General features: G+C 64.6%; 117 protein-coding genes and 7 tRNA genes (1 of these 124 only partly in view). 64 read left to right on the top strand and 60 right to left on the bottom strand.

Features of this window, described 5'->3' with window-relative positions; all coding sequences use genetic code 11:
• Together erdR and HNP46_RS22040 are read left to right on the top strand one after the other, a co-directional pair.
• Nucleotides 1–109, top strand: partial view of a response regulator transcription factor ErdR gene (gene erdR, locus HNP46_RS22045; RefSeq protein ID WP_184593192.1) — the final stretch only. 542 nt of this gene lie to the left of the window's left edge; the window shows 109 of its 651 coding nt (coding positions 543–651); its start codon lies beyond the left edge, outside the window; the stop codon is at nucleotides 107–109.
• Between the two features lie 106 nt (nucleotides 110–215).
• Nucleotides 216–587 (top strand): diacylglycerol kinase, encoded by a 372-nt coding sequence (locus tag HNP46_RS22040; RefSeq protein ID WP_184593190.1) that lies wholly within the window; start codon nucleotides 216–218, stop codon nucleotides 585–587.
• A 94-nt stretch (nucleotides 588–681) separates the two neighbouring features.
• Here HNP46_RS22040 and HNP46_RS22035 read toward each other — a convergent pair whose 3' ends face one another.
• Nucleotides 682–1608 carry a LysR family transcriptional regulator gene (locus tag HNP46_RS22035; protein WP_184593188.1) on the bottom strand — a complete coding sequence of 309 codons (927 nt, stop codon included), beginning with the start codon at nucleotides 1606–1608 and terminating at the stop codon, nucleotides 682–684.
• A 222-nt stretch (nucleotides 1609–1830) separates the two neighbouring features.
• Between HNP46_RS22035 and fpr the strand changes: the two genes are divergently transcribed.
• Nucleotides 1831–2607, top strand: a complete 777-nt coding sequence (fpr, locus tag HNP46_RS22030) for a ferredoxin-NADP reductase (RefSeq protein ID WP_152224946.1) — start codon at nucleotides 1831–1833, stop codon at nucleotides 2605–2607.
• 659 nt (nucleotides 2608–3266) lie between these two features.
• Here the strand turns inward: fpr and HNP46_RS22025 are convergent.
• A complete protein-coding gene (locus HNP46_RS22025) occupies nucleotides 3267–3680 on the bottom strand; it encodes a VOC family protein (protein ID WP_184593242.1) in 414 nt (137 codons plus the stop codon).
• Between the two features lie 78 nt (nucleotides 3681–3758).
• On the opposite strand from HNP46_RS22025, the gene HNP46_RS22020 reads away from it, so the two are divergent.
• Nucleotides 3759–4061 (top strand): putative quinol monooxygenase, encoded by a 303-nt coding sequence (locus tag HNP46_RS22020; protein WP_184593186.1) that lies wholly within the window; start codon nucleotides 3759–3761, stop codon nucleotides 4059–4061.
• Nucleotides 4062–4069: 8 nt separating this feature from the next.
• Here HNP46_RS22020 and tsaA read toward each other — a convergent pair whose 3' ends face one another.
• Nucleotides 4070–4768 carry a tRNA (N6-threonylcarbamoyladenosine(37)-N6)-methyltransferase TrmO gene (gene tsaA, locus HNP46_RS22015; protein WP_184593184.1) on the bottom strand — a complete coding sequence of 233 codons (699 nt, stop codon included), beginning with the start codon at nucleotides 4766–4768 and terminating at the stop codon, nucleotides 4070–4072.
• A gap of 248 nt (nucleotides 4769–5016) precedes the next feature.
• Complete coding sequence (locus HNP46_RS22010) at nucleotides 5017–5790, bottom strand: SDR family oxidoreductase (protein ID WP_184593182.1); 774 nt, start codon at nucleotides 5788–5790, stop codon at nucleotides 5017–5019.
• 170 nt (nucleotides 5791–5960) lie between these two features.
• Here HNP46_RS22010 and HNP46_RS22005 point away from each other — a divergent pair, with 170 nt between their 5' ends.
• A complete protein-coding gene (locus HNP46_RS22005) occupies nucleotides 5961–7544 on the top strand; it encodes an ArnT family glycosyltransferase (protein WP_184593180.1) in 1584 nt (527 codons plus the stop codon).
• Here the strand turns inward: HNP46_RS22005 and HNP46_RS22000 are convergent.
• The 3 genes from HNP46_RS22000 to rimO are packed head-to-tail and all read right to left on the bottom strand — an operon-like array spanning nucleotide 7492 to nucleotide 9705.
• On the bottom strand, nucleotides 7492–7860 hold the full coding sequence (locus HNP46_RS22000) for a DUF2784 domain-containing protein (protein WP_184593178.1): 369 nt from the start codon (nucleotides 7858–7860) through the stop codon (nucleotides 7492–7494). The genes HNP46_RS22005 and HNP46_RS22000 overlap by 53 nt on opposite strands.
• 7 nt (nucleotides 7861–7867) lie before the next feature.
• The gene (locus HNP46_RS21995; protein ID WP_184593177.1) at nucleotides 7868–8329 is read right to left on the bottom strand and encodes a DUF1456 family protein; all 462 of its coding nucleotides are present in this window, start codon (nucleotides 8327–8329) and stop codon (nucleotides 7868–7870) included.
• Nucleotides 8330–8382: 53 nt separating this feature from the next.
• Nucleotides 8383–9705, bottom strand: a complete 1323-nt coding sequence (gene rimO, locus HNP46_RS21990) for a 30S ribosomal protein S12 methylthiotransferase RimO (protein ID WP_184593175.1) — start codon at nucleotides 9703–9705, stop codon at nucleotides 8383–8385.
• A gap of 244 nt (nucleotides 9706–9949) precedes the next feature.
• Here rimO and HNP46_RS21985 point away from each other — a divergent pair, with 244 nt between their 5' ends.
• Entirely contained in the window at nucleotides 9950–11854 is a 1905-nt protein-coding gene (locus tag HNP46_RS21985; protein WP_184593173.1) for a potassium transporter Kup, read from the top strand.
• A 108-nt stretch (nucleotides 11855–11962) separates the two neighbouring features.
• Here HNP46_RS21985 and HNP46_RS21980 read toward each other — a convergent pair whose 3' ends face one another.
• The 6 genes from HNP46_RS21980 to HNP46_RS21955 all read right to left on the bottom strand — a co-directional run bounded on the left by HNP46_RS21980 (nucleotide 11963) and on the right by HNP46_RS21955 (nucleotide 17199).
• Nucleotides 11963–12526 (bottom strand): cytochrome b, encoded by a 564-nt coding sequence (locus HNP46_RS21980; protein WP_184593171.1) that lies wholly within the window; start codon nucleotides 12524–12526, stop codon nucleotides 11963–11965.
• 140 nt (nucleotides 12527–12666) lie between these two features.
• Entirely contained in the window at nucleotides 12667–13941 is a 1275-nt protein-coding gene (locus tag HNP46_RS21975) for a virulence factor family protein (RefSeq protein ID WP_184593169.1), read from the bottom strand.
• A gap of 1 nt (nucleotide 13942) precedes the next feature.
• Nucleotides 13943–16576: a bifunctional lysylphosphatidylglycerol flippase/synthetase MprF gene (gene mprF, locus HNP46_RS21970; protein ID WP_184593167.1), complete on the bottom strand. Its 2634-nt coding sequence runs from the start codon at nucleotides 16574–16576 to the stop codon at nucleotides 13943–13945.
• Between the two features lie 161 nt (nucleotides 16577–16737).
• Nucleotides 16738–16814 (bottom strand) — tRNA-Met (locus HNP46_RS21965).
• A 115-nt stretch (nucleotides 16815–16929) separates the two neighbouring features.
• Nucleotides 16930–17006, bottom strand: a tRNA-Met gene (locus tag HNP46_RS21960).
• A 116-nt stretch (nucleotides 17007–17122) separates the two neighbouring features.
• A tRNA-Met gene (locus tag HNP46_RS21955) sits at nucleotides 17123–17199 on the bottom strand.
• A gap of 232 nt (nucleotides 17200–17431) precedes the next feature.
• On the opposite strand from HNP46_RS21955, the gene dinB reads away from it, so the two are divergent.
• Nucleotides 17432–18490, top strand: coding sequence for a DNA polymerase IV (gene dinB, locus HNP46_RS21950; RefSeq protein ID WP_184593165.1), 1059 nt, complete (start codon nucleotides 17432–17434; stop codon nucleotides 18488–18490).
• Nucleotides 18491–18510: 20 nt separating this feature from the next.
• Here the strand turns inward: dinB and HNP46_RS21945 are convergent, their stop codons facing one another.
• From HNP46_RS21945 to HNP46_RS21930, 4 genes are all read right to left on the bottom strand, one after another.
• The gene (locus HNP46_RS21945; RefSeq protein WP_184593155.1) at nucleotides 18511–18909 is read right to left on the bottom strand and encodes an META domain-containing protein; all 399 of its coding nucleotides are present in this window, start codon (nucleotides 18907–18909) and stop codon (nucleotides 18511–18513) included.
• Nucleotides 18906–19346 (bottom strand): hypothetical protein, encoded by a 441-nt coding sequence (locus HNP46_RS21940; RefSeq protein ID WP_184593153.1) that lies wholly within the window; start codon nucleotides 19344–19346, stop codon nucleotides 18906–18908. Before HNP46_RS21940 ends, HNP46_RS21945 begins: the two co-directional genes overlap by 4 nt.
• A gap of 62 nt (nucleotides 19347–19408) precedes the next feature.
• A complete protein-coding gene (locus HNP46_RS21935; RefSeq protein WP_184593151.1) occupies nucleotides 19409–20398 on the bottom strand; it encodes a 2-hydroxyacid dehydrogenase in 990 nt (329 codons plus the stop codon).
• 26 nt (nucleotides 20399–20424) lie between these two features.
• Nucleotides 20425–23196, bottom strand: a complete 2772-nt coding sequence (locus HNP46_RS21930) for a response regulator (protein WP_184593149.1) — start codon at nucleotides 23194–23196, stop codon at nucleotides 20425–20427.
• A gap of 127 nt (nucleotides 23197–23323) precedes the next feature.
• Between HNP46_RS21930 and HNP46_RS21925 the strand changes: the two genes are divergently transcribed.
• From HNP46_RS21925 to mazG, 6 genes are all read left to right on the top strand, one after another.
• The gene (locus HNP46_RS21925; protein WP_184593146.1) at nucleotides 23324–24037 is read left to right on the top strand and encodes a response regulator transcription factor; all 714 of its coding nucleotides are present in this window, start codon (nucleotides 23324–23326) and stop codon (nucleotides 24035–24037) included.
• Between the two features lie 2 nt (nucleotides 24038–24039).
• Nucleotides 24040–25386: a HAMP domain-containing sensor histidine kinase gene (locus HNP46_RS21920; RefSeq protein WP_184593144.1), complete on the top strand. Its 1347-nt coding sequence runs from the start codon at nucleotides 24040–24042 to the stop codon at nucleotides 25384–25386.
• 114 nt (nucleotides 25387–25500) lie between these two features.
• On the top strand, nucleotides 25501–26400 hold the full coding sequence (gene cysM, locus HNP46_RS21915) for a cysteine synthase CysM (protein WP_184593142.1): 900 nt from the start codon (nucleotides 25501–25503) through the stop codon (nucleotides 26398–26400).
• A gap of 1 nt (nucleotide 26401) precedes the next feature.
• Nucleotides 26402–27787 (top strand): 23S rRNA (uracil(1939)-C(5))-methyltransferase RlmD, encoded by a 1386-nt coding sequence (rlmD, locus tag HNP46_RS21910; protein WP_184593140.1) that lies wholly within the window; start codon nucleotides 26402–26404, stop codon nucleotides 27785–27787.
• A gap of 89 nt (nucleotides 27788–27876) precedes the next feature.
• Nucleotides 27877–30135 carry a GTP diphosphokinase gene (relA, locus tag HNP46_RS21905; RefSeq protein WP_184593131.1) on the top strand — a complete coding sequence of 753 codons (2259 nt, stop codon included), beginning with the start codon at nucleotides 27877–27879 and terminating at the stop codon, nucleotides 30133–30135.
• Nucleotides 30128–30961, top strand: coding sequence for a nucleoside triphosphate pyrophosphohydrolase (gene mazG / locus HNP46_RS21900; protein ID WP_184593129.1), 834 nt, complete (start codon nucleotides 30128–30130; stop codon nucleotides 30959–30961). The genes relA and mazG overlap by 8 nt, the downstream gene beginning before the upstream one ends.
• A gap of 230 nt (nucleotides 30962–31191) precedes the next feature.
• On the opposite strand, the gene HNP46_RS21895 is transcribed toward mazG, so the two are convergent.
• Nucleotides 31192–32124 (bottom strand): aspartyl/asparaginyl beta-hydroxylase domain-containing protein, encoded by a 933-nt coding sequence (locus HNP46_RS21895; protein WP_184593127.1) that lies wholly within the window; start codon nucleotides 32122–32124, stop codon nucleotides 31192–31194.
• Between the two features lie 162 nt (nucleotides 32125–32286).
• Here HNP46_RS21895 and HNP46_RS21890 point away from each other — a divergent pair, with 162 nt between their 5' ends.
• Nucleotides 32287–32826 (top strand): DUF2058 domain-containing protein, encoded by a 540-nt coding sequence (locus HNP46_RS21890; protein WP_184593126.1) that lies wholly within the window; start codon nucleotides 32287–32289, stop codon nucleotides 32824–32826.
• 16 nt (nucleotides 32827–32842) lie between these two features.
• Here the strand turns inward: HNP46_RS21890 and HNP46_RS21885 are convergent, their stop codons facing one another.
• The 3 genes from HNP46_RS21885 to HNP46_RS21875 are packed head-to-tail and all read right to left on the bottom strand — an operon-like array spanning nucleotide 32843 to nucleotide 33618.
• Nucleotides 32843–33124 (bottom strand): Rho-binding antiterminator, encoded by a 282-nt coding sequence (locus HNP46_RS21885; RefSeq protein ID WP_184593124.1) that lies wholly within the window; start codon nucleotides 33122–33124, stop codon nucleotides 32843–32845.
• A 4-nt stretch (nucleotides 33125–33128) separates the two neighbouring features.
• Nucleotides 33129–33383 carry a DUF2024 family protein gene (locus tag HNP46_RS21880; RefSeq protein ID WP_184593122.1) on the bottom strand — a complete coding sequence of 85 codons (255 nt, stop codon included), beginning with the start codon at nucleotides 33381–33383 and terminating at the stop codon, nucleotides 33129–33131.
• A gap of 10 nt (nucleotides 33384–33393) precedes the next feature.
• Entirely contained in the window at nucleotides 33394–33618 is a 225-nt protein-coding gene (locus tag HNP46_RS21875) for a glutaredoxin family protein (protein ID WP_184593120.1), read from the bottom strand.
• A gap of 113 nt (nucleotides 33619–33731) precedes the next feature.
• Here HNP46_RS21875 and HNP46_RS21870 point away from each other — a divergent pair, with 113 nt between their 5' ends.
• Nucleotides 33732–34301 carry a MarR family winged helix-turn-helix transcriptional regulator gene (locus HNP46_RS21870; protein ID WP_184593118.1) on the top strand — a complete coding sequence of 190 codons (570 nt, stop codon included), beginning with the start codon at nucleotides 33732–33734 and terminating at the stop codon, nucleotides 34299–34301.
• Between the two features lie 161 nt (nucleotides 34302–34462).
• Here HNP46_RS21870 and HNP46_RS21865 read toward each other — a convergent pair whose 3' ends face one another.
• The 4 genes from HNP46_RS21865 to HNP46_RS21850 form a co-directional block, all read right to left on the bottom strand.
• The gene (locus tag HNP46_RS21865; protein WP_184593116.1) at nucleotides 34463–35740 is read right to left on the bottom strand and encodes an outer membrane protein transport protein; all 1278 of its coding nucleotides are present in this window, start codon (nucleotides 35738–35740) and stop codon (nucleotides 34463–34465) included.
• Nucleotides 35741–35927: 187 nt separating this feature from the next.
• Nucleotides 35928–36407, bottom strand: a complete 480-nt coding sequence (locus HNP46_RS21860) for a hypothetical protein (protein WP_184593114.1) — start codon at nucleotides 36405–36407, stop codon at nucleotides 35928–35930.
• A gap of 181 nt (nucleotides 36408–36588) precedes the next feature.
• Nucleotides 36589–37242 (bottom strand): tetratricopeptide repeat protein, encoded by a 654-nt coding sequence (locus HNP46_RS21855; RefSeq protein ID WP_184593112.1) that lies wholly within the window; start codon nucleotides 37240–37242, stop codon nucleotides 36589–36591.
• Between the two features lie 113 nt (nucleotides 37243–37355).
• Complete coding sequence (locus HNP46_RS21850) at nucleotides 37356–38210, bottom strand: sulfurtransferase (RefSeq protein ID WP_184593110.1); 855 nt, start codon at nucleotides 38208–38210, stop codon at nucleotides 37356–37358.
• A gap of 80 nt (nucleotides 38211–38290) precedes the next feature.
• Here HNP46_RS21850 and HNP46_RS21845 point away from each other — a divergent pair, with 80 nt between their 5' ends.
• Nucleotides 38291–39085 carry a lysophospholipid acyltransferase family protein gene (locus HNP46_RS21845; RefSeq protein ID WP_184593108.1) on the top strand — a complete coding sequence of 265 codons (795 nt, stop codon included), beginning with the start codon at nucleotides 38291–38293 and terminating at the stop codon, nucleotides 39083–39085.
• Between the two features lie 4 nt (nucleotides 39086–39089).
• Here HNP46_RS21845 and HNP46_RS21840 read toward each other — a convergent pair whose 3' ends face one another.
• On the bottom strand, nucleotides 39090–40151 hold the full coding sequence (locus HNP46_RS21840; protein WP_184593106.1) for an SMP-30/gluconolactonase/LRE family protein: 1062 nt from the start codon (nucleotides 40149–40151) through the stop codon (nucleotides 39090–39092).
• A 133-nt stretch (nucleotides 40152–40284) separates the two neighbouring features.
• Between HNP46_RS21840 and rnd the strand changes: the two genes are divergently transcribed.
• The 3 genes from rnd (at nucleotide 40285) to HNP46_RS21825 (ending at nucleotide 42917) form a co-directional block, all read left to right on the top strand.
• Nucleotides 40285–41433: a ribonuclease D gene (gene rnd, locus HNP46_RS21835; RefSeq protein ID WP_184593104.1), complete on the top strand. Its 1149-nt coding sequence runs from the start codon at nucleotides 40285–40287 to the stop codon at nucleotides 41431–41433.
• Between the two features lie 8 nt (nucleotides 41434–41441).
• Complete coding sequence (locus HNP46_RS21830; protein WP_184593102.1) at nucleotides 41442–41735, top strand: YcgL domain-containing protein; 294 nt, start codon at nucleotides 41442–41444, stop codon at nucleotides 41733–41735.
• Nucleotides 41736–41984: 249 nt separating this feature from the next.
• Nucleotides 41985–42917, top strand: coding sequence for a D-2-hydroxyacid dehydrogenase (locus HNP46_RS21825; RefSeq protein WP_184593100.1), 933 nt, complete (start codon nucleotides 41985–41987; stop codon nucleotides 42915–42917).
• A gap of 136 nt (nucleotides 42918–43053) precedes the next feature.
• On the opposite strand, the gene HNP46_RS21820 is transcribed toward HNP46_RS21825, so the two are convergent.
• The gene (locus HNP46_RS21820) at nucleotides 43054–43647 is read right to left on the bottom strand and encodes a nitroreductase family protein (protein ID WP_184593098.1); all 594 of its coding nucleotides are present in this window, start codon (nucleotides 43645–43647) and stop codon (nucleotides 43054–43056) included.
• Nucleotides 43648–43894: 247 nt separating this feature from the next.
• On the opposite strand from HNP46_RS21820, the gene HNP46_RS21815 reads away from it, so the two are divergent.
• Both HNP46_RS21815 and HNP46_RS21810 read left to right on the top strand, forming a co-directional pair.
• Entirely contained in the window at nucleotides 43895–44344 is a 450-nt protein-coding gene (locus tag HNP46_RS21815) for a YcgN family cysteine cluster protein (RefSeq protein ID WP_184593096.1), read from the top strand.
• Between the two features lie 71 nt (nucleotides 44345–44415).
• A complete protein-coding gene (locus HNP46_RS21810) occupies nucleotides 44416–45045 on the top strand; it encodes a LysE family translocator (RefSeq protein WP_184593094.1) in 630 nt (209 codons plus the stop codon).
• A gap of 6 nt (nucleotides 45046–45051) precedes the next feature.
• On the opposite strand, the gene HNP46_RS21805 is transcribed toward HNP46_RS21810, so the two are convergent.
• Both HNP46_RS21805 and HNP46_RS21800 read right to left on the bottom strand, forming a co-directional pair.
• Nucleotides 45052–45393, bottom strand: coding sequence for a CPCC family cysteine-rich protein (locus tag HNP46_RS21805; protein WP_184593092.1), 342 nt, complete (start codon nucleotides 45391–45393; stop codon nucleotides 45052–45054).
• Nucleotides 45393–47453: a S9 family peptidase gene (locus HNP46_RS21800; RefSeq protein ID WP_184593090.1), complete on the bottom strand. Its 2061-nt coding sequence runs from the start codon at nucleotides 47451–47453 to the stop codon at nucleotides 45393–45395. Before HNP46_RS21800 ends, HNP46_RS21805 begins: the two co-directional genes overlap by 1 nt.
• Nucleotides 47454–47557: 104 nt before the next feature.
• Between HNP46_RS21800 and HNP46_RS21795 the strand changes: the two genes are divergently transcribed.
• From HNP46_RS21795 to HNP46_RS21780, 4 genes are all read left to right on the top strand, one after another.
• Nucleotides 47558–48028, top strand: a complete 471-nt coding sequence (locus tag HNP46_RS21795) for an MFS transporter (protein ID WP_184593088.1) — start codon at nucleotides 47558–47560, stop codon at nucleotides 48026–48028.
• 65 nt (nucleotides 48029–48093) lie between these two features.
• On the top strand, nucleotides 48094–48540 hold the full coding sequence (locus tag HNP46_RS21790) for an HIT family protein (RefSeq protein ID WP_184593086.1): 447 nt from the start codon (nucleotides 48094–48096) through the stop codon (nucleotides 48538–48540).
• 3 nt (nucleotides 48541–48543) lie between these two features.
• Nucleotides 48544–49317, top strand: coding sequence for a class II glutamine amidotransferase (locus HNP46_RS21785; RefSeq protein WP_184593084.1), 774 nt, complete (start codon nucleotides 48544–48546; stop codon nucleotides 49315–49317).
• Between the two features lie 90 nt (nucleotides 49318–49407).
• Complete coding sequence (locus HNP46_RS21780; protein ID WP_184593081.1) at nucleotides 49408–49932, top strand: DUF2937 family protein; 525 nt, start codon at nucleotides 49408–49410, stop codon at nucleotides 49930–49932.
• A 181-nt stretch (nucleotides 49933–50113) separates the two neighbouring features.
• Here the strand turns inward: HNP46_RS21780 and aceK are convergent, their stop codons facing one another.
• Complete coding sequence (gene aceK / locus HNP46_RS21775) at nucleotides 50114–51850, bottom strand: bifunctional isocitrate dehydrogenase kinase/phosphatase (protein WP_184593079.1); 1737 nt, start codon at nucleotides 51848–51850, stop codon at nucleotides 50114–50116.
• A gap of 139 nt (nucleotides 51851–51989) precedes the next feature.
• On the opposite strand from aceK, the gene HNP46_RS21770 reads away from it, so the two are divergent.
• Nucleotides 51990–52490 (top strand): GNAT family N-acetyltransferase, encoded by a 501-nt coding sequence (locus tag HNP46_RS21770; RefSeq protein ID WP_184593077.1) that lies wholly within the window; start codon nucleotides 51990–51992, stop codon nucleotides 52488–52490.
• An 82-nt stretch (nucleotides 52491–52572) separates the two neighbouring features.
• The gene (locus HNP46_RS21765) at nucleotides 52573–53478 is read left to right on the top strand and encodes a DMT family transporter (protein WP_184593075.1); all 906 of its coding nucleotides are present in this window, start codon (nucleotides 52573–52575) and stop codon (nucleotides 53476–53478) included.
• A gap of 171 nt (nucleotides 53479–53649) precedes the next feature.
• On the opposite strand, the gene HNP46_RS21760 is transcribed toward HNP46_RS21765, so the two are convergent.
• The 5 genes from HNP46_RS21760 to HNP46_RS21740 all read right to left on the bottom strand — a co-directional run bounded on the left by HNP46_RS21760 (nucleotide 53650) and on the right by HNP46_RS21740 (nucleotide 58004).
• On the bottom strand, nucleotides 53650–54552 hold the full coding sequence (locus tag HNP46_RS21760; RefSeq protein ID WP_184593073.1) for a DMT family transporter: 903 nt from the start codon (nucleotides 54550–54552) through the stop codon (nucleotides 53650–53652).
• 438 nt (nucleotides 54553–54990) lie between these two features.
• The gene (locus tag HNP46_RS21755; RefSeq protein ID WP_184593240.1) at nucleotides 54991–56079 is read right to left on the bottom strand and encodes a polyamine ABC transporter substrate-binding protein; all 1089 of its coding nucleotides are present in this window, start codon (nucleotides 56077–56079) and stop codon (nucleotides 54991–54993) included.
• A gap of 227 nt (nucleotides 56080–56306) precedes the next feature.
• Nucleotides 56307–57281 carry a cysteine synthase A gene (gene cysK / locus HNP46_RS21750; protein WP_184593071.1) on the bottom strand — a complete coding sequence of 325 codons (975 nt, stop codon included), beginning with the start codon at nucleotides 57279–57281 and terminating at the stop codon, nucleotides 56307–56309.
• A 109-nt stretch (nucleotides 57282–57390) separates the two neighbouring features.
• Nucleotides 57391–57591, bottom strand: a complete 201-nt coding sequence (locus HNP46_RS21745; protein ID WP_184593070.1) for a helix-turn-helix transcriptional regulator — start codon at nucleotides 57589–57591, stop codon at nucleotides 57391–57393.
• Nucleotides 57592–57614: 23 nt separating this feature from the next.
• Nucleotides 57615–58004, bottom strand: a complete 390-nt coding sequence (locus HNP46_RS21740; protein ID WP_184593068.1) for a hypothetical protein — start codon at nucleotides 58002–58004, stop codon at nucleotides 57615–57617.
• Between the two features lie 230 nt (nucleotides 58005–58234).
• Between HNP46_RS21740 and HNP46_RS21735 the strand changes: the two genes are divergently transcribed.
• From HNP46_RS21735 to HNP46_RS21720, 4 genes are all read left to right on the top strand, one after another.
• Nucleotides 58235–59080 (top strand): AAA family ATPase, encoded by an 846-nt coding sequence (locus HNP46_RS21735; RefSeq protein ID WP_151187902.1) that lies wholly within the window; start codon nucleotides 58235–58237, stop codon nucleotides 59078–59080.
• A gap of 147 nt (nucleotides 59081–59227) precedes the next feature.
• Nucleotides 59228–60409, top strand: coding sequence for a vWA domain-containing protein (locus tag HNP46_RS21730; RefSeq protein ID WP_184593066.1), 1182 nt, complete (start codon nucleotides 59228–59230; stop codon nucleotides 60407–60409).
• 219 nt (nucleotides 60410–60628) lie between these two features.
• Entirely contained in the window at nucleotides 60629–61642 is a 1014-nt protein-coding gene (locus HNP46_RS21725) for an AraC family transcriptional regulator (RefSeq protein ID WP_184593064.1), read from the top strand.
• Between the two features lie 91 nt (nucleotides 61643–61733).
• Complete coding sequence (locus tag HNP46_RS21720) at nucleotides 61734–61949, top strand: DUF3079 domain-containing protein (protein WP_184593238.1); 216 nt, start codon at nucleotides 61734–61736, stop codon at nucleotides 61947–61949.
• Between the two features lie 70 nt (nucleotides 61950–62019).
• Here the strand turns inward: HNP46_RS21720 and HNP46_RS21715 are convergent, their stop codons facing one another.
• Nucleotides 62020–62586: a hypothetical protein gene (locus HNP46_RS21715; protein WP_184593062.1), complete on the bottom strand. Its 567-nt coding sequence runs from the start codon at nucleotides 62584–62586 to the stop codon at nucleotides 62020–62022.
• Nucleotides 62587–62757: 171 nt separating this feature from the next.
• Nucleotides 62758–65217 carry a DUF3772 domain-containing protein gene (locus tag HNP46_RS21710; RefSeq protein WP_184593060.1) on the bottom strand — a complete coding sequence of 820 codons (2460 nt, stop codon included), beginning with the start codon at nucleotides 65215–65217 and terminating at the stop codon, nucleotides 62758–62760.
• A 267-nt stretch (nucleotides 65218–65484) separates the two neighbouring features.
• Between HNP46_RS21710 and HNP46_RS21705 the strand changes: the two genes are divergently transcribed.
• The 4 genes from HNP46_RS21705 to HNP46_RS35920 all read left to right on the top strand — a co-directional run bounded on the left by HNP46_RS21705 (nucleotide 65485) and on the right by HNP46_RS35920 (nucleotide 69160).
• Nucleotides 65485–66525, top strand: coding sequence for a histone deacetylase family protein (locus HNP46_RS21705; RefSeq protein WP_184593058.1), 1041 nt, complete (start codon nucleotides 65485–65487; stop codon nucleotides 66523–66525).
• A gap of 103 nt (nucleotides 66526–66628) precedes the next feature.
• A complete protein-coding gene (locus HNP46_RS21700) occupies nucleotides 66629–67726 on the top strand; it encodes an extracellular solute-binding protein (protein ID WP_184593056.1) in 1098 nt (365 codons plus the stop codon).
• A 185-nt stretch (nucleotides 67727–67911) separates the two neighbouring features.
• Nucleotides 67912–68850: a DMT family transporter gene (locus tag HNP46_RS21695; protein ID WP_184593054.1), complete on the top strand. Its 939-nt coding sequence runs from the start codon at nucleotides 67912–67914 to the stop codon at nucleotides 68848–68850.
• Nucleotides 68851–69025: 175 nt separating this feature from the next.
• Entirely contained in the window at nucleotides 69026–69160 is a 135-nt protein-coding gene (locus HNP46_RS35920; protein WP_260403232.1) for a PA1414 family protein, read from the top strand.
• Nucleotides 69161–69233: 73 nt separating this feature from the next.
• On the opposite strand, the gene HNP46_RS21690 is transcribed toward HNP46_RS35920, so the two are convergent.
• Nucleotides 69234–69959, bottom strand: coding sequence for an MBL fold metallo-hydrolase (locus HNP46_RS21690; protein WP_184593052.1), 726 nt, complete (start codon nucleotides 69957–69959; stop codon nucleotides 69234–69236).
• Nucleotides 69960–70475: 516 nt separating this feature from the next.
• Between HNP46_RS21690 and HNP46_RS21685 the strand changes: the two genes are divergently transcribed.
• From HNP46_RS21685 to HNP46_RS21590, 20 genes are all read left to right on the top strand, one after another.
• Nucleotides 70476–71255: an ABC transporter substrate-binding protein gene (locus tag HNP46_RS21685; RefSeq protein ID WP_184593050.1), complete on the top strand. Its 780-nt coding sequence runs from the start codon at nucleotides 70476–70478 to the stop codon at nucleotides 71253–71255.
• Between the two features lie 139 nt (nucleotides 71256–71394).
• Nucleotides 71395–72084, top strand: a complete 690-nt coding sequence (locus HNP46_RS21680) for an ABC transporter permease (protein ID WP_184593048.1) — start codon at nucleotides 71395–71397, stop codon at nucleotides 72082–72084.
• Between the two features lie 16 nt (nucleotides 72085–72100).
• Nucleotides 72101–72799: an ABC transporter permease gene (locus HNP46_RS21675; RefSeq protein WP_184593046.1), complete on the top strand. Its 699-nt coding sequence runs from the start codon at nucleotides 72101–72103 to the stop codon at nucleotides 72797–72799.
• 10 nt (nucleotides 72800–72809) lie between these two features.
• Nucleotides 72810–73922, top strand: coding sequence for a succinylglutamate desuccinylase/aspartoacylase family protein (locus HNP46_RS21670; RefSeq protein WP_184593044.1), 1113 nt, complete (start codon nucleotides 72810–72812; stop codon nucleotides 73920–73922).
• Nucleotides 73923–73939: 17 nt separating this feature from the next.
• A complete protein-coding gene (gene aotP, locus HNP46_RS21665) occupies nucleotides 73940–74704 on the top strand; it encodes an arginine/ornithine transport ATP-binding protein AotP (RefSeq protein WP_184593042.1) in 765 nt (254 codons plus the stop codon).
• Nucleotides 74705–74738: 34 nt separating this feature from the next.
• Nucleotides 74739–75722, top strand: coding sequence for a transcriptional regulator ArgR (gene argR / locus HNP46_RS21660; protein WP_184593040.1), 984 nt, complete (start codon nucleotides 74739–74741; stop codon nucleotides 75720–75722).
• Nucleotides 75723–76241: 519 nt separating this feature from the next.
• On the top strand, nucleotides 76242–77462 hold the full coding sequence (locus HNP46_RS21655) for an aspartate aminotransferase family protein (protein ID WP_184593039.1): 1221 nt from the start codon (nucleotides 76242–76244) through the stop codon (nucleotides 77460–77462).
• Nucleotides 77463–77620: 158 nt separating this feature from the next.
• Complete coding sequence (gene aruF / locus HNP46_RS21650) at nucleotides 77621–78637, top strand: arginine/ornithine succinyltransferase subunit alpha (RefSeq protein ID WP_184593037.1); 1017 nt, start codon at nucleotides 77621–77623, stop codon at nucleotides 78635–78637.
• Between the two features lie 11 nt (nucleotides 78638–78648).
• Nucleotides 78649–79668, top strand: a complete 1020-nt coding sequence (gene astA / locus HNP46_RS21645; protein WP_184593035.1) for an arginine N-succinyltransferase — start codon at nucleotides 78649–78651, stop codon at nucleotides 79666–79668.
• A gap of 25 nt (nucleotides 79669–79693) precedes the next feature.
• Nucleotides 79694–81160, top strand: coding sequence for a succinylglutamate-semialdehyde dehydrogenase (gene astD / locus HNP46_RS21640; RefSeq protein ID WP_184593033.1), 1467 nt, complete (start codon nucleotides 79694–79696; stop codon nucleotides 81158–81160).
• Nucleotides 81160–82506, top strand: a complete 1347-nt coding sequence (astB, locus tag HNP46_RS21635; protein WP_184593031.1) for an N-succinylarginine dihydrolase — start codon at nucleotides 81160–81162, stop codon at nucleotides 82504–82506. The genes astD and astB overlap by 1 nt, the downstream gene beginning before the upstream one ends.
• Before the next feature lie 9 nt (nucleotides 82507–82515).
• The gene (locus HNP46_RS21630) at nucleotides 82516–82797 is read left to right on the top strand and encodes a GTPase (protein WP_184593028.1); all 282 of its coding nucleotides are present in this window, start codon (nucleotides 82516–82518) and stop codon (nucleotides 82795–82797) included.
• 50 nt (nucleotides 82798–82847) lie between these two features.
• Nucleotides 82848–83840, top strand: coding sequence for a succinylglutamate desuccinylase (gene astE / locus HNP46_RS21625; RefSeq protein WP_184593026.1), 993 nt, complete (start codon nucleotides 82848–82850; stop codon nucleotides 83838–83840).
• 277 nt (nucleotides 83841–84117) lie between these two features.
• A complete protein-coding gene (ltaE, locus tag HNP46_RS21620; RefSeq protein ID WP_184593023.1) occupies nucleotides 84118–85122 on the top strand; it encodes a low-specificity L-threonine aldolase in 1005 nt (334 codons plus the stop codon).
• A 121-nt stretch (nucleotides 85123–85243) separates the two neighbouring features.
• Nucleotides 85244–87868: an alanine--tRNA ligase gene (gene alaS / locus HNP46_RS21615; RefSeq protein WP_184593021.1), complete on the top strand. Its 2625-nt coding sequence runs from the start codon at nucleotides 85244–85246 to the stop codon at nucleotides 87866–87868.
• A gap of 101 nt (nucleotides 87869–87969) precedes the next feature.
• A complete protein-coding gene (locus HNP46_RS21610) occupies nucleotides 87970–89205 on the top strand; it encodes an aspartate kinase (RefSeq protein WP_184593019.1) in 1236 nt (411 codons plus the stop codon).
• 186 nt (nucleotides 89206–89391) lie between these two features.
• Nucleotides 89392–89577 (top strand): carbon storage regulator CsrA, encoded by a 186-nt coding sequence (gene csrA / locus HNP46_RS21605; RefSeq protein ID WP_003085981.1) that lies wholly within the window; start codon nucleotides 89392–89394, stop codon nucleotides 89575–89577.
• A gap of 60 nt (nucleotides 89578–89637) precedes the next feature.
• Nucleotides 89638–89728 (top strand) — tRNA-Ser (locus HNP46_RS21600).
• A gap of 109 nt (nucleotides 89729–89837) precedes the next feature.
• Nucleotides 89838–89914, top strand: a tRNA-Arg gene (locus tag HNP46_RS21595).
• 98 nt (nucleotides 89915–90012) lie between these two features.
• Nucleotides 90013–90089: transfer RNA gene (locus HNP46_RS21590), tRNA-Arg, on the top strand.
• A gap of 71 nt (nucleotides 90090–90160) precedes the next feature.
• On the opposite strand, the gene bamE is transcribed toward HNP46_RS21590, so the two are convergent.
• Entirely contained in the window at nucleotides 90161–90685 is a 525-nt protein-coding gene (bamE, locus tag HNP46_RS21585) for an outer membrane protein assembly factor BamE domain-containing protein (protein ID WP_184593017.1), read from the bottom strand.
• A gap of 322 nt (nucleotides 90686–91007) precedes the next feature.
• Here bamE and mgtE point away from each other — a divergent pair, with 322 nt between their 5' ends.
• Nucleotides 91008–92450 carry a magnesium transporter gene (gene mgtE, locus HNP46_RS21580; protein WP_184593014.1) on the top strand — a complete coding sequence of 481 codons (1443 nt, stop codon included), beginning with the start codon at nucleotides 91008–91010 and terminating at the stop codon, nucleotides 92448–92450.
• Nucleotides 92451–92576: 126 nt separating this feature from the next.
• Here the strand turns inward: mgtE and amrZ are convergent, their stop codons facing one another.
• Nucleotides 92577–92909 (bottom strand): transcriptional regulator AmrZ, encoded by a 333-nt coding sequence (gene amrZ, locus HNP46_RS21575; RefSeq protein WP_184593012.1) that lies wholly within the window; start codon nucleotides 92907–92909, stop codon nucleotides 92577–92579.
• Nucleotides 92910–93399: 490 nt separating this feature from the next.
• Between amrZ and phnN the strand changes: the two genes are divergently transcribed.
• Nucleotides 93400–93963 (top strand): phosphonate metabolism protein/1,5-bisphosphokinase (PRPP-forming) PhnN, encoded by a 564-nt coding sequence (gene phnN / locus HNP46_RS21570; RefSeq protein WP_184593010.1) that lies wholly within the window; start codon nucleotides 93400–93402, stop codon nucleotides 93961–93963.
• A 3-nt stretch (nucleotides 93964–93966) separates the two neighbouring features.
• Here phnN and HNP46_RS21565 read toward each other — a convergent pair whose 3' ends face one another.
• Nucleotides 93967–94443 (bottom strand): GNAT family N-acetyltransferase, encoded by a 477-nt coding sequence (locus HNP46_RS21565; RefSeq protein WP_184593008.1) that lies wholly within the window; start codon nucleotides 94441–94443, stop codon nucleotides 93967–93969.
• A gap of 92 nt (nucleotides 94444–94535) precedes the next feature.
• Here HNP46_RS21565 and HNP46_RS21560 point away from each other — a divergent pair.
• Nucleotides 94536–94612: transfer RNA gene (locus HNP46_RS21560), tRNA-Arg, on the top strand.
• A gap of 75 nt (nucleotides 94613–94687) precedes the next feature.
• On the opposite strand, the gene HNP46_RS21555 is transcribed toward HNP46_RS21560, so the two are convergent.
• On the bottom strand, nucleotides 94688–94894 hold the full coding sequence (locus HNP46_RS21555) for a DUF4224 domain-containing protein (RefSeq protein ID WP_184593006.1): 207 nt from the start codon (nucleotides 94892–94894) through the stop codon (nucleotides 94688–94690).
• Between the two features lie 64 nt (nucleotides 94895–94958).
• On the opposite strand from HNP46_RS21555, the gene HNP46_RS21550 reads away from it, so the two are divergent.
• From HNP46_RS21550 to HNP46_RS21535, 4 genes are all read left to right on the top strand, one after another.
• Entirely contained in the window at nucleotides 94959–95339 is a 381-nt protein-coding gene (locus HNP46_RS21550; RefSeq protein WP_184593004.1) for a hypothetical protein, read from the top strand.
• 134 nt (nucleotides 95340–95473) lie between these two features.
• Nucleotides 95474–95998: a hypothetical protein gene (locus tag HNP46_RS21545; RefSeq protein WP_184593246.1), complete on the top strand. Its 525-nt coding sequence runs from the start codon at nucleotides 95474–95476 to the stop codon at nucleotides 95996–95998.
• Between the two features lie 48 nt (nucleotides 95999–96046).
• On the top strand, nucleotides 96047–96535 hold the full coding sequence (locus tag HNP46_RS21540; RefSeq protein WP_184593002.1) for a hypothetical protein: 489 nt from the start codon (nucleotides 96047–96049) through the stop codon (nucleotides 96533–96535).
• A 78-nt stretch (nucleotides 96536–96613) separates the two neighbouring features.
• Nucleotides 96614–97288, top strand: coding sequence for a DUF1828 domain-containing protein (locus HNP46_RS21535; protein WP_184593000.1), 675 nt, complete (start codon nucleotides 96614–96616; stop codon nucleotides 97286–97288).
• Between the two features lie 237 nt (nucleotides 97289–97525).
• Here HNP46_RS21535 and HNP46_RS21530 read toward each other — a convergent pair whose 3' ends face one another.
• On the bottom strand, nucleotides 97526–97759 hold the full coding sequence (locus tag HNP46_RS21530; protein ID WP_184592998.1) for a hypothetical protein: 234 nt from the start codon (nucleotides 97757–97759) through the stop codon (nucleotides 97526–97528).
• Nucleotides 97760–97791: 32 nt separating this feature from the next.
• On the opposite strand from HNP46_RS21530, the gene HNP46_RS21525 reads away from it, so the two are divergent.
• Together HNP46_RS21525 and HNP46_RS21520 are read left to right on the top strand one after the other, a co-directional pair.
• Nucleotides 97792–98013, top strand: coding sequence for a helix-turn-helix transcriptional regulator (locus HNP46_RS21525; protein WP_184592996.1), 222 nt, complete (start codon nucleotides 97792–97794; stop codon nucleotides 98011–98013).
• On the top strand, nucleotides 98006–98401 hold the full coding sequence (locus HNP46_RS21520; protein ID WP_184592994.1) for a hypothetical protein: 396 nt from the start codon (nucleotides 98006–98008) through the stop codon (nucleotides 98399–98401). The genes HNP46_RS21525 and HNP46_RS21520 overlap by 8 nt, the downstream gene beginning before the upstream one ends.
• A gap of 77 nt (nucleotides 98402–98478) precedes the next feature.
• Here the strand turns inward: HNP46_RS21520 and HNP46_RS21515 are convergent, their stop codons facing one another.
• The 17 genes from HNP46_RS21515 to HNP46_RS21435 all read right to left on the bottom strand — a co-directional run bounded on the left by HNP46_RS21515 (nucleotide 98479) and on the right by HNP46_RS21435 (nucleotide 108713).
• Nucleotides 98479–98829: a DNA-directed RNA polymerase subunit alpha C-terminal domain-containing protein gene (locus HNP46_RS21515; protein WP_184592992.1), complete on the bottom strand. Its 351-nt coding sequence runs from the start codon at nucleotides 98827–98829 to the stop codon at nucleotides 98479–98481.
• Between the two features lie 107 nt (nucleotides 98830–98936).
• Complete coding sequence (locus HNP46_RS21510) at nucleotides 98937–99221, bottom strand: hypothetical protein (protein ID WP_184592990.1); 285 nt, start codon at nucleotides 99219–99221, stop codon at nucleotides 98937–98939.
• A 311-nt stretch (nucleotides 99222–99532) separates the two neighbouring features.
• On the bottom strand, nucleotides 99533–99796 hold the full coding sequence (locus tag HNP46_RS21505; protein ID WP_260403234.1) for an HNH endonuclease: 264 nt from the start codon (nucleotides 99794–99796) through the stop codon (nucleotides 99533–99535).
• A gap of 86 nt (nucleotides 99797–99882) precedes the next feature.
• A complete protein-coding gene (locus HNP46_RS21500; protein WP_184592986.1) occupies nucleotides 99883–100161 on the bottom strand; it encodes a hypothetical protein in 279 nt (92 codons plus the stop codon).
• On the bottom strand, nucleotides 100158–102650 hold the full coding sequence (locus HNP46_RS21495; RefSeq protein WP_184592984.1) for a phage tail tape measure protein: 2493 nt from the start codon (nucleotides 102648–102650) through the stop codon (nucleotides 100158–100160). Before HNP46_RS21495 ends, HNP46_RS21500 begins: the two co-directional genes overlap by 4 nt.
• A gap of 8 nt (nucleotides 102651–102658) precedes the next feature.
• Nucleotides 102659–103141 carry an HK97-gp10 family putative phage morphogenesis protein gene (locus HNP46_RS21490; protein WP_184592981.1) on the bottom strand — a complete coding sequence of 161 codons (483 nt, stop codon included), beginning with the start codon at nucleotides 103139–103141 and terminating at the stop codon, nucleotides 102659–102661.
• A gap of 134 nt (nucleotides 103142–103275) precedes the next feature.
• Nucleotides 103276–103542 carry a hypothetical protein gene (locus tag HNP46_RS21485; protein WP_184592979.1) on the bottom strand — a complete coding sequence of 89 codons (267 nt, stop codon included), beginning with the start codon at nucleotides 103540–103542 and terminating at the stop codon, nucleotides 103276–103278.
• The gene (locus HNP46_RS21480; protein ID WP_184592977.1) at nucleotides 103539–103781 is read right to left on the bottom strand and encodes a hypothetical protein; all 243 of its coding nucleotides are present in this window, start codon (nucleotides 103779–103781) and stop codon (nucleotides 103539–103541) included. The genes HNP46_RS21485 and HNP46_RS21480 overlap by 4 nt, the downstream gene beginning before the upstream one ends.
• Nucleotides 103778–104146: a hypothetical protein gene (locus tag HNP46_RS21475; RefSeq protein ID WP_184592975.1), complete on the bottom strand. Its 369-nt coding sequence runs from the start codon at nucleotides 104144–104146 to the stop codon at nucleotides 103778–103780. Before HNP46_RS21475 ends, HNP46_RS21480 begins: the two co-directional genes overlap by 4 nt.
• Nucleotides 104146–105165, bottom strand: coding sequence for a phage major capsid protein (locus HNP46_RS21470; RefSeq protein WP_184592973.1), 1020 nt, complete (start codon nucleotides 105163–105165; stop codon nucleotides 104146–104148). The genes HNP46_RS21475 and HNP46_RS21470 overlap by 1 nt, the downstream gene beginning before the upstream one ends.
• Before the next feature lie 98 nt (nucleotides 105166–105263).
• The gene (locus tag HNP46_RS21465) at nucleotides 105264–105530 is read right to left on the bottom strand and encodes a hypothetical protein (protein WP_184592971.1); all 267 of its coding nucleotides are present in this window, start codon (nucleotides 105528–105530) and stop codon (nucleotides 105264–105266) included.
• Entirely contained in the window at nucleotides 105523–105819 is a 297-nt protein-coding gene (locus tag HNP46_RS21460; RefSeq protein WP_184592969.1) for a hypothetical protein, read from the bottom strand. Before HNP46_RS21460 ends, HNP46_RS21465 begins: the two co-directional genes overlap by 8 nt.
• A gap of 2 nt (nucleotides 105820–105821) precedes the next feature.
• On the bottom strand, nucleotides 105822–106979 hold the full coding sequence (locus tag HNP46_RS21455; protein WP_260403233.1) for an AAA family ATPase: 1158 nt from the start codon (nucleotides 106977–106979) through the stop codon (nucleotides 105822–105824).
• Between the two features lie 34 nt (nucleotides 106980–107013).
• Entirely contained in the window at nucleotides 107014–107940 is a 927-nt protein-coding gene (locus HNP46_RS21450) for a toprim domain-containing protein (RefSeq protein ID WP_184592967.1), read from the bottom strand.
• A 5-nt stretch (nucleotides 107941–107945) separates the two neighbouring features.
• A complete protein-coding gene (locus tag HNP46_RS21445) occupies nucleotides 107946–108320 on the bottom strand; it encodes a hypothetical protein (protein WP_184592964.1) in 375 nt (124 codons plus the stop codon).
• Nucleotides 108317–108487, bottom strand: coding sequence for a hypothetical protein (locus HNP46_RS21440; protein ID WP_184592962.1), 171 nt, complete (start codon nucleotides 108485–108487; stop codon nucleotides 108317–108319). Before HNP46_RS21440 ends, HNP46_RS21445 begins: the two co-directional genes overlap by 4 nt.
• Nucleotides 108480–108713 carry a hypothetical protein gene (locus HNP46_RS21435; protein WP_184592960.1) on the bottom strand — a complete coding sequence of 78 codons (234 nt, stop codon included), beginning with the start codon at nucleotides 108711–108713 and terminating at the stop codon, nucleotides 108480–108482. Before HNP46_RS21435 ends, HNP46_RS21440 begins: the two co-directional genes overlap by 8 nt.
• Nucleotides 108714–108843 lie beyond the last annotated feature (130 nt).

Raw genomic sequence — 108843 nt, 5'->3', positions numbered from 1 at the left:
GGCCACGGTGAAAGCCCACGTCACCGCGATCTTCCGCAAGCTCAACGTGCGTACCCGTACACAGGCAGCATTGCTGCTGGCGCAGATGGAGTCGGTGCCGGGGGCCTGAGGGCGTCACAGCCTCGACATGAGTTGTCACATTCTGAAACCGGCTTGACCCCTTTTTGACGATCGCTGGTATAGAGTGCCGCGACCTTTGCCTGTGAGATCCCCACGTGTCCGCTTCCCCCTTCAAGGGCCAGACCGGCCTGAAACGCATCCTCAACGCCGCCGGCTACTCCCTGGCCGGCTTCGCCGCCGCCTTCAAGGGCGAGGCGGCGTTCCGCCAGCTGGTGCTGATCAACGTCATCCTGATCCCGCTGGCGTTCTTCTGCGACGTGACCCGTGGCGAGCGCGCGCTGATGATCGCCGTGTGCCTGCTGGCGCTGATCGTCGAACTGCTCAACTCCGCCATCGAGGCGGTGGTGGACCGGGTTTCCCTGGAGCGCCACCCGCTGTCGAAGAATGCCAAGGACATGGGCAGCGCCGCGCAGTTCGTGGCGCTGACCATCATCACCGTGACCTGGGCGGGTATCCTGCTGGGTTGATTCCTGTAGGAGCGAGCTTGCTCGCGAGCGCTTTGCGCCGGTGATATCCGGGTAGCACTGTTCGCGAGCAAGCTCGCTCCTACAAAAGCCCGACTCAGGGAATCATCGGCAGGACGATATCGTCGCTGCGCGTCACGCCGGCGGTTTCGCTGCGGCACAGTTCGAGGAACTCGCGCATGGTCGCGGTCTGGTACTTCTGCCGGTGCCAGATGAAGTAGAACTGCCGCCGCAGGTCCAGGTCCGGAGTTTCTACCGGCACCAGGCTGCCACGGCGGAAGGCATCGCGCAGGGCCAGACGCGAGATGCAGCCGATGCCCAGTCCTGATTCCACCGCGCGTTTGATCGCCTCGGTGTGCTCCAGCTCCAGCCGCACGTTCAGTGGCTCCACGTGGTGACGCATGGCCTGGTCGAAGGTCAGTCGTGTGCCCGAGCCCTGTTCCCGCAAAATCCACGCTTCCTCCGTCAGCCGCTCCAGGCTCGCGCGGCCGTCACGGGCCAGCGGATGCTGCGGCGCGCAGAACACCACCAGTTCATCTTCCATCCACGGCTGCACTTCGATGTCCGGGTGCTGACAGTCGCCTTCGATCAGGCCCAGATCCAGCTCGTAGTGGGCCACGCGCTGCACCACGTGGGCGGTGTTGTGCACGTGCAGACGCACCCGGCAGTCCGGCTGGCGCTGCATGAAGGTGCCGATCAGCAGGGTAGCCAGATAGTTGCCGATGGTCAGGGTGGCGCCCAGGTCCAGTGAGCCGAAGGCGCTCTTGCCGTTGAGCATGTTCTCGATCTCGCTGCCGCGATCGAGCAGCGCTACCGCCTGGGGCAGCAGCTGGCGGCCGAGGGCGTTGAGGGTGAGGCGCTTGCCGGAGCGGTCGAACAGCTTGCAGTCGAACTGCCGCTCCAGCTCACCCAGGGAGGTGCTGGTGGCCGATTGCGACATGGCCAGGGCCTCGGCCGCGCGGGAGACGCTTTCCTGCTGGGCGACGGCGACGAAGACTTCGAGCTGGCGCAGGGTGAATTTCATTGAGGTCTGACTCCGAGACGACTGCGCGACATTTCGTCACCCCGGCGTAGGAAGGGCCTGACGGTATCCTTTTCCGGCGACGAAGTGGCCTTATCTGCGTTTTGGATTAGCAATATCCAGATAATTTATTTTGCGGATATTGTCGCCGCCTATAAAATGTCGCGCAATTGCGCTACGTCCGGGATCTGCTGGGGTGCGCCACGTTTCTCCTAGGAGTCCTTGATGAGCAACCTGTACACCGAGCGCGTTCTCAGCGTGCACCACTGGAACGACACCCTCTTCAGCTTCAAGACCACCCGTAACCCGGGGCTGCGCTTCAAGACCGGTCAGTTCGTGATGATCGGCCTGGAAGTCAACGGTCGTCCGCTGATGCGCGCGTACAGCATCGCCAGCCCGAACTACGAAGAGCACCTGGAGTTTTTCAGCATCAAGGTCCCGGACGGTCCGCTGACTTCGCGTCTGCAGCACCTGAAGGAAGGCGACGAGCTGATGGTCAGCCGCAAGCCCACCGGCACCCTGGTGCTGGATGACCTCAAGCCCGGCCGCCACCTGTACCTGCTGAGCACCGGCACCGGCATGGCGCCGTTCCTCTCGGTGATCCAGGACCCGGAAGTCTACGAGCGCTTCGAGAAGGTCATCCTGGTCCACGGCGTACGCTGGGTCAGCGAGCTGGCCTATGCGGACTTCATCACCAAGGTCCTGCCGGAGCACGAGTACTTCGGCGACATGGTGAAGGAGAAGCTGATCTACTGCCCGCTGGTGACCCGTGAAGAGTTCCACAGCATGGGCCGCCAGACCGACCTGATGCGCAGTGGCAAGCTGTTCGCCGACATCGGCCTGCCGCCGATGAACCCGCAGGACGACCGCGCGATGATCTGCGGCAGCCCGAGCATGCTCGACGAGACCAGCGAAGTGCTGAACAGCTTCGGCCTGCAGATCTCCCCGCGCATGGGCGAGCCGGGCGACTACCTGATCGAGCGGGCCTTCGTCGAGAAGTAGGCCGGGAAGTACGCCGAGTCCGACGCTTCAGTCGAAAGAGCGCCGCGAATCCTCAGGGATCGCGGCGTTTTTTTATGGGCGGATTTTTTCGGGGTGGCGGCTTTTCGTAGGCGCGGACATCGGCGTGCGCGGCGGCCCTCACCCTAACCCTCTCCCAGAGGGAGAGGGGACCGTTCCGTGCAGGATGAAACGGCGGCATCAGCCGGTTCATCCGGCTCTTCGTAGGAGCGGACTCTGTCCGCGATAAGTCTGCTGCGCGCCGGAGGGCATCGCGGACGGAGTCCGCTCCTACGGGGAGTTCGGCGCGTGGGAATGCCCTCACCCTAACCCTCTCCCAGAGAGAGAGGGGACCGTTCGGCGAAGGTTGAAATGGCCGCGTCAGCCCGCACATCCGGTTCTTCGTAGGAGCGGACTCTGTCCGCGATAGGTCCGCTGCGTGCTGGAGGGCATCGCGGACGGAGTCCGCTCCTACGGGGAATTCGGCGCGTGGGAATGCCCTCACCCTAACCCTCTCCCAGAGGGAGAGGGGACCGTTCGGCGCAGAGTGAAACAGTGGGATCAGCCGGCACGGCTGCGTTTTGTAGGAGCGAGCTTGCTCGCGAACCGGAACAGACCGTGCCTTGCAGGTTCGCGAGCAAGCTCGCTCCTACAGGCGTGCATCAAATCAGGCGCTGACCGGAAACCGCCGGGTGATACAGCGGCTGCACCTTGTTCCCCGCCGGATCGAGGAGGTGGAAGCTGCGGGCGCCGTCGCCATGGTCGAAGGGGCGGTCCAGCAAAGTCACGCCGCGTGCCTTGAAGTACTGGTACCAGGCTTCCAGTTCTTCCACGCTGTCGACGATGAAGCCGTAGTGGTCCATGGTCTGCAGGCCGTTGGCCGCGCCGATGCCGCGGCCCAGGGAGAGGTTGTCGTTGCCGCAGGTGAGGTAGACCAGGTCTTCGTTGGCGCGGTTGAGCACCTGCATGCCGAGTACCTCGACATAGAAGCGCTCGCACTCCTCGAGGTTCGGCACCAGCAGGGCGAGGTGGCGCAGGCCGTTGAGACGACCGGGGCGGGCGGGCATATCAGGCAGGTCAGCAAGAGCGGACATGGACGCGGTTCCTTTTTTGTATACAATTTGTTTTTGAATTTAAAACAAAAGGAACGTCCTGTGTACAGTCTGTTCATCAAGACCCGCGTGAAACCCGGCAGCGCCGAGGATTTCCTCCACGCCATCAAGGCCAACGCTGCCGCTTCCGTGTCCAGCGAACCCGGCTGCCTGGTCTTCGATGTGTCCCAGGATCGCGTCGATCCCGACGTGATCTATCTCTACGAAATCTATCGCGACGACGCGGCCTATGAGGCGCACACCCAGACCGCGCACTTCCGCGACAGCCGCCCGCTGGTGGAGCCGCTGATCGTCGAGCAGGAGTGTTTCGAGAGTGATGTGATCGCCCTCAATCCGGTGGACTGACGCCAGATTCAGTCGGCGGCGTGCTGCAGGTCCAGCACGCAAATCTCGCCGTCGGCGGGGTAGTGCCAGTGCACATCCAGGTCCCACAGGCGGACGCCGTAGCGACGTTCGGGCGGCGGCTTCTGGTAGGCCGGGCGCGGGTCCTGGGCGAGGCATTGCTCGATGAGTTCGCGCACCGGCTGGCCGAGGCGCAGGCCGTGTTCAAGGGCCTGGCGTAGCGCCTCGTCGCTCCAGTGCACGGCAATGGCGGCGGGCGGTGCGTCGGCGATGGCGTTGCGTGCCTGGGGGACGATATCCGCGTAGGGCACGTAGGGCTTGATGTCGATGACCGGCGTGTCGTCGAGCAGGTCGATGCCGGACAGCCAGAGGCGGCCGGGTTCGACCTTGTCCAGCTTCACCACCGACTGGCCCAGCCCATTGGGGCGGTGGGTGGCGCGGGTGGCGAACACGCCCATGGACTGGTTGCCGCCCAGGCGTGGCGGGCGCACCTTCAACCGTGGTTTGTCCTCCAGTGCCTGGTGGAAGAGGAAGATCAGCCAGACGTGGCTGACCTGCTCCAGGCCGGCCACCGCATCCCCCGTGTCGAACGGCGGCAGCAGCTCCAGCACGCCGGTCGCGGCCGGAGCCAGTTGCGGCTGGCGCGGGATGGCGAACTTCTCCTTGAAGCAGGAGCGGACGATGCCGATAGGGGAAATGCGGTGGGACATGGCGGCGGAGGCTGGTAGCTGGGGCCGCCATGGTACCCGATTCGAAGCTTTTCAGAAGTTGCTCAAAACCTTGCGAGCTAGAGCAGAGCAAGGCGCAACGACCAACGGGAGTAACAGCCGAAGGCTGGCCCGAAGGGTGAGCGCCAGCGAATCAAGCAGGCGATGAAGCGCAGTTTACATGTCGTAAATGAGCATTCAGCGCCTGCTTTCAACGCCGCTATGCCGACGCGCAGCAGGTTTTGCCAGGCTCAGCCGAGGTGGAAGCCGCCGTCGATGGGGATGATGTTGCCGGTCATGTAGGCGCCGGCAGCGCTCGCCAGGCTGATCGCCAGGGCGGACATTTCTTCCTCGCGGCCCCAGCGGCCCATGGGGATCACGGCGGTGTCCTCGGCCATGGCCTGCTCGTCGTTGGCGATGTGGCGGGTCATCTTGCTGGGGAAGCGGCCGGGGGCGATGACGTTGACGTTGATGTGGTCCTTCACCAGTTCGCGGGCGAGCATGCGCGACAGCTGGTGCAGCGCGGCCTTGCTCGGGCCGTAGGCATAGGCGTTCTCGCCGTGGGAAGTGACGCCGGCCACCGAGCCGATATTGATCACCCGCGCCGGGCTCTGCGCGGTGCCGGCCTTCTTCAGCAGCGGCAGCAGTTGCTGGATGCAGCTGAACACCGCGGTGACATTGAGCTGCATGACCTTCTCCCAGCCCGCGGCCGGGTAGCTTTCCAGCGGCGCGCCCCAGGTGGTGCCGGCGTTGTTCACCAGGATGTCGAGGTGATCCAGGCGCTCGTTCAGCTCGACGGCCAGGGCGCGGGCACCTTCCTCGCTGGCGAGGTTGGCCGGCAGGCCGATGCATTCACCGTACTGCGACAGTTCGGCGGCGGTGTCGGCACAGGCGGCGCCGTCGCGGGCGCAGATGATCACCTTGGCGCCGGCTTCGAGCAGGCCCTGGGCGATCATCCGGCCGATGCCGCGGGTGCCACCGGTGACCAGGGCGGTCCGTCCGGCGAGGGAAAAGTACGGGTGCATGAGTCTCTCCTGGCTGGGTTTTCGCTTCACCCTAGCGGGATCACCGACGACCTCCGAGCACTATCGAGAGCGCAAATGGCGACGCATCACACCGACACTGCGTTTTCTTAACCGCCGCATAACCTTGGCTGGCCTAGTGTCCGCGCACCTTCCAATGGCGGAGCCGGGTAATGCAGGGGTGGAGCAGAGATCGCAAGGCGTTGGCCTTGCTCATGGGCGTGTCGACGCTGCTGCTGGTGTTCGGGCTGGGCTGGCGTGAAGTTTGGGGACCGGAGGTGCGCTGGGCGGATATCGCGCTGCAGATGCTGCAGTCGGGCGACTACTTCGATCCCTACCTGCGGGGTGCGCCGTACTACGACAAGCCGCTGCTGTCCTACTGGCTGATTACCGCGCCGGCCAGCCTGTTCGGCCTCAACCACTGGACGCTGCGTCTGAGCACCGTGCTGGCAGGTCTGGGCAGCATCTGGCTGACCTGGTGGCTGGGCGAGCGCCTGCTGCGCAAGGGCACCGGGCTGCTGGCCGGCTGGCTGCTGGCGACCACTTTCTATTTCCTGTTCTGGGCGCGGGTGGCGACGGCGGACATGCTCACGGTGTTCGGCGTGCTGGCCGCCCTGGCCTGGTACTGGCGTGACCCGGAGGACACGCGTTTCTCCGCTTACCTGGGGTTCTTCCTGATCCTCTCGCTGACGTCGCTGTGCAAGGGGCTGATCGGTTTCGTCCTGCCGGGGCTGGTGCTGCTTCCGCATCTGCTCAGCGAAGGGCGCTGGCGCCGGCACCTGAACCTGCGGCTGCCGGCGGCGCTGCTGGTGGCGGGTGGCGTCTATGCGATCCCGTTCGTGCTGTCGCACTTCTACGGCCAGCCCAGCTATGGCGAAAGCGGGTTGGCGCTGGTGTTCCGCGAGAACGTGGTGCGCTTCTTCCAGCCCTTCGATCATGAAGGACCGATCTACACCTACCTGCTGTACCTGCCGGCCTACACGCTGCCCTGGGCGCCGCTGTGGATTCTCGGCCTGTGGTTCGCCGCGCGGCGCTGGAAGCAGCTCACGCCCAACGCACGCTGGCTGGTCTGGGCGCTGGGGCTGCTGTTCGCCTTCTTCACCGCCAGCGGTGGCCGGCGCAGCTACTACGTGCTGCCGCTGGTGCCATTCGCCCAACTGGTCGCGGCGTGGTGGGTGATCGAATCGCGGCATGAACGCGGGCTTGCCGGGCTGGGCCGCGTCTGGCCGCGCGCCGTGGCAGCGGGCGCCGTGGCGATGCTACTGGTACTGGGGGTGGCTTATCCGTGGAGCAATGGCGGGGGAGGGGTTCCCGCCTTCGCCAAGGACGTGCGCGCCGCGGCGCAGCAGATCGCGCCCTGGTCGCAGTGGCGGGTGCTGATCCTCGGCGACGACGATGCGCGCCTGCCGATGTACCTGGAGCGACATGGCGAGCGCCAGGCCCATCCCTTCCTCTATGTCCACTCCGGTTATCCACAGGGCGACAGCGCCGAGCTGTTCGCCTGGCTGCACCAGCGCACCGGCGAGGCCTGGGACCCGGCGCGCACCCTGATCATTTCCCAGGTGACCCACTCGGGAGAGCAGCCGCTGAACTGGCTGACGGCGGATCACCGGCTCATCGAATCGAAGCTCAACAATGGGCAACGCCTGGGGCATGCGAAGAACAAGGAGGCGAGCCTGGCCTATCTGCCGATGGGGAGTCCGCTCAGTGCGAACGCAGCGCCCGGCGCAGCAGAAGCAGGTAAGGCGGCAGATTGACCGCCACCACGATCAGGCCGAGGACGACCTGGGTCGCCTCGGTCAGGCCGGCCGGGTAGATCAGCGGGATGACGTAATGCTCGATGAAACCACCGTTGTAACCGCTATCGCCGGCCAGGGCGCGGAAGTGGTTTTCCAGCGGGGTCAGCGGGCAGTAGAGGTGGAGAAACTCCACCGCCATGCCCCAGGCCGCCGCCGGCACGTGCAGCCAGGCCAGGCGCGGCCAGCGCAACACCAGCAAGCCGCCGAGCAGCACGAAGAGGATGAACCCCAGGTGCAGCAGCACCACGGCGTCGGCGGCGAGACGGTAGAGCACGGCGGCCTCAGCGCTGCTGGCGCTGGGTCAGGCCCTTGAGGAAGTTGCGCAGCAACTGGTCGCCGCAAGGCCGGTAGTTGTTATGGCCGGGCTTGCGGAACAGCGCGCCCAGTTCGGTCTTGGTGACGATGAAGCTGACGCTGTCGAGGATCGCCAGGATGTCGTCGTCGCGCAGCTCGAAGGCTACGCGCAGCTTCTTCAGGGTGATGTTGTTGGTCAGCGGCAGCTCCACCGGCGGCAGCGGGCGCGATTCGTCGCGGCCACGGCGATGGACGATCAGGCCGTCGAGGAAGTGAGCCAGCACACGGTCGCTACAGGGCTTGAAGTCCGGCTCGTCGTCGCGGGCGAGGTAGGCGCCGACCTCTTCGGTGCTGATGTTGAAGCCGGCCAGCGCGGTGATCTCGGCCACCTGCGCGTCGCGGATGTCCAGCAGGTAGCGCAGGCTGCGCAGTACGTCGTTGTTGATCATGGGCTTTCCACTAGCAGCAATGAAAAGCCCCGCTTCAGCGGGGCTCTTGCGGATCAGACCAGTTCGGCCCAGAGGTCGTACTCGTCGGCGTCGGTGATGCGCACGCGCACCTTGTCGCCCGGCTTCACGTCGAAGCTGTCGATGTACACGGCGCCGTCGATTTCCGGGGCGTCGGCGTAGGAGCGACCGACCGCGCCTTCATCGTCCACTTCGTCGATCAGCACGTCGATTTCCTTGCCGATCTTCAGTTGCAGGCGGGCGGCGGAGATCGCCTGCTGGTGCGCCATGAAGCGCTCCCAACGGTCCTGCTTGACGTCGTCGGGGACGATATCCAGGCCCAGGTCGTTGGCCGGTGCGCCTTCCACCGGGGAGTACTGGAAGCAGCCGACGCGGTCGAGTTGGGCTTCGGTCAGCCAGTCGAGCAGGTACTGGAAGTCTTCCTCGGTCTCGCCGGGGAAGCCGACGATGAAGGTGGAGCGGATGGTCAGTTCGGGGCAGATCTCGCGCCACTTCTTGATGCGCGCCAGGGTCTTGTCCTCGAAGGCGGGACGCTTCATGGACTTGAGCACTTTCGGGCTGGCGTGCTGGAAGGGGATGTCCAGGTAGGGCAGCAGCTTGCCCTCGGCCATCAGCGGGATCACGTCGTCGACGTTGGGGTACGGGTAGACGTAGTGCAGGCGCACCCACACGCCCATCGAGGAGAGCGCCTGGCACAGCTCCAGCATGCGGGTCTTCACCGGCTGGCCGTCCCAGAAGTCCATCTTGTACTTCAGGTCCACGCCGTAGGCGCTGGTGTCCTGGGAGATGACCAGCAGCTCCTTGACGCCGGCCTTGACCAGGCGCTGGGCTTCGCTGAGTACGTCACCGACCGGACGGCTGACCAGCTTGCCGCGCATGGACGGGATGATGCAGAAGCTGCAGGTGTGGTTGCAGCCTTCGGAAATCTTCAGGTAGGCGTAGTGGCGCGGGGTCAGCTTGATGCCCTGCGGCGGCACCAGGTCGATCAGCGGGTTGTGCTCGGTCTTGGGCGGGATCACCTCGTGGACGGCGTTGACCACCTGCTCGTACTGCTGCGGGCCGGTCACGGCCAGCACGCTGGGGTGCACGTCACGGATGCTGTCTTCGGCCACGCCCATGCAGCCGGTGACGATCACCTTGCCGTTCTCGGCGATGGCCTCACCGATGGCGTCCAGGGACTCGGCCTTGGCGCTGTCGATGAAGCCGCAGGTGTTCACCACCACCACGTCCGCGTCCTGGTAGGTGGGGACGATTTCGTACCCTTCCATGCGCAGCTGGGTGAGGATGCGTTCGGAGTCGACAGTCGCTTTCGGGCATCCGAGCGAGACGAATCCTACTTTAGGTGTGGCGGTGGACATGTGCGGCTAACCTCGAAGGGCGCGCTGGCGGCGCCTCTGATCAAAAAGTGCGCAATTCTAGCGGCGTCCCGCGCGCTTGACCAGCCTCTGTGGGACAAGCCGTCGCAGGCCGTCCGACAGCTCGGTTTGCCCGGTAATTGTGGGCAACTGGCTCTATAGTCATTCAGAACCTTCGCACCCGGCTCTTGCATCGACGAAAGGGTCGGAGCAGGATGCGCCGAATTTTTTTGAGGAATCTTGTTACATGTCCGATGCAAGCGCCGGCACCGTTGAGCATGAGCAGCCCCATTCCAGCTCCGCTGTCGGCCTGATGGTCGGCGCGGTGGGGGTCTGCTACGGCGATATCGGCACCAGCCCGCTGTACACCCTCAAGGAAGTCTTCGTCGGCGGTTATGGCGTACAGGCCAACCACGACGGCGTGCTGGGCGTGCTCTCGCTGATCTTCTGGTCGCTGATCTGGGTGGTGTCGATCAAGTACGTGATCTTCGTGCTGCGCGCCGACAACCAGGGCGAGGGCGGGGTGATGGCGCTGTCGGCCCTGGCCCGTCGCGCCGCCACCGGCCGCCGCCGGCTGCAGGCGTTCGTGGTGGTCGCCGGTCTGATCGGCGCGGCGCTGTTCTATGGCGACAGCATGATCACTCCGGCGATCTCGGTGCTGTCGGCCATCGAGGGCCTGGAAATCGCCTTCGACGGTCTGGAGCACTGGGTGGTGCCGCTGTCGCTGATCGTGCTGGTGGGCCTGTTCCTGATCCAGAAGCACGGCACCGCGCGCATCGGCATCCTCTTCGGACCGATCATGGTCGCCTGGTTCCTGGCCCTGGCGGCGCTGGGCGTCTATGGCGTGTCGCAGCAGCCGGAAGTGCTCAAGGCGATGAATCCGGCCTGGGCCTTCAACTTCTTCGTGTCGCACCCCGGCATCGGCGTCGCCATCCTCGGTGCCACCGTGCTGGCGCTGACCGGCGCCGAGGCGCTGTATGCCGACATGGGCCACTTCGGCCGCAAGCCCATCGCCCGCGCCTGGTTCGCCCTGGTATTGCCGGCGCTGGTACTGAACTACTTCGGCCAGGGCGCGACCATCCTGGTCAATGCCGAGGCCGCGCGGAACCCCTTCTACCTGACCGCGCCGGGCTGGGCGCTGGTGCCGATGGTGGCGCTGTCCACCGCGGCTACCGTGATCGCCTCCCAGGCGGTGATCTCCGGCGCCTTCTCGCTGACCCGCCAGGCCATCCAGCTGGGCTACGTGCCGCGCATGTCGATCCAGCACACCTCCAGCCATGAACAGGGGCAGATCTATATCCCCGGGGTGAACTGGGCGCTGATGGTTGGCGTGGTGCTGCTGGTGCTCGGCTTCGAGTCTTCCGCCGCCCTGGCCTCGGCCTACGGCGTGGCAGTGACCGGCACCATGCTGATGACCACCCTGCTGATGGGCGTGGTGGTCTGGCTGCTGTGGAAGTGGCCGCTGTGGCTGGCGGTTCCGTTCTTCCTGATGATGCTGTTCGTCGACACCCTGTTCTTCGCCGCCAACCTGCCCAAGGTGGTCCAGGGCGGCGCCTTCCCGGTGATCGCCGGGATCGGCCTGTTCATCCTGATGACCACCTGGAAGCGCGGCCGCCAGTTGCTGGTGGACCGCCTGGACGAAGGAGCGCTGCCGCTGCCGCTGTTCATCTCCAGCATCCGCGCGCAGCCACCGCACCGCGTGCAGGGCACCGCCGTGTTCCTCACTGCGCGCTCCGACGCCGTGCCCCACGCGCTGTTGCACAACCTGTTGCACAACCAGGTGTTGCATGAGCAGGTCGTGCTGCTCACCGTGGTCAACGAAGACAGCCCGCGGGTACCGCCGGACCGTCGCTTCGAAGTCGACGCCTATGGCGAGGGCTTCTTCCGCGTGGTGCTGCACTTCGGCTTCATGGAGGACCCGGACATCCCGCAGGCGCTCAAGCTGTGCCACCTCAACGAGCTGGACTTCAGCCCGATGCGCACCACCTACTTCCTCAGCCGCGAGACGGTGATCCCGTCCAAGCTGATCGGCATGGCGCGCTGGCGCGAGGCGCTGTTCGCGTTCCTGCTGAAGAACGCCAACGGCAACCTGCGCTACTTCAACCTGCCGCTGAACCGGGTGATCGAGCTGGGGACGCAGGTGGAAATCTGACGATTCGCAGTCTGAAAAAACGCGCCGATGGGCGCGTTTTTTCTTTGTGGGTGTTTTCCGTAGGAGCGAGCTTGCTCGCGAACCCCCTCACTCCCGCGTCGGCAATGCCTATTCCGGCTTCGCCTCGCCCTTGCCCGGCAGCATCCGCACCAGGGTGTTGTCGCGGCTGATGTAGTGGTGGAACAGCGCGGCCAGGGCGTGCAGGCCGATCAGCCAGTAGCCGAGCACGGCGATGGTCTCGTGCCAGTACTTCACCTGCTTGGCCAGGTCCGGGTTCTTGTCCACCAGGTGCGGCAGTTCCAGGCCCCAGAACGGTACCGGCTTGTCGGCGGCGCTGAGGATGATCCAGCCGGCCAGCGGCAGGCCGATCATCAGGCCGTAGAGCGCCAGGTGCATGAGCTTGGCCAGGATCATCTGCCAGGCCGGCGGCGCCGGGACGATCGCCGGGGTGGGGTAGATGAAGCGGCCGATGAGGCGTAGCCAGACCAGTACGAAGACGCTCAGGCCGAACATGAAGTGGAACTGGGAAAACAGCGCGCGGGTGTCGCTGCCTTTGGGGAAGTTGGTGCGGTACTCCATGCAGAAGTACGTGGCAGCGATCAGCACCAGCATGATCCAGTGCAGGGCGATGGACAGGCTGCCGTAGCGCGACGGGGTTTTGGACAGGCTCATGACGGTTCCTTGTGTGTCTAGGAGTCGTGGCGCCCCATTCTGGCGACGGGGCTGCCAGTGTCAGCATAGAGCCTTAATCCTGACTGAAAAACCGTCACGGCAAACAGAAAGGGCCGCATGAGCGGCCCTTTTGACGTCGATCAGCCTTCGTCGTCGGCTGACTGGCGGGAGCGGATGGCGTTTACCAGCCGCTTGGCCAGCGCCGGGTAGTCCTCGTCGAAGTGGTGACCACCGGGCAGTTGCAGGTTCTCGCCCACGGCCTGGGGCTGGGTGCAGCCGCTCTCGTCCTTTTCTTCGATGCCGTACACGCAGAGCACTTTGGGCCCCGGCAGGCGGGCCATTTCCGGGCCGGTGGAGGCTTCCTGGCCGGCCTTGCCGAGCCAGCCCTGCACTTCGATCTCGAAGCTGCCGCTGCGGGCGAAGGCCAGCAGGATCACCGAGCTGACGTCCTTCTTGGCGTCCGCCGGCAGGCGGTTGTAGATCGCCGGCAGCACGTCGGCGCCGAAGGAGTAGCCGGCCAGCACGAAGTGCTTGGCGCCCCATTTCTCGCGGTAGTGCTGCATCAGCAGGGCGAGGTCGGCAGCGCTCTGTTCCGGGGTCTTGTGCTCCCAGAAGTAGCGCAGGGCATCGACGCCCACCACCGGGTAGCCCAGCTCGGCCATCTGCGCCGCGACATCGCGGTCCAGGTCGCGCCAGCCGCCGTCGCCCGAGTAGAACAGGGTGACGGTTTCCGAAGGCTTGGCGGCCGGCACTTCCACCACCGGCACGTTGTCGCCGCCGCCCTGCAGTTGCTGGCGCAGCTGGTCGGCGAGGACCTTGGGCAGCGGCGTGTCGTAGTCGGTGATCACCGTCTCGGCGTTCTTCAGGCCACGGGCGAAGCGGGCGCTGGCGTCGTCCGGGTTGTCGTTCCAGGCGGCCAGCCAGTGGCCGTGGGCGGCGCTGGTCGGCAGCGGGGTGGCGGCGCAGTCGGGCTTCTCCAGGGAGAAGCCTACCGACAGGGCCTTGGCCTTGTCGTCGGACTGCCCGGCGAGCCAGCGGAAGGCCCAGGCGCTGCCCGGACCGATGCCGGCGACCAGGGTCGGCTGGCCGTCGAGCAGCTCGCCGGCGGCCTGGATGCGGGCCTGCTGGGCGCTGCAGTCGTTTTCTGGGAAGACGAACTGCACCACGCGGGCGCCACTGTCGTGGGCCAGGGCGAGCAGTTGGGCATCGTCGAGCTTCTGCTCGGGCTGCACCGCAAGCAGCACGCGGGCGTTGGGCTGCTTGCCGGGGTTGGCCAGACTGACCGCGCTGCCGTCGGGCAGCTGGCGGTGGTCCAGGGAGGCCTGCGGGGCCGGGCGGCTCCACAGCAGCAGGCCGACGGCGATGATGATCAGCAGGAGGAGGGCGAGCAGGTGTCGCCAGCGTCGTTTCAACATGTCAGCGTTTTACCAATCCACTCAGGCCGCCTGCAATGAGGGCGGCTGTATCGGCCAGGGCCACCAGCGGATCCAGTCCGGCGGGCACGGCCAGGTAACGGGGTTCCCAGTCGGGCTGGAACTTGTCCTTGAAGCGCCGCAGCCCCTGGAAATTGTAGAACTGCTCACCCCGGCGGAAGACCAGTGCGCCCAGACGCTGGGTGAGCGGCGCGCCACGGCGCGGTTGCAGGCCGGCAAGCGGCACCATGCCGAGGCTGAAGCGGGTATGCCCGCTCTCCTTGTAATGCAGGATCAGGCCGAGCATGAGGAATTCCATGGTCAGCTTGGGTGCGTCGGGCACCACGCGCATCAGGTCGATGCTGGCCAACTCCTTGCTGCCGGTCTCCAGCAGGTTGGCAAAGGCCACGGCACGACCCTGGAAGCGGACGATGACGACGCGGAAGTAATGCAGGTATTCGGGGGTGAAGCGGCCGAGGGAGAAGCCCTTCTCGCGGACGTTCTTGCCGCCCAGCCAGGCATCGGAGATGGCCCGCAGCTCGTCCAGCGGCGCTTGCCCGGCCTCGTGGAATTCCAGGCTCAGGCCGTCGCGCTGGCCGCGGTTCCAGGTGTAGCGCAGGTCCTTCATCTCCTTGCCCTTGCTCTCCAGGTCGAAGCGGCGCAGGTCGACCCGCGCCTCTTCGCCGAGCTTGAGCGCGGTCAGGCCGATGTCCATGTACAGCGGCAGGTTCTCCGCGCGCACCTGGTAGAACACCGGGCGCGCGTGGTGCAGGTCGCAGAGGTCGCGGAACTGCCAGATCAGCTCGGCGCGGGCCTGGGCCGGGCCGATCGGATCGAACAGCGCAACCAGGCTGCGGCCACGGCGGGCGTACATGAGGAAGGCGTCGTTGCCTTCATGGAACAGCAGCGCCTTGTCGCCGGACAGTGCCAGGCCGCCATCGGGCTGCGAGGAGTTGGCGAGGATGCCGGCGGCGCTGTCCAGTTCCTCGCGGCTCGGGGCGTGGATCGCCGGCGGTGCGGTGCGCAGCAGCCAGTACAGCGCCAGCGCGGCCAGCAGCAGGCAGCTGCCCAGGGCGGCGCGCAGGCCGCGCGGGGCGTCGGCGTCCAGGGCGAACTGCCACCAGAGTTCGTGGCTGTAGGGCACGTCCTGGTAGGCGAACAGCAGCAGCCAGATGGAGGCGGCGATCACGCAGGCGGCGGCGCCCAGGTAGAGCGGCGAGAACGGCAGGTCCATCAGCCGGCTGCGACGGTAGAAGGCGCTGCGGAAGATCACCAGCAGGACGGCGGTGAAGCTGAGGATCAGTGCCTCTTCCCAGTCGAAGCCCTTGAGCAGCGAGAGCACCGCACCGGCGCTGAGCAGGCCGATGGTCAGGGCGCAGGCGGCGGACAGGCGGCGGCGCAGGCCGTAGGCGAGCAGCAGGCAGAGCACGCCGATCAGGCTGGCGGCCAGGTGCGAGGCGTCGATCAGGCGATGCGGGACGAGGAAGCCGATATCTTCCAGGCGTGTGTCGATCGACGGCGTGGCGCCGGAGAACAGCAGCACGACGCCGGAGATGAACACCAGTAGCGAGAGGATCTGCGCGGCGAAGCCGGAAGCGACCCGCACCGCCTGCTTGGCCACCAGGATGCGGCGGGCCTCGAGGAACAGCAGCAACAGGCAGGCGACGATCAGTGGCAGCACCACGTAGATCAGCCGGTAGAGCAGCAGCGCGGCGGCCAGCGGTGCCGCGCCCAGCTGGTTGGCGAAAGCGGCGAGCAGCACGGCCTCGAACACCCCGACGCCACCGGGCACGTGGCTGAGCACGCCGGCGGCCAGGGCGATCAGGTAAACCAGCAGGAAGGCGCCGAACGGCGGCGCCTCGGGCAGCAGCAGATAGAGGACGGTGGCCGCGGCGGCCACGTCCAGCGCGGTGATCAGCAGTTGCAGCAGCGACAGGCGCAGGCCCGGCAGACGCAGGGTGCGGCGGCCGAAGCGGACCAGGTGGCTGTCCGCCGACGGCTGCTCGGGCAGGCGCCGGCGCTCGATGCTGACCACCAGCACGATGCACAGGGCGATGATCGCCAGGGCCAGAATCGTCACCAGCCACTGCGGCAGGTGCAGTGCCAGGGAGGCGTCGCCCAGGTCGCTGAGCGCGGCCAGCGCCGCCAGTACCGGCAGCGCGCAGCCCAGCGACAGGCTGGCGAACAGGGTCATCAGGGCGACGTCGCCGGCACCCAGGCCCTGGCGGGCGTACAGGCGGTAACGTACCGAGCCGCCGGAGAGCATCGACAGGCCCACGGCATTGCCGATGGCGAAGGCCGAGAAGCCGCCGGTCAGCAGCGCCGGCAGCGGCAGTTTCACGCCGGCGAAGCGGCTGGCGGACCATTCGTAGCCGAGCAGGACGATGAAGCCGACCACGGTCGCGGCGAAGGCGCCGAGCAGTGACGTGGTGGGAACGTCGAGCAGGGCGTCATGCAGGGAATAGGCATCGATATCGCGCAGCAGGTGATAGCAGGCGATCAGGGCGAGACAGAACAGCACCAGGGTCACGCCCAGGCCGAGTGCCTGGCGGTTGCTGTTGATCCAGTCGAGCCAGGCCGCTCGTGGAGAAGTCTCTTCGGCGGCAGGTGTATCAGGTGTGGCGGAGTTGGCGCTCATCGGGCACCTCTAACGATCCTGCGCGACAGAGTAGGGGCACTGTCGCGAATTCCCAAGTCCCTGGAGAGTATTTTCGTCATTCGGCTGGCGCCACCCGTACGTGGTTTTTTCTGCGCACAACGAAAAAAGCCACTCCTAAGAGTGGCTTTCTTCTTGATGTCTGGTTGCGGGAGCAGGATTTGAACCTACGACCTTCGGGTTATGAGCCCGACGAGCTACCAGACTGCTCCATCCCGCGGCGGCAATTCTACGCGGATGAAGCCTCGTGTCAAACGATATTTCGTTTTCGATCAAACATTTAAATCGCGCGCAAACGAAAAAGGCCACTCCGAAGAGTGGCCTTTCCCAGTGTCTGGTTGCGGGAGCAGGATTTGAACCTACGACCTTCGGGTTATGAGCCCGACGAGCTACCAGACTGCTCCATCCCGCGGCGGCCATTCTACGCAGATGAAAGTTCCTGTCAATCGATATTTCGCCTTCGATCAATAATTTAAATCGCGCGCAAACGAAAAAGGCCACTCCGAAGAGTGGCCTTTTCACGGTGTCTGGTTGCGGGAGCAGGATTTGAACCTACGACCTTCGGGTTATGAGCCCGACGAGCTACCAGACTGCTCCATCCCGCGGCGGCCATTCTACCCAGATGAGCCTTCATGTCAAATCAAAGATGGAAAAAAGTGATTTTTTATCAGTCGCTTAGCTCAACGGCGGGGGTGGCCGGGCGGTTCCCGTCAGGGTTTTGTGCATTAAGGGCTGCCGCTCGCGAGCACCAACGGCAGCAGCAGGAATTGCATTACCATGGGCAGGTTTCCGTCGTCCTCCAGGGCGACTTCCCGCAGGTAGGCAGGCGCTTTCCCCGTGACCCGGCAACGAAAGATCATCCACATCGATTGCGACTGCTTCTATGCCGCCATCGAGATGCGCGACGACCCGAGCCTGGCCGGCAAGCCGTTGGCCGTGGGCGGTTCGCCGGACAAGCGTGGGGTAGTCGCGACCTGCAACTACGAGGCGCGCGCCTACGGGCTGCATTCGGCCATGGCCATGCGCACCGCGGTGAAGCTGTGCCCGGACCTGACCATCGTGCGCCCGCGCATGGATGTATATAGAGAAGCCTCGCGAGACATCCACACGATCTTCCGCGATTACACCGAGCAGATCGAACCGCTGTCCCTGGACGAGGCGTACCTCGACGTCAGCGACAGCGAGCGCTGTGACGGCAGTGCCACACGGATCGCCCGGGAGATTCGCCAGCGGGTCTGGGAAACCCTGCACATCACGGTGTCCGCCGGGGTGGCGCCGAACAAGTTCATCGCCAAGATCGCCAGCGACTGGCGCAAGCCCAACGGTCTGTTCGTGGTCACGCCGGACGAGGTGGATGGATTCGTCGCCGAGCTGCCGGTGAAGAAGCTGCATGGCGTCGGCAAGGTCACCGCCGAGAAGCTGGCGCGCCTGGGCATTCGCACCTGCGCGGACCTGCGCGACTGGTCGCGCATCCAGCTGGCCAAGGAGTTCGGCAGTTTCGGCGAGCGCCTCTGGGGCCTGTCGCGGGGCATCGACGAGCGCCCGGTGCAGGTGGACAGCCGGCGCCAGTCGATCAGCGTGGAAAACACCTTCGACCAGGACCTGCCGGACCTCGCTGCCTGCCAGGAGGAGCTGCCGTCACTGCTGGGCGAGCTGGAACGGCGCATGACGCGCCTGGACACCAGCTACCGGCCGGGCAAGCCGTTCATCAAGCTGAAGTTCCATGATTTCACCCAGACCACCCTGGAGCAGGCGGGCGCCGCGCGGGATCTGGAGAGCTACCGGCTGCTGCTGGGGCAGGCCTTCCAGCGCGGCAACAAGGCGGTGCGGCTGATCGGGGTGGGTGTGCGCCTCGTCGACCTGCGCGGGGCGCACGAACAGCTGAGCCTGTTCTGAGGCTCAGCCTTTTTCAGGACTCAGCCTTCCGGCCACATGCGCATGGCGCGGCCCGAGACCGGCCACAGGCGCAGTTCGCCTTCGTCGGTGATGTCCCAGCGTTGCACTTCGCCGAGCATCTTGAGGAAGTGCTGTTCCTGCTCCATCACCAGGTCGGGGCAGAGCTTGCGGGTCGAACCGGGCTGGCCGAAGGTCAGTTGTTCACCTTCGAGCTTGTAGCTGGCGAACCAGTGGTTGCAGCCGGCGCTGCCGTAGGCGCGGCCGTTGCCGTCCAGGGTCAGGCTGATGTGGGTGTAGTCGATCAGCGGCCGTTCGCCGATCCATTCCACGCGGTAGGTCTGTTCGGCTTCCGGTACCGGCTTGTTCGCGCAACCGGCCAGGGCCAGCGCGGCGCAGGCACCGGCGATCAAAGCTTTCATGCAGTCTCCTTGCTTTGGCAATCCGGGCAGAGGTGGCGGTTGCCGGCCTTGGCCCATCCGAGTTCGCCGATGCGCGCTTCGGCGGCCGGCTGCTGGGCAGCCTTGCCGAGGGTGGCGTCGACGGCGAATTCGAAGTCCAGCGTAGCACCACAGCCGTCGCAGTTGACCTTCCATTCGTGGATGCCCAGTTCACGGAATACCGGGCCCTTGGCCACGGCCATCCACTGTCCCGGCGGGTTGATCAGGTGACGGACCTTTTCCACTTCCAGGGTCATGCTCAGGCTCTTGCTGCCCTTGAGGCTGACCAGCAGGGTGTCGCCGGCCTTGATCGAGCCGCCGATGCCGGTGACCTGATAGCGGCCCGGAGTCAGCGCGCGGCACTCGTTGAGGGTGAATTGCGGGTTGAGCAGGGTGTAGCGGAAATCGTGCTGGGCCATGGGTCCTCCGGGAAAGCGCGGCATTCTAGGGCGCGTGGCGTGCGGATGCGAGCGCCTTCTGCTCAGATTTTCACCAGGTTGACCGGGTTGCCGGCCTGCCACGCGGCGATGTTGGCCAGGGTGGTCTGGGCGATCCCGGCGAGCGCCTCGCGGGTGAGGAAGGCCTGGTGCGCGGTGATGATCACGTTGGGGAAGGTCAACAGGCGCGCCAGCACGTCGTCCTGCAGCGGCTGGTCGGAGCGGTCGGCGAAGAAGATCTCGGCTTCTTCTTCATAGACGTCCAGGCCCAGGTAGCCGAGCTGACCGCTTTTCAGCGCCTCGATCAGCGCCGGGGTGTCCACCAGCGCGCCGCGACCGGTGTTGATCAGCATCGAGCCGCGCTTCATGCGTTCCAGGCTGTCGGCGTTGATCAGGTGCTGGGTGGCGTCGTTGAGCGGGCAGTGCAGGCTGATGATGTCGGACTGCGCGAGCAGTTCGTCCAGCTCGACGAAACGCCCGCCCAGGGCTTCGATGGCGCGGTTGGGGTAGGGGTCGTAGGCCAGGATGTGGCAGCCGAAGCCACTCATGATGCGGGCGAAGACTTCGCCGATCTGGCCGCTGCCGATCACCCCGACGGTGCGCCCGTGGAGGTCGAAACCGGTCAGGCCGTGCAGGGAGAAGTCGCCTTCGCGGGTGCGGTTGTAGGCGCGGTGCAGGTGTCGACAGAGCGCCAGAACCAGGCCGACGCCATGTTCGGCGACGGCGTGGGGGGAATAGGCCGGCACGCGCACCACCGCCAGCCCCAGTGCGTGGGCGGCGGCCAGGTCGACGTGGTTGTAGCCGGCCGAGCGCAGGGCGATCAGTTTCGTGCCGCCGGCCGCCAGGTGTTCCAGCACCGGACGGGAGAGGTCGTCGTTGACGAACGGGCAGACCACTTCGAAGCCCATGGCCAGGGCCACGGTGTCCAGGCGCAGCTGGGCCTGCTGGAAGTGCAGTTCGAAGCCGTGGCCGTGGTTGGCGGCCAGAAAGCTGTCGCGATCATAGGTCTGGTTGCTGAACAGGATGATGCGCATCGGGGCTTCCATCTTCAGGGCGGGCGTCAGGTCGTGTGCCCGGCTTCGGTTTCCGCCAGTTCCTCGGCAGCCTGGGCCAGCTCGCCCATGGCGCGGTCCAGCTCGTCCAGGGCAGCGGGCGCATCCGGCTCGTTCTGCTTGAGCAGGGTCTCGGCGCGCTGGCAGGCGGCGCGCAGCATCGGCACGCCGCAGTAGCGGGTGGCGCCGTGCAGGCGATGGATGCGTTCGAGCAGGGTGTGGCGATCACCGCGCTCGCGGGCCTGGCCGATCACCTGGCGGTCGGCGGACAGCGAGGCGAGCAGCATGCCGAGCATGTCGGCGGCCAGTTCCGGCTTGCCGGCGGCCAGGCGCAGGCCTTCCTCGTGGTCGAGCACGCTGAGGCCGCTCAGGGCCGACTCGGCGTGGCGCGGGCGCTCGTCGCGCGGTTCGCCCAGGGCCAGACCGGTCCACTTGAGGATCACCTGGACCAGCTGGCGTTCGTCGATCGGCTTGGTCAGGTAGTCGTCCATGCCGCCCTGCAGCAGCGCGCGCTTTTCGTTGGCCAGGGCATGGGCGGTGAGGGCGATGATCGGCACCGGGCTGACCTCGCGATCGCTTTCCCAGTGGCGGATCGCTTCAGTGGCCTGGCGGCCGTCCATGACCGGCATCTGCACGTCCATGAACACCAGGTCGAAGCGCTCGCGCTGCACCGCCTCGACGGCGGCCAGGCCGCTGTCGACGGCGAGCACCTCGGCGCCCAGGTCGCCGAGCAGGGTCTTCACCAGCAGCAGGTTGGCCGGGTTGTCGTCGACGCAGAGCAGGCGTGGGGTGCGCTCCAGCTTGCCGTTGGCGGACTTGTCCTTGCGCAGCGGGCGCAGGTGCAGGAGTTCGTTCATCGCCTGCTGCAGCTTGCGGGTGCAGGCCGGCTTGCTCTGCACCTGGGCGTCGGGCAGCACGTCGTTGTAGTGCGCCTGCTCGATGGTCGGGCACAGTACCAGGCTCTTGCAGCCGTGCTGCTCCAGCTCGCGGATGGCCTGGCGCAGCGCCTCGGGCGGGTGTTCGGCGGCGGTTACGCCGAGCAGCGCCAGGGTGATCGGCGTCTGTTCCTTGGGTGCCCCCTGCAGGGCTTTTTCCAGGGCGGCGAGGTCGGCGAACTCGGTGACTTCCAGGCCGCAGTCTTCCAGCTGGTGATGCAGCGCGGTGCGGGTCAGCTCGTGGGGTTCGTAGAGCGCCACGCGCAGGCCGCCGGTGAGCGCCGGCGGCAGGTCGTCGCCGTCGTCGCGGGCCTTGGGCAGGTTGAGGCTGATCCAGAATTCCGAGCCGTCGCCGGCGCTGCTTTCCACGCCGATCTCGCCGCCCATCTGCTCGATCAGGCGCTTGGAGATCACCAGCCCGAGGCCGGTGCCGCCAGCCTGGCGCGAGAGGGAGTTGTCGGCCTGGCTGAAGGCCTGGAACAGCGCGCGCAGGTCGGCGTCGGTGAGGCCCACGCCGGTGTCCTGCACGCTGATGCGCAGCTGTGCGCGGTCGTCGCTTTCGTCTTCGAGCATGGCGCGCACGGCGATGCTGCCGTCGTGGGTGAACTTGATGGCGTTGCTCACCAGGTTGGTCAGCACCTGCTTCAGGCGCTGCGGGTCGCCTACCAGCTGCAGCGGGGTGTCGCGGTAGATCAGGCTGACCAGCTCCAGGTGCTTCTCGTGGGCGGCGGGGGCGAGGATGGTCAGGGTATCCTGGATCAGCTCGCGCAGGTTGAACGGGATGTTCTCCAGCACCAGCTTGCCGGCCTCGATCTTCGAGAAGTCGAGGATCTCGTTGATGATCCCCAGCAGGCTCTCGGCGGATTTGTGGATGGTCCCCAGGTAGTCCTGCTGGCGGCTGGTCATCTCGCTCTTCTGCAGCAGGTTGGTGAAGCCGATGATGCCGTTGAGCGGGGTGCGGATCTCGTGGCTCATGTTGGCGAGGAACTCGGACTTGATCCGGCTGGCCTCCAGGGCCTCCTTGCGCGCCAGGTCCAGCTCGATGTTCTGGATCTCGATGGTCTCCAGGTTCTGCCGCACGTCCTCGGTGGCCTGGTCGATGTTGTGCTGCATCTCTTCCTGGGCGCTCTGCAGCGCCTCGGCCATGCGGTTGATGCCGCCGGCCAGCTCGTCCAGCTCGTGGCTGCCCAGGGCCGGCAGGCGGGTTTCCAGGCGGCCTTCCTTGAGCTGCGCGACGCCCTGGGCGATCTGCCCCAGCGGCGCGTTGATCGCCCGGCTCATGCGCAGGGCGAGGAGGGCGGTGACCGCCAGCCCGGCGCCGATCAGCAGCAGGCTGGTGAACAGGCTGCGGTAGCCGCGCAGCAGGGTGCCATGGTGGGACAGTTCCAGCTCGACCCAGCCCAGCAGCTTGTCGGCGTCGTCGTCGGGATCGCCCGACAGGCTGCGGTGCTTGCCCAGCACGGGGAGGAGGAAGTGGGTGGTGTCCAGGTTGCTCGCCATGCTCAGGTGCGAGCCGTCGCCGCTGGGCATCGGGGTGAGGATGCTGGGGCCGGCGTGGACGAGTTTTTCCCGCTCCGGATCGAGGAAGGTCACGGCGCGCACGTCGGGCTGGTCCAGCGCCTCGTTGGCGATGCGCTCCAGCAACGCATTGTTGTGGTTGGCCATGGCTGGGGCCGACAGCGGCGCCAGCTGCTCGGCGATCAGTTGGCCGCGCTCGATCAGCTGGGCGTGCATGTCCGCCAGCTGCACCCAGGTGAAATAGCCGCCCAGCACCAGCGCCAGCAGGCTGGTGGGCAGCAGGGTGAGCAGCAGTACCCGTCCCTTGATGCCGAGATCCTTGAACACGCGCTTCCTCCGATGCGTTTATCCCCGGCAGTGTAGCGGTTCGGACCTGCCCCGGAAGCCCTTTGCCTTGCCCTGGACGCGTGGAATCGTGAATACTTCACGCAATTGCTAATCACTCTTATTTGATATGAATGCCATAGCTGCGTCCGGCCTGCGTCTGCTGACCATCGAGGACGACCCGACCCTGGGCGCCCACCTGTCTTCCCATCTGAGCGAGCGTGGCTTCGACGTCACCTGGTGCCAGGACGGCGACGAGGGCCTGGCGCAGGCGCGTGGCGGCGACTATGACCTGGTGCTGATGGACATCATGCTGCCCGGCACCGGCGGCCTGGATATCCTCCGCAGCCTGCGCCGCGAGCGTGCGGTGCCGGTGATCCTGATGTCCGCCCTGGGCGCCGAGCAGGACCGCATCGCCGGTTTTTCCCAGGGCGCCGATGACTACCTGCCCAAGCCGTTCAGTCTCGCCGAGCTGAGTGTCCGCGTGGATGCCGTGCTGCGCCGGGTCGCCCTGGAGCGCGCCAGCCAGCCGCCAGCGACGACGACGCCCACCGGTCTGCAACTGGACCCGCAGAAGGACGACGTCGGCCTCGACGGCCACTGGGCCGGGCTGACCGCTACCGAGTACCGCCTGCTGGAGACCTTCCTCGGCAGCCAGGGCGAGACCCTGAGCAAGCCCTTCCTTTACCAGCACGTGCTGCACCGTGCCTTCACCGCCCATGACCGCAGCCTGGACATGCATGTCAGCCACCTGCGCCGCAAGCTGCAGGCCATCGGCTACCTGCGCCACCAGCTGCACACCGTGTGGGGCAAGGGCTACGTGTTTGCCGAGAGCGAAGACTGACGATGCCCGGCCGCCACTCGCTGTTCTGGAAACTGGCCATCGCCCTGGTGGTGTTCGGCCTGTCGGTGATCTGGCTGTCCTGGAACTGGGGCAAGCAGATGGAGCGCGACAGCTACAACCTGTCCGAGGAAGCCCGAGAGGTCCTCGGTGGCTATGCCCACGAAGCCCAGCAGGCCTGGCAGGAACAAGGCGCCCCTGGCGTCGATGCCTGGCTGGCGCAGATGCAGCAGCGCGAGCCAGTGTGGATGGTGGTGGTGGACGGCCGCCTGCAGTCGCTGGCGAGCCAGCCGTTGCCCATGGCGGATATCGCCCACCTGACCTTCCAGCGCGGCCTGGACTGGCCGGTGAGCTCGCGCTCGGTGACCCTGCCCTACATCGGCATTCCCTTCCCCGATGCGCCCGCTGCCGGCCGGCTGGTGGTGCAGTTGCCGCAGCGCTTCCTGCCTGGCGGGCTGACCTTCCTGCGCCAGTCCATCAGCCATGCGCTGGTGCCGGCGATCCTCGCGCTGCTGCTCTGCGGGCTGATCTACCGGCGTCTGGTGCGCCCGCTGGGGCGCCTGCGCGAGCACGCCAACGCCCTGGAGGCGGACGATCTCGGCTCGGTCGCCGGCCCGGAGCTGATCACCCGGCGCGACGAGCTGGGCGAACTGGGCCGCGCCCTGGACCACATGGCTGAACGCCTGCGCGGCCACGTCGGCCTGCAGCGCCAACTGCTGCGCGATCTCTCCCACGAATTGCGCACGCCGCTGAGCCGCCTGCGCGTGGCCGGGGAAAGCCCGATCAGCGAAACCGCGCTGCGCCAGCGGGTCGAGCGCGAGGTGGAAGTGATGCAGCGGCTGGTCGCCGACACCCTGGAGCTGGCCTGGCTGGATACCGAGCGCCCGCGTCCGCCGCTGGAGGACATCGACCTGCGTTCGCTGTGGGACCTGCTGGTGGACGACGCGCGTTTCGAGGCCGGCTGGAGTGCCGAGCGCTTCCTTTACCAGGTCCCGGCGGACTGTCGCGTACACGGTCATCTCAACGGCCTGGCCCAGGCCCTGGAAAACCTGTTGCGCAACGCCATCCGCCATTCCCCGGCGGACGGCCGCATCCGCCTGAGCGGCCGGCGCGAGGCCGGCGGCTGGCACCTGTGGCTGGAGGATGATGGCCCCGGCGTGGCGCAAAGTGACCTGGAACGCATCTTCCTGCCGTTCACCCGGTTGTCCGACGCGCGTACCGGCGAGGGCTTCGGCCTGGGCCTGAGCATCGCCCGCAGCTCCCTGCGCCTGCAGGGCGGCGAGCTCTGGGCGGACTGCGCCGAAGCCGGGCTGCGCGTGCACCTGCGCCTGCCGGATGCAGCCGCCGCCTGAGCTGCCTTGCGGCCGAAGTGGGCGGCTGCAAACACGGCTTGTTAGGAAGTTTCGTATGGCGCTGCGTTTTTTGCCGGTATCATAGGGCGCCCTGTTCCAGATCCGAGTGCCTCCATGACCGTGCAGTACCCGACTATCGCCGATTGCGTCGGCAATACCCCGCTGGTGCGCCTGCAGCGCCTGGCCGGGGAAACCTCCAACACCCTGCTGGTGAAGCTCGAAGGCAACAACCCGGCAGGTTCGGTGAAGGATCGCCCGGCGCTGTCGATGATCACCCGAGCCGAACTGCGCGGCGACATCAGGCCCGGCGACACGCTGATCGAGGCCACGTCTGGCAACACCGGCATCGCCCTGGCGATGGCCGCGGCGATCAAGGGCTACCGCATGATCCTGATCATGCCCGACAACTCCACCGCCGAACGCAAGGCGGCGATGACCGCCTACGGCGCCGAGCTGATCCTGGTGACCAAGGAACAGGGCATGGAAGGCGCCCGCGACCTCGCCGACCAGATGGCCCGCGAAGGCCAGGGCAAGGTCCTCGACCAGTTCGCCAACGGCGACAACCCGGTCGCCCACTACCATTCCACCGGCCCGGAAATCTGGCAGCAGACCGGCGGTGAGATCACCCATTTCGTCAGCTCCATGGGCACCACCGGCACCATCATGGGCGTGTCGCGCTACCTCAAGGAGCAGAACCCCGACGTGCAGATCGTCGGCCTGCAGCCGATGGAAGGCTCGGCCATCCCCGGCATCCGCCGCTGGCCGCAGGAATACCTGCCGAAGATCTTCGACGCCACCCGCGTCGACCGCGTGGTCGACATGCAGCAGACCGAGGCCGAGGACGTGATGCGTCGCCTGGCCCGTGAAGAGGGCATCTTCTGCGGCGTCTCCTCCGGCGGTGCGGTGGCGGCCATGCTGCGCCTGTCCCTCGAGCTGGAAAACGCGACCCTGGTGGCGATCATCTGCGACCGTGGCGACCGTTACCTGTCCTCGGGCGTGTTCGACTCCAACTGACATGGCCAAGCAGAGATCCGGCCTGCGCTTCCAGCCCAGTGGTGGTGCGCGCAGCCCTGCGGTACCCGTGGGCAAGAAGCAGCGCCTGAACATCGAGCGCCTGGCCCATGACGGCCGCGGCATCGCCCATATCGACGGGCGTACCTGGTTCGTCGACAACGCCCTGCCCGGCGAGGCCGTGGAAGCCCGCGTGCTTTCCGCCCGCGCGCAGATCGTCGACGCCCGTAGCGAACGTATCTTCACCGCCGCCGCCAACCGCCGCCGCGAGCCTTGCCCGGTGGCCGGCACTTGCGGCGGTTGCAGCCTGCAGCACCTGTCCCACGCCGAGCAGCTGGAACTCAAGCAGCGCACCCTGGCCGAGCAACTGGAGCGCTTCTCCGGCCTGACTCCCGAGGAGTGGGCTGCGCCGCTGGTCGGCCCGGAATTCGGCTACCGCCGCCGCGCTCGCCTGGCCGTGCGCTGGGACGTGAAGGCCAAGCGCCTGGACATCGGCTTCCGCGCCGCGGCCAGTCAGGCCATTGTCGCCTTCGACGACTGCCTGGTGCTGGTGCCCGAGCTGCAGGTGCTGGCCCGCGAGCTGCCGGACGTGCTCCGCGCTTTCGCCAAGCCCCAGGCGCTGGGCCATGTCGAGCTGTTCCACGGCACTGCCAGCGCAGTGCTGCTGCGGCATATCGAACCTTTGTCCGATGGCGATCGCGCGCGACTGCTGGAATTCTGTTCGGCACGGGATGTGCAACTGTGGTTACACGGTGACGGCTTGCAGGGTGACGGCGAGCCGACGCTCTGCTCCGAAGCTGCTGAAAATAGCCGGAACCGCGAGCTGGGCTTCCGGCTCGAAGCCTGGGATCTGACCCTGGCCTACCGTCCCGGCGACTTCGTGCAGGTCAACGAGCCGGTGAACGAGGCCATGGTCGCGCAGGCGCTGGACTGGCTGAAGCCAGGCCCTGATGAGCGCGTGCTGGACCTGTTCTGCGGCCTGGGCAACTTCGCCCTGCCGCTGGCGCGCCAGGTGCGCGAGGTGGTGGGGGTGGAAGGCGTGCAGACCATGGTCGAGCGCGCCGCCGCCAACGCCCGCGCCAATGGCCTGGGCAATACCCGGTTCCACCAGGCGGACCTGGCGAAACCACTTGCCGACGCCCCCTGGGCGGCGGAGGATTTCACCGCCGTGCTGCTCGACCCTCCGCGTGACGGAGCCTTCGAGCCGGCGCGGCAGATGCGTTCACTGGGCGCGGAGCGGGTACTGTATGTGTCCTGCAACCCGGCGACCCTGGCGCGCGACGCTGGCGAGCTGGCCCGACAGGGCTATCGTCTGAAGCGCGCCGGCATCCTCGACATGTTCCCGCAGACGGCCCATGTCGAGGCCATGGCTTTGTTCGAGGCAGGCTAGGACGGCTTGCGCAATCCGACCGGCTCAAGCAAGAAAGGCCGGCGCAGTGAGCGGTGTGTTGTGGCGCACCGTGGGGAAGGGTAGACACGATGGTACAGGTGAGAGCGCATCAGCCGGTCAACACCGACGGCAGCATCAATCTCGAGGCCTGGCTGGACCATGTCCAGACCCTGGTCCCGGGCCTGGATCGCAAGGTCCTGCTGGAAGCCTGCGAGTTCGCTCGCGAGGTGGAAGACAAGGCTGTCAGCACGACTGACAACTCCTGGGCGGACGGCACTTCCAGTTTCCAGACGGGACTGGAGATCGCCGAGATCCTGGCGGACCTCAAGCTCGACCAGGAATCCCTGGTCGCCGCGGTGATCTACCGCGGCGTGCGCGAGGGCAAGGTCAAGCTGGAGGACGTCGCCCAGCGCTTCGGTCCGGTGGTCGCCAAGCTGATCGAGGGCGTGCTGCGCATGGCGGCGATCAGCACCAGCCTCAGCCCCCGGCAATCCCTGGTGCTCGGCACCCAGGCGCAGATCGAGAACCTGCGCAAGATGCTGGTGGCCATGGTCGACGACGTCCGCGTCGCGCTGATCAAGCTGGCCGAACGCACCTGCGCGATCCGCGCGGTGAAGAACGGCGATGACGAGAAGCGCATGCGCGTCGCCCGCGAGGTGTTCGACATCTACGCGCCGCTGGCCCATCGCTTAGGCATCGGCCACATCAAGTGGGAGCTGGAGGACCTGTCCTTCCGCTACCTGGAGCCCGATCAGTACAAGCAGATCGCCAAGCTGCTACACGAGCGCCGGCTGGACCGCGAGCAGTACATCGCCACCGTCATGGGGCAGCTCAAGGAAGCCCTGGCCGCCACCGGCATCAAGGCCGACCTGTCCGGGCGCGCCAAGCACATCTATTCCATCTGGCGGAAGATGCAGCGCAAGGGCCTGGATTTCAGCCAGATCTACGACGTGCGCGCGGTACGCGTGCTGGTGCCGGAAATGCGCGATTGCTACACCGCGCTGGGCATCGTGCACACCCTGTGGCGGCACATCCCCAAGGAATTCGACGACTACATCGCCAACCCCAAGGAAAACGGTTACCGCTCGCTGCACACCGCAGTGATCGGCCCCGAGGGCAAGGTGCTGGAAGTGCAGATCCGCACCCACTCCATGCACGAGGAAGCCGAGCTGGGCGTCTGCGCGCACTGGCGCTACAAGGGCACCGACGTCAAGGCCAGCTCCAACCACTACGAAGAGAAGATTTCCTGGCTGCGCCAGGTGCTGGAGTGGCACGAGGAACTGGGCGATATCGGCGGCCTGGCCGAACAGCTGCGGGTGGATATCGAGCCCGACCGCGTCTACGTCTTTACCCCCGACGGCCACGCCATCGACCTGCCCAAGGGCTCCACGCCGCTGGACTTCGCCTACCGCGTGCATACCGAGGTGGGGCACAACTGCCGTGGCGCCAAGATCAACGGGCGCATCGTGCCGCTCAACTACAGCCTGCAGACCGGCGAGCAGGTGGAGATCATCACCGGCAAGCAGAGCGGGCCGAGCCGCGACTGGCTGAACCAGAACCTGGGCTACGTCACCACGTCGCGGGCGCGGGCGAAGATCGTCCACTGGTTCAAGCTGCAGGCACGCGACCAGAACGTCGCCGCCGGCAAGGCCATGCTCGAACGCGAGCTGGGCCGCCTGGCGCTGCCGCCGGTGGACTTCGAGAAACTCGCCGAGAAGGCCAACTACAAGACCGGCGAAGACCTCTTCGCCGCCCTGGGCGCCGGCGACCTGCGCCTGGCCCACGTGGTCAACTACGCGCAGCAGCTGGTGGAGCCCGAGCGCGGCACAGAGCAGCTCGAACTCATTCCGCGCAAGCCCAGCAAGATCGGCCACGGCAAGCGCGGCGACATCCAGATCCAGGGCGTCGGCAACCTGCTCACGCAGATGGCCGGCTGCTGCCAGCCGCTGCCGGGTGATCCGATCGTCGGATACATCACCCTTGGCCGCGGCGTCACCATCCACCGCCAGGACTGCGCCACCGCGCTGCAACTGGCCGGCCGCGAGCCGGAGCGGATCATCCAGGTCAGCTGGGGGCCGGTGCCGGTCAGCACTTACCCGGTGGATATCGTCATCCGTGCCTACGACCGTTCCGGCCTGCTGCGCGACGTCTCGCAGATGCTGCTCAACGAGCGCATCAACGTGCTGGCGGTGAATACCCGTTCGGACAAGGAAGACAACACCGCGATCATGCGCCTGACCATCGAGATCCCCGGTCTCGATTCGCTGGGCCGCCTGCTGGCGCGCATCTCCCAGTTGCCCAACATCATCGAGGCGCGGCGTGATCGCGCAGGTGCCAAGGATGCATAAGCTCGAAGACCTGCTGTACCTCATGGCCCGCCTGCGCGATCCGCAGAACGGCTGTCCGTGGGACCTCAAGCAGAGCTACGCGACCATCGTCCCGTACACCCTCGAAGAGGCCTACGAAGTCGCCGATGCCATCGAGCGCGGCGACTTCGACCACCTGCGCGAGGAGCTGGGCGACCTGCTCTTCCAGGTCGTCTACTACGCGCAGCTGGCGCGGGAAGAAGGGCGCTTCGAGTTCGACGCCGTGGTCGATGGCATCACCCGCAAGCTGATCCGCCGCCATCCCCACGTGTTCCCCGATGGCGACCTGTACGGCGAGCCGGACCCGGCGAAGCTGGAGGAAGCCGCGGTCAAGCAGCGCTGGGAAGAGCTGAAGGCCGAGGAGCGTGCCGCCAAGGCCGCCGAACCGGTGCAGCTGTCCCTGCTGGACGACGTGCCCAACGCGCTGCCGGCCCTGAGCCGCGCAGCCAAGCTGCAGAAGCGCGCTTCCCAGGTCGGCTTCGACTGGGCCGATGCGCTGCCGGTGGTGGACAAGGTCCGCGAGGAGTTGGACGAGGTGCTCGAAGCCATGGCCGGTGGCGACACCGAAGCCCAGGCGGAGGAGGTGGGCGACCTGCTGTTCGTGGTGGTCAACCTGGCGCGCAAGCTCAAGGTCGACCCGGAAACCGCCCTGCGCGCCGCCAACGCCAAGTTCGAGCGGCGCTTCCGCTACATCGAGACCGCCCTGCGCGACCAGGGTCGGACCCTGGAAGACAGCAACCTGGAAGAGATGGACGAGCTGTGGGGCGCGGCCAAGCGCGACGAGAAGAACCCGCTCAGCTGTGGATAAGTTCTCCATCGTTGAATCAGCGTCCACAAAAAAGCCCCGCAACCGCGGGGCTTTTAATTGTGGCTCTTCGTAGGAGCGAGCTTGCTCGCGAACCGCTCGACGCCGGCGTTGCCGGATAACTGTTCGCGAGCCAGCTCGCTCCTACAGTTTCGCCCTACGCCGGAGCTGAATGTAGGAGCGGGCCATGCCCGCGATCGCGCGCATGGCCCGCACCGACAGGTGCATGATGCTCAGCCGAACAACCAGCGCAGGACCAGCACCAGCAGTAGCACCGCGAGGATCGGTCGGCCGATGCGGTAGGCCTTGGGATAGGCGCGCTTGAACACCTTCACCTTGCTGCCCACGGCATCGCCCAGGCGGATCAGCACCGAGTAGGCCTGGTTGATGCCGCCGACACGCTCGCCCTCGACGTTCTGCGGCGCCGTGGCGCGGCCGAGGAAGGCGCTGACGCGGCGGTTCAGGCGGGTCAGCAGCGAGGACTTGAGCGGACGCTCGATGTCGCAGAAGAGGATCAGTCGCGATTCGTCGGTCTCGTTCTTCACCCAGTGGACGAAGGTTTCGTCGAACATCACGTCCTGGCCGTCGCGCCAGGCGTAGGGCTGGCCGTCGACGAAGATGCGGCAATCATCGGAGTTCGGCGTGGCCAGGCCCAGGTGATAGCGCAGCGAGCCGGCGTAGGGGTCGCGGTGCTTGTTCAGGTGGCTGCGCGGCGGCAGGCGGGTGAACATCGCCCCCTTGACGTTGGGGATGCTGCTGACCAGTTCCACGGTCTTCGGGCAGAGCTGCTGCGCCGAGGGCAGGGGGCCGTCGTACCAGGTCAGGTAGAAGCGGGTCCAGCCCTTCTTGAAGAAGGAGCCGAAGCCGGCCTCGTTATTGTTCAGGGCGTCGCGGATGTAGCCCTCGTCGAACAGCGCCTCGGCTTCCGCGCGGATCATCTGCCAGTTGTCGCGCAGCTTGTCGAGTTCGGGGAAACGCTCGCGGTCCAGGTAGGGCTTGGACGGCACGCTGGAGTTCAGGTACATCAGCGAGTTGTACGGGGCGAACCAGGCGGAGTGGTTCACTACCTGGCGCAGGAACGGCAGGCGCACCTTGCCACGCAGGTGTACGTAGAGGATGGCGACGAGGAAGATTGCCAGGATCGCAAGAACGATGAGTTTCAGCATGGAGGTGGCGGGTCCGCTCCAGAGGTGTGAAATCGAGCCAGGCACTTGCACTGCGCTGGCTGAGGCCCGAGGATTATACCCCCTGTGGACAGTCCAGCCGAAGCCATGCGTTCGTCGAGGATTTGTCCTGCATCAACATGGGCTGTTGGAGAGCCTTAATCAATGAGCATGTCATTGCGTGATCAGCTGCTGAAAGCCGGGCTGGTCAACGAAAAGCAGGCCAAGCAGGCCGGCAAGCAGAAGCAGAAGCAACAGCGCCTGGAGCACAAGAACCAGGTGCAGAAGGACGACAGCCAGCGCCAGGCGGCCCTGCAGGCCCAGGCCGAGAAGCAGGCGCGGGATGCCGAGCTGAACCGCCAGCAGCAGGAAAAGGCCGACAAGAAGGCCAAGACCGCGCAGATCAAGCAGTTGATCGAAGGGACCCGCCTGCCCAAGCTGGAGACGGACGACTATTACAACTTTGTCGACAACAAGAAGGTCAAGCGCATCGCGGTCAACGACATGGTCCGCGACAAGCTCAGCCGCGGCAGCCTGGCCATCGTCAGCTACGACGGCAAGTACGAGATCGTTCCGCGCGACGCCGCGCTGCGCATCCAGGAGCGCGACGAACGCCGCATCATCCTGCTCAGCGAGCCCAGCGGCGAGCCGGACGATGACGATACCTACAAGGATTACGTGGTACCCGACGACCTCATGTGGTGAGGTCGTCCCGGCCGGCTCAACTGGCCGGGCACAACTCCACCCTGCCGAACAGCGCCTGCGCCGACAGTGGCGTGATGGCGTGCAGACGATCCAGCCGCAGCTCGCGGCTGGCGTCGTCCACCCGCACTTCCAGGTATTCCTCCTGCGCGCCGTCCGCGCCGCGTCGCGTGTGCGTGGTGAAGGCCTGGGCGTCGAACGCCAGGCCGTCACGCAGCTCGATCCGCAGCCAGTAGCGATACAGGCAGGCGATCTCCAGGAAGTCGTGGAGGTCGCAGTCCATTGGCTGGTAGGCGGCCATGGTCTCAGCAGCCCTCCAGTTCGATGATCGCGTAGCCCTGGCCGTGCAGCGCCGCCTCCACCGCCGGCGAGGAGAACTCGCTGTGGCAGAACTGGCAGCGGCTCGCCTGCACGTCCGCCGCCTGGATGCCCCGTGATGCCAGCCAGTGCGTGGCGAAGTGCTCGGCACGGCTGGCATCGTCGGGCTGGACCAGGACGTCGAAGTGCAGGTAGCGGCCATCGCGGGTGCGCACGTGGGTGTCGTAGACGTGGACCTGCATGGCGCCTCTCCTACTTGAGGTCGGCGATGGCGGCGCCGAAGTTCAGGTGCAGCACCTGCCCATCGACCACCAGCGCCGGTACCGATTTCACGCCCGCCGCCTCTGCTTCGGCGATGCGCGGCGATTGCTCGCCCAGGTGCACCACTTCCACTTCGCGGTTCAGCAGCGGCAGCAGGGCGCGCTCGGCTTCGACGCAGACGGGGCAACCGGCATGGTAGTAAACGGCTTTGCTCATGATCTTCTCCTGATTGATTAGGTATCGATTCGATACCATTTCAGTCTGCGGGCGAAATCGGCCTTCTGTCAAACTGGTTTTTGATCGATACTATCTATCGGAGGGATCAGCCCATGACCGATACGACCCTGTACGACTACCTCGAGCGCATCGCCAGCCTGATGCGCGCCTGGGCCCGCGAGCAGCCGCTGATGGCCGACCTGCAGCCGATCCAGTTGAGCGCGCTGAACTACCTGGCGCGCTGCAACCGCTATTCGAATACGCCGCTGGGAGTGACGGATTTCCTCGGGCTGACCAAGGGCACGGTGTCGCAGTCGCTCAAGGCGCTGGAGACCAAGGGGCTGATCGAGAAGCGCCCGGACGCCCAGGATCGCCGCAGCGTGCACCTGGAGCTGACGGCGGAGGGCAGGGGGCTGATCGATGCGCTGGTGCCGCCGGCCTTCCTGCGCCGCGCCCAGGAGACGCTGGGGGAGCGCAGCGAGTTGCTGGTCGAGCTGCTGCGCGAGTTGCTGGCGACTGTGCAGCGTCAGGAGAATGTGCCGGGCTTCGGTCTGTGCCGTACCTGCCGTTTCCACCAGAAGCTGGACGATGGTGCGCTCTGCGGGCTGACCGGCGAGCGCCTGGAAGCTCGTGAAGGCGAGCTGATCTGCCGCGAACACGCCGCGCCGGACGAAGCGGCCTGAGTCGATCAGTGCAGGAGCGAGCTGGCTCGCGAACCGCTTGAGGGCAAGCTCGCCGGGAAATCCTGTTCGCGAGCAAGCTCGCTCCTACAGGTAATGTCCGACAGCAGCACTGAAATAAAAAAGCCGGGCATCAGCCCGGCTTTTTCATGACGCAGACGCTATCAGAAGCGATAGGTCATCTGCGCGGTCAGGCCATGGGCGCTGTTGTCGTACTTGGCGCTGTAGGCCGGCTGCAGTTGCAGGCCTGCCAGTTCCTGGCCATCTGGCTGGTTCACGCCGGCGGTGGATTCCCACAGGTAGGCGTACGCCACGTCGATGGTCATGTCGGCGTTGGGCGAGTAGCCGGCGCCCAGGGTGAAGATCTTGCGATCGCCCACCGGGATGCGCACGGTACGGTGCTCGTTGGTGGTCGGCGACGGGTCGTAGGCGAAGCCGGTACGCAGCACCCACTGGTCGTTGACCTGGTAGGAAGTGCCGATGGCGGCGGACCAGGTGTCGTGCCAGCTGAGGTCTTCGCCGATGGTGTCGAAGGAAGCGATCGGGGCGCCGGTGTTCTGCACCTCGATGGACTTCAGACGGCTCCAGCGCGTCCAGGTGGTGCCGCCGTAGACGGTCCAGCGGTCATCCAGCTTCTGGGTGACGGACAGGTCCAGGGACTCGGGCAGGGTGATGTCCAGGCTGGCATCCATGCGCGAGTCGAACAGGCCGGCCGGCGAGTTGGAAACGGTGGTGTGGCCCTTGAGCTCGTACTTGACCTTGGAGTGGTAGGTCGCGCCGATGGAGGTGCTCTCGGTCGGGGTGATCAGCAGGCCGACGTTGAAGCCAGCGGCGGTGTCGTCGCCCTTGATGCTGATCTTGGTGTCGTCCGGGGCGCCGAACAGGCCCTTGGTAGCCAGGTTGTTTTCCAGCTTGCCGTCGATGCGGTTGATGGTCGGGCCGAAGCCGACGGACACCACGTCGTTGAACTTGTAGCTGATGGTCGGCTGGACGGTGATCACCTGGACCTTGCTGTAGGAACCGTGGGAACGGCCCTGGAAGCCACTTTCGTAGTCGTTGATGATGCCGTAGGGCACGTAGATGCCCAGGCCGACGCTGACCTTGTCATCCAGCGGGGTGACGAAGTAGCCGAACGGCACGGCAGCCAGCGGGACGGAGTCGCCCTTGTTGGAGCCGGTGGCGGTGCTGTTGGCGTCGCTGATGTCGTCCTTGGCGGACACCACGGCCAGACCGCCGCTGACTTCAGTACGCTTGAGCTTGGACATGCCGGCAGGGTTGCCGTAGATGGTGCTGGCATCCAATGCCGAGGAAGCGCGGCCCGCGTAGGCGGTACCGGCGCCGCTGGCGCTCTGCTCGTTGATGGCGATGCCGTTGGCAAGCACCTGGGCGGAGGCAGCGCTAATGGTCAGGGCTAGGGTGGTCTTGAGCCATGTTGTTTTCATTGTAAGAGCAACTCCTGTGTTTAACGGCGCGCAAGCTATCAAGATTCCCGTGACTTGGGTAGTGCCGGAAAAAGGCTCTACCTTGGGCCTTGAAGCTCAAACGAACGTTCCATCGGCATGGTTGCCGTTCGTCGCTGTATGTAAAATTTTTCTGACTGATCGGTCATGCACAGGTCGTGGGCAATTTCTAGGCGACTTGTCTGAGATTGCCGACGTAGCTATGCCATGCGTCGACGAAGTCATGCAGGCGTCCGTGGGGATGGAAAACCCGGCGCCAGACCCGCGCCAGTTCCATGGGATCTTCCGCCAGCGGCGCAGGCAGTCGCTCGGCCTCGACCATCATCCAGGCGATGGCTGTGCTGTAGCGCAGGTTGACCGTGAGTTCCAGGTGCGGGGCGTCGAGAAACGCGTGTTGGCTGGCCAGCCCTCGAACGCGGCTGGCCAGCTCCGGGTCCAGCGCCAGGAATCCATCCCAGAGCGTCTGGTGCCGCTGTTCACCGATGCGGTACAGCCCATGGCCATGGCTGTCATCCAGGGCGCTCCCCAGCGCCGACTGACAGGCTGCTGCCCCCAGCAGCAGCGATTCGGCCGCGACACTGTGACGCCCCAGGTACAGCAGGGTGGGGCGGATCACGTACTGACACAGGTCGTTCGCGGCGATTCCCATGACATCCTCGTCATCAATGACCGGCGGGGCTGGGCGACTTGGCAGCTTCTGTGATTATCCTCGGCCCCGCCGGAAGCGGACTTAGCCGCTCGACTTGAAGTGTAGTGCGATGAAGATGATGTAAAGGACTGTTTTTAAATTGTTTCGTCGGCGCTGATCGGCTTGATATTCCTTCCGGCGATTAGATGCTCGGGGCTAACTCCGGCATGGCTGAAAGCTTCTCCTCGGCCTCTTCGTGCCCCTGGTCGGCGGCCTTCTGGTACCAGATGCGCGCCTGGGCCGGGTTCTTCGCCACGCCGCGGCCCTTGGCATAGCTCTCGGCCACTTCGAACTCCGCGTCGACATCACCCTGTTCGGCGGACTTGAGGTAGAGCGCGAAGGCCGTCTTGTAGCTGCGGGTCACGCCCGTGCCGTTCTCGTACATGATCGCGAGGTTGTACTGGGCATCCTTGTCGCCCTGGTCGACGGCCTTCTGGTACCAGAACACCGCTTTCCTGGGGTCCTTCTCCACGCCATCGCCGTTGTCGTAGGCGTTGCCCAGGTTGTACTGGGCGCAGGCGTGGCCCTGTTCGGCGGCCTTGCGGTACCAGTAGGCGGCCTTCTCGTAGTCCTGTTCGTACTCGTCGCTGCCGGCGTCGTACTCCAGGCCCAGGCTGTACTGGGCGGAGGCATGGCCGGCCTTGGCCGCCTGGATCAGGTCGTCGCCGTAGAGGTCCGACCACTGGTCGCTGATGTCGCAGGGGGTGGCTTCCAGGGAGGCGGCCTGGGCCGGCAGGGCCGCGCACAGGCAGAGCAGGGCGCTGGCGAACAGGGTGGGACGTAGACGCAGGGACATGATTTCACTCCTTTGAAAAAACGGGCATGAGTCTGACGCATGCCCGCCTTGCTATCCATGGCGGCGCAAGCACTTTGTGTGACGGGTCTTCCGGATTTGCCGTAGGCCAGGTTTCAGTCGCCCCTGGCCACCGGGCGCCGGGTGTCGGTGATCCATTCGCTCCACGAGCCGGCGTACAGGCGGCCCAGCGGATAGCCGGCGAGGCTCAGGGCGAACAGGTTGTGGCAGGCGGTGACGCCGGAACCGCAATAGGCCACCAGTTCTTCCGCGGGGCGGCCGCGCAGCAGGGCGGCGAAGCGCTGGTGCAGGTGCTCGGGACGCAGGAAGCGGCCGTCGTTGCCCAGGTTGTCGGTGAAGGCGGCGCACTGCGCACCGGGGATGTGCCCGGCCACCGGGTCGATCGGCTCGACCTCGCCGCGGAAGCGCGGCAGGCCGCGGGCATCGATCAGCGGCAGGCTGACGTCATTCAGCTGGGCGGCCAGTTCGTCGGCGCTGATCAGCAGGCTGTTGTCCGGCATACCGCTGAAATCGCCCCGGCGCTCCGCGGCTTCGGCGGTGGTCAGGCGCAGGCCGGCGTTGCGCCAGGCGCCCAGACCGCCATCGAGCAGGTAGACGCCCTCGCTCTTGCCCAGCCACAGCAGCAGCCACCAGGCGCGTGCGGCGAAAGCCCCGGGGCCGTCGTCGTAGAGCACCACGTCGCTGTCGGCATCCACGCCCCAGGCGCGCAGGCGCTCCTGCAGCTCATGCGGGTCGGGCAGCGGGTGGCGGCCGGTGACGCCCGCCACGACGGGCGCGGACAGGTCCTTGTCGAGGTCGGCATGCTGGGCGCCGGGGATATGGTTTTCCTGATAGCTGCGCAGACCGTAGGCCGGGTCTTCGAGAGCGAAGCGGCAGTCGAGCAGGACCAGTTTCGGGTCATCGAGGCGGGCGGCCAGTTGCTCGGCGGTGAGCAGGCGGGCGTGGGTCATGGGCGCTTTCCTGTGTCGTGACGGGGCCGAAACGCATCATAAGGCTTGTACGATGAAAAGTTGGTGGGGAGTTGGCGAACATGCACAACCAGCAATCGGCGCCGCGCAAGGCCGGCCCGTTGCGCGTCGCCCTGGTGGGGCTGGCGACCGTTCTGATCACCCTGGGCTACAGCGTCCGGGTGCTGGCGCTGGGCGCCATCGGCCGGCTGCGCCGCGCCCGGGTCGACGGTTTCACCCGCGACTGGTCCGGCAGCCTGCTGCGCCTCACCGGCGCCCGCATGAGCCGCCACGGCGAGGTGCCGGACTTCGGCGACGGTCGCCGCTACATGATCCTCTGCACCCATTCCAGCTTCTATGACATCCCGGCGATCTTCGTGACCCTGCCCGGCTCGATCCGCATGCTCGCCAAGCGCGAGCTGTTCGCCGTGCCGGTGTGGGGGGCGGCCATGCGCGCGGCGGAGTTCCCCTCCATCGACCGGCACAACCGCCACCAGGCCATGGCCGACCTGGCCAAGGCGCGGGAAATGATGGAGAGCGGCATCGTGCTGTGGGCCGCGCCCGAGGGCACGCGCTCCAAGGATGGCAAGCTGCAGCCGTTCAAGAAGGGCTGCTTCCGCCTGGCGCAGCAGACCGATGCGATCATCGTTCCGGTGGCGATCCGCGGCATCCAGCAACTGCTGCCGGCCGGCGGCCTGAAGCTGAACCTGGGCATGCCGGTGGAAGTGCACGTCGGCGCGCCGATCGATTCCACCCAGTTCACCGAACTCGGCATCGACGCGCTGATGGGTGAGGTGCGCGAGCGCATGCTGGAGTTGCTGGAGCCCTCCGCCGCGCCCGCACCGGCACCTGCCCCGAAGGAACAGGCGCCGGCCTGAGGCGTCAGTGGAGTTGCAGCCGCCCGATGCGGTCGTTCTCCAGGCTGCCCAGGTAAAGCACACCGTTCACCGGCTTGGCCGAGGTCACCATGCGCAGATGCTGGCCGCTGGTGTCGTGCAGGCTGCGCACGATCTCGCCTTTCTCGTTCACCTGGATCACCAGGCCGTAGGGCACCGGCTTGGGCAGCACGGCGCGCGGCAGCTTGGTGAGCTGGCTTTTCAGCCAGGGCAGTTGCTGGATCAGGTCGGCGTCGGCCTTGCGCGGCGAGGGCAGGGCGACCCAGAAGGTGCCGCTGCGATCACTGGCGAGGTTGTCCGGCAGGCCCGGCAGGTTGTCGATGAACACCTCGTGTTGCCCGGCCTTCTCGCCCTTGAGCCAGTAGCGGGTGATGCGGTAGCGGTAGGTCTCGTTGACCAGCACGAAGTCCTCGTGCTGAGACAGCGCTACGCCGTTGGCGAAGTACAGGTCCTTGAGCAGTGTCTCGGTCTTGCCGCTGGCCGGGTCGTAGCGCAGCAGGCGACCGTGGGGGCGGGCTTCGAGCAGGTCGAGAATGTAGTCGGGCTGGTGGAAGCGGCTGGAAGCGTCGCTGAAATAGATGCGCCCGTCGCTGGCGATGTCCAGGTCGTCGGTGAAGCCGAACGGTACGCCGTCGGCCGAATCGGTCAGCACGCGGATACTGCCCTGCGGATCGACCTCCAGCAGGCCCTTCCAGGCATCGGCGACGATCAGCTTGCCGGCCTTGTCGAAGGCCAGGCCCAGCGGGCGGCCGCCGGTTTCAACGAAAGTTTCGGCCTTGCCGTCGGCGCCGATGCGCACGATGCGTCCGTCATCCAGACCGGCGAAGACCCGGCCCTGACTGTCCACGGCGGTGTCCTCGGGGCCGACGATCTGGCCCTGGGCCAGCAGTTCGGCCTTCATCAGCGTGTCATTGGGTTCCATCACGCCGGTCATCGGCGGCGCCTTGGGCGGCGTCCAGGCCAGCGGGTCGATGGGGCTGGGCGTGAGCGCCAGGTAAACCGCGAGGGCGGCGACCAGCAGGACGACCAAGCCGAAGAGTTTCTTCATGAAGAACGGCCTTATTGTTGTGGTGGGCGGGGCAAAGCGTAGAGGTTGCCAGCGGCTCGTCACACACCGATAGCCGAGCGGAATGCTCGCACATCCTGCATCTCTATATACTGCGCGCACCGAAACGAAGGAGATGTTCGTGACCGTCCTCGACATTCAGTGGATTCGCGACGATGCCACCCTGGAGCGCCAGTGCCAGGACTGGAAAGAACTGCCGTACCTCGCGCTCGATACCGAGTTCATGCGTGTCGATACCTTCTACCCGGCAGCCGGGCTGATTCAGGTGGGCGACGGCAGCGGCGTATGGCTGATCGACCCGCTGCTGATCCGCGACTGGTCGCCGTTCGCCGCCGTGCTGGAATCGCCGCTGGTGGTCAAGGTGTTCCATGCCTGTGGCGAGGACCTGGAAGTCTTCCAGCGCCTGACCGGCAGTCTGCCGCAGCCGCTGTTCGACACCCAGCTGGCCGCCGCCTACCTGGGCATGCCGCATTCCATGGGCTATTCCAGGCTGGTGCTGGAAATCCTCGGCCTCGACCTGCCCAAGGACGAGACCCGCTCCGACTGGTTGCAGCGCCCGCTGACCGACATGCAGGTGCGCTACGCCGCCGAGGACGTGCTGCACCTGGCCGAGGTCTACGTGAAGCTGGCGCCGCGCCTGAGCGACGAGAAGCTGCAATGGCTGCTGGCCGACGGCGCGGACCTGGCGAACAACCAGAGCCGGGTCAGCGACCCCCAGGAGGCCTACCTCGACATCAAGCTGGCCTGGAAGCTCAACCCCCAGCAACTGGCCGTGCTGCGCGAACTGTGCGTCTGGCGCGAGGAACAGGCGCGGCTGCGCAACAAGCCGCGCAACCACGTGCTGCGCGAGCACACCCTGTGGCCCCTGGCGCGCTTCCAGCCCAGCGACAAGGTCGCCCTGGCGCGCATCGACGACATGCACCCGCGCACCGTGCGCCAGGATGGCGACACGCTGATCGCGCTGATCGCCCATGCGGCGAAACTGCCGGAAGCCGATCGCCCGCAGACCCTGCCCGAACCCCTGCCGCGTGAAATCACCCCGGTGCTGAAGCGGCTGCGTGAAATCGGCCAGCGGGAAGCCGAGCGCCTGGAGATGGCGCCCGAGCTGATGCTGCGCAAGAAGATCCTCGAAGCCCTGCTCAAGACCGGCTGGCCGAACGGCCCCTACCAGTTGCCCGATTCACTGCAAGGCTGGCGCCGCGAACTGATGGGCCAGGCCCTGCTCGACGACCTCGCCGCCTCCACCCCGAACAACGCGGAATAGCCCTCGCCATGAAACGTATCTGCTCCATCTACAAGAGTCCGCGCAAGAACGAGATGTACCTCTACGTCGACAAGCGCGAAGCCCTGAGCCGCGTGCCCGAGGCGCTGCTCGCCGCGTTCGGCGCGCCGAAGCACACCTTCGACCTGGTCCTGAGCCCGGAGCGCCAGCTGGCCCGCGAAGACATCAACGTGGTGCTGGAAAACATCGAGAAACAAGGTTTCCACCTGCAGATGCCGCCGGCGGAAGAGGAATACATCGAGCACCTGCCCGAGGAACTGCTGCGCCGCAACGACCCGGTCTGATCGCGACCGCCTCGTCACGCCACTCAAGCCGCGTATCTGCCCAGTGCTGGCACTGTGCAAGTTCGCGGCTTGAGCGCATTATGCGCTCAGAAACAGGGTTCAACGGAGCGGAACGCTTGGTCTCTGGCTGTGTCTATAGCCGCCTGACTTCCCAAGAACTGACGACGATTTCCCCAGGGAAGCTCCCTTGAAGCGAGTGCAGATGCGCCAGCCGGAAATGCTCCACCGATCCAAGCGAAAGGCCTGACCATGCGCCTGCTCGTACTCGATCGCGAACACGCCCTCTACGCCGCCCTGCTGATGGCGGCCGAACCCCGATTGACGGTGATCTCCGGCAACGACCCGGGCAAGCTGGTGGAAGCCGCGGCGGAATGCCCGGTATGGCTCGGCGAGCCGAACCTGGCTGCGCAGTTGCTGCGCCAGGGCGTGCACCCGGTGTGGATCCAGTCGAGCTGGGCGGGCATCACTCCGCTGCTGGCCGACGACCTGCCCAAGGACTACGCCCTGACCCGTGCTGTCGGCATCTTCGGTCAGGTCATGACCGAGTACCTGCTCACCTACATGCTCGCCCACGAACGGCAGTTCCTCGGCCGCCTGGCCAGCCAGGTCGGCGTACAGTGGGACGACCGCGTGCCGGGCAGCCTGAGTGGCCGGCAGATCCTCATCGTCGGCACCGGCGAGATCGGCCAGGCGGTGGCGCACATGCTGGCGCCGTTCGGCGTGGAGCTGGTCGGCGTGGCGAAGAACCCGCGCGCACTGGTGCCCTTCGGCCGCATGGGTGGCATGGAAGACCTGCCGCGCCTGGCGGAAACCGCCGACTACGTGATCAACCTGTTGCCGGACACCCCGGAAACCCGCGATGTCTACGACCTCGCGCTGTTCCAGCGGATGAAGCCCACCGCGCTGTTCCTCAACGCCGGGCGCGGCACTTCGGTGGTGGACGAAGACCTGGTTGCGGCGCTGGAAGCCAACCAGCTGGCCGGCGCGGTGATCGATGTCTGCCGCCAGGAGCCGCTGCCGGTTTCCCACCCGTTCTGGCACACGCCGCGCCTGCTGTTGACCGGGCACACCGCGGCGCCGACGCTGCCGAGCCTGCTGATCGACCTGTTCCGCGACAACCTCACGCGCTTCTGGGCGGGGCAGGCGATGCGCGGCGAAGTGGATTTCTCCCGCGGGTACTGACCGCTTCCCCCATGAAAAAGGCCCCTTAAGGGGCCTTTTTCATGGGCGCTATTCGTAGGAGCGGACTCCGTCCGCGATGGTTTCCGCCGCGATGGGGGCCTATCGCGGACGGAGTCCGCTCCTACAACAAAGCTTCTCAGAGCGAGAAATCACCCTCGGCAACGATCTCCGCCAGCGGCCGGCGGGCGTTGGGTACTTCGCGGGCCTGCAGGCTTTCGGCGAGGATCGACTTGTCGCCCAGCTTGCCGATGGCGATCACCGCGTGGATCTCGTGATCCGCCGGGACCTTCAGCTCGCTGCGCGCCAGTTCGCGGTCGAAGCCGGCCATGCCGTGGGTGTGCCAGCCGGCGAGGCTCGCCTGCAGGGCGAGGAAGCCCCAGGCCGAGCCGGTGTCGAAGCTGTGCCACAGGGCCGGTTTCTCTTCGCTGGAGCCGGGCGGGGCGAAAGTGGTTTTCGACAGCACGACGACCAGCGCCGAGGCGTGTTGCGCCCAGCCACGGTTGAATTCGCCCAGCAGGTTCAGGTAGCGCTGCCAGTTCGGCGTGTCGCGCAGGGCGAAGAGGAAGCGCCAGGGCTGCGAGTTGAACGAGGACGGCGCCCAGCGCGCGGCCTCGATGAAGCTCAGCAGGGTCTCCTGGGGAATGGCTTCGCCGTTGAAGGCGCGAGGCGACCAGCGATTGATGAACTGCGGGTCGATGGGGTGCTCGGAAACGCGCGGATTGGCGCTCATGGTGGCTCCTTGAAGGGCGTGGAATCTGCCGATGGTGCCGTGGTCGGCCGGGCATCGCGGTGGGATCGGGCGTCTGGCGTGTCTCGCGGCTCTGGTGGAAAGCAAGCGGACCGGGCCCATGGGTCGGTCAAACTAACCAGCGCGGCCCGCTCTGGCAAGCGCCGCGCGGTCAATGGTCGCCTGCACTTGGCCTTGCTGCTCGCGGGGCTTAGACTTTGCGCCCCGTGAAATAGCCCCTGATCAAAAAATGGCCGCCAAAGTAGAGCCCTTCTGGAAACGCAAGACCCTCGAGCAACTCGACCAGCAGGAGTGGGAGTCGCTGTGCGACGGCTGTGGCCTGTGCTGCCTGCAGAAGCTCGAAGACGAGGATGACGGCGCCGTCTACTACACGCGCATCGCCTGCAAGCTGCTGGACCTGAAGACCTGCCGCTGCACCGACTACGCCAACCGCCGCGCCAGCGTGCCCGACTGCATCCAGCTCACCCCGGCCCAGGCTGACGAGTTCCAGTGGCTGCCGCCGACCTGCGGCTACCGCCTGGTGGCCGAGGGCAAGGACCTGCCGCTGTGGCACCACCTGGTCTGCGGCGACCCGGACGCCGTGCACCACGAGCGCATCTCGCAATCGGGGCGCATGCTCAGCGAGAACTCGGTGGCCGAGGACGACTGGGAAGAGCACCTGATCTTCCGCGCCGGCTGATCCTTGCGCCGCGGTTTCCTCTAGCGGCGCAGGCCATGGCATGCTGCGCGTCTTCGCCCCGGAGTCGCGCCATGCCCAGTCTCGAAAGCCTCAGCCTGTTCTTCATCGCCACCCTCGCACTCAACCTCACGCCCGGCCCGGACATGCTCTACGTGGCCTCGCGTTCGGCCGCCCAGGGTACGGCGGCCGGCCTGATGTCGACCCTGGGGATCGGCGCTGGCTGCGTGGTGCATATGCTGGCCGCGGCATTCGGCCTGTCGGCGCTGCTGATGATGTCCAGCGTGGCCTTCGGCGTGCTCAAGTGGCTGGGCGCGCTCTACCTGATCTGGCTCGGCGTACAGCTGATCCGTGGCGCCTGGCGCGAACAGAAACGCACCGAGCTCGAGCCCGCCCGGCTGAGCCGGGTGTTCCTGCAAGGCATGATGGTCAACGTGTTCAACCCCAAGGTGGCGCTGTTCTTCCTGGCCTTCCTGCCGCAGTTCGTGCCGGCCGGCAGCCCGAACTTCGTGCTGCAGATACTCTGCCTCGGCCTGCTGTTCAACCTCGGCGGCTGCCTGGTGAACGCCGTGGTGTCGGTGGTCGCCGGGCGCGTCGGCAACTGCGTGGGCAGCAACCCGAGCTGGCGGCGCTGGCAGCAGACCGCTTCGGGCGGATTGATCGTCGCCATGGGCGTAGGCCTGGCGGTCAGCAGCCGGCGCTGATCCGCATCAGGCCGGCGCACGTAGCCAGTAACAGGCTTCCTCGCCGCTCAGCGGCGCTTCGTCGTCCGGCAGCTCCACGCGCTTCTGCCACAGCGGGAACCAGCGCTCGTCCTTCTCATCCTCGATGGTCGGCGGGCGCACCTGGGGGCGGAAGCGCCGTTCGCAGGCGCCCCATTGCACGAAGTTGACCTGCGCCTCGATCAGGCTCACCGCATTGGCGCCGCCGCGCGCGTCGGGGAAGCAGAGTTGCAGGTGATCGTCCTCCCAGAAGCAGATCTCGCAGATTTCGTACGACCCCGGCGGGTCGCCGAAACTGAAGTAGCCGCAGCAGGGGCAGGTATAGAGCATCAGGCGTGGCCTTCGATGCCCAGCACCTTGAACAGGAAGGCGTATTCCAGCGCCACGTCCTTCAGGCCCTGGTAGCGGCCGCTCATGCCGCCGTGGCCGGCGCCCAGGTCGGTCTTGAGCAGCAGCAGGTGCTCGTCGGTCTTGCTGACACGCAGCTTGGCCACCCACTTGGCCGCTTCCCAGTACTGCACGCGGCTGTCGTTGTAGCCGGCGACTACCAGCAGGGCAGGGTAGTCCTGGGCGCTGACATTCTCGTAGGGCGCGTAGGCGCGGATGCGTTCGTAGACCTCCGGCTCCTGCGGGTTGCCCCACTCGTCGTACTCGGTGACGGTCAGCGGCAGGTCGGGGTTGAGCATGCTGTTGAGCACGTCGACGAAAGGCACCTCGGCGATGGCCGCGGCGAACAGCTGCGGGCGCTGGTTGAGCACCGCGCCGATCAGCAGCCCACCAGCGCTGCCGCCGCTGATAGCGAGCTGGGCTGGGGTGCTGTAACCCTGGGCCAGCAAGTGTTCGGCGCAGGCGATGAAGTCGCTGAAGGTGTTCTGCTTGTGCGCAAGCTTGCCGGCGCGGTACCAGGCTTCGCCCAGCTCGCCGCCGCCGCGCACGTGGGCGATGGCGAAGACGAAGCCGCGCTCCAGCAGGCTCAGGCGCGCGTGGGAGAACCACGGGTCGAGGCTCTCGCCGTAGGCGCCATAACCATAGAGATAGAGCGGTGCGGGCTCGCCACGGGCGATGCTTTCCAGCATCTCGCGGCGGCCGACCAGGCTGATCGGCACCTGCACGCCGTCGCCGGCATCGGCCCAGAGGCGGCGGCTTTCGTAAGCGTCGGCGTCGAACGGGCCTTCTACCGGAGTTTCCTTGAGCACCTTCTGCTCACCGCTGGCCAGGTCCAGCTGGCGAACCTGCGCCGGGCGGTTGAGGGCCTCGTAGCGCAGGCGGATCACGGTGCTGTCGAACTCCAGGCTGTCCTGCACATAAAGGTTGTAGGCGGCATCCGGCAGGTCGACGCGGTGCGCCGGCTGGCCGTGCGGGTGCACCTCGACGATCGGCAGGCCGCCTTCGCGCAGGCTCAGGGTCAAGGCGCTGGCGCTCAGGGTCAGGCCTTCGAGCATCACGTCATCGCGGTGCGCCACCAGTTCGTGCCAGTGGGTGCGGGTGGGCTGCGCTTCGCTGGCTTGGTACAGGGCGTAGTTGATGCCGGCCTGGTTGCTGCGGATCAGCCAGGTCCACTGGTCGTGCAGACGGCCGTGGTCCGGGTAGTACTCGTGGCCTTCCTCGCGGGGGGCCAGGCAGACGAACTCGCCCTCCGGCGTGCTGGCGTCCAGCACCCAGGCTTCGCTGGTGGTCTTGCTGCCCAGCAGCAGCACCAGCTGGCGCTCGGAGCTGGCACGGTAGCAGTGCAGGAAGAAGCGGCCGTCGGGTTCCTCGAATACCAGCTGGGCGTTGGCCTCGCCCAGGCGATGGCGGTAGAGCTTGTGCGGGCGATGGGTGTCGTCCAGCTCGCCGAAGAACAGCGTGCGGTTGTCGTTGGCCCAGGTCATGCTGCCATCGCAATCCTCGAAGGGCAGGGTGGCGATACTGCCGTCGGCCAGGTCCTTCACGTAAAGGGTGTAGATCTCGTCGCCGCTGGTATCCAGGCTGTAGGCCAGTTTCGAATGATCCGGGCTGATGCTGAAGGCGCCGACCGACAGGAAGCCGTCGCCGGCCAGGGCGTTCGGGTCCAGCAGCAGTTCCTCGGCCCGTTCATCGACGCTCAGCGAACCGTCCGCAGGACGCGGCGCACGGTAGTGGCGGGCATATTCGTCGCCGGCGGTAGTGCGCTGGTAGTAGAGCCACGGACCCCAGGGCGTGGGCAGCGACAGGTCGGTCTCGCGGATGCGGCTCTTGATCTCCTGGAACAGGGTTTCCTGCAGTTTCTTCTGAGGAAGAAGCTGATCTTCCAGGTAGGCATTTTCTGCTTTCAGATAGTCGAGGACATCCTCGGCGTCGCGGTTCTCCAGCCAGGCATAGGGATCGGCGGCGGCCTCGCGACGGGCGATGGGGGGCTGGCGGTCGGTCATGGCGAATCCTCGTGTGGCGGCATGGATGACGCCCGGCTGCGCACCCATGGGGAAAAGCGGCTATCATACGCACCCCTCTGTCGACACCGCACGTACGCACGCGCATGAACGAACACGATTACATGCTCGCCTGGGGCGCCTATATCGGCGCCGGCCTGGGCCTGACCCTGGTCTGGTTCCTGATGACCGGCTGGATGTGGCGCTGGCTGCGCGAGCCCCTGCGGGTGATCGTCGTCGTCCTGCTGTTCACCCCGACCCCGGTGGACCCGGCGAACAACCTGTACGCCCCGGCCATCGCCATCACCGCGCTGGACGTGGTGTTCAAGGTCGGCAACAACGCCTGGCGCGCGGTCTCCGACCTGGCCCTGGTGCTGCTCGCCGCCTTCGGCCTGTACCTGCTGTTCGTGCTGATCCGCTGGCCGCTGGAGCGCTCGCTGAAGAAGCGTCGCCAGGAGAAGGCCGCCGACGACGAGCCGACCCTGCGCCAACTGATGCAGCCCGAACTGGTCGAGGGCGTCAACTCCCACCCGAGCGAGCGGCACGATAACCGCGCGCGAATCGAGCCGCGCCTGTAGCACGCGCCTTGCGTCCTGACCCGCACGCGTCCAGCATGAACTGAAAGACTTCTTCAGGAGTTGCCATGGACTGCGTGTTCTGCGCCATCGCGGCCGGTCGCGTGCCGGCCCGTACCCTCTACGAAGACGATCATTTCATCGTGCTGCTGGACATCTACCCGCTGCGCCCGGCGCACCTGTTGCTGGTGGCTCGTGAGCATGCCGAATTCCTGCACCAGCTCTCGGAAGCCGCGCAACAGGACCTGATTCCGCTGGCCGAACGCATGGAGCGTGTCCTGCGTCGCGCGGGCTATGGCCGCGTCGGCATCAACCTGCTGGTCAACGATGGCCCGGCGGCCAACCAGCATGTCGCCCATTTTCACCTGCACCTTATCCCGCGCGAGCTGAACGACCTGCCGGCCCTGGTGCTGCGGGCGTTCACGCGGTTCCTGCCGCTGGGGCGGAAAAGGCTGCAGAATCGCCTGGATCGCGAGCTGCACCAGCTGCGCGAAGCTCTGATGGAGGAGAACTGATTCATGTGCGAGTTGCTCGGCATGAGCGCCAACGTCCCGACGGACATCGTCTTCAGCTTCACCGGGCTGATGCAGCGCGGCGGCGGCACCGGCCCGCACCGCGACGGCTGGGGCATCGCCTTCTATGAAGGGCGTGGCGTGCGGCTGTTCCAGGACCCGTCCGCCAGCGTCGACTCGGAAGTCGCACGGCTGGTACAGCGCTACCCGATCAAGAGCGAGGCGGTGATCGGCCACATCCGCCAGGCCAACGTCGGCAAGGTCTGCCTGTCCAACACCCACCCGTTCGTGCGCGAGATGGGCGGGCGTTACTGGACCTTCGCCCACAACGGCCAGCTGGCCGACTTCCATCCCGAGCCTGGGCTGTATCGCGCGGTGGGCGACACCGACAGCGAAGCGGCTTTCTGCGACCTGCTCAACCGCGTGCGCCGCGCCTTCCCCGAGCCGGTGCCGGTGGAAGTCCTGCTGCCGACGCTGGTCACCGCCTGCGCCTCGTACCGCGAGAAAGGCGTGTTCAACTGCCTGCTCAGCGATGGCGACTGGCTGTTCACCTTCTGCAGCACCAAGCTGGCCTGGATCACCCGCCGCGCACCGTTCGGCCCGGCGCGTCTGCGCGATGCCGACGTGACGGTGGACTTCCAGTCCGAAACCACGCCCAACGACGTGGTCACGGTGATCGCCACCGAGCCGCTGACCGACAACGAGAACTGGACCCTGATGCAGAGCGGCGAATGGATGCTCTGGTGGCGCGGCGAGATCGTTACCCAGGGCCGCATCTGAACGGGACGTGAAGCATTCCCGGCACGCCGGCGTGGCAAACGGGAAAATCCCATGGCGCCTTGCACATCATAAGAATCAAAGGGGGAAAGCATGCTGCGCAGCTACGTACGCATGGTGTTGTTTGCACTGGGGCTGTTGGTCGCGGTGCAGATTCCGGGCTTCATCAAGGACTACGCGCAACGCGTCGATGCCCACCGCATCGAAGCTACCCAGGCGCTGCAGGGCTTCAAGGACACTTCCGGGCAGTTCTTTCAGGGCGACCTGGGTGCCCTGGTGGCGCACTACCGGGGTAGCCCGGACCCGGTGTTCCAGCGCGATGCCGACAACATCGAACGGCTGATGCGCCGTGCGCAGCTGTTCGAGAACGAATGGCAGGCGCTGCAGGGCAACTGGTACCAGCGCGCGCTGCACATGGTGACGGCGCCCAATCACGAGCTGTTGCAGGAAACCTACGCGAACTACCGATATCAGGTGGTGCTGGAGCCCGAGGCCATTGGCTGGGCGCTGGCCGGTGGGCTGGTGCTGGCGTGGATCGCCGAGGTGCTGATGGCGTCGGTGGCGGCGCTGGTGGGGCTGGGGGATAACCGGCGGGCTTCGCGGCGGCACTGGAACTGACCGGTATCCTTTCCGCACGGCGCGGTGGCGCGCTGATCGCGGACGGAGTCCGCTCCTACGCACCTGCTGGCAGCGGAGTCGGTCTGTAGCCCCGTAGGGCGCATAACGCGCCAGCGTTATCCGCCGTGGGTATGCGACGCATAACCCGTTCCGGGTTATGCGCCCTACTCCGAAGTACGGCTCAGCGCGCCAGCGCTTCCTCCGGCGATTCGTGCCGGCGATACGGGAATACGTCGATCACCTTGCCCGCGCGGATCTGCTCCTGCAGGCCTTTCCAGTAATCGGCGTCGAACAGGTTGCCGTGCAGTTTGGCGAATTGCCGGCGCAGCTTCAGGTCGACGAAAAGAAAACGCGGGAATTCCTCCGGGAACACGTCCATCGGCCCCACCGAATACCAGGGCTCGGAGGACATCTCGTCCTCCTCGTAGCGCGCCGGCGGGATGTGGCGGAAGTGCACCTCGGTGAGGTAGCAGATTTCGTCGTAGTCGTAGAACACCACGCGGCCATGGCGGGTGACGCCGAAGTTTTTCAGCAGCATGTCGCCGGGGAAGATGTTCGCCGCCGCCAGCTGCTTGATGGCCAGGCCGTAGTCGTACAGTGCTTCATGGACCTGGGCCTCGGTGGCGTGTTCCAGGTAGAGGTTCAGCGGGGTCATGCGGCGCTCGGTCCAGCAGTGGCGGATCAGCACGATGTCGCCTTCCAGCACCACGGTGGACGGCGCGACGTCCAGTAGTTCGGCCAGGCAGTCCGGGTCGAACTTGCTCACCGGGAAACGGAAGTCGGCAAATTGCTGGGTGTCGGCCAGGCGCCCGACGCGGTCGTGGTTCTTCACCAACTGGTACTTCTGGATCACCGTGGCGTGGTCGACGGTCTTGGCCGGGTTGAAGTTGTCCTTGATGATCTTGAACACGGTGTTGAAGCCCGGCAGGGTGAACACGCTCATGACCATGCCGCGTACGCCGGGGGCCATGACGAAGCGGTCGTCGGTGCTCGCCAGGTGGTTGATCAGCGCGCGGTAGAACTCGCTCTTGCCCTGCTTGTAGAAGCCGATGGAGGTGTACAGCTCGGCGATGTGCTTGCCCGGCAGCAGGCGCTTGAGGAAGGCGACCATCTCCGCCGGCACCGGGGCGTCGACCATGAAGTAGGAGCGGGTGAAGGAGAAGATGATCGAGACTTCCGCCTCGTCGGTGATCACCGTGTCGAACTGGATGCCGCGGCCCTCGTGGTGCACCAGCGGGAACACCAGCGGCCACTGCTCGTCCGGGGTGAACAGCCGGCCCACCAGGTAGGCGCCCTTGTTGCGGTAGAACACCGAGCCGATCAGTTCGATGGTCAGCAGCGGGTCCTTGCACACCCAGTCCGGCAGGTTGGCGTGCAGCAGGTGGTCCATGCGTTCCAGGTCGCGCTCGCGGTCGTCGTAGTCCACCGCGAAGCGGTAGTCGTCGAAGATGTTTTCCAGCGCCTCGCGCAGCTTGCCGCCGGGCCGGTAGAGGCGCGTGTGCGGGTCGCGCGAGTGGGCGCGCAGCGCGGGACGGGTGGTGTGCACGAACATCGTGCCGTCGCTTATGTTGTCGTGGCTGAACAGCCCGCAGAAGATCGAGTTGAACCAGGTTTCCGCCAGCTCGTCGTCGGCGCGCGGGTCGATCAGGGTGATGTAGGCGCTCTTGGCGACTGGCCAGCGCTCCACGTCCACCAGGTCGATGTCGGCCATGCTCTGGCGCAGGCGCTGGACGGTCTCGGCGACCATCTCCTCGTACAACTCGATGCGCTCGGCCGAGGCGCGCTGGGCGTCCTGCCAGAGCGCCTGCTCGAAGCGCGCCGGGGCGCCCGCGGTGATCTGATGGAACCGCGCGCGGTAGTCGTCGAAGCCTTCGAGGATCAGGGTTGCGATCTCGGTCGCCGGCCAGTGCTGAGCCATGGGAGCGCCTCTGCTGGGGTCTGGTGCAGCGAGCTTAGCCATGGGGGGCGGGGAGGGAAAGGGAGAATTCCGACCCTCGGCAGCGCGCCGACATGCCGTATGCTGGCCGACCCGGTCTATTCGGCAAGGAGCCGACACGATGGATGAAATCCGCATCGAACGCTGCACGGAGCAGCACATCAATGGCCTCGCCGCCCTCTACAACGACCCCGCTGTCGCTCGTCAGGTACTGCAGATGCCACATCAGGCGCCGGAGTTGTGGCGCAAGCGGCTGGTGCTCGACGACGAGCGCCGTATCACCCTGATGGCGCTGCACCAGGACCAGGTGATCGGCAGCGCCAGCCTCGAACAGTTTCCCCGCGTGCGCCGCGGCCATTGCGGCAGCATCGGCATGGGCGTCGCCGTGGCCTGGCAGGGGCGCGGAATCGGGACGCGGCTGCTGGCCGAGCTGCTGGAGGTGGCCGACAACTGGATGGGTCTGCGCCGCGTCGAGCTGACCGTCTATACCGACAATGCACCGGCGATTGCGCTGTACCGCAAGTTCGGCTTCGAGGTGGAGGGCACGCTACGCGAGTTCGCCCTGCGCGACGGTGTTTACGCCGACGTGCTGAGCATGGCGCGGCTGCGCCGGAATCGCTGATGGACTTTGAAAGTCAGCTGTGGATGGATGCTCTTCACCACCGGCGTAGGCTGGTGGCTTTCCTGCCCTGGAGCCCTTTGCGATGAACCCTGCCGCTCTGCTCAACATGTTCGGTCTGGCTGCCATCTGGGGCGCCAGTTTTCTTTTCATGCGGCAACTGGTGCCGGCCATCGGGGTGATGCCGACGGCGTTCTTCCGGGTGTTCCTTTCCGCCATCGGGCTGGTGCTGATCATGCTGGCGATGCGCACGCGCTGGGACTTTCGCGGCAAGCTGGTACGCCTGCTGCTGATCGGCGTGATCGCCTCGGGCATCCCGGTGCTGATGTACAGCCTGGCGGCGCAGTTCCTGCCGGCCGGGTATTCGGCGATCTTCAACGCCACCACGCCGCTGATGGGCGTGCTGATCGGCTCGCTGTTCTTCGGTGAGGCGCTCACCGGCGGCAAGGCTCTGGGCGTACTGCTGGGGCTGGCGGGCGTCGCGGTGCTGACCCGCGCCGGCCCGGTACCCTTCGATGCCCCGGTGCTCTGGGGCGCCGCCGCCTGCCTGGTGGCGACCACCTGCTACGGCTTCGCCGGCTATTTCACCAAGCGCTGGATCAACGACCAGGGCGGGCTGGATTTCGCCGTCTCGGCCCTGGGCAGCCAGGCCGGCGCGACCCTCTGCCTGCTGCCGTTCTTCCTCGGCACCAGCCTGGACATGCCGCTGGCGCCGCTGGCCGAACCGAAGATCCTGCTGGCGCTGGCCGGGCTGGGCTTTCTCTGTACGTCCTTCGCCTATGTCCTGTACTTCCGCCTGCTGGCCAGCATCGGCCCGCTGAAGACCATGACGGTGACCTTCCTGATTCCGCCGTTCGGGGTGTTCTGGGGCGTGCTGCTGCTGGACGAATCGCTGTCCTGGGCACACTTGCAGGGTGGCGTGCTGATTGCCCTGGCGCTGTGGCTGGTACTGCGGCCGGCGCCGCAGCCGAAGGTGGAGGCGGCGGGGTGAGGTGTTTCCTGGCAGTGCGTGCCGACGGGTTCCCCTCACCCTAACCCTCTCCCAGAGGGAGAGGGGACTGCCCTGAGCAGCCGGCAAGCACCGAATTTTGCTCAGACTCCGAACGGCTCCCTCTCCCTCTGGGAGAGGGCTGGGGTGAGGGCCTGAGCGCGCGGAGGACTATCAGTTATCCACAACCCGCCCCGCGTCAGCCTCACGCACCGGCGCCGCTTTGCGAAATACCAGCATCAACCCCACCACGATCAGCCCCATCCCCAGCAGGCCGAGGGCGGACAGGCGGTTGCCGAACACCGCGTAATCCATCAGCGCCGTGACCGCCGGCACCAGGTAGAACAGGCTGGTGACATTGACCAGGTTGCCCGCCGCGATCATCCGGTAGAGCAGCACGGTGGCCAGTACCGAGACCATCAGGCCCATCCACAGTGCGCTGACGATGAACGCGGCATTCCACTCCACGTGCAGCGGCTGGAACGGCGCCACGCCGATGCACAGGATGAGCCCGGCGATGTACTGCAGGGGCAGGGTGCCCAGCGGGTTCTCGCGGATGTTCTTCTGCAGGATCGAGCCGCCGGTGATCGACAGCAGCGCCAGCAGGCAGCAGGCTAGGCCGGCGAAGGTCAGCCCCGACAGCCCTATGCTCTGATAAACCACCATCACCAGCCCGATCAGCCCCAGCGCGAGACCACCCAGGCGCGGCGCCGAATGTCGGCGTTCGAGCAGGAAGCTGGTGAGCATCGGCTGCACGCCCAGCACCGTGGCTATCACGCCGGGGGTGACGTGCAGGTCCAGCGCCATCAGGTAGAAGATCGGGTAGATGCCCAGCATCACCAGGCCGGTGAGCACGGCGTGGCGTATCTGCTGGCGCTCACGCGGCCAGCGCAGGCCGATCAGCGGCGAGAGGATCAGCAGCGCCACCAGCGCGGTGCCGAAGCGGGCGATCAGGAACACCATCGGCGAAGCTTGGGCCAGGCCCCATTTGCTGATGATGGCGGCGCTGCTCCACAGCAGCACGAACAGGGAAGTGCTGGCCAGGGTGGCCAGGGACGAGCGGTTGAACGAAATCATGCAATGCACCTGTCGTCAGGCAGATCACGACCGGCCAGGAAAAGGCCGGACACATACCGGGAGCCGCGTCAGTGAGGCGGGCAAATCCAGGCGATGGAAAACGCGGGTGGCGTCAGAGGCTCACGCCGGGTGGCGGGTAGGCCGCACCGGGAGGCGGAGGCGACGCGACGGCGACGACAGGAGGGGGAGGGCAGGCCGCGCCCGCACCCGCGCCGCAAGCCGGGGAGGCTGCAACGTTGATTGCCGGATCGGGCAATGGGTATCGGGACATGGAAGGCGAACCTATTCAGTGGGGCAGCGATTGCGCTGCGTGGGGAGACTATAGCGGCGTGGATCGCCCCTGGCGAGCCCTGCGCGAGTCGCGCGGCAAAGTACGATTCCTGCGACAGAAACGACAACGCGCGGCCGGGGCCGCGCGTTGTCAGGCAAGGGTGGTGCTTACTTGCCGGTCTTGATGGTGTTCCAGGTGCGGGTGCGCACGCGGTCGATCTTCATCGGCATGGATTCGAGGGCGAACAGCTTGGCCATCTTGTCCTGCGGCGGGTAGATCGCAGGGTCCGCCTTGATCGCCTTGTCCACCAGCGGATCGGCAGCCAGGTTGCCGTTGGCGTAGTGCACGTAGTTGCTCACGCCGGCCATCACTTCGGGGCGCAGCAGGTAGTTCATGAAGGCGTAGGCGGCTTTCTCATCCGGCGCGTCGTTGGGCATGGCGACCATGTCGAACCACAGCGGCGAGCCTTCCTTCGGGGTGGAGTACTGGATTTCCACGCCGTTCTTGGCTTCCTTGGCGCGGGTAGCGGCCTGCAGGATGTCGCCGGAGAAGCCGACGGCCACGCAGATCTCGCCGTTGGCCAGGTCGCTGACGTACTTGGAGGAGTGGAAGTAGCGGATGTACGGGCGCACTTTCAGCAGCGCTTCCTCGGCCTTCTTGTAGTCATCCAGCTTCTGGCTGTGATGCGGCAGGCCCAGGTAGTTCAGGGTGATCGGCAGCAGTTCCGGGCCGTTGTCCAGCACCGCGACGCCACACTTGGCCAGCTTCTCCATGTACTCGGGCTTGAAGAAGATGTCCCAGGAATCGATCGGCGCGTTGTCGCCCAGCACTTCCTTGATCTTCGCCGGGTTGTAGCCGATGCCGGTGGTGCCCCACAGGTAGGGGAAGCCGTGCTCGTTGCCCGGGTCGTTCACTTCCAGCGCCTTCATCAGCACCGGGTTGAGGTTCTTCCAGTTCGGCAGCTGGCTCTTGTCCAGCTTCTTCAGCGCGCCGGCCTGGATCTGCTTGGCCATGAAGTGGTTCGACGGCACCACGATGTCGTAACCGGATTTGCCGGTCATCAGCTTGCCATCGAGGGTCTCGTTGCTGTCGTAGACGTCGTAGGTCGCCTGGATGCCGGTTTCCTTGGTGAAGGTCGGCACGGTGTCCGGGGCGATGTAGTCGGACCAGTTGTAGATCTTGACGTTATCGGCCTGGGCGGCGCCGGCGGCAACGGAGAGCGAGAGTGCAAGGGTGGAGAGCAACGGGGCGGACATTTTCATTCTTGTGTTCCTGACAACGGTGCGGAAAGCCCGGCCATCCCCAAGAGATGGGCGACGCGATGTCGCGGGGCTGGGCAAGAATTAACCATTTTGCCGGAACATGGCGAGGGGCCATGGCTGCCTGCGGGTCCGCAGACAGCGCCTGTGCCACGCACGTGACCTGGGCCGCACCGAGTCGGAACGACAGGTAGGAATCCGCCCGCGAAGGGGCGGAATAGAGCTTACTGGACCAGTTCCTGGTCCTCGAACAGACCGTCGAAGAGCATGGTGGAGAGGTAGCGCTCGCCCGAGTCCGGCAGCACCACGACGATGGTCTTGCCCTGCATGTTCGGCTCTTCGGCGAGCTTCACTGCGGCGGCCATGGCGGCGCCGCTGGAGATGCCGCAGAGGATGCCTTCTTCCTGCATCAGGCGCAGGGCCATGTTCTTCGCGTCCTCGTCGGCGATGAGGGCGACGCGGTCGACCAGCGACAGGTCGAGGTTCTTCGGCACGAAGCCGGCGCCGATGCCCTGGATCTTGTGCGGGCTGGGCTTGACCTCTTCGCCGGCCAGGGTCTGGCTGATCACCGGCGAGCTGACCGGTTCCACGGCAACGGACAGGATCGGCTTGCCCCGGGTGTTCTTGATGTAGCGCGACACGCCGGTGATGGTGCCGCCGGTGCCGACGCCGGCCACCAGCACGTCCACTGCGCCGTCGGTGTCGTTCCAGATTTCCGGGCCGGTGGTCTTCTCGTGGATCGCCGGGTTGGCCGGGTTGTCGAACTGCGCCGGCATGAAGTATTTGGCCGGGTCGCTGGCGAGGATTTCCTCGGCCTTGGCGATGGCGCCCTTCATGCCCTTGGCCGGTTCGGTCAGGACGATCTCGGCGCCCAGCGCCTTGAGCACCTTGCGGCGTTCCAGGCTCATGGAGGAGGGCATGGTGAGGATCAGCTTGTAGCCACGGGCAGCGGCGACGAAGGCCAGGCCGATGCCGGTGTTGCCGGAGGTCGGCTCGACGAGGGTCATGCCCGACTTCAGGCGGCCGGCGGACTCGGCATCCCAGATCATGTTGGCGCCGATCCGGCACTTCACCGAGTAGCCGGGGTTGCGCCCTTCGATCTTGGCCAGGATGGTGACGCCGCGCGGGGCGATGCGGTTGATCTGGACCAGCGGCGTGTTGCCGATGGACTGCGCGTTGTCGGCGAATATGCGGCTCATGATGCGTTCCTTGGATTCGGAGCTGGAGTTTCGGATCTGTAGTTTCAGCGCTGTGCAGACCCAGCAGCCTATGCCCGGCGGGCGTTGGCGTCCAGTCGGCGGCCCCGGCTCAGTCCGCTGGCGCGTCGCTGAAGATGGCCTCGATGGGCAGGCCGAAAACCCGCGCTATACGAAAAGCCAGCGGCAGGCTGGGATCGAATTTGCCACTCTCGATGGCGATCACGCTCTGCCGCGAAACCTGCAGCTGCAGGGCCAGGTCCGCCTGGCTCCAGCCGCGTTCGGCGCGCAATGCCTTGAGACGATTGTGCATGACGATTCCTCAGGTCAGATCGCTCAGGCGAAGCGCCGGCGCAGCAGCACCACGGCAATGCCGTAGGCGGCCCAGAACAGCGGGAAGGCGAGGATCACCGGGAAGCGCGGCCAGGCCGCGTACTGCTCCAGGAAGCCCCAGGCGCTGAACAGCCCGACCACCACGCCGCCGGCCAGCATGGCGGCGCGGGACAGCAGGAAACGCAGGAATTCGTCCGGCTCGCTGCGCAGGTAGCGGTCGAACACATAGAGCATCGCCAGCAGCGGCAGTGCCGGAGAGGCGGCGGCCAGGACGCGCAGGGCATAAGGCAGCTTCTGCAGGTCCAGGCCCCAGCTGATCAGCGCCACCAGCAGCGAATAGATGAACATCAGGGCGGCACAGGACAGGGTGTAGCGGCGCAGGGCGGGATTCATCGCGATCTCCTTGTGATGTAAAGCGAACTTAACATCGGGATTTCGCCGATGTAAAGTAAACTTGTCATAGGAAGGCTATTTGCGATCAGTCATCCCCTGACCCGCCATTCAATGACTGAATGCCGCGTCTGCGTTCACACTCGCCGCGGGTGCGCGGTATAGTCGCAGCTTGTCCGACCATTCGCCCGGCCCGGCAGAGCGCCCGGCCCGCATCGTTCGAGGATTCACCGATGAAGTTCGAAGGTACCCAGTCCTACGTCGCCACCGACGACCTCAAGCTGGCGGTCAACGCCGCCATCACCCTGCAGCGCCCGCTGCTGGTGAAAGGTGAGCCGGGCACCGGCAAGACCATGCTCGCCGAGCAGCTGGCGGAGTCCTTCGGCGCCAAGCTGATCACCTGGCACATCAAGTCCACCACCAAGGCTCACCAGGGCCTCTACGAGTACGACGCGGTCAGCCGCCTGCGCGACTCGCAGCTGGGCGTGGACAAGGTCCACGACGTGCGCAACTACATCAAGAAGGGCAAGCTCTGGGAGGCCTTCGAGGCCGAAGAGCGCGTGATCCTGCTGATCGACGAGATCGACAAGGCCGACATCGAGTTCCCCAACGACCTGTTGCAGGAACTCGACAAGATGGAGTTCTACGTTTACGAGACCAACGAGACCATCAAGGCCAAGCAGCGCCCGATCATCATCATCACCTCGAACAACGAGAAGGAACTGCCGGACGCCTTCCTGCGCCGCTGCTTCTTCCACTACATCGCCTTCCCCGACCGCGAGACCCTGCAGAAGATCGTCGACGTGCACTACCCGAAGATCAGCGGCACGCTGGTCAGCGAGGCGCTGGACATCTTCTTCGACGTGCGCAAGGTACCGGGCCTGAAGAAGAAGCCCTCCACCTCCGAACTGGTGGACTGGCTGAAGCTGCTGATGGCCGACAACATCGGCGAAGCCGTGCTGCGCGAGCGCGACCCGACCAAGGCCATCCCGCCGCTGGCCGGTGCGCTGGTGAAGAACGAGCAGGATGTGCAGTTGCTTGAGCGCCTTGCCTTCATGAGCCGCCGCGCTAGTCGCTGAGGCTCTTACTCCCTCTCCCTTCAGGGAGAGGGCCGGGGAGAGGGGCATGGCCCCGTGCCGAGCTTGCCCTCTCCCTAACCCTCTGACTAGGCGTCCCCCCCATGAAGGGAGAGGGAACCGTTACCTGCGATTTCCGAGGGCATATCCATGCTGCTCAACCTGTTCAACGAAATGCGCGCGGCCAAGGTGCCGGTGTCGGTGCGCGAGCTGCTCGACCTGATCGATGCGCTCAAGCACCGCGTCGTGTTCGCCGACATGGACGAGTTCTACTACCTCGCCCGCACCATCATGGTGAAGGACGAGCGCCATTTCGATAAGTTCGACCGGGCCTTCGGCGCCTACTTCAAGGGCCTGGAAAAGCTCGACGACCACCTCAAGGCGCTGATCCCCGAAGAGTGGCTGCGCAAGGAATTCGAGCGCCTGCTGACCGACGAGGAGCGCGCGCAGATCCAGTCCCTGGGCGGCCTGGACAAGCTCATCGAAGAGTTCAAGAAACGCCTCGAGGAGCAGAAGGAGCGCCACGCCGGCGGCAACAAGTGGATCGGCACCGGCGGCACCAGCCCGTTCGGCTCCGGCGGCTTCAACCCCGAGGGCATCCGCGTCGGCGATGCCGGCAAGCGCCAGGGCAAGGCCGCCAAGGTGTGGGACCAGCGCGAGTACAAGAACCTCGACGATCAGGTCGAGCTGGGCACGCGCAACATCAAGATCGCCCTGCGCCGCCTGCGCAAGTTCGCCCGTGAGGGCGCGGCGGAAGAGCTGGACATCGACGGCACCATCGACCACACCGCCAAGGATGCCGGCCTGCTCAACATCCAGATGCGCCCCGAGCGCCGCAACACCGTGAAGCTCCTGCTGCTGCTGGATATCGGCGGCTCCATGGACGCCCACGTGAAGGTCTGCGAGGAACTGTTCTCGGCCTGCAAGACCGAGTTCAAGCACCTGGAGTACTTCTACTTCCACAACTTCATCTACGAATCGGTGTGGAAGAACAACCTGCGGCGGGGCAGCGAACGCACTTCCACCTTCGACCTGCTGCACAAGTACGGCCCGGACTACAAGGTGGTGTTCGTCGGCGACGCCGCCATGGCGCCCTACGAGATCACCCAGGCCGGCGGCAGCGTCGAGCACTGGAACGAGGAAGCCGGCTACGTCTGGATGCAGCGCTTCATGGAGAAGTACAAGAAGCTCATCTGGATCAACCCCTACCCGAAGGACACCTGGAACTACACCGCTTCCACCGGTCTGGTGCGTGAGCTGGTGAAGGAGCAGATGTTCCCGCTGACCCTGAGCGGCCTGGAAGAGGGCATGCGCTTCCTCTCGCGCGGCTGATCTGCTCAGCGAGCCTCAGGACGGTGCACCTGCACCGTCCGGTGTCCGCAAAGGTAACCTTGTCTGCGGGCGGAGCGACTCCGCCCCAGGTCCCGGACCCCGTAACATGGGGATCGATCCGGCCACGCTGGGTGGCCGGCACGCAACTTGCCTGCACCTGACCTGCGCCGCACGCGGTAACACCCGGCAGCGCGCCGTGGCGTCTACGATGGGCATCCCATGACTACCTTCTCCCGCTCCACCTGGCTCAACTCCCTGCACATGACCTCGCTTACCGTTGCGCTGATGGAGTCGGAGGGGCACAGCCGCGAGTCCATCCTCGAGGGCAGCGGCATCACCGGCGCCGACCTGCTCGACCTGCGCCGGCTGGTCAGCCCGTGGCAGGAGCAGCAGGTCTTCGGCAATGTGCAGAGTCTCGCTGGCGAGCCGGCCATCGGCCTGCGCCTGGGCGTGCGCACACGGATCACCGCCTATGGCCTGCTGGGCTACGCGCTGATTTCCGCGCCGACCCTGGGCGAGGCGCTGCGCATCGGCCTGAGCTACCCGGTACTGCTGGGTACCTACTTCCACCTCGCGCTGGAAGTGGAGGGCGACATGGCCTGGCTGGTCGCCACCGGCTATGGCGAGGAAGAGGACCTGCGACCGTTCAACACTGAACTCTGCCTGGGCTCGCTGAAAGTGGCCTGCGCCGACCTGCTCGGCCAGCCGCTGCCGCTGCTGCGCGCCGAGTTCGACTACGCCGGCCCGGTCGATCGCCGCGCCGCCTACGCCACACTGTTCGGCTGCCCGTTGAGTTTCGACTGTGCGCGCAGCGCCATCGGCTTCCCCGCGTCCTGGCTGGACATGCGCCTGCCCCTGGCGGATGCGGTGACCCACCGCGAAATGCTCGAACAGTGCCGCCGCCAGAACATCGATCTGGCCGCCCGCCGCGCCTGGCTGGACAAGGTCCGTGCGATCCTCGGCGAACGTCTGCAGGAGCCGCCGGGCCTGGAAGAACTGGCGCGCCGCCTGAACTGCTCTTCACGCAGCCTGCGCCGGCACCTGCAGCAACAGCAGACCAGCTACCAGCAACTGCTCGACGAACTGCGCTTCGCCCGCGCCAAGGAACTGCTGCAGGACGGCGACATGCCGATCTACCGCATCGCCGAGGAGCTCGGCTTCAGCGAAACCGCCAGCCTGCGCCACGCCTTCCAGCGCTGGAGCGGCCAGCCGCCGAGTCACTTCCGCGCCTGATATTTCCGTCCGGCTTGTCGTGGATCAAGGAGCCTCGGTGTCCGCCAGGCATACCTTGGGTAATCCCACCAGGACACCCGAGGGCCTGACCATGGCCAAGAAATTCCCCCTCAACCCGCCGCATCCCGAGCGTATCTGCTGGGGCTGCGACCGCTATTGCCCGGCCACCAATCTGGCCTGCGGCAACGGTGCGGACCGCACCATGCATCCGGCCGAGATGCTCGGTGATGACTGGTACCAGTTCGGTGACTGGGGTATCGAGGCGCCGAACACGGTTGCCGCCGTACAGCTGGAGACTTCCAGCTAGCAGGTCGCGGACGTCCCGACAGAATGAAAAAAGCGCGCACTCCCTCCCCGGAGTGCGCGCTTTTTCGTCATCAGCCCTTGGCGGGAGTGATGCCGTAGATCTTCTGGAAGCGGGCGATCAGGCCGACCGGCTTCTTCTCTTCCTTCTGCATCAGGTACACCACGCGCTCGCCGTTGGGCCCGCTGGCGATTTCGGTGTGGCGGAAGATCGGTTCGCCCAGACCGTTCATGTCGACCATGTCGCCGTAGCGCTGGGCGACGTAGATCACGCCTTCCTGGCGGATTTCGCCATAGAAGCCGGCGGCCGGCGGCAGGCTCTGCTTGAGGAACTGGTAGCCGGCGATCTTCTTCACGTCCTTGCCCTGGTCCTCGGCGCGCACCACCAGCACGACGTCCTGGCCGAACTTGTCCTTCTCGCCGACGGCCTTGGTGTGCTCGGTCTTACCGGTCACCAGGTAGTCGCGGTAGACGGTGGCGTCATCGAACACGTAGAGGGTCGACTCGGTACGCACCAGGTACCAGTCGTCGTTGTTGGGCGTGGCTTCCTTGCTGGCGACCTGCGGTTGGCCGGCGCAGCCCGCGAGGGCGACGACGAGCAGGGCGAGGGATGCAGCTTTGTTGGCTTTTTTATGGAACATCTCGGGGACTTCCCTGGGGTTGAAAGCCTGCGAGTGTCGATGGGCCAGATAACCGATTGATGACGGCAAAATGACGAATTGTTTCGGCCCGCAGCGCCCGTGATCCGGGAGCTGCGGGCAAGCGAAGCGATCCTCGCTGCGGCCGCTGTCGAGGCCCGCACGGCGCCCGCTCTAGGGCTGGGGTTTGGGCTGTGTCTCGTCGCTGGCCGCCGGCATGGCGTCCCCGTCGGCCGGCATGCTGCGAGTGAAGGATGGCCGCTGCAGGATCAGGTTCTGCGGCACGCTGAGGTTGATGCCGGCCTCGCGCAGGTCGCTGAAGAGGGTGAACAGCAGGTCGCTCTTGGTGCCGTACACCGCGCGCGGGCTGCTGACGTTGCCCGAGGCGGCCAGGGTCAGGCCGGTGGCGCCCAGGTCCTTGAAGGTCACCGAGGGCGCCGGCGTCTCGACGATGTTCGGGTGCTCGGTGTAGGCCTTGAGCATCAGTTCGCGGACTTTCTGCACGTCGGTGTCCAGCGGCAGAGTGAGGTTGATGCCGACCACGCCCAGGGCGCTGCCCATGGTCACGTTGCGCACGTTCTGCGAGATGAACTGCGAGTTGGGCACGATCACCGTGGACTGGTCGGACATCTGGATTTCCGTGGCGCGCACGTTGATCCGGCGGATATCGCCCTCCACGCCGCCGGTCAGGCTGACCCAGTCGCCCACCTTGACCGGGCGCTCGGTGAGCAGGATCAGGCCGGAGATGAAGTTCTGCACGATGGCCTGCAGGCCGAAGCCGATGCCCACCGACAGGGCGCTGACCACCCAGGTCAGGCTGGTGAGGTTGATGCGCAGCGCCGAGAGCACCAGCAGCACCAGGATGACCATGCCCAGGTAGCCCACCAGGGTTACCAGGGAGGCGCGCATGCCGGCGTCCATGCTGGTTTCCGGCAGCAGCTCGTCGGCCAGCCAGCGCTTGAGCAGGCGCAGGCCGAACAGCCCGGCGGCCAGGGTGCCGAGGGCCAGCAGGATGTCCTGCGGGACGATATTCAGGCGGCCCAGGGACTGGCCGCTTTCCACCAGCTGCACCAGGCCCTGGAGCAGCTCGCCCGGGCTGGTGCCGGAGGTGGAGAAGGCGATCAGCAGGGTGGTCAGCACCAGCAGCGTGCGGCCGGCGCCGCTGAGCAGGGTGGCGAACTGCGCCTGGTGCCGGGGATCGACACCGAGGTTCTCGGCCAGCCGCCCGCCGATCTTCTGCCTGGGCGACAGCAGCGATTCGCAGAGGTCGACGAACAGGCTGGTGAGCAGGTAGCCGGTGGCGCAGACCACGCTGGCCCAGAGCAGCTTGCCGGCGAGGAAGTAGGCCAGCGACAGGTAGCCGCTGACCAGTGCCAGGACGATCAGCAGCACCGTGAGCAGGATCGCCAGCACGAGGATGCCGGCCAGCGGCGAGGTCTCGTGGCCTTCGGCTGCGCGCCGGGCCCGGCGGTAGCGGTACAGGGCGGTGGCGAACAGGACGGCGGTGGCCAGGGCGGTGATGCCGTTGACCGCCACGGTGAGCGCCAGGCTGGCGCCGCTGGCACTGTTGATGCGCTCCTGGGTGCCCAGCAGGACCAGCAGCCAGGCCATCAGCCAGGGGAAGGGCGAGAGGGCGGTGGCCACCGGGTCGGGCAGGTCGGGCAGACGCCAGGAAGGGCGCTGCACGGCCAGCAGGGCGCGCCCCAGGCCGGCGGTGAAGGTGCAGAAGATCACCAGGGAGAGCAACTGGTCGCCCAGGTTGGCCATGCTGCCATTGAGTTGCTCGTGCCAGTCGAGCCCCTCGCGGATCAGTGTGGCGCCGCCGCCCAGGGTGACGATGGTCGCCAGGCTCACGGCCAGCGCCAGGGCGCTGCGGCGCAGGCGGCCGACCGGGATCCAGCGGATCATCGCCTTGGTCAGCAGCTGCTCCAGCAGCCGTCGGCCGGGTATCCACAGCAGGCCGGCGGCGAGCACGCAGGCGAGGAAGGGCCAGCGGTGCTCGGGTTGCCAGGTTTCGGCAAAGGCCGCGCCGATCTGCCCGCGGATGGACTGCAGGCGCGCCAGGTCATCGTCGGTGGGGCGGATCAGGCTGGACCAGAAGCGTGGACTGAGCGGCGGTGCGTAGCGCGTGGCGATCTGCGAATTGAACTGGCTGCGGCGCAGGTTGACGATCTGCGCGGCGAGGTCCTGGGCGTTCCTGTCCAGCTGGTTGGCCCGTTCCTGCTGCTTCTGCTGCAGCTTCTGGTCGGCCAGCAGGTCGTTGCGCTGGCTGGTGAGGCTGGCAGCCTCATTGGGCGTCTGCGGGCCGAGGACCTTGAGCTGGTCGTCGGTGCGCGCCAACTGGGTGCCGATGTCGGTGGCACTCTGTTCGGCGCGGCCCTGGACCACCAGGGCGGCCTGGCGCAGATTGGACAGCAGTCCGTCATCGCTGTCGGCGGAGACGCGCTGGCGGATCAGTTCCAGGCGATCGCTCAACTGGTCGAGGTTGGCGTCATCGGGCAGGTCGGGCAGCTCGATGCTGTCGCCGGCCTGTACGTCGGTGGGCTCGTCCGCCAGGGCCAGGCCGGCGCCGGCGAGCGACAAGGTCAACATCAGCAGCACGCGGCTGCAGGCGCGTACGAAGGTATCCCGCATGTTCCCCCATCCTGTGGTCAAAACGCTTACCGGAGTTCGACCGGTCGACGCCGTGGCAATTCCCTGAGCATAGCGCCGCCTCGCTTGGGCTTCGTGACGCGCAGGGGGATAATCCAATGATGCAGTTGGTTAAGGGTCAGAAATTCTGGCCACATCGATCCCCTTTTGGCCGCTCCCGCTGTTCTGTGCGGCGCGGTCGCTGGGCAGAATTCCCCATCACCGGACACCCCAACACCGGACCACAAGAATCCTTCAGAGGGTACTCCCATGCTTACCGTGTACAGCGATGATCACCGCCTGCATTTCGGCCAGTCCGAACTGGTCGACGGCAAACTCCAGCCCTGCTTCGAGATGCCCAGCCGCGCGGACACCGTGCTGGCCCGCGTGAAGTCGCAGAACCTGGGCGAGATCATCGAGCCCAAGGACTTCGGCCTCGAGCCGATCCTGCGCGCGCACAACACCCGCTATGTCGAATTCCTCAAGGGCGCCTGGGCCCGCTGGGCGGCTGAAGGCCACACCGGCGACCTGGTCTCCACCACCTTCCCGGGCCGCCGCCTGCTGCGCGACGGTCCGATCCCGACTGCGCTGATGGGCGAAGTAGGGCACTACAGCTTCGACACCGAGGCGCCGATCACCGCCGGCACCTGGCAGGCCGTGTACAGCTCGGCGCAGGTCGCGCTGACCGCCCAGGACCACATGCGCCAGGGTGCCAGCACCGCCTTCGCGCTGTGCCGTCCGCCGGGCCACCACGCCGGCAGCGACTTCATGGGCGGCTACTGCTTCCTCAACAACGCCGCCATCGTCAGCCAGGCCTTCCTCGACCAGGGCGCCAAGCGCGTGGCCATCCTCGACGTGGACTACCACCACGGCAACGGCACCCAGGACATCTTCTACCGCCGCAACGACGTACTGTTCGCCTCGATCCACGGCGACCCGCTGGTGGAGTACCCGTATTTCCTCGGTCACGCCAACGAGCATGGCGAAGGCGCCGGCGAGGGCTACAACCACAACTACCCGCTGCCGCACGGCACCGGCTGGGACGGCTGGTTCGCCGCGCTGGACGACGCTTGCCGGAAGATCGCCGACTACGCGCCGGACGCCGTGGTTGTATCGCTGGGCGTGGATACGTATAAGGACGACCCGATTTCCGAGTTCAAGCTGGACAGTCCGGACTACCTGAAGATGGGCGAGCGCATCGCCGCACTGGGTATCCCGACCCTGTTCATCATGGAAGGCGGGTACGCGGTTGAGGCCATCGGCGTCAACGCGGTGAACGTGCTGCAGGGCTACGAAGGCGCTGCAAGCTGATCCAAGAGATGGGGCGGACAATGATCCGCCCCACTGCATTTATTGGCTCGCGACCTGTTGTTGGTAATGGTCAGAGTGCGAGCGCATTTAACTGGGGAAGGACATGAACAAGAACACCGCGCTGCGCGGCCTGCTCGCCGCCGCCACCCTCGTCACCGCCGGCGCCGCCAGCGCTGCGCCGGAAGTGCGCATCTACAACTGGTTCGACTACATCGGTCCGGACACCCTCAAGGGCTTCCAGAGCGAGACCGGCATCAAGCCGCAATACGACGTCTACGACAGCAACGAAGTGCTCGAAGCCAAGCTGCTGTCCGGCCACTCGGGCTATGACGTGGTGGTGCCCAGCGACAGCTTCCTGCCCAACTACCTGAAGGCCGGTGTGTTCCAGCCGCTGGACAAGAGCAAGCTGCCCAACTGGAAGAACCTCAACCCGGCGCTGCTCAAGGTGCTGGAGAGCAAGGACCCGGGCAACCAGTACGTGATGCCCTACATGTGGGGCACCAACGGCATCGCCTACAACGTCGACAAGGTCAAGGCCGTGCTCGGCGACAACGCGCCGGTGGATTCCTGGGACCTGGTGTTCAAGCCCGAGAACCTCGCCAAGCTGAAATCCTGCGGCGTGGCCTTCCTCGATTCGCCCACCGAGGTGATCCCGCAGGTCCTGCATTACCTGGGCCTGTCGCCCAACAGCCACAACCCGGACGACTACAAGAAGGCCGAGGCACTGCTGGCGAAACTGCGCCCGAACATCACCTACTTCAGCTCCTCGAAGTTCGTCACTGACCTGGCCAACGGCGACGTCTGCGTGGCCCTGGCCTGGTCCGGCGGCGCGATGCAGGCGGCCAACCGCGCCAAGGAAGCCGGCAACGGCATCCACATCGAGTACCGCATTCCCAAGGAAGGCGCCGCCGCCTGGTTCGACGTGCTGGCGATTCCGAAGGATTCGAAGAACGTCGAGCAGGCCCACGCCTTCCTCAACTACCTGCTGCGCCCGGAAGTGGTCGCGCCGATCTCCGACTACGTTGCCTACGCCAACCCCAACCAGGCGGCGGACGGGCTGATCTCCAAGGAGCTGCACGACAACCCCAACGTCTACCCGCCGGCGGACGTGCAGGCCAAGCTGTTCTCGGTGGAGATGCTGCCGCCCAAGCTGGAGCGCATCCGTACCCGCACCTGGACCCAGGTGAAATCCGGGAAATAATGTCGCAGATGGCTGGCTGAACAGCGGATTACCGTTGGCGGCCGGCGGGCGCCAACTGGCATGATCGGCGGACTTTCTTCGAGGAAGTCCGCCGATTCCTATTTGGGCTTCCCACTTTTGTCCTTGCTGCCGAGCCTTGCCATGAACTGCCGAATCGCTGCAAACGCCTTCGCAAGGGGGCGCTCATGAATTCCCAGGCCAACATCGTCGAGCGCAAGGGCGCCGACGCCTTCGCCATCCAGGTCATGACCGGCCTGTGCGTGATCTGGGGTATCCAGGCGGTGATGGTGAAACTCGCCGCCCACGACATTGCACCGATCATGCAGGCCTTCGGGCGCAACCTGGTGGCCGCCGTGGCGGTGGGCCTGATCATGTGCTGGCGCGGCGGCTGGGAAGGCTTCCTGCGCCAGGGCACGCTCAAGGGTGGGCTGCTGGCCGGCGTGCTGTTCGCCGCCGAGTTCTTCTTCATCGCCCAGGGGCTGGTCTACACCTCGGCTTCGCACATGGCGGTGTTCATCTATACGGCGCCGATCTTCTCCGCGCTGGCGCTGCATTTCCTGCTGCCCAGCGAGCGCCTGCGGCCGCTGCAATGGATCGGCATCGGCGTGTGCTTCGGCGGTATCGCCCTGTGCTTTGGCGGTGGCTTCGACTTCGCCAACATGGATAGCCGAGTACTGCTGGGCGATGCCTTCGGCGTGCTGGCCGGATTCGCCTGGGGCATTACCACGGTGGCGGTGCGCACCACGCGGCTGTCCGAGGCCAAGCCGATCCTGACGCTGTTCTACCAGTTGCTGATCGCCGCATTGCTGCTGCCATTCGCCGCGCTGGCGCTGGGCAAGACCCAGGACGTCAGCTTCACCGCCATCGGCGTGGGCAGCGTGCTGTTCCAGGGGCTGGTGGTGTCGTTCTTCAGCTACTTCACCTGGTTCTGGCTGCTGCGCCGCTACCTGGCGTCGAACCTGGCGGTGTTTTCCTTCATGACGCCGATGTTCGGCATCGCCTTCGGCGTGCTGATCCTCGGCGAGCCGCTGACCTTGAACTTCGTCGCCGGCGCCGCGCTGGTGCTGGCGGGTATCACCCTGGTGAGCAGCGAGCAATGGATTCGCCGGATGCTTCGCCGCTGATGTGGGAAATGTCGCGCACTTGATTCAGGTCAGGCGTCGCGGCGGGGGAAGGCGATAGTCTTTGTTTCAAGGATTGAGTGGCACGGGCGGAGAGTGGGACGCCGGGCTATTCTTCCTAGGGCGGCCCATGGTGGTAACGGGTCGCCCGACCTGAATTCGCACGAGGAGGCGTTCCATGAAAGTCTGGCTGCAAAGCATTGCGTGGAAACTCGGTGTCACGCTCGGCCTGATCGAGCCTCCACGTCTGCAACCCATCCCCATCCGCAGCGACGAGCAACGTCGCCTGATGGAACAGCGCCGCCGCTACTGATCGCGCTGCGTTGGACACAAAAGAAAACCCGCCAGCTGGCGGGTTTTTCTTTGGGTTCTTCACGGACTGCCTGTCATTCGTGGGCCTTGAACCAGTCGTCGATCATCGCCTTCAGCCTTTCCCCGGAGAAACTCTCGAAGTGCCCGCCGTGCACGGTGCGCACCGGCAGCTCGCGCAGGCGCGCCAGGCTCGCGGCGTAGTCGTCTAGGTTGGAGTGGTAGGCGTCTTCGATCAGCGGGCCGTCGTAGATGATGTCGCCGGAGAACAGCGTTTGCGTCTTCTCTTCCCACAGGCTGATGCCGCCCGGCGAGTGGCCGGGGGTGTGCAGTACCTGCAGGGTGCGGTCGCCCAGATCGAGCACGTCGCCTTCGTCGATGGTGCGGGTGGCCGGCGCGGCCTTGACGCGGTATTCGGCGTAGCACAGCGGGCAGTCCGGGTGCGCATCGAACATCTCGTCGCCAACGAAGGCGCTGGCCAGGGTGCGCTCGCCGTCGGGGTTGGCGAGGATGTCGGCTTCGGCCGGGTGCACCAGGCGCTCGTCGAACTCGTGGTGGCCGGCGATGTGGTCGAAGTGGGTGTGGCTGGCCACCGCCAGCAGCGGCCGCTCGGTGAGCCAGGGCAACTGCTCGCGCAGGCTGACCAGGCCGGAGCCGCTGTCCACCAGCACGTCGCGCTCGCGGCCCTGGATGTGCCACAGGTTGCAGCGGTAGAAGGGGCGGACGAAGGGCTCGTGGATCAGGCTGACGCCGTCGTAGCAGTGGCGGACCTCGAACCAGCGGTCACGGGTGACGATCTTCATGGGGCGGGTTCCTGTATTCCATGGGGCGCGTTGGCGGGCGCGCCCGGCCTGGGCGCCATCCTAGGCAGGGCAGGGCGGAGTGCGCCAGCGCTACCCCGGTAACATTTCCCTGCGACAAAATGAGGCGCCAGGAAACATTTCGCACAGCTTCGGTGCGTCTTTTCTGTCCGCGCGGAATCAGTCAATATCGCGCACCCCGCGTCGAGCCTGGGATTCGATGTTTGTGGCCCGATTACTGCTAGTAATCAGGGTTTTACTATCTGCTTTAGGATCACGTAAAATCCGCGCCGTCAAGCCGCTGGGGCGCCGTCTCCAGCGCTTCTATAATTACTTGTCGCATTGAAGAAATAACCGCTCCGGGGCTGTCGCTAGAATGCCGCTCACCCCGGTAGGCGCGCTTTTCACAAGAATCGCGCCGGCAATGCGCAGACGAACAATAACCTTCACTTCTGCACGGGCAGCCTGGGCCAACCCCTTTCTCCTGCCATCGAAGTCCTACCCTCGAAGGAGTTACTGATGAAGAAGTTTGCACTTCTCGGTGCGCTGGCCCTGTCCGCGCTTTCCCTGGTTGCCCACGCTGACGACAAGCCGGTGCGCATCGGCATCGAAGCCGGTTATCCGCCGTTCTCCTTCAAGACGCCCGACGGCAAGCTCGCCGGTTTCGACGTGGATATCGGCAACGCCCTGTGCGAAGAGATGAAGGTCAAGTGCACCTGGGTCGAGCAGGAGTTCGACGGCCTGATCCCGGCGCTGAAGGTTCGCAAGATCGACGCCATCCTCTCGTCGATGACCATCACCGACGAGCGCAAGAAGTCCGTCGACTTCACCAACAAGTACTACCACACCCCCGCGCGCTTCGTGATGAAGGAAGGCGTGACCCTGAACGACCCGCTGGTCGACCTCAAGGGCAAGAAGGTCGGTGTACTGCGCGCTTCCACCCATGACCGCTATGCCACCGACGTCCTGGCCCCGGCCGGAATCGAAGTGGTGCGCTACAACTCGCAGAACGAAGCCAACATGGACCTGGTCTCCGGCCGCATCGACGCGACCATGGCCGACTCGGTCAACCTCGACGACGGCTTCCTGAAAACCGACGCCGGCAAGGGCTACGCCTTCGTAGGCCCCGAATACAACGATCCGAAGTACTTCGGTGGTGGCGCCGGCATCGCCGTGCGCAAGGGCGATACCGCCCTGGCCGAGAAATTCAACACGGCCATCGCCGGCATCCGTGCCAACGGCAAGTACAAGGAAGTCCAGGACAAGTACTTCAAGTTCGACGTCTACGGCGAGAACTGATCCACGTCCGCAAGTGGCACAGACCCAGGCCTGGTCCTGATGTTTGTGCCACTTTTTTATTGGGGGTGAGCCTGCCTTGCGCTCGCCCTGAGCGTCCGTGTCGGTGCGGGCGGCGTCCGGTTTCACGAGGTACGAAATTATGCTCAATGGCTACGGAGCCACCATCGTCGATGGTGCCTGGCTGACGCTTCAGCTGTCCCTGCTGTCGATGGCCCTGGCGATCGCGCTGGGTCTGCTCGGCGCGGCCATCCGCCTGTCGCCGGTGAAGTGGCTGGCCTGGTGCGGCGACCTCTATTCCACCGTGATCCGTGGCGTACCGGACCTCGTGCTGATCCTGCTGATCTTCTACGGCGGCCAGGCCGCGGTGAACTGGGTCGCGCCGATGGTCGGCTATGACGACTACATCGACCTCAACCCGTTCGCCTCCGGCGTCGGCACCCTGGGCTTCATCTTCGGCGCCTACCTTTCCGAGACCTTCCGTGGCGCCTTCATGGCCATCCCGAAAGGGCAGGGCGAAGCCGGCTTCGCCTACGGCATGAGTCCGCTGCAGGTGTTCTTCCGCATCCAGGTGCCGCAGATGATCCGCCTGGCCATCCCCGGCTTCACCAACAACTGGCTGGTGCTGGTCAAGGCCACCGCGCTGATCTCCGTGGTCGGCCTGCAGGACATGATGTTCAAGGCCAAACAGGCCTCGGACGCGACCCGCGAACCCTTCACCTATTTCCTTGCCGTGGCGGCGCTGTACCTGGTGGTCACCAGCGTCTCCCTGGTGCTGCTGCGCCTGCTCGAACGCCGCTATTCGGTCGGCGTGAAAGTCGCCGAGCTTTGAGTCCGGGAGCCCTCGCATGATCTTTGATTACACCGTCATCTGGGACAGCCTGCCGCTCTACTTCAGCGGCCTGTTGGTGACCCTCAAGCTGCTGGCGATCTCGCTGTTCTTCGGCCTGCTGGCGGCGGTGCCGCTGGCGCTGATGCGCTGCTCGAAGAACCCGGCGGTGAACCTGCCAGCCTGGCTCTACACCTACGTGATCCGCGGCACGCCGATGCTGGTGCAGCTGTTCCTCATCTACTACGGCCTGGCGCAGTTCGCCTTCGTCCGTGAAAGCGCGATGTGGCCGCTGCTGTCCAACGCCACCTTCTGCGCCTGCGCGGCCTTCGCCATCAACACCAGCGCCTACACCGCCGAAATCCTCGCCGGCAGCATCCGCGCCACCCCGCACGGCGAGATCGAAGCCGCCAAGGCCATGGGCATGTCGCGGATCAAGCTGTACCGCCGCATCCTGCTGCCCTCGGCCCTGCGCCGCGCGCTGCCGCAGTACAGCAATGAAGTGATCATGATGCTGCAGACCACCAGCCTGGCGTCCATCGTGACCCTGGTGGACATCACTGGCGCCGCGCGCACCGTGTACTCGCAGTACTACCTGCCATTCGAGGCGTTCATCACCGCCGGCATCTTCTACCTGATCATGACCTTCACCCTGGTGCGCCTGTTCAAGCTGGCCGAGCGCCGCTGGCTGGCCTATCTCGCGCCGCGCAAGCACTGAGGAAACGACTGTGGAACGTATCGATCATCTATTGCCGTGGAGCAGCCTGGGTAGCGAGCGCCGCCTGAGCGTCTTCCGCTACGGCAAGGGCCCGCGCAAGGTCTACATCCAGTCCAGCCTGCACGCCGACGAGCTGCCGGGCATGCGCACCGCCTGGGAACTCAAGCAGCGCCTGGCCGACCTGGAGTCGCGTGGGCAACTGAACTGCGTCGTCGAATTGGTCCCGGTGGCCAACCCCATCGGCCTCGGCCAGACCCTGCAGGCCAGCCACCTGGGGCGTTTCGAGTTCGCCAGCGGGAAGAACTTCAACCGCGATTTCGTCGAACTGTCGGCACTGGTTGCCGAACGTGTCGGCGACCAGCTGGGCGCCGATGAAGCCGCCAACGTCGAGCTGATCCGCCAGGCCATGCGCGACGGCCTCGATGCACTGCCGCCGGCTTCGTCCGAGCTGCAGGGCATGCAGCGTATCCTGCTGCGCCACGCCTGCGACGCCGAGGTGGTGCTCGACCTGCACTGCGACTTCGACGCGGCCATCCACGTCTACGCGATCCCGCAGCACTGGCCGCGCTGGAAATCCCTGGCCGCGCGGCTGAAGGCCGGCGTCGCGCTGCTGGCCGAAGATTCCGGCGGCAGCTCCTTTGACGAATCCTGCTCGCTGCCCTGGCTGCGCCTGTCCCAGGCCTTCCCCAAGGCGGCGATTCCGCTGGCGTGCCTGGCGACCACCGTCGAGCTGGGCGGCGTGGGCGATACCCGCGTCGACCAGGGGCAGGCCAACGCCGAAGCCATCCTCGGCTTCCTCGCCGAGCAGGGCCTGATCACCGGCGACTGGCCGGCGGCCCCGGCCGAATGCTGCGAAGGCATGCCCTTCGAAGGCACCGAATACCTCTACGCCCCCCATGTTGGCGTGGTGAGCTACCTGCGCAAGGCGGGGGAGTGGGTGGAGAAGGGCGACGCACTGTTCGAAGTGGTCGACCCGCTGAACGACCAGGTCAGCACCGTTCGCGCCGGCACTTCCGGCGTGCTGTTCGCCATCGAGCGTGGGCGCTATGCCCAGCCGGGGCTTTGGCTGGCCAAGGTGGCCGGGCGTGAGCCGTTCCGCAAGGGCCGGCTGATCAACGACTGAATTCGAGAACCGACACCATGTACAAACTGGAAATCCAGGACCTGCACAAGCGCTACGGCAGTCACGAGGTGCTCAAGGGCGTCTCGCTGGCGGCGAAGGCGGGCGACGTGATCAGCATCATCGGCTCCTCCGGCTCGGGCAAGAGTACCTTCCTGCGCTGCATCAACCTGCTGGAGCAGCCCCACGCCGGCAAGATCCTGCTCAACGGCGAAGAGCTCAAGCTGGTGCCGAACAAGGACGGCGCGCTCAAGGCCGCCGATGCCAAGCAACTGCAGCGCATGCGCTCGCGCCTGTCGATGGTGTTCCAGCACTTCAACCTGTGGTCGCACATGAGCGCCCTGGAAAACGTCATCGAAGCGCCGGTCCATGTGCTGGGCGTCTCGAAGAAAGAAGCGCTGGAAAAGGCCGAGCACTACCTGGCAAAAGTCGGCGTGGCGCACCGCAAGGACGCCTATCCCGCGCACATGTCCGGCGGCGAGCAGCAGCGCGTGGCCATCGCCCGTGCCCTGGCGGTCGAGCCGGAAGTCATGCTGTTCGACGAGCCGACCTCGGCGCTCGACCCCGAGCTGGTCGGCGAAGTCCTGCGGGTCATGCAGGACCTGGCCCAGGAAGGCCGCACCATGGTGGTGGTGACCCACGAGATGGGCTTCGCCCGCGAGGTCTCCAATCAGTTGGTGTTCCTGCACAAGGGCGTGGTGGAAGAGGCGGGCTGTCCGAAGGAAGTCCTGGCCAATCCGCAATCCGAACGCCTCAAGCAGTTCCTTTCCGGCAGCTTGAAGTAAGCTGTTCGATACAGTCGCCTGGTGACCTGACCGCATGACCGCACAACGCATCGGATTCCTCCTCTGGCCGCACACGCGGGCGCTGACCCTCGGTCTGGCCGAGGAGGCCCTGCGGGTCGCCCGCCGGCTGCACCCCGAGGCGCTCTACGAACCGGTGTTCATGAGTGCCGAAGCGGTGGCCGAGGCCGACGGCTGGCGCCTGCCGGGGCAGGCCTGGAACGGCGTGCTGGAGCAATGCCAGCGCATCTTCCTGGTCGCCGACGAGATTCCGCAGACGGTCGCCGCGCCGCTGGCCGCTGCGCTCAAGCAGCTGTCGCGCAACGGTGTGAGCATCGGCGCGCTGTCCGCCGGCATCTATCCGCTGGCACAGCTGGGCCTGCTCGACGGCTACCGCGCTGCCGTGCACTGGCGCTGGCACGACGACTTCACCGAGCGTTACCCCAAGGTCATCGCCACCAACCACCTGTTCGAATGGGACCGTGATCGCCTCAGCGCCTGCGGCGGCATGGCGGTGCTCGACCTGCTGCTGGCCGTACTGTCCCGCGACCATGGTGCGGAGCTGGCCGGCGCGGTCTCCGAAGAGCTGGTGGTGGAGCGCATCCGCGAAGGCTCCGAACGCCAGCGCATCCCGCTGAAGAACCGCCTCGGTTCCAGCCATCCGAAGCTCACCCAGGCGGTGCTGCTGATGGAGGCGAACATCGAGGAGCCGCTGACCACCGACGAGATCGCCCAGCACGTGTGCGTCTCGCGCCGCCAGCTGGAACGCATCTTCAAGCAGTACCTGACCCGCGTGCCCAGCCAGTACTACCTGGAACTGCGCCTGAACCGCGCGCGGCAGATGCTCATGCAGACCAGCAAGTCGATCATCCAGATCGGCCTGTCCTGCGGCTTCTCCAGCGGTCCGCACTTCTCCAGCGCCTACCGCAACTTCTTCGGCGTGACCCCGCGCGAAGACCGCAACCAGCGCCGCGGCCAGAGCGCTGCCGAAGCCGCACCGGCTGCCACCGAGCGCGGCTGACCGCTCTTGCGTAGGATGGCTTGGAGCGAAGCGATACCCATCGATTGGGTGGGCTTGGCCGGCATCCTCTCCGTGCGTTGAGCTGATGTAGGGCGATTTACCTGGAGCGGGTTGTTCGCCGCCGGGCCCGCGGCGGATAACGCTGGCGCGTTATGCGCCCTACGACTGAGCGCAGCGGATTCCCTGCTCTTCGTAGGAGCGAGCCTGCTCGCGAATGATGTTCCCGGAAATGCCGGTGTAAAGCGGTTCGCGAGCAAGCTCGCTCCTGCAGAACTCCCTCCTTCCTCTTATTCCTGACCGTTCGTTCGCGCAGCGAACAAATTCCACGGCCGCGTGTACCCGCAGCAGGCCGCAGGCCGTACACTGCGCCTTCCCGACGCTTTCTGTCGCATTTCCGTAAGCCTCGGCAATTCACGGGTTGGCGCTATAACAAGTTGTCGCATGGCGGCAATGACGGCCCGCAGTTCGTCCCTACAATCCATCCATCGATAGCCGCCTCAACCAGGCAGGAGAACACCGATGTCCGCTCCGCAAGCTCAGGTCCAACGCTCCGATTTCGACCAGGTCATGGTTCCCAACTATTCGCCGGCGGCCTTCATTCCGGTGCGTGGCGAGGGTTCCCGAGTCTGGGATCAGAGCGGCCGAGAGCTGGTGGACTTCGCCGGCGGTATCGCGGTCAGTTCCCTGGGCCACACCCATCCGGCGCTGATGCAGGCGCTGACCGAGCAGGCCGGGAAGATCTGGCACGTCTCCAACGTCTTCACCAACGAGCCGGCCCTGCGCCTGGCGAAGAAGCTGATCGACGCCACCTTCGCCGAGCGCGTGTTCTTCGCCAACTCCGGCGCCGAGGCCAACGAGGCCGCGCTCAAACTGGCGCGCCGCTATGCCCATGACGTCCATGGCCCGGAGAAGTTCGAGATCATCTCGATGGTCAACAGCTTCCACGGTCGCACCCTGTTCACCGTCAACGTCGGTGGCCAGGCCAAGTATTCCGATGGTTTCGGCCCGAAGGTCGAAGGCATCACCCACATCCCGTTCAACGATCTGGAAGCCCTGAAGGCGGCCATCTCCGACAAGACCTGCGCCGTGATCATCGAGCCGGTGCAGGGCGAGAGCGGCGTGCTGCCGGCCGACAAGGCCTACCTGGAAGGCGTGCGCAAGCTGTGCGACGAGAACAACGCGCTGCTGATCTTCGATGAAGTGCAGAGCGGCTTCGGTCGTATCGGCTACCTCTACGCCCACCAGTACTACGGCGTGAATCCGGACATCCTGTCCAGCGCCAAGGGCCTGGGCGGCGGCTTCCCGATCGGCGCCATGCTGACCACCGCGAAGATCGCCGAACACCTGGTCGTCGGCACCCACGGCACCACCTACGGCGGCAACCCGCTGGCGTGCGCCGTCGCCGGTGCGGCCTGCGACGTGATCAACACTCCGCAAGTGCTCGAAGGCGTGAAGGCCAAGCACGAGCGCTTCAAGGTTCGCCTGGAGAAGATCGCCACCGAGTACGGCATCTTCACCCAGGTCCGCGGCATGGGCATGCTGATCGGCGCGGTGCTCAACGATGCCTTCAAGGGCAAGGCCAAGGACGTGCTCAACGCCGCCGAGAAGGAAGGCGTGATGGTCCTGCAGGCCGGCCCGGACGTGGTGCGCTTCGCGCCCAGCCTGGTGATCCCGGACGCGGACATCGACGAAGGCCTGGATCGCCTCGAGCGCGCCATCGCCAAGCTGACCCGCGGCTGAGCCCCCGGCTACGCTGAACCGGCGGGGCCTGCGCCTCGCCGCTCAGCCGGCCGGGTCATCCCGGTCGGTTCTTCGAATGCCCTGACGAGCGCGGCACGGGTCGTGTCGCGCCCATCAATCACGAATCAAGATTTTTGTCTGGTTAGAGGAGTGACGCCATGCTGGTGATGCGCCCCGCCCAAGTGGCCGACCTGCAGCAGGTGCAGCGTCTCGCCGCGGACAGCCCGGTCGGCGTCACGTCGCTGCCGGACGACGCGGAACGCCTGCGCGAGAAGATCCTTGCCTCGGAGGCCTCGTTCGCCGCCGAAGTGAGCTTCAACGGTGAAGAGAGCTATTTCTTCGTGCTCGAGGACAGCGAGACCGGTCGCCTGGTCGGCTGCTCCGCCATCGTCGCCTCGGCCGGTTTCTCCGAGCCGTTCTACAGCTTCCGCAACGAGACCTTCGTGCACGCTTCCCGCGAGCTGAAGATCCACAACAAGATCCACGTCCTCTCGCTGTGCCACGACCTGACCGGCAACAGCCTGCTGACCAGCTTCTACGTCGAACGCGAGCTGGTGAACACGCCCATCGCCGAGCTCAACTCCCGTGGTCGCCTGCTGTTCATGGCCAGCCATCCGGAGCGCTTCGCCGATGCGGTGGTGGTGGAGATCGTCGGCTACAGCGACGAGCAGGGCCAGTCGCCGTTCTGGAACGCCATCGGGCGCAACTTCTTCGACCTCGACTACACCGAGGCCGAGAAGCTCTCGGGGCTGAAGAGCCGCACCTTCCTCGCCGAACTGATGCCGCACTACCCGATCTACGTGCCGCTGCTGCCGGACGAGGCGCAGGAGGCGATGGGACAGGTGCATCCGCGTGCGCAGATCACCTTCGACATCCTGATGCGCGACGGCTTCGAGTCGGAGAACTACGTGGACATCTTCGACGGTGGCCCGGCGCTGCATGCGCGCACCTCGAACATCCGCTCCATCGCCCAGAGCCGCCAGGTGCCGGTGCGCATCGGTGCGTCGGGGCATGGCAGCCGCAGCTACCTGGTCACCAACGGCCAGTTGCAGGATTTCCGCGCCATCGTTGCCGAACTCGACTGGGTACCGGGCAAGCCCGTCACCCTGAACCAGGAAACCGCCGATGCCCTGGGCATCGGCGAGGGCGCCAGCGTGCGCCTGGTCGCGATCTGAGGGGAGAGAGCATGATCGTCCGTCCCGTAACCAGCGCCGACCTGCCGGCTCTCTTTGACCTGGCGCGCAGCACCGGCACCGGCCTGACCACGCTGCCGGCCAACGAGCAGCGCCTGCAGCACCGCGTGAGCTGGGCCGAGAAGGCCTTCCGTGGCGAAGCCGAACGCGCCGACGCCGACTACCTGTTCGTGCTGGAGAACGACGAAGGCAAGGTGGTGGGCATCTCCGCCGTCGCCGGCGCCGTCGGCCTGCGCGAGCCTTGGTACAACTACCGCGTCGGCCTCACCGTCAGCGCGTCCCAGGAGCTGGGTATCCATCGCGAGATCCCCACGCTGTTCCTGGCCAACGACCTCACCGGGCAGTCCGAGCTGTGCTCGCTGTTCCTGCATGCCGACCACCGCGCCGGCCTGAACGGTCGCCTGCTGTCCAAGGCACGCTTCCTGTTCATCGCCGAATTCCGCGAGCTGTTCGGCGACAAGGTGATCGCCGAGATGCGCGGCATGTCCGACACCGCCGGGCGCTCGCCGTTCTGGGAAAGCCTGGGCCGGCACTTCTTCAAGATGGAGTTCAGCCAGGCCGATTACCTGACCGGCGTGGGCAACAAGGCCTTCATCGCCGAGCTGATGCCCAAGTTCCCGCTCTACACCTGCTTCCTCTCCGAGGACGCGCGCGAGGTGATCGGCCGCGTCCACGCCGACACCGAGCCGGCGCTGGCCATGCTCAAGGCCGAGGGTTTCAGCTACCAGGGCTATGTCGACATCTTCGACGCCGGCCCGGCCATCGAGGCGCCGACCGAGAAGATCCGCGCCATCGCCGACAGCCAGAGCCTGGTGCTGGCTATCGGCACGCCGGGCGACGATGCCGAGCCCTTCCTGATCCACAACCGCAAGCGCGAGGACTGCCGCATCACCGCGGCGCCGGCGCGCCTGGCCGCCGGTTCGCTGGTGGTCGATGCGCAGACCGCCAAGCGCCTGCGCCTGTCCGCCGGGGCTTCGGTCCGCGCGGTGCCCCTCTCCGGAAAACGCAACTGACGCCGTCCGGCGTCAGGGGAGCCTGATGATGAATACCCACTACATTGCCGGCCAGTGGCTGGCGGGCGAAGGCGAGCCGCTGCAATCGCTCTGCCCGGTGAGCCAGGCTGTGGTCTGGTCCGGCAACGCTGCTTCGGACCAGCAGGTCGCCGCCGCCGTCGCTGCCGCGCGCAAGGCCTTCCCGGCCTGGGCCCGTCGTCCGCTGGCAGAGCGCATCGCCGTGCTGGAAGCCTTCGCCGCCGCCCTCAAGGGCCGCTCCGAGGAACTGGCCCGCGCCATCGGCGAGGAAACCGGCAAGCCGCTGTGGGAAGCCGCCACCGAAGTGACCAGCATGGTCAACAAGGTCGCCATCTCGGTCCAGGCCTTCCGCGAGCGCACCGGCGAGAAGAGCGGCCCGCTGGCCGACGCCACCGCTGTGCTGCGCCACAAGCCCCATGGCGTGGTCGCTGTGTTCGGCCCGTACAACTTCCCCGGCCACCTGCCCAACGGCCACATCGTGCCGGCCCTGCTGGCAGGCAACGCCGTGGTGTTCAAGCCCAGCGAGCTGACCCCCAAGGTCGCCGAACTGACCCTGCAGGCGTGGATCGAGGCGGGCATCCCTGCCGGCGTGATCAACCTGGTACAGGGCGCCCGCGACACCGGCGTGGCGCTGGCTGGCAACGATGACATCGACGGCTTGTTCTTCACCGGCTCCAGCCGCACCGGCAACCTGCTGCACAGCCAGTTCGGCGGTCGCCCGCAGAAAATCCTGGCGCTGGAGATGGGCGGCAACAACCCGCTGATCGTCGATGAAGTGAAGGACGTCGATGCCGCCGTCTACACCATCATCCAGTCCGCCTTCATTTCCGCCGGCCAGCGCTGCACCTGTGCCCGCCGTCTGCTGGTGCCGCAGGGCGCCTGGGGCGATGCGCTGCTGGAGCGCCTGGTGGCCGTGGCTGCGACCATCAAGGTCGGTGCCTTCGATGAGCAACCGGCACCCTTCATGGGCTCGGTGATCTCCCTCGCCGCTGCGCAGCATCTGATCAAGGCCCAGGAACAACTGCTGGCCAAGGGCGCCAGGCCGCTGCTGGCGATGACCCAGCCGCTGGCCAACGCCGCGCTGCTGACCCCTGGTATCCTCGATGTGAGCGCCGTCAGCGAACGCCCGGACGAAGAGTTCTTCGGCCCGCTGCTGCAGGTGATCCGCTATGCCGACTTCGACGCCGCCGTGCGCGAAGCCAACGCCACCCAGTACGGCCTGGCTGCCGGCCTGCTGTCGGACTCCCGCGAGCGCTTCGAGGACTTCCTCATCGAAAGCCGCGCCGGCATCGTCAACTGGAACAAGCAACTGACCGGCGCCGCCAGCAGCGCACCGTTCGGCGGTATCGGCGCCTCCGGCAACCATCGCCCGAGCGCCTACTACGCGGCCGATTACTGCGCCTACCCGGTGGCCTCGCTGGAAAGCGACAGCCTGAGCCTGCCTGCAACCCTGACTCCGGGAGTGAGCCTGTGATGGCTGCCTATGAGATGAACTTCGACGGCCTGGTCGGGCCGACGCACAACTACGGCGGTCTGTCGTACGGCAACGTTGCCTCGCAGAGCAACAGCCAGGTAGCGTCCAACCCGCGCGAAGCGGCCAAGCAGGGCCTGTCGAAGATGAAGGCGCTGATGGAGATGGGCTTCAAGCAGGGCGTGTTCGCCCCGCAGGAACGCCCGGCCGTGGCCTCGCTGCGCGCCCTGGGCTTCTCCGGCACGGACGCCGAAGTGATCGCCAAGGCGGCAAAAGACGCGATGCCGCTGCTCGCCGCCGTCAGCTCGGCTTCCTGCATGTGGACGGCCAACGCCGCCACCGTCAGCCCCGGCGCCGACACTGCCGATGGCCGCGTGCACTTCACCGCCGCCAACCTGAACTGCAAGTTCCACCGCTCCATCGAGCATCCGCAGACCAGCCGCATCCTCGCGGCGATGTTCAACGACGAGCAACACTTCGCCCACCATGCCGCGCTGCCGGCGGTCGCCCAGTTCGGCGACGAGGGCGCGGCCAACCACACGCGCTTCTGCAAATCTTATGGCGAGGCCGGCGTGGAGTTCTTCGTGTTCGGTCGCAGCGCCTTCGACAGCCGCTTCCCGGCGCCGCAGCGCTACCCGGCGCGGCAGACCCTGGAAGCCTGCCAGGCGGTCGCCCGGCTGCACGGCCTGAGCGACGACGGTGTGGTCTACGCCCAGCAGAATCCGGCGGTGATCGACCAGGGCGTATTCCACAACGATGTCATCGCGGTCGGCAACGGCGAAGTGCTGTTCCACCACGAAGACGCCTTCCTCGACACCGAGCGCGTGCTCGCCGAGCTGCACGACAAGCTGGGCCGTCGCGGCGGTCGCTTCCGTGCCGTGTGCGTGCCGCGCGACCAGGTCAGCGTGGAGGACGCGGTGAAGTCCTACCTGTTCAACAGCCAGTTGCTTACCCGCGCCGACGGCAACATGCTGCTGATCGTCCCGGAGGAGTGCCGCAAGAACGAGCGTGTGTGGAACTACCTGTCGCGCCTGACCGCCGAGGATGGCCCGATCCGCGAGGTGAAGGTGTTCGACCTCAAGCAGAGCATGCAGAACGGCGGCGGCCCGGCCTGTCTGCGCCTGCGCGTGGCGCTCAGCGATGCCGAGCTGGCAGCGGTGAATCCGGGCGTGATCATGACCCCGACCCTGCACGACACCCTGGTCACCTGGGTCGACAAGCACTACCGCGATCGCCTGGCCGAAACCGACCTGGCCGACCCGCAGTTGCTCGTCGAGTGCCGGACGGCGTTGGATGAATTGAGCCAGATCCTTAAACTGGGCTCGGTTTATCCCTTCCAGCAGATTTGAGTGACTGACATGACCGAAAGCCTTCCGCTGATTCTCGAAGACAACCAGGGCGAGCGCCGCGAGACCCACACCGCGCGCCTGGCCATCCGCCTGGAAGGGCGCGAGCTGTGGCTGGAGTCCGACGGCAAGGGCGGCCTGACGATCTACGCCGACTCCCATGAGGACGACGCCGAGATCCCGCTGCTGGTGGTCCGCCCGCAGGCGGTGAACCAGTTGGGCCTGAGCCTGGAGCTGGAAGCCGCCGAAGTCCACGAACATGGTCCAGACTGTGGATGTGACCATCACCACTGATCGCGGAGTCCACGGCCCGTGCGGGCCGTGGGTCTGATGGAGGCGTCCGCATGCTAGCTTTGGGCAAACTGCTCGAACTGACCCTCGCCGGCCGTGAGCCGACGGAAAAGATCCAGCTCACCGCCGACGGCACCCGTCTGCACTGGCTGGCCGAAGGCGCCCTCGAAATCACTCCGCCGGTAGCCCGCGACAATGGCCGCGACCTGCTGCTCTCGGCCGGCATCCACGGCAACGAGACCGCCCCCATCGAGCTGCTCGATCGCCTGGTGCATCGCGTCGCGCGTGGCGAGCTGAAGCCGGCGACGCGGGTGCTGTTCCTGCTCGGCAACCCCGAGGCCATGCGCCGCGGTGAGCGCTATCTGGAACACGACATCAACCGTCTGTTCTGCGGCCGCCACGAGGAGGGCAGCGGCAACGAGGCCCTGCGTGCAGCGGAGCTGGAGCGCCTGGCTGCGGCCTTCTTCGCCCGTGAAGGTCGTCCGCGCCTGCATTACGACCTGCACACCGCCATCCGCGGCTCGAAGATCGAGCAGTTCGCGCTCTATCCCTGGGCCAGCGGCCGCGAGCATTCCCGCGAGGAACTGGCGCGCCTGCGCAGCGCCGGCATCGACGCCGTGCTGCTGCAGAGCAAGCCGGGCATCACCTTCAGTGCCTACACTTACAGCCACCTGGGCGCCGAGGCCTTCACCCTGGAACTGGGCAAGGCCCGGCCGTTCGGGCAGAACCAGGCGGTGAACCTGGATCGCCTGGAAGCCATGCTCGAAGGTGTGATCAGCGGCCAGGAAGCCGATGGCGCGCAACTGGACGGTCTGCAGCTGTTTGCCGTCTCCCGCGAAGTGATCAAGCACAGCGACCACTTCCGCCTGCACCTGGACGATGCGGTGGACAACTTCACCGAGCTGGATCACGGCTTCCTGCTCGCCGAGGACATCGGCGGCACCCGCTGGATCGTCGAAGAGCAGGGCGCACGGATCATCTTCCCCAACCCTCGGGTGAAGAACGGCCTGCGCGCCGGCATCCTGGTCGTGCCCACCGAGCTTTGATTCGTCACTGTTTCCGGCTAGCTTCGCGATCTCCCTTCACGCCGGACAGCCCCCTCTCCCTTCAGGGAGAGGGCTGGGGAGAGGGGGCGGAGCCTACTTCGGCGTATGGTTTGACACTGATCCCCCTCCCTAACCCTCCCCCTGAAGGGAGAGGGGACCGTTGGGCAGAACGAAGTATTTGGCGAATCGCCGGAAACATCATTGGCCGGCGCCTTGTCGCACTGCCTCCGAGCCCTTAGCATCGGCCCTTTCCGCTTGATGCCCGAGGAGCTCCGCCATGTCCATCATCGACCTTCGCAGCGACACCGTGACCCTGCCCTCCGCCGGTATGCGCGAGGCGATGGCGCGGGCCGAGCTGGGCGATGACGTCTACGGCGAAGACCCGACGGTGAATCGCCTGGAAGCGACCCTGGCCGAGCGCCTGGGCTTTGCCGCCGCGCTGTTCGTGCCCACTGGCACCATGAGCAACCTGCTCGGCCTGATGGCCCATTGCGGCCGGGGCGACGAGTACATCGTCGGCCAGCAGGCGCACACCTATAAATATGAAGGCGGCGGCGCCGCGGTGCTGGGCTCGATCCAGCCACAGCCCATCGAGGGGGAAGCCGATGGTTCGCTGGACCTGGCCAAGGTCGAGGCGGCGATCAAGCAGGACGATTTCCACTTCGCCCGTACCCGCCTGCTGGCGCTGGAAAACACCATGCAGGGCAAGGTCCTGCCGCAGGCGTATCTGGCTGCCGCACGGGAAATGACGCGCCGCCGTGGCCTGGCACTGCACCTGGACGGCGCGCGCCTGTACAACGCGGCGGTCAAGCTGGGCGTGGACGCCCGCGAGATCACCCGCCATTTCGATTCGGTCTCGGTGTGCCTGTCCAAGGGACTCGGTGCGCCGGTGGGGTCGGTGCTCTGCGGCGATGCCGAACTGATCGGCCGCGCGCGCCGGCTGCGCAAGATGGTCGGCGGCGGCATGCGCCAGGCTGGCGGCCTGGCAGCGGCGGCCCTCTATGCGCTGGACCATCAGGTCGAGCGTCTGGCCGAAGACCACGCCAACGCCGAAACCCTCGGTCGCGGTCTGGCGGAGCTGGGCTATGCCATCGAGCCGGTGCAGACCAACATGGTCTACGTCGGCATCGGCGAGCAGGCCGCTGCCCTCGGCGAACACCTGACCGAGCGCGGCATCCGCGTCAGCGCCGCGGCGCGCCTGCGGCTGGTTACCCACCTGGATGTGAAAAGCGCTGATATCCCGCGTATCGTCGAAGCTTTCGCCGCCTTTCGTCGTTCCTGACAGCAATTAATGCGCGATAGGCGTTAACTATCGCGCAAAGACACTACAACCTTGATGCGGGGCCGATATAATGCGGCCCTTTGCCGGCGATTCGTGGCCGCATTTTTCCGTGGAAGAACCTATGAAAAGCGCTGAAATCCGTGAAGCCTTCCTCCGCTTCTTCGAAGAGAAGGGGCACACCCGCGTAGCGTCCAGTTCGCTGATCCCGGCGAACGACCCGACCCTGCTGTTCACCAACGCAGGCATGAACCAGTTCAAGGACTGCTTCCTGGGCCTGGAAAAGCGCGCCTACACCCGCGCCACCACCAGCCAGAAGTGCGTGCGTGCCGGCGGCAAGCACAACGACCTGGAAAACGTCGGCTACACCGCGCGCCACCACACCTTCTTCGAAATGCTGGGCAACTTCAGCTTCGGCGACTATTTCAAGCGCGACGCCATCACCTACGCCTGGGAATTCCTCACCTCGGACAAGTGGCTGAACCTGCCCAAGGAAAAGCTCTGGGTCACCGTCTACGCCAGCGATGACGAGGCCTACGACATCTGGACCAAGGAAGTCGGTATCCCCGCCGAGCGCATGGTCCGCATCGGCGACAACAAGGGCGCTCCCTACGCGTCGGACAACTTCTGGGCGATGGGCGACACCGGTCCGTGCGGCCCGTGCACCGAGATCTTCTTCGACCACGGCGCCGACATCTGGGGCGGCCCGCCCGGCTCGCCGGAAGAAGACGGTGACCGCTACATCGAGATCTGGAACAACGTCTTCATGCAGTTCAACCGCACCGCGGACGGCGTCATGCACCCGTTGCCGGCGCCGAGCGTGGACACCGGCATGGGCCTGGAGCGCATCAGCGCCGTGCTGCAGCACGTCCACTCGAACTACGAGATCGACCTGTTCCAGAGCCTGCTGAAGGCTTCGGCCAAGGCCATCGGCTGCGCCAACGACGACGCACCGTCTCTGAAAGTAGTGGCCGACCACATCCGTTCCTGCGGCTTCCTGATCGCCGACGGCGTACTGCCGTCCAACGAAGGCCGCGGCTACGTGCTGCGCCGCATCATCCGTCGCGCCTGCCGCCACGGTAACAAGCTGGGCGCCAAGGGCACCTTCTTCCACAAGATCGTTGCCGCCCTGGTCGGCGAGATGGGCGAGGCCTTCGTCGAGCTCAAGCAGCAGCAGGCGCACATCGAGCGCGTGCTGAAGACCGAGGAAGAACAGTTCGCCAAGACCCTGGAGCAGGGCCTGAAGATCCTCGAGCAGGACCTCTCCGAGCTCAAGGGCAGCGTCATCCCCGGCAACGTGGTGTTCAAGCTGTACGACACCTACGGCTTCCCGGTGGACCTGACCAACGACATCGCCCGCGAGCGCAGCCTGACCCTCGACGAGGAAGGCTTCGAGCGCGAGATGGAGGCCCAGCGTGAGCGCGCCCGCTCCGCCAGCGCCTTCGGCATGGACTACAACAGCCTGGTGAAAGTGGATGGCGACACCCGCTTCCTCGGCTACCAGGGCGTTTCCGGCGCCGGCCAGATCATCGCCCTGTTCAAGGACGGCAAGGCCGTCGAGCAACTGGGCGAAGGCGAGGAGGGCGTGGTCGTTCTCGACCAGACACCGTTCTACGCCGAATCCGGCGGCCAGATTGGTGACAGCGGTTACCTTGAAGCTGCCGGCGTGCGCTTCGACGTGCGCGACACCACCAAGGCTGGCGGCGCTCACCTGCACCACGGCGTAGTGGCCCAGGGCAGCCTGAGCGTCGGCGCTGCGGTGCAGGCTGAAGTCGACGCTTCTGTGCGTCAGGCCACCGCGCTGAACCACTCGGCGACTCACCTGCTGCACGCCGCGCTGCGCCAGGTGCTGGGCGATCACGTCCAGCAAAAGGGCTCGCTGGTCGACAGCCAGCGCCTGCGCTTCGACTTCAGCCACTTCGAGGCGATCAAGCCCGAGCAGCTGAAGCAGCTGGAAGACATCGTCAACACCGAGATCCGCAGGAACTCCGAGGTCGAGACCGAAGAGACCGACATCGAATCCGCCAAGAACAAGGGCGCCATGGCGCTGTTCGGCGAGAAGTACGGTGATCAGGTGCGCGTGCTGAGCATGGGCGGCAAGTTCTCCGTCGAGCTGTGCGGCGGTACCCACGTATCGCGTACCGGCGACATCGGCCTGTTCAAGATCACCAGCGAAGGCGGTGTGGCTTCCGGCGTGCGCCGTATCGAAGCAGTCACCGGCGGAGCTGCGCTGGCCTACCTCAACGGTGCCGAAGAGCAGCTCAAGGAAGCGGCCGGCCTGGTCAAGGGCAGCCGTGACAACCTGCTGGACAAGCTCTCCGGCCTGATCGAGCGCAACCGTCAGCTGGAAAAGGAGCTGGAACAGCTCAAGGCCAAAGCCGCCAGCGCTGCCGGCGACGACCTGGCGGGTTCCGCCGTGGAAGTCGGTGGGGTGAAGGTGCTGTCCTCGCGTCTCGACGGCCTGGACGGCAAGGCGCTGCTGGCGCTGGTCGACCAGCTGAAGAACAAGCTGGGCAGCGGCGTGATCCTGCTGGGCGGCGTGTTCGAGGAGAAGGTCGTGCTGGTTGCCGGCGTGACCCAGGACCTGACCGCCAAGCACAAGGCTGGCGATCTGATGAAGCAGGCCGCTGCGGCCGTGGGCGGGAAGGGCGGTGGTCGCCCGGACATGGCCCAGGGCGGTGGCGTGGATGCCGGCAAGCTGGACGAAGCTCTGGCACTGGCAGTCAAGTTTGTCGAACAGGGCCTCTAAAGGCTCTGAAATACGGGGCCCGCAGCGCGTCCGGCGGGCCTTGGCAGCATGCGGTGATGCATGTTTAATGGGCGCCCTTCAGGAATCAGGCGGCTTTTGAAATGGCTTTGATCGTACAGAAGTTTGGAGGGACCTCCGTCGGCACCGTCGAGAGAATCGAGCAGGTGGCCGAGAAGGTGAAGAAGTTCCGTGAGGCGGGCGACGACATCGTCGTGGTGGTTTCCGCCATGAGCGGCGAGACCAACCGCCTGATTGGTCTGGCGAAACAGATCATGGATCAGCCGACTCCGCGTGAGCTGGACGTGATGGTCTCCACCGGCGAGCAGGTGACCATTGCCCTGCTTAGCATGGCGCTGATGAAGCGTGGCGTGCCGGCGGTCTCCTACACCGGTAACCAGGTTCGCATCCTGACCGACAGTTCCCACACCAAGGCGCGTATCCTGAGCATCGACGATGCGAACATTCGCGCAGATCTGAAAGCCGGCCGCGTGGTCGTGGTCGCGGGCTTCCAGGGTGTTGACGAGCAGGGCAACATCACCACCCTCGGCCGTGGCGGTTCCGACACCACCGGCGTAGCGCTGGCGGCGGCCCTGAAGGCCGACGAGTGCCAGATCTACACCGACGTCGACGGCGTCTATACCACCGACCCGCGCGTCGTGCCGCAGGCGCGTCGCCTGGACAAGATCACCTTCGAAGAGATGCTGGAAATGGCCAGCCTCGGCTCCAAGGTGCTGCAGATCCGCTCGGTGGAATTCGCCGGCAAGTACAACGTCCCGCTGCGCGTGCTGCACAGCTTCCAGGAGGGTCCGGGCACCCTCATTACCCTTGATGAAGAGGAATCCATGGAACAGCCGATCATCTCCGGCATCGCCTTCAACCGCGACGAAGCCAAGCTGACCATCCGTGGCGTACCGGATACCCCCGGCGTTGCTTTCAAGATTCTCGGCCCGATCAGTGCCGCCAATGTAGAAGTCGACATGATCGTGCAGAACGTCGCGCACGATAACACCACCGACTTCACCTTCACCGTGCACCGCAACGACTACCAGGCCGCCCTGGAAATCCTCAAGCAGACCGCCACCAGCATCGGTGCGCGCGAAGCCACTGGCGACACCAATATCGCCAAGGTTTCCATCGTCGGTGTCGGCATGCGCTCCCACGCCGGTGTCGCCAGCCGCATGTTCGAGGCGTTGGCCAAGGAAACCATCAACATCCAGATGATCTCCACCTCGGAAATCAAGGTGTCGGTGGTCATCGAAGAGAAATACCTCGAGCTGGCGGTCCGTGCCCTGCACACCGCGTTTGAGCTCGACGCCCCGGCCCGACAGGGCGAGTAAGGGGAGAACCATCGAAAGGCGCGGCTAATCCGCGCCTTTTGTCGTTTTTGACCGGCTGTCAGGAACTTTCATTCCGGCAGGACTGGTCAATACTTGGGTGAAGGATTCGCGCACTTGATCTATACGAATCTGCCACCATTTCTTTTTTTGCAGACTGCTTATCCCGTAACACGTAAGGAGAAAGGAATGCTGATTCTGACTCGCCGGGTCGGAGAGACCCTGATGGTCGGTGACGACGTCACCGTGACTGTGCTGGGCGTTAAAGGAAATCAGGTGCGAATCGGTGTGAATGCGCCGAAGGAAGTCGCCGTGCACCGCGAAGAGATCTACCAGCGTATTCAGAAAGAGAAAGACCAAGAACCAAACCATTAATTTTTCTAAAATTTTTCTTTGCAAACGGGGAAAACATGGATATCATGCGCCCCGTGTTGCGGAGAGGTGGCCGAGTGGCCGAAGGCGCTCCCCTGCTAAGGGAGTACACCTCAAAAGGGTGTCGGGGGTTCGAATCCCCCCCTCTCCGCCATTGCTTCTTCTAGAGCAGTGAGTTGTCCGGTTACGTAAGTGACTGAAAAGATTGAAAAATCTTGTTGACAGGTCAGAAAAATCGCACTAGAATTTGCGCCCTCATCAGCGCACTCATAGCTCAGCTGGATAGAGTACTCGGCTACGAACCGAGCGGTCGGAGGTTCGAATCCTCCTGAGTGCGCCATATACGAAGTTACGCGAAAGCGGGGCTTCAGTGGCGAAAGGGCTGAAAGGCCATTAGCTGCAACCAGTTGGTGAATCTGGTTAAACTTTGCCAACGACGCACTCATAGCTCAGCTGGATAGAGTACTCGGCTACGAACCGAGCGGTCGGAGGTTCGAATCCTCCTGAGTGCGCCATATACCGAAAGGGCCTGCAGAAATGCAGGCCCTTTTTCTTTGCCCTCGAAAAAGCCGGCAGGGCGTTCTTCTCAGCGCCTCGCCTTGCCTATCACGCAGCCGTCCTCGTCGAAGGTTACGCTGCGTGCGCCACGCTTCCTTTCCGCCGCGTAGTGATAGCGCAGCGTCTCGTTTTGCTGGCTGACGCTGTCGGGCCTGCCCAGGGCGCTCTCCACGTCGCTGCGGGTCATCCCGCTCCTGATGCGACCTTCGATGATCGCCTTGCGCCGCGCGCTGCCGGTGACGCGATTGCCGCAGCCGTTCTGCTGCTCGCCGACGACGACCACGTCCTCGTGCTCCGCACCCTTGTCCCCGGTCTTGTTCCGCAGGGGTGGCTTCAGCGCAGCAGTTGTCTTCGGATCAGCCATGGGCACCGGCGTGCCGCTTCCTGGCGAGGGGTTGGCGGCCTGCTGGATTTCCTGCTGCCGCTCCATGGGGCAGCCATACTGACTGAACAGCACGCTGCCATCGCTGGCGGTACAGCGGAACACCGTGGCGGCCTCGCTGGTCGGTATCAATGGAATCAGGAGTGAACAGAGCAGGACGGGCAGGCGCATGGCGTCCTCCGAGGTGACGAGCCTGCCTGCAGCCTAGAAGTGTGATTTGTCAGTCGGAGCCGGGTGTCCTGTGGGAGCTTTCGGGCGTCGAACCAGGCAGTGATTCGCCACTGAACTTTCGCCTGCAAGCGATTGTTCTAGCCGCCATTTTGTAACGCCTAATACACCCCGGAGTGTTATCATTTCCCGCATCTGCCCTCGATGGGCGCATGGGACACCACCATGGACTTACCCAGTAGTTACTCAGAACCCCGATTGCGTACACACGACCTGATGTATTGATCCCCTCTGGCCCGTTCTGCCACTGGGGGTGGAGCGTGCTATGACCGAAGTAGAAGCCAAGAAGCCGCAGGAAAGCCTGCAGGACCGCCTCAACCAGGTGGTCGACCTGCTGCACAAGCACAAGCTGGTGGAAGACCTGACGCACCGTCAGGAAGGCCAGCATCAAGACCTCGTCGAAAACTTTGTGCATCGCCAGAATCTTGCCGAATTGCAGCGCAAGATGGACGAGTTGCACCCGGCCGATATCGCCCACATCCTCGAGTCCCTGCCGCTGGATGACCGCCTGACGGTCTGGCAACTGGTCAAGGCCGAGCGCGACGGCGACATCCTCCTCGAAGTCTCGGATTCCGTGCGGGAAACCCTGATCGCCGACATGGACGATCACGAGATCCTCGCCGCCGCCCGCGAGATGGACGCGGACGAACTTGCCGACCTTGCGCCGGAACTGCCGCGCGACGTGGTCCACGAGCTGATGGAAACCCTCGATGCGCAGCAGCGCGAGCGCGTGCGCTCGGCGTTGTCCTACGAGGAAGACCAGGTCGGCGCGCTGATGGACTTCGAGATGGTCACCATCCGCGACGACGTCAGCCTGGAAGTGGTGCTGCGCTACCTGCGCCGTCTCAAGGAGCTGCCTGGGCATACCGACAAGCTCTTCGTGGTCGACTACGACGGCGTGCTCAAGGGCGTGCTGCCGATCAAGCGCCTGCTGGTGAACGATCCGGACAAGGAGGTGGCAGAAGTCATGGCCACCGACCCGGTGACCTTCAGCCCCGACGAGGACGGCTACGAAGCCGCCCAGGCGTTCGAGCGTTACGACCTGATTTCCGCGCCTGTGGTGGACAAGAACGGCAAGCTGATCGGCCGTCTGACCATCGATGAGATGGTCGACCTGATCCGCGAGGAGAGCGAGAGCGAAGTCCTCAACATGGCCGGTCTGCGCGAAGAGGAAGACATCTTCGCCTCGGTGTGGAAATCCGTCGGCAACCGCTGGGCCTGGCTGGCCACCAACCTGGTCACCGCCTTCATCGCCTCGCGGGTGATCGGCCTGTTCGAAGGCTCCATCGAGAAGCTCGTGGCGCTGGCTGCACTGATGCCCATCGTCGCCGGTATCGGCGGCAACTCCGGCAACCAGACGATCACCATGATCGTCCGCGCCATGGCCCTGGACCAGATTCAGACCAGCAGCGCCAACCGTCTGCTGCGCAAGGAGCTGGGCGTGGCCCTGGTGAATGGCCTGGTGTGGGGCGGGGTGATCGGCCTGGTCGCCTTCTACCTGTACGGCAACTGGGAGCTGGGCGCGGTGATGACCGGCGCCATGACGCTGAACCTGCTGCTGGCGGCACTGATGGGGGTGCTGATTCCGATGACCCTGCTGCGCCTGGGTCGCGACCCGGCCATGGGCTCCAGCGTGATGATCACCGCCATGACCGACAGCGGTGGTTTCTTCATCTTCCTCGGGCTGGCCACGCTGTTCCTCATGTAGTGCCCACCGAGTCGAAAAGGCCGCCCGCGAGGCGGCTTTTTTGTGCCCGCCTTTTCCGCAGCAGGCAAATCGCAGGCATGAAAAAGCCGGCTCGAAGGCCGGCTGTTTTCGGGTCTTGCGAACGACTCAGGCGTCGTTCTGCGCCATCTCGGCGTCATGCGCGATCAGGGCGATCAGGGCGTTCTGCTGGCGATGGGTCAGTTGGCGGAAGCGTTGCAGCAGCTCGCGTTCGTGCAGGCTGAGTTCCGGGCTGTCCAGACGGATACCGAGGTTGTCCTGCAGGGCGCCTTCCTGCAGCAGGCTTTGCTCGAGACGGGCGATGATCTCGGAGTTCATGCTGCGATGATGGCTGCGAGCGACATCGGCGATGCGCTCACGCATGCCCTCGGGCAGGCGTACGACGAATTTGTCAGCAGTGCGGCTGGAGTAGGAGGGGGTTGCCTGTTTCAATGGGCGCATACATTAAACCTGTAAGTCAGGGAGGCCGATGCCATGGGTCAGCGTTGGTTCAGGCCCTTTGACAGCGATTTCCAATGGCCGTTCAGCGCGTCGTCAAAGCTTTTGAAGTTTTATTCAATAAGTTGACGTCAAACCTAAGGCATATTGTGTCTGGTGTGGAGGCTAAATGCCAGCACCAATCGTCCGAAATGAGACCGTCTAGGCAGACCTCTCTTTGGATTGGACTTCTGGCAGAAAGCTGGCGATGTGCCCAATGGTCTGAGCGTAGTCGATTTGCGAATGCTACCTGACTGCCGTTGGGCGGCTGCCGGGAAGGCCGTCCTGGCGCAGGTGCGCATGATGGCACAGGGTTCCAGCGCTGGGCCTGCGGCTCCTGAACAATCGTCCTGATCCGATGGATTTTCGCGGAATTCGTACAAGGCAGGCGTATTATCCGCGCTGCGGACCCGAACCGATGTAACGCCGTACCGCCGGCCCCCACGAGCGCCATATGACTCCGGGCAGACTGATTTACCTGATGGGCCCTTCGGGCTCGGGCAAGGACAGCGTATTGCAGGCCGCCAGCGCCCCGCTGGCGGCGCGCGATTGCCGGATCGTCCGGCGCGTCATCACCCGCTCCGCCGAGGCGCGCGGGGAAGCGGCGCATTCGGTGAGTGTCGAGGAATTCGCCCAGCTGGAGGCCTCGGGCGCCTTCGCCATGAGTTGGTGGGCGAACGGGCTGCACTACGGCATTCCCCGTGAGATCGATGCCTGGCTGACGGCCGGCCACGACGTGCTGGTGAATGGTTCGCGCAAGTACCTGGACGAGGCCCGGCGGCGCTATCCCGGGTTGCTCGCGGTGCTGCTCAAGGTCGAGCCGGGCGTGCTGCGCCAGCGATTGCTCGAGCGCGGACGGGAGAGCCTGGCGCAGATCGAGGAGCGTCTGGCGCGCAATGCGCATTTTGCCGATGGCCTGCCCGGGCCACTGGTGGAGCTGGATAACTCGGTGTCCCTGCAGACCACGGTCGGCCGTCTGCTGGCGCTGATCGACCCGCCGGGCGCCCAGGCCAGCTGAGCCTTACTCCAGCCGCAGGGACAGGCTGACGCCGTGGGGCGCGAAGCCCATCGCCGAATAGAAGCGGTGCGCCATTTCCCGGTCCTGGTGGCTGGAGAGCGCCAGCTTGTAGCACTTCCGGTCCCGCGCCCACTCCACGGCCCGGCCGATCAGTGCCTGGCCGATGCCCTGGCCGCGGGCGCGGCTGTCCACCACCATGTCTTCGAGAATCGCCGAGCGGGCGAAGCCATGGGCGATGTGTTCGATCAGGTGCAGCGTGCAGGTGCCCAGCAGGTCGCCGTCGCGCTCGGCCACCAGGGTCACCCGCGAGGGCGAGTGGTTGTCCAGCGCCAGGGCCAGCAGGGCGGCGTCCGGCAGCGGGTCGCAGGCGCCGAGTTGCCGCAGCAGGGGGGCGAGGGCGGCGGCATCGGCCGCGGTGGCGACCCGTACATCGAAGGTGGCGAAGGGCGAGTCGGGCAGGGCGCCGCTGTCTGTCGTCATGATGTTTCTCCCACTGGCAGGCAAATTATGCTCGCTGGCCGTGGCAGCGGCATGACAAATCGCTTGTCGGTGGTTAACATGCCGACCCGATTGTCCCGGTAGCTCAATTGGATAGAGCGTCCCCCTCCTAAGGGGAAGGTTGGAGGTTCGACCCCTCTCCGGGACACCAGTATTTCTGCAGCGCCCAGCCGTTCTGGCTAATTTCCCTCTCTGTGCTTACCAGCACGCTACCAGCAGCAGGCAATTACGGCACCTTGTTGGACTTCCACGGGATGCGGTCTGGCTCCTTGCTGTATTCGCCTGTTACGGCGTGAACAGTCACCGCGGGCCAGCCATTCATTTTGATGTAGTGCCTGATCCCATTCTTCTTCAGAACGCGCACCTGGCCGGCCTTCGTCCTGGCGCCCGTGAGCTGGACAACTTCTTCGTGGGTCAGGAATTCGACTGGCATAAGCTTCTCCTAATGGCTCCGGTATCGTGCTACACCGGAGGGACTGTGAACTGAGGATTTGCTTATGTCTTCAAGAGAACCGCTAGCCCTCGCGGCCCGGAAGCTCCACGAGCAGTTGAGCACCTTGACGACAACCGTCGGTGAGATCGCCGAAATCTTAGAGGGGAGGGCGCATCAACCTGCGATGCTGACTGAACTGAAGATGGCTGAGTATCTTGGAATCACTCAAGGTGCGCTAGCGTCTCGCCGAAAGAGAAAGCTCTTCCCAGAGCATCTGATGGTCAAGTTCAATCGTAGCTGGTACTACAACGTGGACGCGTATGAGGAGTGGGTTCTGCAACTGTGGGAATCAGCGCTGGCGGCTAAGCACATTGCGAAACCGCCGTCGCCAAAAAGAAGGACGGCGCCACCCGGGCATGGAAAGCCGGTGTATGTCCTTAAGTGAGATTCCTAGGAGCTGACGCCCGTCCTATTTTGCTGCGCCAATCTGCTGGGCCTGGTGCTCAGGATCCTTGAGCGGGCGTAGCGCTGCCTGGGGTGTAGTGGCAATATGGTTTCAGATACGACAAGGAGGTCAGCATGCGTATAGCAGTGGTTTTAATTTTTGCGGCCATCCTAAGCGGCTGCGCCCAGCAAATCTCGCCAGCCAAGCCGAAGGTTACTCCGACACCTAGATTTGCGTTTCAGCCAACAGATCAGCAGATCGAGTCGGCAAAGGCGGTTATCACGTCGATGCTGAAGGATCCAGAATCAGCCCGTTTCTCCGGAATAATTGGTGTGCAAGTAGAAGGAAGGCCGAGTGCTTCAGCTATCTGTGGGAACGTGAATGCCAAAAACAGCTATGGAGGTTACGTCGGGTCGGTTCCCTTTATGGTTTTTGGCGACAAAGGACAAATCTGGGAGTCAAGCTCAAGACTTAATGTGATGAACCAGCTCTTAACAGAGGTGTGCACACCTACCGTCCCTGCTCCAGCAGCCAAGGAACCAACTTCGCACCAAGCGGCGAACACCGAATCGAAGGAGCGTCAGCTCTACGAGCTCCAGCAGCGCAACCTGCCTTACGAGCAGTACCAGCAGGAGTACCGGAGGATCATGGGGCAGTGATGGAGAGGCTTAAGAGACCGGTTGCCAGATAGCCGAAGGAGCAAGGAAGTGAACAAAGCCACTTGGCTTGATGAGTGTCGGGATTGGTGCAAAAAGATCAAGTATCTTTCCGAAGAGCTGGAATGGGGCGAACGACCGAATCACAGCGGATGGCTTGAAGCGACCAGCGCTCTATTGGACGAGAGTCGTGTCACTCTCCCTCGCCTGCTATTCAAGGGGGAATATCGCCCTGGAAGGATGGGCGACCGGATTAGCTACGGTCTCATGTACCGAGAGCAACGCGAGATGCGCAGGGTCTTCATGCTAGAAATCTACCCCAAGCATGAGAGATCGCACTCCGAAAATGGAATCGTATTCTTTGGGCCGCATATCCATCTCGGTGATCCGCGCCTCGATCAAATCACTCGTGCCGTCATTGCCAATCTAGATAGCCCGACTGTCCATAGATGGATTGAGCGCTTCCGCAGACACGCTAGAATTCTAGACAACGACCACCGTCGATTAGGTGCGCCGTTTACCAATGATCTGTTTGGGTGATCTATGGCTAGTTTAGGCTGCTCCACCTTCTTTGCTAAAGCCGGATGGCATTGCCAGACGGTCGAGGCAGGCGGCGCTATGGCCACCTACATCAGCACTCCGATTGTATTGCCGGGTGGGAAACCACTGGATTTCTACCTCATCCCGCGCGGACAGATGGTGGAGTTCACGGATGATGGCATAACGATGTTTGCGCTCAGCGGGCTGGGGTACCAACTCGGTGACAAGCGCAACTGGAAAGGCCTTGAAAATCTTGCCGTCAAGCACGGGTTCAACCTGACAGAAACTGGGGCATTTGAGGCGATGTTCCCTCAGTCGGATATGTCCGAATGGGGCGGGCGCATCCTGAAGCTCTTCGCCGCCGTCGCTGCCTGGGAGGATGAGCGCTTCAACGAGGGAGATACTGACTTCTCCCTCACGTCAGAGATCGAAATGCTCCTCCGTGCAAAGGCACCGGAGAAGCAACTGGTAAGAAACGCTACAGTTGCCATCGGGAAGAATGAAATAACTTTCGACTTCCTATGGGGTGACACTTACGTCGACGCCATTAGGCCTGTGGCACAATCGGTGAACGCCCGACTCAGAAAGGCTGTGCTCATCAATCGCAGTGAAGACCCACTAAAGCTGCTGTTCATCGTTGATGATCGAGGCCAAGAGGAACGCGCCGAAGCAGAGATCAGCGTCTTGGGTGATATAGCCAGCACGATACGGCTGACGGATTTCGAGAAGCACTACAGCCCCGCGCTGCATTGATTTGAGCCCCGCACAGCGGGGCTTTTCGTTTCTAGGCTCATGTAGGTGGCCGCCCTCCTGCCCAGCAAACATGCGGCTTTCAGGAAGAAATGCGCCGTTTGGGTTGCCGCGTAGACTCAGGCCCCGGCCCACGACCTGCAGAAATCTTAACGCTCTGCACTTTCTCGCACGACCTGTCCACCCCAAGCAGGATCCTGAGCCCGCCTAAGGATCAATACTTCTTCTTATCTGTCCGAATTAGACGACCTCACCTTCAATCCGTACGACTGCTTTATCAGTATGGCTATACGGAATGCTCACCCTCACAACCTTTCCTGAATCAGTCGTGATCTCCACCACCATCTGGGTTGGTGGCGCGGCAAAATCGTCCGTGAACAGGGTGTGAATCGCGTTTTTGCAGGACTCCCCCTTTTCGTGAATCCAGTAAGCAGAGCCATCTGCTGCTGGTACATAAACCTCAATGTTCGACATACGTGCTCCTTATCGAGCTGGAGGGAAAGAGGATGAACTTGGACAAGATAGACCGTCTGCTGCGCCTCGATGAGGTGCTCCACATCACCGGCCTTGGCCGCAACACGATCTACCGTCGAATCCGAGAGCGAACATTTCCCAGGCAGGTCAAGCTTGGCCCCAAGTCCGTTGCCTGGAGGCAGTCGGACATCGCCAAATGGGTGGAAAGCCCGTCTACCTATTCGGTTCCAGGGGAAGGAGGTAGAGATGCCTGACGAAAGTGGTCTCGCTGAAATACTCCGAGGGATGCACGCTCAAATCGTCATGCTCGCTGATGGAGTACAGAAGCTGGCTGTCCTGCTGGAGAGCAACAATCAGCGTGGGAGTGTCTCGCCTCGAATCCTAACCGAGGAGCAATTCGCCGAGTTTCTCGGAACAACGGTTGCTGCGCTGCGAACGCGCCGCTTCCGCAAGCAAATCCCCGAAGCAATCTGGGTTAAGGAGGGCCGTCGGACGCTCTATAGCGTCGAGGCCTACGAGCAGTGGATCCAAGCTCAAATGCAAAGCTCGTTAGATTCCGTGCCCAGCCAGCTGCAGATCAGAAGGGGCAAACGATTGGCTAAGCCTGCCTCAGGAAGGCGGCCATTTTCTCTGCTGGTTTGACCATGCTTTAGGACGGACGTGAAAGCATGCAGCTTGAAAGAAAAAGCCCGCTCACTGGCGGGCTTTCTTGTTAGTTACTAGCGCTTCTTCAGGCCGCCATACTGCTCAACCGCAAACTTGATCGCGCCGAGCATCTGAGCACCCACGTTTGGCATCTTAAGGATGTCTATTTCGGTTTTCTGGAGAAGGTCTGAAATAGTCAGGACGTTGTTGTCCTTCAAGATATTCGCCGCTCGCGCAGGTATGTTTAGGCTTTCTACAGCCTTTCCTTCATCTGCATGACGCACTGTCGCCTGATTTTCCAAGGCTGAGCAGATTTCTTGAGCGTTGTGGAGATTGCTCACCTCAGCAACTGCTTGGGTGCCGTTGTCGTCGTGGCGAGTAATGACGTAGCGGGTGACTTCGCGAATGCGAAACTCTGGTTTCATGATGATCTCCGGCCTGCGCACAGGCTGAGTTAGATGGGTTATCGGTTGCCGCAGCAACGGATGAATCATATGGCCATCATCACTCATAGAGCAATCATGAGTTAATGTCATTTCACTGCGTGAAGCGGTGGGGTGCGGCAATGAAATCTACCGTTGGCGGCTTTTCTTGCTGCCTCCTGCCGCTGTTCACGCTTACCAACATCAGCCTTCTTTGCGTGCGTGTACTGAATGGCCGCGATAGCGGCCTTTACCTGCAATGGAGTCGATTCGATCACACCGAGCGCCACATCCTGGAGGTACTGCAACATATCCATATCGCCAGCCGGAACAGGTTCTGACCTGAAACGCTTCAGGGCACCACCATGATCCTGGATCTCCAGCTCGGTGGACATACCTGGCACTTGCCCACTATCCGGCCCAATTATTGGCTTAATGGGCTTTCTACCTGCACCTGGGCGCGAGCCTCCGCTTCTTCCTTTTTTTCCAGCCATTTGATTCCTCTATTTGATTCCGAGGATTGATACGGGAATTTAATCTCCACATGGATCCGGGCGTGGTTTCCGCTATGTTCGGTTATAAAAACCTGACCTCCCCCCCCCTATTTGAAGCGTGTGAAATCAGCAAAATTCTACGGATTAGTGAACACAGAGATCCGGGCGTGGTTTCCTTTTCGGCGCCCACTAGGGTATGCGTATCCCCCGAGTCACCCCACTGGCCACCCATCGATGCCGATGGTTCTCTTCTGACTGTATCCAAGGTCAGTCGCAGTCTTCTTCGCGTGACAACCCTCTGGCCCTGAGCAAAGCACCTGGCAGTTTTCATCAGTGTCAGCACCACCAGCGTGAAGGGATAGCTTGTGATCAAGCTCAAATCCCTCAGGGAAGGCGCAGAGCTTTCCGCAATGGGCACAGCAGGGATCCTTCGACCACACGCGCAGCCGACGCTCCTGAAGCTTTCTGCCGGTCATCCTGCGCTCCCTTGTGCTCGGCACGGATTGCAGCTTCCTGCCCACTGCCTCTTGCAGGCGCGGCTTGATCGTTTGAAGTCTGGCCATCACTGAACCTCCGGCCGGCGGCGATCCAATTGCTCTCGCATCCATTGGCTGATGCTGTCCTCACCAGGCACCCTCGCCTCACGATGGCGAAGGTTCACATCATCTTTGTTGGCGGCGATGATTCGCATGAACCCGCCAGGTGGGACAACCGTGAACACGCGAGTACCACTCGCCACACAGACCTCAATCTCCAGTGGGCCAGGATTGTTGTTGGTGGCTGTCCAGATCACACAGCCGTTGATGCTGTCATCTTTCAGGTCGGGCGGATTGCTAATCATGTGAACCTCTGCGCGTCACGAACCACACGGGCGATGGTTCTAGCTTGTTTGGCGGTTGCTTGCTTCATCCCCTTCACGTCCTGGACGCCCGAATTGGTGATGCTGATATGTACGTCCCCACCATTCTTGATGCCTCCCGACATCCCGGAATTCACCCTCTCCAAGGTTTTATCGAGCTTCGCGCTGGTCTCGGCGGTGGTGACTCGCTCACCCTTCTGCAGGTACCACGAGCCGTCCTGAGGAACCTTGTCGATACCATCGTGGGCCATGCCGGCGAGAGCAGACGTGCCAACAGCGATTGCCAAAGGCTCTGTGATTGCCAGAGCTGCTGCCATAGCACCAGGGGCAAGAGCTGGGCCTACGATGGGGATAGCCGCGGTGGACGCGAAAGCAGCCAGGCCGGCCTGCAAAGAAGTCGCTTGGGCATTGGCTGCTAGGGTCGCCGCCGCGGTGGCCTGTGTGGTGCGCCCATAGATCAACTGGACGGCTTGGGCGACGAGCCATTGCGCAGCCATGTCGGCAATCGCCTTCACAATCGTCTGGCCGATGGTCGCTGCCAGGTTGCCGAGCGAGTCACTCAGCGTCTCGGTGCCGGTGAAGACATCGTAAATACTGTCGCTGAGCGCGCTGGTGGCGCCGCCTAAGATGCCGGTAATCGCATCCGCGGCGATCTGATAGTGGTTTTCTGCAGTGTCGACGTAATTCTGGAAAGCCTCGTCCACGCCCTTCATCCACTCTTGCTGGGCCTGGTCGGTGTCCTCGTAGTACTTGTGCTGGGCCTTCAGGCGCTGCGCCAGCGCGTCCTCAATGTCCTTGGTTCCCTGGTCGAGCTGGGCCTTGCTGATATCGCCGTTGCGGTAGTCTTCGGCAAGCTTCTTCTGCTCGTCGTTGTAGTGCTTCTGGATCTGCAGATCCTGGCGAAGGCGTTCGCGGGCCTTCTCGCCCATGCCGGCGCCCACCAGGTCAAGATCCAGGGCGGACTGGTCGTTTTCCAGCTCGCTCTGCAGGGTGGCGCGATAGGCAGCCGACTTGGCAGCGTCTTCGTTGGCTTGCTTCAGCTTCTGCAGGCGGTCGAGCTCGGCGGCCAATCCGTTGAGGCGCTCCTGCTGCTGGGTGTTTATGCCCTTCAGCTTGCCAGACTCGATATCAAATTGGAGCTTGGCGACCTTTGTCGCATCCTTGCGCTTGTCGACTTCCGTGTTGATCAGCGCGATCTGGCGCTCGTAATTCTCTTCTGCTTGATCGAAGCGATTCTGCAGTGCCTTAGCAGCCTGCTCGGAGGCTTTCGCTGCGGCCTGTTCTTCCTTCGTCAGGGCTGTGAAGGTTCCTGGTTTTCCAGAGGCATCACGCAGCCTCTGCAGCGTGTCCGATAGCTCCTTTAGCTCGCCCCTTACGCCACCAGTGCCAATCTGATCAGCCGTGTTCAGGAAGCCTGCATACTTCTGCGCAGTCGCATCCAAATCTTCGCCGACCTGAGCGGCAGTATCTTTGATGTTCTGTTGGTTCTTGTAGAGCAGGTTTGCCACGCCCAACGGGCCTGCGGCAAAGTCAGTCCAGTCCGCATCCTTGAATCCAGCTGCCGCAGTGGCTGCCGCGCCACCAATAGCTTTCCCCATCAGGTCGAACGCACCGACGGCGCCAATAGCGGCCTTCGCCATCCATCGAATGGTATCCACCACAAACTCACCAACGACCACGGCGGCCTGGCCTTCTGTGCTAACGCCTGACAGGTCAACAGCCATATCGCTCAAGGCTGGTAGAAGCTGGGCCATGATTTGGTTACGCAGACCAGTTGTACTCTGCTCGATTAGCCAGGCAGTAGCGGCCAGTTCGTTCGCGGCCTTGATGGTCTTTTCGTCCATGATCGCCCCGGCAGCTTCCGCTGCGTTGCCGAGCATGGTGAATCCTTCAGAGTTGTTGCGGAGAAGCGGCGTGAGTGCCGTGGCGTCGCTCGCAATGGCCTCCATGTAGAAGGTCATATCCGCCTGGCTGACGTTTGCCTTCTCCAGGCTCTGTACGTACAGACCGAGAGCCTGAGGCCCGGACAGGTTACGGAAGTCATCGGCAGCTACGCCGACCTTTGGGGCTATGTTGGTAAAGAAATCGGCAAGCGCACCGCCTCCGGTGTTGAGGAAGTCACCGACCTTGTCATTGACGTCCTTGAAGATATCAGCAAGCTTGTCCTGCTCAATGCCAACGGCTTTCGCACCAGCCGCGTATTTTTGAAACTCAGGAGCGCTGGCGTTAGCTACCTGCGACAGTCGAGTGATTTCAGCGGCAGACCTAACCGTACTCACCGATAGAGCAGTAAGGCTTCCCGCGGCGGCGACAGTGAAGCCGCCAATAGCCTTGCCTGCGATCTCTGCGTTTTTCTTGATGTTATGCAGGCGCTGCTGGGCGTCACGCTCAGCTTTGCTCAGCGGGCCTGTAAAGCCGCCAGTCTTAGCGATCAAATCCAGCGTTAGCTGGCCAAGAGATCTAGATGGCATGGGGCCTCCTATTCGGCCAGCTTGTCGATGGCTTTATTCAGTTCAGCAGCCACGGTTTCGGTGACCTTTTCGATGTTCTGCTCAAAGGCAGGACGCATAAATGGACGCGCCGCTTGGTGCTCGGTGCCAAACTCCATAAACCTCCAGTACCAAGTGTCGCCGCCGGGGTTTTCCTTGAGACTTGCTCTCCCTACAAGGCCGCCGGCATGAACGTTTTTGGCACCGCCCAGGACACCGACCCGCATCACCACACCACCAACTGCCTTCCCTCGACGTCCAGACTCCTGAACCACGATATTTCTGGCGATGTTCTCTGCGGTATTGGGGTCATCAGTTGGACTAACTCGCGCCCTGGCCTCGTCCTTGACGATGTTCATTGCCTTGCGAGCGGCGCGGCGTAGGAAGTTCCTCTCCAGTTTTGGCCCCAATTCACGAAGCTTTTTCATGATTTCATCCAGACCTTTGAGGTCCACCTCGAATGCTTCTGGCATGTCGTTCTCCTGGACTGTTAGGTGCCTGCCACCGTGCCGGCGATATCGCGCTTGAAGTCGCTCGTAGGAGGGGTTGCACGCGCAGGCTGTCGCGGTTGTTCTGGACACTCACGACTTGTCCGTTGAAGTCGGTGCTAGTGGATCTGCTGTGGCTCTAGCTTGAGCATCATCAAGTACGGCGCCGGGTCGCTCTTCAGCACCACGATGAGCAGTTGATCTGGCTCGACCTTCAGAACTCGAACCTCTCCAACTTCCTCGCTGACCTGGGCCAGGAGCCCGGCCAGTTCGGGGTGGATGGGAAGCTGCTTCATGTGCGCGAGATAGACCTCGGGAATCTCGGCTAGAAACTGCGGGAGGCGATCACCGGAGGTCTCGGAAAACTCTCTCATCAGGTCTCTCATGGGCGGCGCCCCTTACCCTGGTGCTGGGCTTCTTCGCGGAGTGCTGCAGACGAGATTTCGAAGGCACGGCGCATGTCGTCGAAGGTGCCGTAGTCGTCAAGTTCCTCGTCCTCGTAGTTCGCTCGAGCGGCGATCATGGCGAGCTTCTGGAAGAGACGACCATCGAGCCAGTCGGCGTTCTGACCGATGATCCGGCCCATCGCGAAGATGACTTCGTTGCAGTTCTGATTCGTGCTCATCGCTGCGCCCCCTTGGCCGAGAGTTGCCAGTCGGAAACGGCTTCATCAGGCGCCTTATCGGTGGCCTTCACCGCAGTCCAGAGGCAGCCCTTGTGGGTCACACAATCACCGCGGCGGTAGTCCATAGCGCGCTGCCATGTGCCGCAGTATTTGAGGCCACGCTCTTCGAGCGCAGCTGCTTGTTCAGAGAGCCCCTTCAATTTCCCTTCAAGCTGTTCGATGCGCTCAAGAGCGTGAATCAGTTTCCCTGTGAGTACGATGGCTGTGCCTGTGCCGAATGGCTCCTTAACACCAAGGCCCAGGCACTCCTTGGACACCCTTTCGATTTCCTCCCGAAACTGGAGTGCCTTCGCTTCGTAATCCATCACACACCCCACTGAACGCCGGACAGCCAGGCGACAGACCCAGCCCTTGCGATTTCCCAGTTCAGGAAACGCTCGGCCAGGGCGGCGGTGAGGTTGTTCTGCCATAGCGACAGGTACCCCGTGCCACCTTGCCCATCGTCCACTTGGATGGTGGTGAGATTGGATTGAAGGATGTCCACGCCCTCGTCGGTGAGGAGGATGCCTGCCGGATCGATCAGAGCCACCAGAGCGCCGTTCGAGTCCTTCGGTACCGAGTCGCTGGTAACAACAGGAACGCCGAACAGCTCACCACCTCGTACAGTCAGACTGGTCTCGCCAAGCGACGCTTGCATCATCGACAGCTCAAGGGCCGTCTCTGGATGCATTGCGATCACCGCGGTTTCGAGCGAACCACCGAAGGCGGCAAAGAGTGCGCGGATATCTGCTCGAACGGCATCCGCATCGGTGCCGGATGAAGGAACTGGAGTGACTCCGTTTGTGATCGAAGCAGGAGAATCGACGCCGCCGGCGCTGGTTGGATCCAGGAAGGAAAGGCCCTCAAGAGCAGCGATTGGGTTGACCAGGTCGTTGCTCACCGCGGATTCGAAAGCGGCGCCTTGGCCTTCAAGAAGCTCGTTGGTCAGCACCAGCAGGCCGGTGATCTTTTTTGAGCTGAGACGCTTCTGCTCGAAGGCCGTGTGAGTGACCATCTTCGGCTGGCCCTGGGCAGTCCAGTAAGCGACTGGTCTCTCGGTTTGTGCCAGCACGCGGGTCTCTGCAGGAATGGCACGGAAGGGAGAGATCGCGTTGATTTTGCCGATCAGCGAGCGGGTCTGGACAAGCTCGATGAATGCGCGCCCAGCGGAGCGGAAGTCAGGATCAGCATGGAGATCGCCGGTGGTGACAACGGCTTTCTCCAAAAGGCGAACCACGACGTTGGAATGGCCGTAAAGGGTTCTGCTCACCGTCAGGGCGGTCTGGCGATCGCCGCGGTTTGCCAGAAGCGCCTTGGTGAATTGAGAAAGGACGAGCTCGCGCATGGGTTTCTCCAGGAAAAGTTGCTGGAGAAATGGTCGCTTCCTTGCGACTTAGGAACCATGCCGCTACCTGACGTGAAAGTACGTCAGCTAACGTCCGCTTACTCAGTACCTATTTCTATCCATACTGCGATGTCCCTCAGTCGGTAGCTGATCTGGCAGCCCGACATCGGGATTCGGTAGTGCCGTGGTGCGCTGCCATCGCCGGTACGCATCTGCTTCAAGTAGCCGGGCGCAATATTGAGAAGGGTTGCTGCATCAGCCTCGGTAACTCGCAAATCGCCTGAAAGGTGGAGTCCACTTTCTCGACAGGATGCGAGCAGGAGGCGAGTGGTTGCCTCAATGCGATCTTCGAAAGATTCAGCCATGGCTGACCTCCGCGCCAGGCCATCGCCACCTTGCCGCTTCGAGAGCTTCAGCCTCTGTCATCGGCTCCCCAATCATTATGCAGATTGGCTTCCCGCTGAGAGTTACTTGCCAGTGACAACGGCGCTCGATTCCGTCGTTTGCTGCGAGTTCGGCAATAAGTTCGAGGCGGTGGGCTTTGATGTAAACCCGAACGTCATCGGTGAGCCGGCTAGCAGGGGAAACAACAATACGTTTCCCCTGGATCTTGGCCGCGAACCCCTTCTGGATGAGGTAGTCAATCGCGGCCATTTTCAGAAGCCCTCAGTATCCGATTCGTCGAAGGAAGGGGGACGAATACCGCCGAAGGTGCTCACGTTTTCCCGAAGATGCTCATTGTTTTGAGTGAGCACCTTCGAAGTTTTTTGAGCACCTTCGTCATTCAGGCGCCAAACCCACTGCTGTTTTCCGTCTGCGCTTGGACTGCCTTCTTTGATCGCTACAGCGCCAATTGCCTTCTGGGCACGGCGAACAGTTGCCCACGAAAGACCAACCTCATTCGCATCCGACTTGATCTGCTTGGAAGGCACCGCACCGTGTTTGAGGATGTCCCGCAGGAAATCGCAGGCCTCCTCAAATTCGGACTTCTGGTCGTCGTCACCGGTGTTTTCCACCACGGCCAGAATGTCTCGCGCGCTACCCTCGATGCGGTCGCCCCACATCACCCGAGTCGTTTCGATGCCATCTCCGACGGTGCAGGGTTCGACGGTGTAGCTGACACCCCCCTGATCGTCACTGATGTTCGACTTGGCGCGAGCCAAGACACGAACGTCGGAGTCTTCCTGCTTGGCGGCCACCAGGACGGTTCTGGCGAGTGCGCCGAAAGCCTGACTGCCGATCACCCGATCAGCCGGAGAAGACCCTCCACTTCCTTTGCTGAAGTGGCTAATCCCGACCACGGCCGCTCCTTGCGATTCGGCGAAGTCGACAACAGATTGCAGTGCGCGCCGGACGTCATTGGCGCGATGCATATCGCCCTTCACAACGTTGACGACAGGATCCAGGAGCAGCAGAGATGCACCACCAATGGCATCAACTGCGTCACGAAGGAGGTCGAAGTCGCCGGCCGGATCAAAGGGCTCATGTTCCCCGAGCTCGTTGATACGACCCTGGATGATGTGAACGCGGTCGAGGTTTGCGCCAGCTGCCATAAGACGTGGCACCAGAGTGTCAGCCGGATCGTCTTCCGACGACCAAATCAAAGCGTTTGCAGGCTCGGTGCAGACTTCCCCGTCAGGCCAGCGACCTCCGCTGGTGAGAGTGCCAATCAAACCGATGGCCAGGGTGGTTTTCCCGCTCCCACCGGCACCCGCCAGCACGGTCAACTTTCCTCGTGCTACCCAGCCAGGCCAGAGCCAGCGGATTGCGACTGGGGTGATTGCGGAGGCGGGCGTGAGATTAGCCCGCCACATTGGTGATGCTGGCGGCTTCATGAACGGTACAGGATCAGCACTCACAGGTAGCCCTCCAACTGGCGAGGTCGTTGAAGTCGGTCAGATGAAGAGGCGCATCTGCTGGCCAATCAGGGAACGTCACCAAAGCTTTGGCAGCCTTGGCGGCTTCGATAGCTGCAGCCCTTCCGGGATTCCCCGCTGTCTGCCTGTCGTCGTCGCCGGCAATAACCATCTCCACCAAGTCGCCGTATTTCTCTCGAAGGGCGATAGCGACAGGGCGCAGGTTGTTTGCATTCATCGCAGCAGCGACAGCACCGCCGACTTGCTCGTGGAGCGTCGCAGCAGTGGCCCAGCCTTCGGCGACGTAGAGTCGGCGCCCCGGGGAAATACTGCCAAGGGGCGAATAGCACCCCTTAACCTGGCCGCCAGAGAGGAATCGTTTGATTCCGTCAGGGCTAATCCGCTGTAGGTTCACCAACTCGCTGTTGCGGTAGAGAGGGATCAGCAGCGTGTCGCCATGTTGGCGCAGAGCATGGGATCGAACCGACTTGGATATCAGGTATGGGTGGCAGGGATCAGCTCGACGAGCGTCGCGCCAGAGTCGTTTGGCGTATTCCGCCGCAGCTTGGTGCTGTCTGGCTGTATCCGCCTCGCGTTGAGCCCGACAGAGCTCGATTCGCTGAGCAATTAGATGGGCCTCCAATGCGTCTGCAGGCTTTCGGCTGCACCAAGTCTGATGGTCGCCAGCCTTCCAAGAACCAAAGGCACCGGAGGCGATGCCGTCGGCGTAGAGGACATACCAGCCGTTCACCGAACCAGCCTTATCGCCTGGTACGTGGAATCTGTGGATGACACCATCGGCCACGGGTAGCCAGTCGAGCGCACCATAGATTTCCTGCAGAGTCTCCCGGAAGGTGATTTCTACTTTCTCCAGGCAAGCCGATCCCGTCGGCGCGATGGCGCCGTTTTTAATCTTCATATCAGTTACTCCTGATCGGGATCGAAAGGAGCTGCGCCAGCCACGAGGGCACGCATTCCCACAATTGCAAGGGATGCGATACCGTCCGCAAAGCCATCCTCAACGTCGTGCCCTGGCTTCCAGTTGCGCGAATTGAGAGCGAACTTTATTGCGCAGAACGCCTCTTGCTCATTGCCCTTCTGAAGCATTTGCAGCTCTCGAATAAGGCTCAGGCCGTATTCAAAATCACCATCGCGTTGGTCTGATTTAACTCCTGCCCGCTCAGGTGACCAGTTATTGAAGCGGCGGTAAGAGCCGTCTATCCAGGTGCTGACAAAGCTCAATTCGCGTCTATTGCGGAGTTTTTTGCAGCGCGGCAGGGTTACGATTACGGCTGTCATTTGTCACCCCCTTGCTCATTGCCAAAAATGAGGCGGACAGCTGCGTCCAAGTCACGAAGCGGAATCCATCGTTCACCATCAAAGGTGCGCATACGATCTTTGAGCATCTCTGTCAGTTGCTCGATGGTGGGCTTCGGCTCTTTAGGAACGAGTTTGAGGTTACACATGGCTCGCCTCCTGCTCTGTTTCTGCTGCCTCACAAAGGTCATACCCCGCTGACCTGACAAATGCCGAAATAGCGAGCACGGCGTGGTTCAGCCCATCAACGTCTTTCTCTTCGAAATTGTGTTTGGAGCTGTGAGCAGTCAGCAGGTTACCCAGCGTCTCCAGGGCAATACCGGCACAGACCAGTTCGTTGCCGACGCGGCCGGACAGGCGAGTGAGGCTATGCATGGCGCACCTCTGGTTTGGCCCCCTGTATCTGAGGACAGGGCCTCACGCTTAAACTAGGAGATAGTCTTGTGACTGGTTTTAAGCGTATGCCCAATGGAAGTGATGGCGGCCAATTGCTTGGTCCCGAGCG

Source organism: Pseudomonas nitroreducens (assembly GCF_014204515.1).
GTDB lineage: Bacteria > Pseudomonadota > Gammaproteobacteria > Pseudomonadales > Pseudomonadaceae > Pseudomonas > Pseudomonas nitritireducens_A.
The sequence above is the reverse complement of the archived record's forward strand: the minus strand, read 5'-3'. Positions and strand labels throughout refer to the sequence as shown.

Coding starts and splice junctions, on each gene's coding strand:
- HNP46_RS22035 (WP_184593188.1), bottom strand. CDS start 1,608: ATGAAATTCACCCTGCGCCAGCTCGAAGTCTTCGTCGCCGTCGCCCAG.
- fpr (WP_152224946.1), top strand. CDS start 1,831: ATGAGCAACCTGTACACCGAGCGCGTTCTCAGCGTGCACCACTGGAAC.
- tsaA (WP_184593184.1), bottom strand. CDS start 4,768: ATGTCCCACCGCATTTCCCCTATCGGCATCGTCCGCTCCTGCTTCAAG.
- HNP46_RS22010 (WP_184593182.1), bottom strand. CDS start 5,790: ATGCACCCGTACTTTTCCCTCGCCGGACGGACCGCCCTGGTCACCGGT.
- HNP46_RS22005 (WP_184593180.1), top strand. CDS start 5,961: ATGCAGGGGTGGAGCAGAGATCGCAAGGCGTTGGCCTTGCTCATGGGC.
- HNP46_RS21995 (WP_184593177.1), bottom strand. CDS start 8,329: ATGATCAACAACGACGTACTGCGCAGCCTGCGCTACCTGCTGGACATC.
- rimO (WP_184593175.1), bottom strand. CDS start 9,705: ATGTCCACCGCCACACCTAAAGTAGGATTCGTCTCGCTCGGATGCCCG.
- HNP46_RS21985 (WP_184593173.1), top strand. CDS start 9,950: ATGTCCGATGCAAGCGCCGGCACCGTTGAGCATGAGCAGCCCCATTCC.
- HNP46_RS21980 (WP_184593171.1), bottom strand. CDS start 12,526: ATGAGCCTGTCCAAAACCCCGTCGCGCTACGGCAGCCTGTCCATCGCC.
- HNP46_RS21975 (WP_184593169.1), bottom strand. CDS start 13,941: ATGTTGAAACGACGCTGGCGACACCTGCTCGCCCTCCTCCTGCTGATC.
- mprF (WP_184593167.1), bottom strand. CDS start 16,576: ATGAGCGCCAACTCCGCCACACCTGATACACCTGCCGCCGAAGAGACT.
- HNP46_RS21945 (WP_184593155.1), bottom strand. CDS start 18,909: ATGAAAGCTTTGATCGCCGGTGCCTGCGCCGCGCTGGCCCTGGCCGGT.
- HNP46_RS21940 (WP_184593153.1), bottom strand. CDS start 19,346: ATGGCCCAGCACGATTTCCGCTACACCCTGCTCAACCCGCAATTCACC.
- HNP46_RS21935 (WP_184593151.1), bottom strand. CDS start 20,398: ATGCGCATCATCCTGTTCAGCAACCAGACCTATGATCGCGACAGCTTT.
- HNP46_RS21925 (WP_184593146.1), top strand. CDS start 23,324: ATGAATGCCATAGCTGCGTCCGGCCTGCGTCTGCTGACCATCGAGGAC.
- HNP46_RS21920 (WP_184593144.1), top strand. CDS start 24,040: ATGCCCGGCCGCCACTCGCTGTTCTGGAAACTGGCCATCGCCCTGGTG.
- cysM (WP_184593142.1), top strand. CDS start 25,501: ATGACCGTGCAGTACCCGACTATCGCCGATTGCGTCGGCAATACCCCG.
- rlmD (WP_184593140.1), top strand. CDS start 26,402: ATGGCCAAGCAGAGATCCGGCCTGCGCTTCCAGCCCAGTGGTGGTGCG.
- relA (WP_184593131.1), top strand. CDS start 27,877: ATGGTACAGGTGAGAGCGCATCAGCCGGTCAACACCGACGGCAGCATC.
- mazG (WP_184593129.1), top strand. CDS start 30,128: ATGCATAAGCTCGAAGACCTGCTGTACCTCATGGCCCGCCTGCGCGAT.
- HNP46_RS21895 (WP_184593127.1), bottom strand. CDS start 32,124: ATGCTGAAACTCATCGTTCTTGCGATCCTGGCAATCTTCCTCGTCGCC.
- HNP46_RS21890 (WP_184593126.1), top strand. CDS start 32,287: ATGAGCATGTCATTGCGTGATCAGCTGCTGAAAGCCGGGCTGGTCAAC.
- HNP46_RS21885 (WP_184593124.1), bottom strand. CDS start 33,124: ATGGCCGCCTACCAGCCAATGGACTGCGACCTCCACGACTTCCTGGAG.
- HNP46_RS21880 (WP_184593122.1), bottom strand. CDS start 33,383: ATGCAGGTCCACGTCTACGACACCCACGTGCGCACCCGCGATGGCCGC.
- HNP46_RS21875 (WP_184593120.1), bottom strand. CDS start 33,618: ATGAGCAAAGCCGTTTACTACCATGCCGGTTGCCCCGTCTGCGTCGAA.
- HNP46_RS21870 (WP_184593118.1), top strand. CDS start 33,732: ATGACCGATACGACCCTGTACGACTACCTCGAGCGCATCGCCAGCCTG.
- HNP46_RS21865 (WP_184593116.1), bottom strand. CDS start 35,740: ATGAAAACAACATGGCTCAAGACCACCCTAGCCCTGACCATTAGCGCT.
- HNP46_RS21860 (WP_184593114.1), bottom strand. CDS start 36,407: ATGGGAATCGCCGCGAACGACCTGTGTCAGTACGTGATCCGCCCCACC.
- HNP46_RS21855 (WP_184593112.1), bottom strand. CDS start 37,242: ATGTCCCTGCGTCTACGTCCCACCCTGTTCGCCAGCGCCCTGCTCTGC.
- HNP46_RS21850 (WP_184593110.1), bottom strand. CDS start 38,210: ATGACCCACGCCCGCCTGCTCACCGCCGAGCAACTGGCCGCCCGCCTC.
- HNP46_RS21845 (WP_184593108.1), top strand. CDS start 38,291: ATGCACAACCAGCAATCGGCGCCGCGCAAGGCCGGCCCGTTGCGCGTC.
- HNP46_RS21840 (WP_184593106.1), bottom strand. CDS start 40,151: ATGAAGAAACTCTTCGGCTTGGTCGTCCTGCTGGTCGCCGCCCTCGCG.
- rnd (WP_184593104.1), top strand. CDS start 40,285: ATGTTCGTGACCGTCCTCGACATTCAGTGGATTCGCGACGATGCCACC.
- HNP46_RS21830 (WP_184593102.1), top strand. CDS start 41,442: ATGAAACGTATCTGCTCCATCTACAAGAGTCCGCGCAAGAACGAGATG.
- HNP46_RS21825 (WP_184593100.1), top strand. CDS start 41,985: ATGCGCCTGCTCGTACTCGATCGCGAACACGCCCTCTACGCCGCCCTG.
- HNP46_RS21820 (WP_184593098.1), bottom strand. CDS start 43,647: ATGAGCGCCAATCCGCGCGTTTCCGAGCACCCCATCGACCCGCAGTTC.
- HNP46_RS21815 (WP_184593096.1), top strand. CDS start 43,895: ATGGCCGCCAAAGTAGAGCCCTTCTGGAAACGCAAGACCCTCGAGCAA.
- HNP46_RS21810 (WP_184593094.1), top strand. CDS start 44,416: ATGCCCAGTCTCGAAAGCCTCAGCCTGTTCTTCATCGCCACCCTCGCA.
- HNP46_RS21805 (WP_184593092.1), bottom strand. CDS start 45,393: ATGCTCTATACCTGCCCCTGCTGCGGCTACTTCAGTTTCGGCGACCCG.
- HNP46_RS21800 (WP_184593090.1), bottom strand. CDS start 47,453: ATGACCGACCGCCAGCCCCCCATCGCCCGTCGCGAGGCCGCCGCCGAT.
- HNP46_RS21795 (WP_184593088.1), top strand. CDS start 47,558: ATGAACGAACACGATTACATGCTCGCCTGGGGCGCCTATATCGGCGCC.
- HNP46_RS21790 (WP_184593086.1), top strand. CDS start 48,094: ATGGACTGCGTGTTCTGCGCCATCGCGGCCGGTCGCGTGCCGGCCCGT.
- HNP46_RS21785 (WP_184593084.1), top strand. CDS start 48,544: ATGTGCGAGTTGCTCGGCATGAGCGCCAACGTCCCGACGGACATCGTC.
- HNP46_RS21780 (WP_184593081.1), top strand. CDS start 49,408: ATGCTGCGCAGCTACGTACGCATGGTGTTGTTTGCACTGGGGCTGTTG.
- aceK (WP_184593079.1), bottom strand. CDS start 51,850: ATGGCTCAGCACTGGCCGGCGACCGAGATCGCAACCCTGATCCTCGAA.
- HNP46_RS21770 (WP_184593077.1), top strand. CDS start 51,990: ATGGATGAAATCCGCATCGAACGCTGCACGGAGCAGCACATCAATGGC.
- HNP46_RS21765 (WP_184593075.1), top strand. CDS start 52,573: ATGAACCCTGCCGCTCTGCTCAACATGTTCGGTCTGGCTGCCATCTGG.
- HNP46_RS21760 (WP_184593073.1), bottom strand. CDS start 54,552: ATGATTTCGTTCAACCGCTCGTCCCTGGCCACCCTGGCCAGCACTTCC.
- HNP46_RS21755 (WP_184593240.1), bottom strand. CDS start 56,079: ATGTCCGCCCCGTTGCTCTCCACCCTTGCACTCTCGCTCTCCGTTGCC.
- cysK (WP_184593071.1), bottom strand. CDS start 57,281: ATGAGCCGCATATTCGCCGACAACGCGCAGTCCATCGGCAACACGCCG.
- HNP46_RS21745 (WP_184593070.1), bottom strand. CDS start 57,591: ATGCACAATCGTCTCAAGGCATTGCGCGCCGAACGCGGCTGGAGCCAG.
- HNP46_RS21740 (WP_184593068.1), bottom strand. CDS start 58,004: ATGAATCCCGCCCTGCGCCGCTACACCCTGTCCTGTGCCGCCCTGATG.
- HNP46_RS21735 (WP_151187902.1), top strand. CDS start 58,235: ATGAAGTTCGAAGGTACCCAGTCCTACGTCGCCACCGACGACCTCAAG.
- HNP46_RS21730 (WP_184593066.1), top strand. CDS start 59,228: ATGCTGCTCAACCTGTTCAACGAAATGCGCGCGGCCAAGGTGCCGGTG.
- HNP46_RS21725 (WP_184593064.1), top strand. CDS start 60,629: ATGACTACCTTCTCCCGCTCCACCTGGCTCAACTCCCTGCACATGACC.
- HNP46_RS21720 (WP_184593238.1), top strand. CDS start 61,734: ATGGCCAAGAAATTCCCCCTCAACCCGCCGCATCCCGAGCGTATCTGC.
- HNP46_RS21715 (WP_184593062.1), bottom strand. CDS start 62,586: ATGTTCCATAAAAAAGCCAACAAAGCTGCATCCCTCGCCCTGCTCGTC.
- HNP46_RS21710 (WP_184593060.1), bottom strand. CDS start 65,217: ATGCGGGATACCTTCGTACGCGCCTGCAGCCGCGTGCTGCTGATGTTG.
- HNP46_RS21705 (WP_184593058.1), top strand. CDS start 65,485: ATGCTTACCGTGTACAGCGATGATCACCGCCTGCATTTCGGCCAGTCC.
- HNP46_RS21700 (WP_184593056.1), top strand. CDS start 66,629: ATGAACAAGAACACCGCGCTGCGCGGCCTGCTCGCCGCCGCCACCCTC.
- HNP46_RS21695 (WP_184593054.1), top strand. CDS start 67,912: ATGAATTCCCAGGCCAACATCGTCGAGCGCAAGGGCGCCGACGCCTTC.
- HNP46_RS35920 (WP_260403232.1), top strand. CDS start 69,026: ATGAAAGTCTGGCTGCAAAGCATTGCGTGGAAACTCGGTGTCACGCTC.
- HNP46_RS21690 (WP_184593052.1), bottom strand. CDS start 69,959: ATGAAGATCGTCACCCGTGACCGCTGGTTCGAGGTCCGCCACTGCTAC.
- HNP46_RS21685 (WP_184593050.1), top strand. CDS start 70,476: ATGAAGAAGTTTGCACTTCTCGGTGCGCTGGCCCTGTCCGCGCTTTCC.
- HNP46_RS21680 (WP_184593048.1), top strand. CDS start 71,395: ATGCTCAATGGCTACGGAGCCACCATCGTCGATGGTGCCTGGCTGACG.
- HNP46_RS21675 (WP_184593046.1), top strand. CDS start 72,101: ATGATCTTTGATTACACCGTCATCTGGGACAGCCTGCCGCTCTACTTC.
- aotP (WP_184593042.1), top strand. CDS start 73,940: ATGTACAAACTGGAAATCCAGGACCTGCACAAGCGCTACGGCAGTCAC.
- argR (WP_184593040.1), top strand. CDS start 74,739: ATGACCGCACAACGCATCGGATTCCTCCTCTGGCCGCACACGCGGGCG.
- HNP46_RS21655 (WP_184593039.1), top strand. CDS start 76,242: ATGTCCGCTCCGCAAGCTCAGGTCCAACGCTCCGATTTCGACCAGGTC.
- aruF (WP_184593037.1), top strand. CDS start 77,621: ATGCTGGTGATGCGCCCCGCCCAAGTGGCCGACCTGCAGCAGGTGCAG.
- astA (WP_184593035.1), top strand. CDS start 78,649: ATGATCGTCCGTCCCGTAACCAGCGCCGACCTGCCGGCTCTCTTTGAC.
- astD (WP_184593033.1), top strand. CDS start 79,694: ATGATGAATACCCACTACATTGCCGGCCAGTGGCTGGCGGGCGAAGGC.
- astB (WP_184593031.1), top strand. CDS start 81,160: ATGGCTGCCTATGAGATGAACTTCGACGGCCTGGTCGGGCCGACGCAC.
- HNP46_RS21630 (WP_184593028.1), top strand. CDS start 82,516: ATGACCGAAAGCCTTCCGCTGATTCTCGAAGACAACCAGGGCGAGCGC.
- astE (WP_184593026.1), top strand. CDS start 82,848: ATGCTAGCTTTGGGCAAACTGCTCGAACTGACCCTCGCCGGCCGTGAG.
- ltaE (WP_184593023.1), top strand. CDS start 84,118: ATGTCCATCATCGACCTTCGCAGCGACACCGTGACCCTGCCCTCCGCC.
- alaS (WP_184593021.1), top strand. CDS start 85,244: ATGAAAAGCGCTGAAATCCGTGAAGCCTTCCTCCGCTTCTTCGAAGAG.
- HNP46_RS21610 (WP_184593019.1), top strand. CDS start 87,970: ATGGCTTTGATCGTACAGAAGTTTGGAGGGACCTCCGTCGGCACCGTC.
- csrA (WP_003085981.1), top strand. CDS start 89,392: ATGCTGATTCTGACTCGCCGGGTCGGAGAGACCCTGATGGTCGGTGAC.
- bamE (WP_184593017.1), bottom strand. CDS start 90,685: ATGCGCCTGCCCGTCCTGCTCTGTTCACTCCTGATTCCATTGATACCG.
- mgtE (WP_184593014.1), top strand. CDS start 91,008: ATGACCGAAGTAGAAGCCAAGAAGCCGCAGGAAAGCCTGCAGGACCGC.
- amrZ (WP_184593012.1), bottom strand. CDS start 92,909: ATGCGCCCATTGAAACAGGCAACCCCCTCCTACTCCAGCCGCACTGCT.
- phnN (WP_184593010.1), top strand. CDS start 93,400: ATGACTCCGGGCAGACTGATTTACCTGATGGGCCCTTCGGGCTCGGGC.
- HNP46_RS21565 (WP_184593008.1), bottom strand. CDS start 94,443: ATGACGACAGACAGCGGCGCCCTGCCCGACTCGCCCTTCGCCACCTTC.
- HNP46_RS21555 (WP_184593006.1), bottom strand. CDS start 94,894: ATGCCAGTCGAATTCCTGACCCACGAAGAAGTTGTCCAGCTCACGGGC.
- HNP46_RS21550 (WP_184593004.1), top strand. CDS start 94,959: ATGTCTTCAAGAGAACCGCTAGCCCTCGCGGCCCGGAAGCTCCACGAG.
- HNP46_RS21545 (WP_184593246.1), top strand. CDS start 95,474: ATGCGTATAGCAGTGGTTTTAATTTTTGCGGCCATCCTAAGCGGCTGC.
- HNP46_RS21535 (WP_184593000.1), top strand. CDS start 96,614: ATGGCCACCTACATCAGCACTCCGATTGTATTGCCGGGTGGGAAACCA.
- HNP46_RS21530 (WP_184592998.1), bottom strand. CDS start 97,759: ATGTCGAACATTGAGGTTTATGTACCAGCAGCAGATGGCTCTGCTTAC.
- HNP46_RS21525 (WP_184592996.1), top strand. CDS start 97,792: ATGAACTTGGACAAGATAGACCGTCTGCTGCGCCTCGATGAGGTGCTC.
- HNP46_RS21520 (WP_184592994.1), top strand. CDS start 98,006: ATGCCTGACGAAAGTGGTCTCGCTGAAATACTCCGAGGGATGCACGCT.
- HNP46_RS21515 (WP_184592992.1), bottom strand. CDS start 98,829: ATGAAACCAGAGTTTCGCATTCGCGAAGTCACCCGCTACGTCATTACT.
- HNP46_RS21510 (WP_184592990.1), bottom strand. CDS start 99,221: ATGTCCACCGAGCTGGAGATCCAGGATCATGGTGGTGCCCTGAAGCGT.
- HNP46_RS21505 (WP_260403234.1), bottom strand. CDS start 99,796: ATGACCGGCAGAAAGCTTCAGGAGCGTCGGCTGCGCGTGTGGTCGAAG.
- HNP46_RS21500 (WP_184592986.1), bottom strand. CDS start 100,161: ATGATTAGCAATCCGCCCGACCTGAAAGATGACAGCATCAACGGCTGT.
- HNP46_RS21495 (WP_184592984.1), bottom strand. CDS start 102,650: ATGCCATCTAGATCTCTTGGCCAGCTAACGCTGGATTTGATCGCTAAG.
- HNP46_RS21490 (WP_184592981.1), bottom strand. CDS start 103,141: ATGCCAGAAGCATTCGAGGTGGACCTCAAAGGTCTGGATGAAATCATG.
- HNP46_RS21485 (WP_184592979.1), bottom strand. CDS start 103,542: ATGAGAGACCTGATGAGAGAGTTTTCCGAGACCTCCGGTGATCGCCTC.
- HNP46_RS21480 (WP_184592977.1), bottom strand. CDS start 103,781: ATGAGCACGAATCAGAACTGCAACGAAGTCATCTTCGCGATGGGCCGG.
- HNP46_RS21475 (WP_184592975.1), bottom strand. CDS start 104,146: ATGGATTACGAAGCGAAGGCACTCCAGTTTCGGGAGGAAATCGAAAGG.
- HNP46_RS21470 (WP_184592973.1), bottom strand. CDS start 105,165: ATGCGCGAGCTCGTCCTTTCTCAATTCACCAAGGCGCTTCTGGCAAAC.
- HNP46_RS21465 (WP_184592971.1), bottom strand. CDS start 105,530: ATGGCTGAATCTTTCGAAGATCGCATTGAGGCAACCACTCGCCTCCTG.
- HNP46_RS21460 (WP_184592969.1), bottom strand. CDS start 105,819: ATGGCCGCGATTGACTACCTCATCCAGAAGGGGTTCGCGGCCAAGATC.
- HNP46_RS21455 (WP_260403233.1), bottom strand. CDS start 106,979: ATGTGGCGGGCTAATCTCACGCCCGCCTCCGCAATCACCCCAGTCGCA.
- HNP46_RS21450 (WP_184592967.1), bottom strand. CDS start 107,940: ATGAAGATTAAAAACGGCGCCATCGCGCCGACGGGATCGGCTTGCCTG.
- HNP46_RS21445 (WP_184592964.1), bottom strand. CDS start 108,320: ATGACAGCCGTAATCGTAACCCTGCCGCGCTGCAAAAAACTCCGCAAT.
- HNP46_RS21440 (WP_184592962.1), bottom strand. CDS start 108,487: ATGTGTAACCTCAAACTCGTTCCTAAAGAGCCGAAGCCCACCATCGAG.
- HNP46_RS21435 (WP_184592960.1), bottom strand. CDS start 108,713: ATGCATAGCCTCACTCGCCTGTCCGGCCGCGTCGGCAACGAACTGGTC.